Source organism: Nocardia beijingensis NBRC 16342, from assembly GCF_001612785.1.
GTDB classification, from domain to species: domain Bacteria; phylum Actinomycetota; class Actinomycetes; order Mycobacteriales; family Mycobacteriaceae; genus Nocardia; species Nocardia beijingensis.
In genome coordinates this window covers 1-89112 of sequence record NZ_BDBC01000039.1, presented here as the reverse complement: position 1 = coordinate 89112, position 89112 = coordinate 1, and the positions used below count along the sequence as shown (strand labels likewise).

General features: G+C 69.7%; 82 protein-coding genes. 42 read left to right on the top strand and 40 right to left on the bottom strand.

The features are described 5' to 3' along the window. A partial coding sequence (locus NB3_RS22215; protein WP_084823568.1) for an AfsR/SARP family transcriptional regulator occupies positions 1-3012 on the bottom strand: 3012 nt, incomplete at its 3' end. A gap of 298 nt (positions 3013-3310) precedes the next feature. On the opposite strand from NB3_RS22215, the gene NB3_RS22205 reads away from it, so the two are divergent. Beyond that, positions 3311-3898: an NADPH-dependent FMN reductase gene (locus NB3_RS22205; RefSeq protein WP_067806736.1), complete on the top strand. Its 588-nt coding sequence runs from the start codon at positions 3311-3313 to the stop codon at positions 3896-3898. A 137-nt stretch (positions 3899-4035) separates the two neighbouring features. Then, a complete protein-coding gene (locus NB3_RS22200) occupies positions 4036-4587 on the top strand; it encodes a dihydrofolate reductase family protein (RefSeq protein ID WP_067806733.1) in 552 nt (183 codons plus the stop codon). A gap of 61 nt (positions 4588-4648) precedes the next feature. On the opposite strand, the gene NB3_RS22195 is transcribed toward NB3_RS22200, so the two are convergent. Together NB3_RS22195 and NB3_RS22190 are read right to left on the bottom strand one after the other, a co-directional pair. Continuing rightward, positions 4649-4891, bottom strand: coding sequence for a hypothetical protein (locus NB3_RS22195; protein WP_157111944.1), 243 nt, complete (start codon positions 4889-4891; stop codon positions 4649-4651). A 300-nt stretch (positions 4892-5191) separates the two neighbouring features. Then, positions 5192-6166, bottom strand: coding sequence for a DUF5996 family protein (locus tag NB3_RS22190; RefSeq protein ID WP_067806728.1), 975 nt, complete (start codon positions 6164-6166; stop codon positions 5192-5194). An 810-nt stretch (positions 6167-6976) separates the two neighbouring features. Here NB3_RS22190 and NB3_RS22185 point away from each other — a divergent pair. From NB3_RS22185 to NB3_RS22130, 12 genes are read left to right on the top strand one after another with little or no spacing between them, the layout of a single operon-like run. Beyond that, the gene (locus NB3_RS22185; RefSeq protein WP_067806725.1) at positions 6977-8215 is read left to right on the top strand and encodes an aspartate aminotransferase family protein; all 1239 of its coding nucleotides are present in this window, start codon (positions 6977-6979) and stop codon (positions 8213-8215) included. A gap of 19 nt (positions 8216-8234) precedes the next feature. Then, positions 8235-9278, top strand: coding sequence for an SDR family oxidoreductase (locus NB3_RS22180; protein ID WP_067806722.1), 1044 nt, complete (start codon positions 8235-8237; stop codon positions 9276-9278). Further along, positions 9278-9736, top strand: a complete 459-nt coding sequence (locus tag NB3_RS22175; RefSeq protein ID WP_067806719.1) for an SRPBCC family protein — start codon at positions 9278-9280, stop codon at positions 9734-9736. Before NB3_RS22180 ends, NB3_RS22175 begins: the two co-directional genes overlap by 1 nt. Then, positions 9733-11211: a class I adenylate-forming enzyme family protein gene (locus NB3_RS22170; RefSeq protein WP_067806716.1), complete on the top strand. Its 1479-nt coding sequence runs from the start codon at positions 9733-9735 to the stop codon at positions 11209-11211. The genes NB3_RS22175 and NB3_RS22170 overlap by 4 nt, the downstream gene beginning before the upstream one ends. Continuing rightward, positions 11211-11480 (top strand): acyl carrier protein, encoded by a 270-nt coding sequence (locus tag NB3_RS22165; RefSeq protein WP_067806714.1) that lies wholly within the window; start codon positions 11211-11213, stop codon positions 11478-11480. The genes NB3_RS22170 and NB3_RS22165 overlap by 1 nt, the downstream gene beginning before the upstream one ends. Beyond that, positions 11464-12159 (top strand): dihydrodipicolinate reductase C-terminal domain-containing protein, encoded by a 696-nt coding sequence (locus NB3_RS22160; protein ID WP_084823566.1) that lies wholly within the window; start codon positions 11464-11466, stop codon positions 12157-12159. Before NB3_RS22165 ends, NB3_RS22160 begins: the two co-directional genes overlap by 17 nt. Further along, on the top strand, positions 12156-13292 hold the full coding sequence (locus NB3_RS22155; RefSeq protein ID WP_067806709.1) for an acyl-CoA dehydrogenase family protein: 1137 nt from the start codon (positions 12156-12158) through the stop codon (positions 13290-13292). Before NB3_RS22160 ends, NB3_RS22155 begins: the two co-directional genes overlap by 4 nt. 7 nt (positions 13293-13299) lie before the next feature. Continuing rightward, positions 13300-14010: a class II aldolase/adducin family protein gene (locus NB3_RS22150; RefSeq protein ID WP_067806706.1), complete on the top strand. Its 711-nt coding sequence runs from the start codon at positions 13300-13302 to the stop codon at positions 14008-14010. Between the two features lies 1 nt (position 14011). Further along, positions 14012-15199 carry a nitroreductase family protein gene (locus NB3_RS22145; protein WP_067806702.1) on the top strand — a complete coding sequence of 396 codons (1188 nt, stop codon included), beginning with the start codon at positions 14012-14014 and terminating at the stop codon, positions 15197-15199. Between the two features lie 21 nt (positions 15200-15220). Next, complete coding sequence (locus NB3_RS22140; RefSeq protein ID WP_067806699.1) at positions 15221-15835, top strand: hypothetical protein; 615 nt, start codon at positions 15221-15223, stop codon at positions 15833-15835. Beyond that, positions 15832-18024: an MMPL family transporter gene (locus tag NB3_RS22135; RefSeq protein WP_084823565.1), complete on the top strand. Its 2193-nt coding sequence runs from the start codon at positions 15832-15834 to the stop codon at positions 18022-18024. Before NB3_RS22140 ends, NB3_RS22135 begins: the two co-directional genes overlap by 4 nt. Further along, complete coding sequence (locus NB3_RS22130) at positions 18021-18761, top strand: oxygenase MpaB family protein (RefSeq protein ID WP_067806696.1); 741 nt, start codon at positions 18021-18023, stop codon at positions 18759-18761. The genes NB3_RS22135 and NB3_RS22130 overlap by 4 nt, the downstream gene beginning before the upstream one ends. Positions 18762-18924: 163 nt before the next feature. Here the strand turns inward: NB3_RS22130 and lipB are convergent, their stop codons facing one another. From lipB to NB3_RS22115, 3 genes are all read right to left on the bottom strand, one after another. Next, positions 18925-19560 (bottom strand): lipoyl(octanoyl) transferase LipB, encoded by a 636-nt coding sequence (gene lipB, locus NB3_RS22125; protein WP_067806693.1) that lies wholly within the window; start codon positions 19558-19560, stop codon positions 18925-18927. 40 nt (positions 19561-19600) lie between these two features. Next, positions 19601-20053, bottom strand: a complete 453-nt coding sequence (locus NB3_RS35655) for a hypothetical protein (protein WP_169810734.1) — start codon at positions 20051-20053, stop codon at positions 19601-19603. A gap of 207 nt (positions 20054-20260) precedes the next feature. After that, positions 20261-21547 (bottom strand): PucR family transcriptional regulator, encoded by a 1287-nt coding sequence (locus tag NB3_RS22115; protein WP_244892026.1) that lies wholly within the window; start codon positions 21545-21547, stop codon positions 20261-20263. Between the two features lie 155 nt (positions 21548-21702). Here NB3_RS22115 and NB3_RS22110 point away from each other — a divergent pair, with 155 nt between their 5' ends. After that, on the top strand, positions 21703-22632 hold the full coding sequence (locus NB3_RS22110) for a class I adenylate-forming enzyme family protein (RefSeq protein WP_067806687.1): 930 nt from the start codon (positions 21703-21705) through the stop codon (positions 22630-22632). Positions 22633-22672: 40 nt separating this feature from the next. Here the strand turns inward: NB3_RS22110 and NB3_RS22105 are convergent, their stop codons facing one another. Together NB3_RS22105 and NB3_RS22100 are read right to left on the bottom strand one after the other, a co-directional pair. Further along, positions 22673-23479 carry an MBL fold metallo-hydrolase gene (locus tag NB3_RS22105; protein WP_067806684.1) on the bottom strand — a complete coding sequence of 269 codons (807 nt, stop codon included), beginning with the start codon at positions 23477-23479 and terminating at the stop codon, positions 22673-22675. Positions 23480-23587: 108 nt separating this feature from the next. After that, a complete protein-coding gene (locus tag NB3_RS22100; protein WP_067806681.1) occupies positions 23588-24298 on the bottom strand; it encodes an SDR family NAD(P)-dependent oxidoreductase in 711 nt (236 codons plus the stop codon). A gap of 25 nt (positions 24299-24323) precedes the next feature. Here NB3_RS22100 and NB3_RS22095 point away from each other — a divergent pair, with 25 nt between their 5' ends. Beyond that, entirely contained in the window at positions 24324-24812 is a 489-nt protein-coding gene (locus NB3_RS22095; RefSeq protein ID WP_067806678.1) for a MerR family transcriptional regulator, read from the top strand. 131 nt (positions 24813-24943) lie between these two features. Here NB3_RS22095 and NB3_RS22090 read toward each other — a convergent pair whose 3' ends face one another. Next, positions 24944-25777 carry a class I SAM-dependent methyltransferase gene (locus NB3_RS22090; RefSeq protein WP_084823564.1) on the bottom strand — a complete coding sequence of 278 codons (834 nt, stop codon included), beginning with the start codon at positions 25775-25777 and terminating at the stop codon, positions 24944-24946. A gap of 51 nt (positions 25778-25828) precedes the next feature. On the opposite strand from NB3_RS22090, the gene NB3_RS22085 reads away from it, so the two are divergent. Next, a complete protein-coding gene (locus tag NB3_RS22085; RefSeq protein WP_067806670.1) occupies positions 25829-26419 on the top strand; it encodes a TetR/AcrR family transcriptional regulator in 591 nt (196 codons plus the stop codon). Positions 26420-26460: 41 nt separating this feature from the next. On the opposite strand, the gene NB3_RS22080 is transcribed toward NB3_RS22085, so the two are convergent. Continuing rightward, entirely contained in the window at positions 26461-27387 is a 927-nt protein-coding gene (locus NB3_RS22080) for an alpha/beta hydrolase (RefSeq protein WP_157111943.1), read from the bottom strand. A gap of 498 nt (positions 27388-27885) precedes the next feature. Here NB3_RS22080 and NB3_RS22075 point away from each other — a divergent pair, with 498 nt between their 5' ends. The 8 genes from NB3_RS22075 (at position 27886) to NB3_RS22045 (ending at position 35696) form a co-directional block, all read left to right on the top strand. After that, on the top strand, positions 27886-28290 hold the full coding sequence (locus NB3_RS22075; RefSeq protein WP_157111942.1) for a GlcG/HbpS family heme-binding protein: 405 nt from the start codon (positions 27886-27888) through the stop codon (positions 28288-28290). A 219-nt stretch (positions 28291-28509) separates the two neighbouring features. Next, positions 28510-29529, top strand: coding sequence for a GlxA family transcriptional regulator (locus NB3_RS22070; protein WP_067806662.1), 1020 nt, complete (start codon positions 28510-28512; stop codon positions 29527-29529). Positions 29530-29641: 112 nt separating this feature from the next. Beyond that, a complete protein-coding gene (locus NB3_RS35220) occupies positions 29642-29785 on the top strand; it encodes a hypothetical protein (protein WP_157111941.1) in 144 nt (47 codons plus the stop codon). Positions 29786-29960: 175 nt separating this feature from the next. Beyond that, positions 29961-31265 carry a Dyp-type peroxidase gene (locus tag NB3_RS22065; protein WP_067806659.1) on the top strand — a complete coding sequence of 435 codons (1305 nt, stop codon included), beginning with the start codon at positions 29961-29963 and terminating at the stop codon, positions 31263-31265. A gap of 89 nt (positions 31266-31354) precedes the next feature. Beyond that, positions 31355-32089: an HD domain-containing protein gene (locus NB3_RS22060; protein ID WP_067806656.1), complete on the top strand. Its 735-nt coding sequence runs from the start codon at positions 31355-31357 to the stop codon at positions 32087-32089. A gap of 174 nt (positions 32090-32263) precedes the next feature. Then, positions 32264-33961, top strand: coding sequence for a GMC family oxidoreductase N-terminal domain-containing protein (locus tag NB3_RS22055; protein ID WP_067806755.1), 1698 nt, complete (start codon positions 32264-32266; stop codon positions 33959-33961). A gap of 52 nt (positions 33962-34013) precedes the next feature. Continuing rightward, a complete protein-coding gene (locus NB3_RS22050) occupies positions 34014-34502 on the top strand; it encodes a GNAT family N-acetyltransferase (RefSeq protein ID WP_244892025.1) in 489 nt (162 codons plus the stop codon). 609 nt (positions 34503-35111) lie between these two features. After that, the gene (locus NB3_RS22045) at positions 35112-35696 is read left to right on the top strand and encodes an NAD-dependent epimerase/dehydratase family protein (RefSeq protein ID WP_067806653.1); all 585 of its coding nucleotides are present in this window, start codon (positions 35112-35114) and stop codon (positions 35694-35696) included. A gap of 6 nt (positions 35697-35702) precedes the next feature. Here NB3_RS22045 and NB3_RS22040 read toward each other — a convergent pair whose 3' ends face one another. The 11 genes from NB3_RS22040 to NB3_RS21990 all read right to left on the bottom strand — a co-directional run bounded on the left by NB3_RS22040 (position 35703) and on the right by NB3_RS21990 (position 50462). Further along, the gene (locus NB3_RS22040) at positions 35703-36842 is read right to left on the bottom strand and encodes a MarP family serine protease (RefSeq protein WP_067806751.1); all 1140 of its coding nucleotides are present in this window, start codon (positions 36840-36842) and stop codon (positions 35703-35705) included. A 148-nt stretch (positions 36843-36990) separates the two neighbouring features. After that, positions 36991-39702: a fumarate reductase/succinate dehydrogenase flavoprotein subunit gene (locus tag NB3_RS22035; protein WP_067806649.1), complete on the bottom strand. Its 2712-nt coding sequence runs from the start codon at positions 39700-39702 to the stop codon at positions 36991-36993. Next, a complete protein-coding gene (locus NB3_RS22030) occupies positions 39699-40439 on the bottom strand; it encodes an ABC transporter ATP-binding protein (RefSeq protein ID WP_067806647.1) in 741 nt (246 codons plus the stop codon). Before NB3_RS22030 ends, NB3_RS22035 begins: the two co-directional genes overlap by 4 nt. Next, a complete protein-coding gene (locus NB3_RS22025) occupies positions 40436-41296 on the bottom strand; it encodes an ABC transporter permease (protein WP_067806644.1) in 861 nt (286 codons plus the stop codon). Before NB3_RS22025 ends, NB3_RS22030 begins: the two co-directional genes overlap by 4 nt. Further along, entirely contained in the window at positions 41293-42720 is a 1428-nt protein-coding gene (locus NB3_RS22020; RefSeq protein ID WP_067806641.1) for an ABC transporter substrate-binding protein, read from the bottom strand. Before NB3_RS22020 ends, NB3_RS22025 begins: the two co-directional genes overlap by 4 nt. 12 nt (positions 42721-42732) lie before the next feature. Then, complete coding sequence (locus NB3_RS22015; RefSeq protein ID WP_039797742.1) at positions 42733-42960, bottom strand: 4Fe-4S dicluster domain-containing protein; 228 nt, start codon at positions 42958-42960, stop codon at positions 42733-42735. Further along, a complete protein-coding gene (locus NB3_RS22010; protein ID WP_067806748.1) occupies positions 42961-43716 on the bottom strand; it encodes a GntR family transcriptional regulator in 756 nt (251 codons plus the stop codon). A gap of 237 nt (positions 43717-43953) precedes the next feature. Further along, on the bottom strand, positions 43954-44949 hold the full coding sequence (locus tag NB3_RS22005; RefSeq protein WP_067806639.1) for a 1-aminocyclopropane-1-carboxylate deaminase/D-cysteine desulfhydrase: 996 nt from the start codon (positions 44947-44949) through the stop codon (positions 43954-43956). Then, a complete protein-coding gene (locus NB3_RS22000) occupies positions 44946-45557 on the bottom strand; it encodes a QsdR family transcriptional regulator (protein ID WP_244892024.1) in 612 nt (203 codons plus the stop codon). Before NB3_RS22000 ends, NB3_RS22005 begins: the two co-directional genes overlap by 4 nt. Before the next feature lie 46 nt (positions 45558-45603). Further along, positions 45604-47397 (bottom strand): acyl-CoA dehydrogenase, encoded by a 1794-nt coding sequence (locus tag NB3_RS21995; RefSeq protein WP_067806634.1) that lies wholly within the window; start codon positions 47395-47397, stop codon positions 45604-45606. Positions 47398-47474: 77 nt separating this feature from the next. Then, entirely contained in the window at positions 47475-50462 is a 2988-nt protein-coding gene (locus tag NB3_RS21990) for a helix-turn-helix transcriptional regulator (RefSeq protein WP_067806631.1), read from the bottom strand. Positions 50463-50725: 263 nt separating this feature from the next. On the opposite strand from NB3_RS21990, the gene NB3_RS21985 reads away from it, so the two are divergent. Then, the gene (locus NB3_RS21985) at positions 50726-51871 is read left to right on the top strand and encodes an epoxide hydrolase family protein (RefSeq protein WP_067806629.1); all 1146 of its coding nucleotides are present in this window, start codon (positions 50726-50728) and stop codon (positions 51869-51871) included. Between the two features lie 142 nt (positions 51872-52013). Here NB3_RS21985 and NB3_RS21980 read toward each other — a convergent pair whose 3' ends face one another. Further along, positions 52014-53225, bottom strand: coding sequence for a helix-turn-helix domain-containing protein (locus tag NB3_RS21980; RefSeq protein WP_218020616.1), 1212 nt, complete (start codon positions 53223-53225; stop codon positions 52014-52016). A 200-nt stretch (positions 53226-53425) separates the two neighbouring features. Here NB3_RS21980 and NB3_RS21975 point away from each other — a divergent pair, with 200 nt between their 5' ends. Further along, positions 53426-53767, top strand: a complete 342-nt coding sequence (locus NB3_RS21975) for a hypothetical protein (RefSeq protein WP_157111940.1) — start codon at positions 53426-53428, stop codon at positions 53765-53767. Beyond that, positions 53767-54135 carry a hypothetical protein gene (locus NB3_RS21970; protein WP_067806623.1) on the top strand — a complete coding sequence of 123 codons (369 nt, stop codon included), beginning with the start codon at positions 53767-53769 and terminating at the stop codon, positions 54133-54135. Before NB3_RS21975 ends, NB3_RS21970 begins: the two co-directional genes overlap by 1 nt. 192 nt (positions 54136-54327) lie before the next feature. On the opposite strand, the gene NB3_RS21965 is transcribed toward NB3_RS21970, so the two are convergent. After that, positions 54328-54801 (bottom strand): SRPBCC family protein, encoded by a 474-nt coding sequence (locus tag NB3_RS21965; protein ID WP_067806619.1) that lies wholly within the window; start codon positions 54799-54801, stop codon positions 54328-54330. Between the two features lie 63 nt (positions 54802-54864). On the opposite strand from NB3_RS21965, the gene NB3_RS21960 reads away from it, so the two are divergent. Beyond that, on the top strand, positions 54865-55629 hold the full coding sequence (locus tag NB3_RS21960; protein WP_067806616.1) for a metalloregulator ArsR/SmtB family transcription factor: 765 nt from the start codon (positions 54865-54867) through the stop codon (positions 55627-55629). 215 nt (positions 55630-55844) lie between these two features. Here the strand turns inward: NB3_RS21960 and NB3_RS21955 are convergent, their stop codons facing one another. Next, entirely contained in the window at positions 55845-57365 is a 1521-nt protein-coding gene (locus NB3_RS21955) for an MFS transporter (protein ID WP_067806743.1), read from the bottom strand. 75 nt (positions 57366-57440) lie between these two features. On the opposite strand from NB3_RS21955, the gene NB3_RS21950 reads away from it, so the two are divergent. The 3 genes from NB3_RS21950 to NB3_RS21940 all read left to right on the top strand — a co-directional run bounded on the left by NB3_RS21950 (position 57441) and on the right by NB3_RS21940 (position 60946). Further along, positions 57441-58460: a LysR family transcriptional regulator gene (locus tag NB3_RS21950; protein WP_084823561.1), complete on the top strand. Its 1020-nt coding sequence runs from the start codon at positions 57441-57443 to the stop codon at positions 58458-58460. A 343-nt stretch (positions 58461-58803) separates the two neighbouring features. Further along, positions 58804-59121, top strand: coding sequence for an FAD-dependent monooxygenase (locus NB3_RS21945; RefSeq protein WP_067806613.1), 318 nt, complete (start codon positions 58804-58806; stop codon positions 59119-59121). 25 nt (positions 59122-59146) lie between these two features. After that, complete coding sequence (locus NB3_RS21940; protein WP_084823559.1) at positions 59147-60946, top strand: type IV secretory system conjugative DNA transfer family protein; 1800 nt, start codon at positions 59147-59149, stop codon at positions 60944-60946. A 33-nt stretch (positions 60947-60979) separates the two neighbouring features. Here NB3_RS21940 and cysC read toward each other — a convergent pair whose 3' ends face one another. Genes cysC through NB3_RS21925 form a run of 3 tightly spaced genes read right to left on the bottom strand, consistent with a single transcriptional unit; the run spans position 60980 to position 64656 of the window. Beyond that, positions 60980-62815: an adenylyl-sulfate kinase gene (gene cysC / locus NB3_RS21935; RefSeq protein ID WP_067806607.1), complete on the bottom strand. Its 1836-nt coding sequence runs from the start codon at positions 62813-62815 to the stop codon at positions 60980-60982. Continuing rightward, on the bottom strand, positions 62815-63747 hold the full coding sequence (gene cysD / locus NB3_RS21930) for a sulfate adenylyltransferase subunit CysD (protein WP_067806604.1): 933 nt from the start codon (positions 63745-63747) through the stop codon (positions 62815-62817). The genes cysC and cysD overlap by 1 nt, the downstream gene beginning before the upstream one ends. A gap of 9 nt (positions 63748-63756) precedes the next feature. Then, a complete protein-coding gene (locus tag NB3_RS21925; RefSeq protein WP_067806601.1) occupies positions 63757-64656 on the bottom strand; it encodes a helix-turn-helix domain-containing protein in 900 nt (299 codons plus the stop codon). Between the two features lie 84 nt (positions 64657-64740). On the opposite strand from NB3_RS21925, the gene NB3_RS21920 reads away from it, so the two are divergent. Genes NB3_RS21920 through NB3_RS21910 form a run of 3 tightly spaced genes read left to right on the top strand, consistent with a single transcriptional unit; the run spans position 64741 to position 67853 of the window. Beyond that, entirely contained in the window at positions 64741-65904 is a 1164-nt protein-coding gene (locus tag NB3_RS21920; protein ID WP_067806597.1) for a hypothetical protein, read from the top strand. After that, on the top strand, positions 65904-66680 hold the full coding sequence (locus tag NB3_RS21915; protein ID WP_067806593.1) for an SDR family oxidoreductase: 777 nt from the start codon (positions 65904-65906) through the stop codon (positions 66678-66680). Before NB3_RS21920 ends, NB3_RS21915 begins: the two co-directional genes overlap by 1 nt. Before the next feature lie 9 nt (positions 66681-66689). Beyond that, positions 66690-67853 (top strand): sulfotransferase family protein, encoded by a 1164-nt coding sequence (locus NB3_RS21910; protein ID WP_244892023.1) that lies wholly within the window; start codon positions 66690-66692, stop codon positions 67851-67853. Positions 67854-68351: 498 nt separating this feature from the next. Here the strand turns inward: NB3_RS21910 and NB3_RS21905 are convergent, their stop codons facing one another. After that, positions 68352-69029 (bottom strand): PaaI family thioesterase, encoded by a 678-nt coding sequence (locus NB3_RS21905; RefSeq protein ID WP_067806588.1) that lies wholly within the window; start codon positions 69027-69029, stop codon positions 68352-68354. A 199-nt stretch (positions 69030-69228) separates the two neighbouring features. On the opposite strand from NB3_RS21905, the gene NB3_RS21900 reads away from it, so the two are divergent. Further along, positions 69229-69879 carry an HAD family hydrolase gene (locus NB3_RS21900; RefSeq protein ID WP_067806584.1) on the top strand — a complete coding sequence of 217 codons (651 nt, stop codon included), beginning with the start codon at positions 69229-69231 and terminating at the stop codon, positions 69877-69879. A gap of 11 nt (positions 69880-69890) precedes the next feature. On the opposite strand, the gene NB3_RS21895 is transcribed toward NB3_RS21900, so the two are convergent. After that, complete coding sequence (locus NB3_RS21895) at positions 69891-70484, bottom strand: TetR/AcrR family transcriptional regulator (RefSeq protein WP_067806582.1); 594 nt, start codon at positions 70482-70484, stop codon at positions 69891-69893. Between the two features lie 21 nt (positions 70485-70505). On the opposite strand from NB3_RS21895, the gene NB3_RS21890 reads away from it, so the two are divergent. Both NB3_RS21890 and NB3_RS21885 read left to right on the top strand, forming a co-directional pair. Then, a complete protein-coding gene (locus NB3_RS21890; RefSeq protein ID WP_067806580.1) occupies positions 70506-70871 on the top strand; it encodes a hypothetical protein in 366 nt (121 codons plus the stop codon). Beyond that, entirely contained in the window at positions 70868-71389 is a 522-nt protein-coding gene (locus NB3_RS21885) for a hypothetical protein (protein WP_067806577.1), read from the top strand. The genes NB3_RS21890 and NB3_RS21885 overlap by 4 nt, the downstream gene beginning before the upstream one ends. A 192-nt stretch (positions 71390-71581) precedes the next feature. Here NB3_RS21885 and NB3_RS21880 read toward each other — a convergent pair whose 3' ends face one another. From NB3_RS21880 to NB3_RS21870, 3 genes are all read right to left on the bottom strand, one after another. Next, a complete protein-coding gene (locus tag NB3_RS21880) occupies positions 71582-72079 on the bottom strand; it encodes a hypothetical protein (RefSeq protein WP_067806575.1) in 498 nt (165 codons plus the stop codon). 296 nt (positions 72080-72375) lie between these two features. Next, positions 72376-73182, bottom strand: coding sequence for an ABC transporter ATP-binding protein (locus NB3_RS21875; protein ID WP_067806573.1), 807 nt, complete (start codon positions 73180-73182; stop codon positions 72376-72378). Continuing rightward, complete coding sequence (locus NB3_RS21870) at positions 73179-73850, bottom strand: FadR/GntR family transcriptional regulator (protein WP_067806571.1); 672 nt, start codon at positions 73848-73850, stop codon at positions 73179-73181. Before NB3_RS21870 ends, NB3_RS21875 begins: the two co-directional genes overlap by 4 nt. Positions 73851-74105: 255 nt before the next feature. Between NB3_RS21870 and NB3_RS21865 the strand changes: the two genes are divergently transcribed. Then, positions 74106-75767, top strand: coding sequence for a 2-isopropylmalate synthase (locus tag NB3_RS21865; RefSeq protein ID WP_244892027.1), 1662 nt, complete (start codon positions 74106-74108; stop codon positions 75765-75767). A 169-nt stretch (positions 75768-75936) separates the two neighbouring features. On the opposite strand, the gene NB3_RS21860 is transcribed toward NB3_RS21865, so the two are convergent. Continuing rightward, complete coding sequence (locus NB3_RS21860; protein WP_067806568.1) at positions 75937-76320, bottom strand: nuclear transport factor 2 family protein; 384 nt, start codon at positions 76318-76320, stop codon at positions 75937-75939. Positions 76321-76407: 87 nt separating this feature from the next. Here NB3_RS21860 and NB3_RS21855 point away from each other — a divergent pair, with 87 nt between their 5' ends. Beyond that, the gene (locus NB3_RS21855) at positions 76408-77193 is read left to right on the top strand and encodes a helix-turn-helix domain-containing protein (protein WP_067806565.1); all 786 of its coding nucleotides are present in this window, start codon (positions 76408-76410) and stop codon (positions 77191-77193) included. 13 nt (positions 77194-77206) lie between these two features. Here the strand turns inward: NB3_RS21855 and NB3_RS21850 are convergent, their stop codons facing one another. Beyond that, positions 77207-77836, bottom strand: a complete 630-nt coding sequence (locus NB3_RS21850; RefSeq protein ID WP_067806562.1) for a maleylpyruvate isomerase family mycothiol-dependent enzyme — start codon at positions 77834-77836, stop codon at positions 77207-77209. A gap of 155 nt (positions 77837-77991) precedes the next feature. Further along, entirely contained in the window at positions 77992-79401 is a 1410-nt protein-coding gene (xylB, locus tag NB3_RS21845) for a xylulokinase (protein ID WP_067806559.1), read from the bottom strand. A gap of 222 nt (positions 79402-79623) precedes the next feature. Here xylB and NB3_RS21840 point away from each other — a divergent pair, with 222 nt between their 5' ends. Next, positions 79624-80109, top strand: coding sequence for a hypothetical protein (locus tag NB3_RS21840; protein WP_067806555.1), 486 nt, complete (start codon positions 79624-79626; stop codon positions 80107-80109). Here NB3_RS21840 and NB3_RS21835 read toward each other — a convergent pair. The 5 genes from NB3_RS21835 to NB3_RS21810 all read right to left on the bottom strand — a co-directional run bounded on the left by NB3_RS21835 (position 80100) and on the right by NB3_RS21810 (position 87514). Then, a complete protein-coding gene (locus NB3_RS21835) occupies positions 80100-81110 on the bottom strand; it encodes a glycoside hydrolase family 172 protein (RefSeq protein ID WP_244892022.1) in 1011 nt (336 codons plus the stop codon). The genes NB3_RS21840 and NB3_RS21835 overlap by 10 nt on opposite strands. A 182-nt stretch (positions 81111-81292) precedes the next feature. Then, the gene (locus NB3_RS21825) at positions 81293-82774 is read right to left on the bottom strand and encodes an FGGY-family carbohydrate kinase (protein ID WP_067806547.1); all 1482 of its coding nucleotides are present in this window, start codon (positions 82772-82774) and stop codon (positions 81293-81295) included. Positions 82775-82776: 2 nt separating this feature from the next. Continuing rightward, positions 82777-84189, bottom strand: a complete 1413-nt coding sequence (locus NB3_RS21820; RefSeq protein ID WP_067806543.1) for an L-fucose/L-arabinose isomerase family protein — start codon at positions 84187-84189, stop codon at positions 82777-82779. 119 nt (positions 84190-84308) lie between these two features. After that, positions 84309-85187: a glycoside hydrolase family protein gene (locus NB3_RS21815; RefSeq protein WP_067806532.1), complete on the bottom strand. Its 879-nt coding sequence runs from the start codon at positions 85185-85187 to the stop codon at positions 84309-84311. A gap of 38 nt (positions 85188-85225) precedes the next feature. After that, entirely contained in the window at positions 85226-87514 is a 2289-nt protein-coding gene (locus tag NB3_RS21810) for an excinuclease ABC subunit UvrA (RefSeq protein WP_067806529.1), read from the bottom strand. A gap of 63 nt (positions 87515-87577) precedes the next feature. On the opposite strand from NB3_RS21810, the gene NB3_RS21805 reads away from it, so the two are divergent. Further along, positions 87578-88546, top strand: a complete 969-nt coding sequence (locus NB3_RS21805) for a helix-turn-helix transcriptional regulator (protein WP_067806526.1) — start codon at positions 87578-87580, stop codon at positions 88544-88546. Positions 88547-89112: the final 566 nt, after the last annotated feature.

The window sequence follows — 89112 nt, the reverse complement described above, 5'->3', positions numbered from 1 at the left end:
CTTCCGATCTATCGGCTGGTGCAGCTCGGTCAGCGCCGAAGCCAGCGCGGCCAGCGCGAAGGCGGTGTCGCGCGGTGCGCCGATGCGTTGCGCGCCGTCGAACGCGGTCAGATACAGCTCGAACGCAGCGCCGGGCTCTCCCCGCTGTTCCAGGATGTAGCCCAGCTCGACTTGCAGCATCGGCAGGAACAGCGGAGTCTCCTCGCCCGCGGCCAGCGGGAGCGCCAGCAGCTCACGCAGTATCCGCTCGGCGGTACCGGAGCGGCCGTCGCGCCGCGCGGTGAACGCGAGCACGAGGGCGGCGAACAATCGGCCCGCTTCGTACCCGTGCTCGGCCGCGATGCGCTGTGCCTGCTCGGCGAGCGCCCGTGCCCGGCCGAAGTCGGTGTGCTGCATGGCGATCCAGCCCAGCCAGCACAGATGGGTGCACGCCTGCCCCCACAGCTCCAGCTCCTGCGCCAAGCCGAGCGCTTCGGCGTGGATGGCGGCGGCGGAGGGCAGGTCGCCGGTGAGTTCGGCCAGGCCGCCGAGCCATTCGGCGGCCTGGAGCCTGCCCCAGCGGTCGTCGAGTTCGGCGAACAACCGCGCGGCCGTGCGGGCGTGCCGCTCCAGCGCCGGGAGGTCCACCCGGTTGTGGGCGGACTTGGCCAGCGCCACATGCCCGCAGGCCACTCCCCATCGGTCGCCGAGCTCCGCGCAGACCGGAAGAGCCTTGCGCAGGAGCGTTTCCAGCTCCTGCACGTCACCGGAGTCCAGCGCGGACAATCCGAGGAACAGTTCCGCGCGCGCCCGCCCGGCCGGATCGTCGACCGTGTCGTACACGGCGAACACCGCCGCGCGCTTGGCCGGACCGTCCTCGAAATCGCCTTGCTGGAAAGCGAATCCGACACTCCACGCCAGCGCCCGCGCCCGGTGCCGCGGCGAGCCGCCGAGCGCGAGCGCCGCCTCCAGCCGGCGCCTGGCCTCGGTCGGCCTACCGCGCAACTGCCAGTACCAGGCGAGCGCGTTCACCAGCCGCAGGGCCCGGTCCGCGTCGCCCGCGCGCACGAAACCGTCCAGCGCCGCGCGCAGCTCGGCCGATTCGTCATCCAGCCTGCGCAACCAGCGACGCTGGTCGGCGCCGTACAGCTCGGGCTCGGCGCGCTCGGCCAGCGCCAGGTGATACCGATGGTGCGCCAGGTGCGCCGCGTCGAACTCGCCCGCCTCGGCCAGCCGGTCGAGACTGAACGCGGCCACCGATTCCAGCAGGCGGTAGCGCCGTCCCGCCCGGTGCACCAGCGATCGGTCGACCAGCCTGCCGATGACGTCGGCGACGAGCGAGGCGTCCACCACCGGCTCGGCGCCCGCCGAGCACACCGCTTCCGCCGCAGCCAGGGTGCAGCCGCTCGTATGCACCGCCAGTCTGCGCAGCACGGCTTGCTCGGTCGCGTCCAGCAGTCCCCAGCTCCAGTCGATCATCGCCGCCAGCGTCTGCTGGCGCGGCGGCACGCCGCGATGCCCGGTGGCCAGCAGCTTGAACCGGTCGTCGAGACGGGCGACGATCTCGTGCACGCCCAGCGCGCGCACGCGGGTGGCGGCGAGTTCCAGCGCCAGCGGTATGCCGTCGAGCCTGCGGCACAGCGTCGCGACCGGCGCGGCGGTGCCCGCGTCGAGCACGAAATCGCGGGCGACCGCCCGCGCCCTGGACACGAACAGCCGCACCGCCCCGGCTCGGGCGATCTCATCGAAGGTCGCGTCCCTGGCGGGCACATCGAGGGGTTGCAGCGCGACGATGTCCTCACCGGGCAGGCGCAGCGGTTCGCGACTGGTGGCCAGGATGCGCAGCCGAGGGGCCGCGGCGAGCAGCGCCTCCGCCAGATCGGCGGCGTGATCCACCACGTGCTCGCAGTTGTCCAGCACGAGCAGCAGTTCCTGGTCGGCCAGCGCTTCGCACAGCGACGCGGTGCTGTCGGCGCCGTCGGCGGCGCGGATGCCGAGCACACCGGCCACGGCGTCGGCGAGGAACGTCGCGCCGTCGGTCGTGGTCGGTGGCAGCGTGGCCAGTTCCATCAGCCAGGCGCCGTGGCCGAAGCGGCGGGTCAGCGCCGCCGCGGCGGCGAGCGACAAGCGCGTCTTACCCACGCCGCCGGGCCCGGTGAGCGTGACCAGCCGGGCGTTCTCGACGGCGTCGCACAGCTGCGCGAGGTCGGTGTCGCGGCCGATCAACTCGGTGCGCTGCGCCGGGATGTTGGAGCTGCGCCGCCGGGCGACCACGATCTCCGCGGGCGCGGCGAGCGGCAGATCCTGTGCCAGGATCGCGCGCTGTAGCGCCACCAGGTCCGGGCTCGGGTCGATGCCGAGTTCGTCGGCGAGGCGTCTGCGCAGGTCCTCGTAACCGTCCAGCGCCTCGGCCTGCCTTCCCGAGCCGTACAGCGCGCGCAGGTGCGCCGCGCGCAGCCGCTCACGCAGCGGATGCGCCGTCACGAATCCGGTGAGTTCGCCCGCCACCTCGCGGTACTCGCCGAGCACGAGCCGCGCCTCCGCCAGCTCCTCCACCGCCACCAAGCGCTGCTCTTCGAGCTGCGCGATGGCGGGCTGGGCGAAAGGCGCGTCCCGGAAATCGGCGAACGCGGGCCCGCGCCACAGCGCGACCGCCGCGGCGAGCGCCCGGACCCGCTCGGTGGTGTCGGTCGTCGCCCGCGCGGACGCCACGAGGGCGCGGAACTCCTGCGCGTCGATGGCGGAGGCGATCAGGCGGTACCCGGGCGGCGGTGACACCACCAGGTCCCGGCCGCCGGGTTCGGCGTCCTCCAGCGCCCTGCGCAGTTGCGAGGCCTTCGCCGCCAGCGTGCCCGCCGGATTGCCGGGCGGGTCATCGGTCCAGATGTCGTCGATCAGCCGATCGCCGGACACCGGTTGACCGGGTGTGACCAGCAGGTCGGCCAGCAGCGCCCGCACCTTGGCCCCCGGGATCGGCACGACGGCCCCGGCGTCCGTCCAGACCGTCAACGGACCCAGCACCCCGAAACGCATGGGGGCAGCCTATGCGAGCGGTGGGGGAGGGCGACCGCAAACAAATCGGAAGGTGGCGGGCCCACAGTGAGAAAGCCGTACACCGAACTCGTGGAAGGGAGCCCGACATGTCACTCGTCACGACTACCGCACTTCGGAACGTCCGCGGTGCGGCCTCCACCGCGCGGACGCCTGCCCGCGCGAACGAATCGCGCGGGCCGCAGGACGGAGCGCCCGGCCGGTCGCGACTCGCGGATGACGCGCTCACCGCCGGCCGTCGCGCGGAGCCGAACGCCGGTCCGGCGTCGGAGCACACGCGATGACCGGCCACGGCCGGATACGGGTGGCGCTGATCGTGGGCAGCACCCGGGCAGGCCGTTTCGGCCCGACGGTGGCGGACTGGTTCGCCGGACGGCTCGGCCGCCGCCGCGACATGGACGTGGACCGGATCGATCTCGCCGCGGTCGCGCTGCCCGGACAATTGACCGATCCCGACGAGCCGCCACCGCCCGAGGTCGGCGCGCTCGGTGCGCGGCTGGCCGCCGCAGACGCGTTCCTCCTGGTCATTCCCGAGTACAACCGGAGCTTTCCGGCCGCGGTGAAGCATGCCGTCGACTGGTTCGACGAGGAGTGGGCCGCCAAACCGGTCACGGTCGTGGGATACGGCCGCGACGCCGACGGCGGTCACGCCGCCGCCCAGTTGCGTCCGGTCTTCGGCGAACTGAACGCGGTGCTCATCCGCCGCACCGTCACGATCACCAAGGTCTGGCAGCGTTTCGCGAGCGACGGCGGCTGGCCGCGCCGCGACGCCGAACTCGACGAGGCCACCGACGCCGCGCTCGACCAGCTCATGTGGTGGGCGTGCGCGTTGCGCGAGGCACGGGCCGGAACGCCGTTCGTGCGGTAGAAAGCAACGTCGAGACCGGGTCCGCCCGAAGGTGGTGGACCGACCGTAAACAAACCGTAAGGCGGCAGCGGCAGAGTCGTTGCCGACAGCGGAACCGCCCGCATCCGGCGACCGCATCCGAGGAAAGGACGACACCCATGGGAACCATCGCGGTTCACGAGTTCATCGCTCTCGACGGCGTCTACGAGGACCCGTCGTGGACCTTCGAGTTCGGGTTCGACCCGAAGATGGGGGAGACGCTCGGCGCGATCACCTCGGCGTCGAAGGCGATCTTGCTGGGTCGGTACACCTTCGAGATGTTCGCACCGGCCTGGTCCACCCGCACCGTCGAGGACGACCCCGGCGCGCCGTTCTTCAACGACACGCCCAAGTACGTCGTCGGTGCGCGGGAGCCGCAGGTGGAGTGGGCCAACAGCACCCGTATCGGCGCCTACGACCCGGAGGTCATCCGCAAGCTGAAGGACGAGACCGACGGCGTCGTCTACATCAGCGGCAGCGGCACGCTGGTGCGGGCGCTGCTCGCGGACGGCCTGGTGGACGATCTGCACCTGTTCGTCTACCCGATCGCGCTGGGCAAGGGCAAGCGCCTGTGGAGCGACGGCGTCGACGCGACCAAACTCGCGCTGAAAGAGCACGAGGTCTACGCCAACGGCGTCGTCCATCTCGCCTACGGTCCGGCGCAGGACTGATGGCACGCGGAAGGGCGGCCCTTTCGGGCCGCCCTGGCGATGTGCCGGACGCCGCGTGCAGCTAGCGTCCTCCGGTGCAGTAACCCTCAGGGGTGTACTGGCACGGGCGCTCGTTGCGTCCTTGGTAGCCACCGTGGTTGCTGCTGCGGGCGCGCTCGCCCACGCCGGAACCGCGCTTGTCGGCCGGGTTGTGCGAGTAGCGGTCCGCGGTGGTGGTCACCGTGGGTTCGGGCGAAGCGACCGCCGCCGCAACGACAACCGCCCCACCGATCAGCGCCGAGGCCACCACTCGACGCACTGTCACGCGCTTCCTCGTGTTGTGCATAATGTTCATCCCGTCGATTAACGTGCCGTCATATAACGATACATTGATTGGTGGATCGCTCGACAGTGAATTCCCATTGCTGGGAAGTTCAGGGCCCGGAGACGCCATCCACGCAGGTCAAACGGGGTCGAAGTGGTGCCTCCGACCATCTGACGCGCCTTACCTGAACAACGTGCCGTTGAACAGGTAACTCGACTCTGGCTTTCTCTCGGAGGCGCACGGACTGTCGAGCCGGACCTCGAGCCCCCGCTGGGGCGCCGAGCGGGAGACGAAACCGGATCACTCGCCCGGCGGCCGTGGCATGTCCGTCTCGTGCGCTCGGCGCTTGTGTTTCCATCGCTCCGGGTCGGCCTCCAACGCGGCGCGGTCCCAGTGGCCGAGGTCTGCCGCGGCCGTGTAGGTGGTCTCGAGGAATTCCAGCAGCGCGCGCTCCGGCGACGCCGCGGTGCGAACCGCCTCGTACGGCAGCAGGAACTGGCCGTTGTCCCGGCTGTAGAAGGCTTCTTCCGGGCCGACTCGGTGCTCGGCGAATCCGTCTGGTTCCGGGTACGCGTAGGCGTAGAAGGCGCCCTCGGCCCCGCCGCCGGGCCAGAAGCCGCAGCTGCTCAGTTCGTGCGAATAGCCCTCGACCATGACCCAGTCGCCGCAGTTGGGCGCGCCACCCCGGTGCCGCGGAGCCGTCCGCCCGGAAAATCGGGTGCACGCCAAATCCATCGCACCCCAGAAGAAGTGCACCGGACTCACTTTCCCGATGAAGCGCGCGCGGAACTGGTGCATGACCCGGTCGGCGGCGAGCAGCTGCCGCCAGAACAAGGTCGCGGCCGCGGCGTCGTAGGAACGATGCTCGTAGTCGTCGGCGAACGGGATGGCGGGCTCGACCTCGTTGGGGCTGGCCTGAATTCGCACCGGAATCCCCAGTTCACCGAATGCGGCCAGGGCTTCGCCGTAGAAGTCGGCCACCGGCTTGGGTTCCAGCGCGACCTGCCGGGTCCGGCCGTCGCTGGACCGGATGTGCAGCCGGTGATCGAGAAAGTCGAACTCGGCGTCGAAGCATCCCGCCGGGTGCGCGATGGCGGAGGTGGTCAGGCCCCTCGGGCTGACATAGAAGGTGACCTGCCACCAGTGGTTGACCAGCGGAGCGTGCGCCAGCCTGATCTTGCCGACGATCTGCGTCCACATGTGCAGCGTCTCCCGCGTGGGAGTCCAGTCATCGACGAGCAACGCCGGCCACTGCGTTGTTTCCGTGCCTGTCACCGCCGCACCTCCGTCGTCTCGGGATCATCGGTGCCAGTGCCGCACGCGGACGCCTGCCAAGGCTCGGCGCAGCGCTCTTCCTCCGCACCGTACCCGGTGGGCACGCGCCGGGGATGCCGAAATGCTCAACGGTCGGCAACCGTTTGGCAACACTGCGGGCCTGCCGCAGGGCGGCTCGGTGGACAGACGGAACGGCTCGTGTCCGAGCGAAGTGTCAAGACCGGCGCGGCCAACCGTCATACGCCGATGGCACGGCCGTCAGCGGCGGCGGGACGACCCGCTCGGCCGCCCTGGTTTTCCGGCGGGAATTCGGATCCCACACCATCGCCGCGGCCGCACCGCCGAGCAGAACCACGACGATCGCAACGATCACCACCCACAGCAGTACCACCGCTATTTCTCCAGTCGTCGCGTCCGCTCCATATGGCGCGTTATCCCCAGGCGGACAATTAATTTCGTGATTGCGAGCATTCTTCACAGCTCGTGCGCCGCGCGCGAATCGACGCGCGGATTTCGTGGTCCGCCAGTACTGCGGCTCGTCGAATTTGGGATACGTCCGGTAACGCATAAGGGCGGCTGATCGCGGTGCGGCGCCGGTTCGGCTGCTCCGCGCCGCCGAAGTTGCTGTGACCTGCGGTTGTGGGCCATGCCACAGCCGGTCACAACGGGGCAGCTCCCGGCCTTGATGGTCAATCGTTCAGTGCGTCGGGCGGCTGGTTCGAGTTGACGTTCTGAGAGGCTGAATCTTAGTGTCTCTCATGTCCTCAGGGGGTGTGCGGGGCGCCCTCATCATGACCCGGAAAGTCTTGTATGACAACGGAATTCGTGGTTCTGGAACAAACTCGGAAGCATCTGGGCAGGGCGCGCGCGCAACTGGGCAGCCTGCTCGGCGGACTGGTGGAGCATCGCTCCGAAGGGGCGCGGCTGTGGACCACCGACGGCCGCGAATTCCTCAATTGCGGCGGCTACGGCGTCTTCCTGCTCGGCGCCAGGCACCCGCGGGTGGTGGACGCGGTGACCGAACAACTCGGTCGCCATCCGGTCGGCACCCGCGGCTTGCTCGAAGCCGCGGCGGCGGGCGCGGCGGCGGCGCTGGCCGAGGTCGCCCCGGCCGGGCTGACCAAGGTGTACTTCGCCGGCGCGGGCACCGAGGCCACCGAGGCGGCGCTGAAGATGGCCGCGATCCAGGGACGCACGCGGTTGATCGGCGCGGCGGGCGGCTACCACGGCAAGACCATCGGTTCGCTGTCGCTGACCGCCAACGACACCTACCAGGCGCCGTTCCGCGGTCTGCTGCACGGTGCGGCGCGAGTGCCCTACGGCGACGCGGCCGCGCTGGACGAGGCGCTGGGCCCCGACGGTTCGGACGCGTGTGTGGTGCTCGAGCCGATCCAGGGCGAAGGCGGGGTGATCGTGCCGCCCACCGGATACCTGGCGCGGGTGCAGCGGCTGTGCCGCGAACGCGGCGCGATGCTGGTGCTCGACGAGATCATGACCGGGCTCGGCCGGACCGGTACCTGGTGGCGTGGCGAGATCGAGCAGATCACCCCCGATGTGCTGCTCGTCGGCAAGAGTCTCGGCGGCGGCGTGCTGCCGGTGTCGGCCGCGATCGCCACCGAAGCGGCCTACGCGGCCTTCGACGCCGACTTGTGCCTGCACACCTCCACCTTCTCCGCGGCCCCGCTCGGCATGGCCGCCGCGGCGGCGACGCTGGCGGTGCTGCGGGAAGAGGACCTGGTCGCGGCCTCCGCGCGGATCGGAGACCGGCTGCGTACAGGCCTCACCGAGATCCGTGACCGCACCTGCCCGCGTCAGCTGATCGACATTCGCGGCGCCGGAACGCTTTTCGGCCTGGAATTCGCCGACGCCGGGCTGGCGGGCGAGTTCCTGCTGGAGATGCTCGACGCGCGGGTGATCGTCAACCACTCGCTCAACGCGGGACCGGTGCTGCGTCTGACCCCACCGGCCACGCTGCAGCCACTCGACGAGGCATGGCTGCTCGAGGCCTTCGAGAAAGCATGCGTGCGCCTCGCGGCCCACGCGATCTGACCTTCTGCGAGGAGAAGTAGTGAAGATCTTCGTCACCGGCGGCGCCGGTGTCGTCGGAGTGCCGCTGCTGCGGATGCTCGGCGCCCGGCACGAAGTCGTGGCGCTCACCCACAGCCGCCCCGTCGCGGGCGCCGACGCCGTGGTGCGCGGCGACCTCACCGCACCCGGTCTCGGGCTCGACGCCCGCGGCACCGACATGGTGCTGGACGGACTCGATCTCGTCGTGCACTGCGCGGCGAACGTCGACTTCGCCGCCGGACCCGAGAAACTCCACGCGGTGAACGTCGTCGGCACCCAGCGGGTGCTGGATCTGGCCGCGCGCGCCTCGGCGCGGGTGGTGCACGTGAGCACCGCGTTCGTCGATCTGGATCTGCCGGAGGACATCACCGGCGGTCACGCCACGTTGCGTCCCGGCGAGTATCTCGTGGCCAAACGGGCCGGGGAGGCGGCGGTGCGCGACAGCGGCCTGCCGTACACCATCGTGCGCCCCTCCGCGATCGGCGGACATTCGAAAACCGGCGCGATCACCGAATATCAAGGCGTGCACAGTATCTCGCGTGCGATGCTGCGTGGCTCGGTGCCGCTGTTCCTGTGCACGGCGCAAGCGCGCTACGACCTGGTGCCGTGCGACGTGGTGGCCGGAGTGATCGCGGCCGTGGTCGAGGCGCGGACCGCGCCGGAACTCGCGTGGGCGACCATCGGCCCCGCCGCGATCACCGCGCAGCGCCTGCTGGAGATCTTCGACGAGACCGCCGCGGAGTACGGCCTGCCGCACCGCAGTCCACGCCGCGTCGATCCCGAGATCTTCCAGCGTCTGCTCAAACCGGCCTTCTTCGACGATCTGCGACCCTCCGAGAAGACGAAAATGGCGAATTTGATGACCACTCTGGCCGCGCTGTTCCAGCCCGAGCCGATGCCGACCTCGCTGGGCGCGCTTCCCGGTGCGCCGCAGGCCTATTCGGTGGCCGAAGCCGAAGAGGTCATGCGGACCACCTACCGCACCGTGATCGCCCGCGAGAACCTGGCCGAGACCGCGCCCGAGCGCAGCGAGGTGATGGTCTGATGGCCGAGCGTTCCGTGGCCGTGCGGGCGACCGTGCGCGACATCGATCCCGACGTGGTGTTCGCGCGCCTGCGTGACTTCCCTTCCTATGCCCAGCACGCCGACGTCGTCCGCGACATCACCCTCGACGTCGACCCGCACGGCGCCCAGGTCAGCAGCTGGTCGGTGTGGTTCCGCAACGGGCTGCTGCAGTGGACCGAGCGCGACGTGGTCGACGACGTCGCCCGCACCTTGTCGTTCGAGCAGATCACCGGTGATCTCGCGCGTTTCGACGGCGCGTGGCGAGTGACGCCGCAGGACGACGCGGTGACGGTGCGGTTCGACGCCGTCGTCGACCTCGGCATCCCGTCACTGGCCGACATGCTCGATCCATTGGCCGAACGGGCGTTGCGCACCAACACCACCGAGATCCTGCGGGGCTTGTTCGGGCCGGACATCGAATTCGGCGGACCGGCATGAGCGCGGACGCGCGCCCGACCCGGATCTACGAGGCCCTGGTCGCCGCGATGGACGCCGCACCCGACGCCAGGGTGCTCACCCTGCGGGAGACGCGCACGTTCGCCGGACTGCGCGCGGACGCCGAGCGCCGAGCCGATCTCCTGGACGCGGTCGCGCCGCGCGGCGGCAGCCGGATCCTGCTTGCCCTGGCCAATCATCCGGACTACATCGCCACCCTGCTGGCCGTGTGGTCGCGGGCGGACCTGCCGATCCTGGCGGACCCGAGCCTGGGGCGGGCCGAGATCGACACGCTGGTGCGCGGTTGCGGCATCGATGCCGTCGTCCACGCGCCGACCGGCGACGACTCCGCCGGGGTGGTCGCACTCGACGATCGCTCGGTGGCGGAGGCGACCGGTTGCACCGGTGCGCGTCCCGCCCTGGCCGCCGACACCGAGCTGGGGCGGCTGACCTCCGGTTCGACCCGCGCTCCCGCTTGCATCGAGTTCTCCGCCCGCGCCGTGCTCGACGCGGCGGGGACGTGGGCGGGCGCGGCGCGGCTGACCCGCGACGATCTGAGCCTGTGCTTCGCGGGCTGCTACAACGGCCTCGCGTTCAACACCACACTGATGCCGAGCCTGCTCACCGGCGCGAGCCTGGCCCTGCCGGGCGGGATGCCGAGCGGCGGCGCGATCATGCGCCACGTCACGGCGCTGCGCCCGAGCATCCTGGTGGCGTTCCCCGCCGCCTACGAACGGTTCACCGACTACACCGCCGCGGCGCTGCCGGAAGAAACCCGGGAAGCGTTGCGCGGCATCCGATTGCGGTTGTCGTCGGCGGCGCCGCTGTCGGCGTCGGTCGCGGCGCACGTGGCGGCGCTGTCGGGGCCGATCTCGGATTACTACGGCATCGCCGAGACCGGGCCCGTCACCTTCGCCGACGGCACCCGGCCGGAGGGCAACGGCATGCTCCTGCCCGGGGTGAGCGTCGAATCCAGGCCCGGCGCCGACGGTGTCGAGGTGCTGCACGTGCGCACGGCGTCGATGGGCACCCGGTACCTGAACTATCCGGGAGAATTCGAGCGCGCGATCGCCGCCGACGGCAGCTACGTCACCTCCGACACGGGCTCCGTGACCGGCGGCGAGCTGTTCCTCGGCGGCCGGGCCCAGCCGGTGCTGAACATCGGCGGACGCAAATTCACCGTCGAATCGGTCAGCGACGCCATCGCCGCGCACCCCGACGTCACCGATTGCCGGGTGCTGGCCCTGACGACGCCCACCGGCCGCGACTGCGTCGGCGCCGCCGTGCAGACCCGCGCGCCGCTCGACGCGGCGAAGCTGCGTGGGTTCCTGCGCGAACGCCTCGCCGACTACAAGGTGCCCGAGGTGCTCGTCACGGTGCGGGAACTGCCCCGCGGCGCCACCGGCAAGGTCAAGGCCGCGGCGGTGCGCGAGCTGCTCATGCACACATTCCAGCAACCGGTCACGGGAGGCCGCTGATGTCCGACGTAGTGCAGGATTCGCTCACGAGTGCGGTCGCCGATCTGGTGGCGACCGCGACCGACGGCACGCTCGACGCCGACAGCGCGCAGCGCTCCGAGCAGACCTTCGCCGAAGCGGGGATGACCTCGCTGTCGTTCCTGCGATTGGTGGACGCGCTGGAGATCCGCTACGGCGTGGAGATCGACCTGGAGAACGACCTCGACCACCTGCGCACGGTCGCCGCGATCGTGGCCTATCTGAGGAACCAGGGTGTCGGGGACGCCTGATCGTCCGGTGGCGGTGATCGGCGCGACCGGCCGCCTCGGCCGGGCCGTGGTCGCCGCGTGCGAGCGAGCCGGGGTGCCGGTGGTGACCACCGCGCGCTCCGCCGGGTGGACGGTCGGCGAAACAGCGCCGGGTGTGGTGATCGACGCCAGCAGGCCGGCGGCGCTCGACGCGGTGGCCGGGTACTGCGCGCGGACCGGGGCGGCGTTGCTGTCGTGCGTGTCGGGTCGGCCCGGTAGCGCGGAGGACACGCTTTCCGTTCTAGCGCAACGGGTTCCGGTCATGATCGCCGCGAATCTCAGCCCGTTGCACTGGGTGCAGGCGCGGGCGGTGGAACTCGCGGCTCGTTTGGCCGTCGCGCTGGTCCCGGACGCCGAGTTCACCGTCCTGGACCGCCATCCCACCACCAAGCTCGACGCGCCATCGGCGACCGCGACCAACCTGGCCGCTCTGCTGCCGGACGACGCGGCGGTGCTCGTGCAGCGCTACGGCATGCCGGTCAGCGACCACCACGTGGTGATCGCGTCGGCCGGGGAGAGCTGGGAACTGAGCCACCGTGTCCGCGACCTGGGCGGGCCCGCCACCGCGGCGCTCGGTTTGGCGGCGTGGCTCGAGCAAGCGAGCCCCGGCCGGTACACGGCGGCCGAGGCGTTCGCCGAACTCGCGGGAGTGCCGGCATGAGCGGGGCGGCCGCGGAGCTGCTCGGAGCCACCTCCGAGCCGTCGGCGCAGGACGCGGAACCGCTGCGCGATCTGCTCGGCGGCTGCGCCGAGATGGTGGACGAGTACGAGCGCGCGGGCCGGTTCCCGGCGGAACTGTTCCGCCGGGTCATGGCGACCGGCTTGGCCGAGCCGGTGATCGCGGGACGCGCGGGCGCGGTGCGCGCGTTCTGCGCGAACGTGGAGGTCGTCGCCGAGAACTGGCTCGCCCTAGCCGAATCGGTGCATCTGCAAACGCTCGTCGCCCTCACCCTGGCCAGGCACGCGCGACCGCGAGTGCGGGACGAGCTGGTGTCCGCGCTGACCGAAGGCCGGATGCTCGGCGCCAACTGCGTGAGCGAAGCCGCGGCCGGATCGGACATGTCCGCCATCGAGTTGCGCGCCGAACGTACCGGCGACGAATTCCGCTTGCACGGCACGAAGACCTGGGCCGGGCATGCTCCGGTGGCGGGCGTGTTCATCGTGTACGCGCGCACCAGCGACGCCGGACTCGGCGGCTTGACCTGCTTCGCCGTCGACGCCGCCGCCGAGGGCGTCACCGTCGCGCCCGCGGCGCGCAAGCACAGCGCCGCCGCGCTGCCCAGCGCCGACGTCGTCTTCGACGGGGTGGCGGTGCCCGTCGAACGCGTGCTCGGCCGGGTGAACCGCGGCGCGCGGGTGGCCGACGACATGTTCACCCAAGGCCGGGTCGGCTTGGCGGCGTGCGCGGTGGGGCTCGCCGCCGCGGCGCTGCGGCGCGCGACCGCCTACGCGAAGTCGCGTATCCAGTTCGGCGTGCCGATCATCCGGCATCAGGCCGTCGGTCATCTGCTCGCCGACATGTCCACCCAGCTCGCCGCCGCCCGCCAGCTGCTGCACCGCGCCTGCGCGGAGATCGACGCGGGCGGACCCGAGGCCGGGCTGCTCGCCGCCCAGGCGAAACTCTTCGCCACCGACACCGCCATGCGAGTGACCACCGACGCCGTGCAGGTCCTCGGCGCCTCGGCCTACTTACCGGGCGAGGCGGCGGAGCGGTGGATGCGGGAAGCGAAACTCCTGCAGATCATCCAGGGCACCAATCAGATCCAGCGCAACGCCATCGCGGCACGACTGTGAGGACGCTATGACTTCCCCGTTGGTGATCCAAGCGGCGATCGGTGCGCGAGCACTGTCGTCCGGCGGGCACGACGACTTCAACCAGGGACAGATCTCGGTCCGCAGGCCGGGTCAGGACCGCTTCGCCATCAAGGGCGCGCTGGTCGGTTTCGACGAGGCCACCCCCGCCGATTTCGTCGACGCGGCGGTGGACGCGGCCGAGCCGCCGGACGCGCAGGCGCCTCCCGAACTCCCGTTGCACCAAGCGATCTACGCCGCCCGCCCGGACGTCGCGGGCATCGTGCACAGTCACGCCCCGGCGAGCCTGGTCTTCGGCGCGCTCGACGCCGAGCTGGCGCCGCTCAGCCATGAGGGCGCGCTGCTCGGCGGCGAAGTGCACCGGTTCCACGACACCAGCAACACCGTGCTCACCCTCGACGTCGGCGAGGCGATCGCCAAGACCCTGGCCGACGGGGTCGGGGTGTTCCTGGTCAACCACGGCAGCGTGGTGGTCGGTCGCAGCGTGCGCCACGCGGTGGTGTTCGCGCTGATGCTAGAGCGCGCCTGCCGGCTCCAGCTCGACGCGCTGGCCAGCGGACGGCCGTTCTCGATCTCCAATCCCCTCGACGTCGCCGCCAAGCGCGACTACATCTTCGCCGACCTCTCGGTGCGCTCCTACTGGGAACACACCCGCAGGCGGGTGCGCCGCGCGCACCCGGAGACCGCGGAATGGAGCTGACGTGCGGATAGCCGGAGCCGCCCTGGCCTGGGGCGATGTGATCCATCCTCCGCTGCCGCAGACCGTCGGCATCGAACCGCTCACCGGTCCGGTGGCGGGCGCGGTCGGTCATGTGGACCGGTTGATCGGCCGCCGCCGCGACGGTCGGTCGCGGTTCGTGCCTTCGGCCGGAGCGACGTACCCGTACGAGATCCTCTTGGTGGAACCGGAATCCGGCGCGATCGCGCTGCTCGACCCCGCTCGCAAGCAGTTGGTGGTGCGCGCGGACACCGAGTTCGGCACCGACGCCGAGGACTATCTGTGCCTGTTGGTCGGGCGGCCCTGGCTGTCCATGCGCAAATACGGCGCCCGCGGTTATCTCTACCATCTCATCGACGCCGGTCACGCCCTGTTCTCCTTGGCGCTGCTGGACCGAGACGACAGTGCGGCCGATCGCTTCGCCGACGGGCTGCCCGGCACCGGGGCGGGCGGCGTCGCGGGTGACGTGCTCGCCGCCGGACTGGTCCGTGCCTTCGTGCCGCACGACGGGGAAGCCGACGGCTGGCGGTTGGTCTCCACCTCCAAGCCCCGAGTGCAGATGGGCCGCAACGAATTCGAGCAGTGGGCCGATCGCCTGCGGCCGCCTGGACCACCGCGGCCGGTGTTCTTCGACCGTGCGGGCGAGTTGCCCGGCAATCTGGCCCGGTTCATCCCGATCCGCCGCTCGGCCGCGGCCTTCGGCACCGCCACACCGCCCGGCTACGACCTCGACGCCGTGGTCGCGAGCGCCCGCGAGATCGCCGCGATCGCGCTGAGCCGCCTGGGATTGCCGATGCCGACGATGCACCCGGTCGGGCGAGCGCGCGGCGGAACGGCACTGCCGCCCGGTGACCTGCTGACCGGCTTGGCCGGACAGGAGCACCTGCTCGGCGCGGAGGCGTTCGTCGTCTTCAGCGCCCCCGCCGGCGAGGACGACTCGACCATCGACGCCGACCGGCAAGCGCTGCTGCTCGGCACCGGAGTCGTCGGACAGGTGCTCTACCTCCTCGCCGCCCGGCACGGAGCGGGCGTCACCGGGGTCGGGGGACTGGCTCCCGAGTACTGGAACCGCGCGCTGCCCGCGGGCAGGCAGACGTTGTATTTGACCGCCCTCGGCCGACCTGCGGGCGGGGAGAAGTTCGACGCCCTCTACCAGGGCGCCCACGGGTGAACCGTGAGCAGAAAGGCTGAGATGACCACCGTGACGATGCCGTCGAACGTCGCCAGGCACCAGCGGGCCGCCGCCGCCCGGGTACTGGCCGACGCCTTCACCGACGACGCGATCTGGCAGGACGTGCGCCCGAAGCGGCCCGCCCGCGCGGCGAAGGCGCTGTACTGGTTCTTCCGCGGCGAGGTGGAGATCTGCGCGCGCCTCGGCGGGTATCTACAGGCCACGTTCGACGCCGACCAGTCGCCCTCGGCCGTGCTCATCGCCTACGAGCGCACCGGACCCCGGTTCCCGCTGTGGGTCTGGCTGCTGCGGTTGCCCGCCATCGTGCTGCTCGGCCTGCCGCGCACCGTGCTGATGGCGACCATGTTGTCCAAGGTGGAGGCCGCGCACCCCACCGAACCGCACTTCTACTTCTGGTACGTCGGCGCGCGAACGCTCGGCGGCGGCGCGGCGCTGCTCAAGCGCGTCATGCGGGTGGCGCGGGCCAAGGGCCTGCCCGGCTACGGCGAAGCCAAGTCCTCGGACGTGGTCCAGATGTGCGAGATATTGGGCTGGCAGTCGCATCCGCCGATCGAGATCGGAGCCGGGCACAAGGTCACTCCCGTGTGGTGGCTGCCCGCCGTGGAGGGGAAATGACGACTTCCGCCGACACCGACACCGCCGCGGGCGCGACCGGAGTGATCGCCCGCGTCGCCGAGATCTGCGCGCGGGCACCGAAAGTGGTCCTCGTCGTCGCGGGCGTCGCCTTTCTCGTCTTCGGTTCGCTGGGCGGGCTGGTGACCGACCGGCTGACTTCAGGCGGGTTCGTCGACCCGGGCGCCGAATCCGCGCACGCCGCCGATGTGCTGGCCGCCGAGCACGGCGTCTCGCCCATGCAACTGATCTTCGCCGTGGACGCACCCAGCGGCGCGGACTCGCCCGCGGGGCGCGCCGCCGCCGAACGGATCGTCAGCGATCTGCGTCAGGACGACCGGGTGAGCACCGTGACGTCGTGGCTGGAGCCCACCGGCGCGGCTCTGGTCAGCCGGGACCACCGCACCGGTCTGGTGATCGCGGGCCTGGACGGCGACGACGACACCGCCCAGCGCGCCGCGCACGACCTCGCCGATCGCCACACCGGCGACCGGGAGGGCGTCGCCGTGCTCGCGGGCGGACAGGCGATGGCGTTCGAGGAGATCAACGCCGTCGCTTCGCGCGACCTCGTGCTCGCCGAGGCGATCGCCGTGCCGCTGACCTTCCTGCTGCTGGTGCTGTTCCTGCGCAGCGTGATCGCCGCCGCCGTGCCGGTGGTGGTCGGCGTGCTCGCGATCGTCGGCACCACCGCGGTGCTGTTCGCGCTCACCTTTCTCACCGAGTTGTCGATCTTCGCGCTCAACACCACCACCGCCCTCGGCCTGGCGCTGGCGATCGACTACTCGCTGCTGCTGATCGGCCGCTACCGGGAGGAGATCAGCCGCGGCCTGCCGCACGAACAGGCGTTGTCCTCGGCCATGCGCCACGGCGGGCGGGCGGTGGTGTTCTCCGGCGTCATCGTCGGCACCGCCCTGGTCGGCCTGTGGTTCTTCCCGATGGCCTTCTTGCGCTCCATCGGCTACGCGGGCGTCGCCGTCGTCGTCCTGTCCATCCTGCTGGCGCTCACCTGCGTGCCCGCGCTGCTGGCCCTGTTCGGCCCCCGCATGAATCGCAAGCCCCCGCGCGAGGCCGTTCCCGCCGAGAGCACGCGGCTCTACCGGGTGGCGCGCGCGGTGCAGCGGCGTCCGCTGCTGGCCGCGCTGCCGGTGCTCGCGCTGTTGCTGCTGGCCGGATCGCCGGTGCTCGACCTGCGAGTCGGCCTGCCCGACGATCGGGTGCTCGCCACCGACGCGCAGTCGAGGCAGGTCGGCGACCGCATCCGGGACGGGTTCGACCAGAACATCACCGGCACCGTGCACATCGTGGTCACCGGGGCGCGGGCCGAGCGGCTCGGTGAGTACGCGGCGGGCTTGTCCCGGGTCGCCGGCGTCACCGCGGTGAGCGGTCCCGCCGGGGTCTACGTGGCGGGTTCGGCGGCGGGCCCGGCCGATGGACGAGCCGGGTCCGACGGTTCCACGCACCTGACCGTCGCGACGGCGCTGAACCCGTATTCCGACGAGGGCCGCGACCAGCTCGACGCGATCCGCGCCGTCGACGCGCCCGGCGACGTCCTCGTCGGCGGACTGGCGCAGCAGACCGCCGACACCTCGGCGGGCATCTCCCGCGGTTTCGTCGTCGCGTTGCCGTGGATCGTCGTGACCACCGCGCTGCTGCTGTTCCTGCTCACCGGCAGCATCGTTCTGCCGCTGAAAGCCCTTGTGCTGAATACTCTTTCGCTGAGCGCCACGTTCGGCGCACTGGTGTGGGTCTTCCAGGAGGGTCATCTCGCCTGCCTCGGCACGACCGCCACCGGTTACACCGTCGCCACCGTCCCGGTGCTGCTGTTCTGCGTGGCCTTCGGCCTGTCGATGGACTACGAGGTGTTCCTGCTCTCCCGCTTCACGGAGGAATGGGAACGTTCTCCGGGTACCCGCGCCGACGCCGACACCGCCGTGGCCGTCGGCCTCGCCCGCTCCGGCCGGGTGGTCACGGCCGCCGCGCTGCTGATGGCCGTGGTGTTCGTCGGCATCGCGACGAGCGAAGTGTCGATCATGCGCGCCCTTGGCGTCGGCTTGGCCCTGGCCGTGGTCCTCGACGCCGCGCTCGTGCGCACCATCCTGGTCCCCGCCGCCATGCGGATAGCGGGCACCGCGAACTGGTGGGCGCCTCGACTGCTGGCGCCGGTCGTGGCGCGGGTAAGGCTGCGGGAATGAAATCCGCTCCGCTCGAACGGGATTCGCTTCTCGGGCGGTATCTCGGCGATCGCCGCTTCGCCCTGAGCCTGCCGCGTGCGGTCGGGTTGCAGATCCTGCACCCGTCCGTCGCGGCGGCCATCGTCGCACACGCGCCGAGCAGCCTGTGGGCGCACAAGAAACGCACCGTGTCGCGCATGATCTATCTGGCGTACACGCTGTGCGATCCGCATCCGGCGATTCTGTACGGGCACGGAGTGGTGCACGGCGTGGACAGCCGGGGCAGACGCTACAGCGGCCTGACCCCCGAGCTGTTCTTCTTCCAGCACGCCACCTATGTCGACACGCTCTACACGGCGATCGAAACCTTCGACCGCCCACTGACTCTCGACGAGAAGGAGACGCTCTACGCCGAATGCTGTGAGTGGTACCGGCGCTACGGCATCTCGGCGCGGCACATGCCGCGAACCTGGGCGGATTTCGACGACTATCTGAAATCGGTGTGCGCCACCGAACTCGCCGTCACCCCGCACGGCGACAAGCTCGCCCCGGAACTGCTGCGCCCCGACACCTGGGTTCCCCGCGCGCTCCCGGATTTCGCGGTCCGCACACTGCTGCACCAGCGAACCCGCGAGCTGCTGAACATCCCGCTACGACCGACCGATCGAGCCGCCACCGCCGCCTACGCCACCGTCGTGAAGAGGGGCATGCGCACCTTGACACCGCGAGCCCGGCTGATCCCCGCTGCCCGCGCCTGAGGGGTGTCTGCCCGCAGGTGTACGCACACGTGCGGTCAGCGGTCGCCGCGCCCTCGACACCGCGGCCCGGCTGATCCCCGTGGCCTGCGCCTGAGGGGTGTCTGCCCGCGGGCACACGCACATGTGCGGTCAGCGGGTCGCCGCGCAGTGGATGCGGGCCGGTTCAGCTCGCTTCGAAAGCGGTGGCGACGATCGAGCGCACATGCTCCATGGTGGTCGCGCCGGATTCGCGCGCCACGGAGGTCATGTCGACGTCGGGGAGCCCGCAGGCGACGGCCCAGCGCCAGGGCTCGAGGTCGCCGTTCACGTTGAGGGCGAAGCCGTGACTGGTGATCCCTCGGCTCTGGCGCATGCCGATGGAGACGATCTTGCGGCCGGTGTCGCGGGTCCACACGCCGGTGAGCAGTGCGGAGCCGGGCGGAGTGTCGCGGCGTTCGGCGGGAACGCCCAACCGGCCGAGCGCCTCGATCAGGCGGTACTCGACCTCACGGATGTAGTCCACCACCCCTTCGCCTGCGTCGAGCCGGACGACGAGATAGCCGACCAGCTGGCCGGGCCCGTGATAGGTGAGCTGGCCCCCGCGGGTGGTCTGCACGACCGGGATGTCGTGGGCGGGGTCGGGCAGGTGCTCTCGGGGCGTCTTCCGCCCGATGGTGTAGACCGGCGGATGGCTCAGCAGCCACAGGGTGTCCGGCCGCTCGCCGCTGTGGCGCCGGTCGACCAGTTCTCCCATCCGTTCCATGGCCTTGTCGTAGTCGACGAGGTCGTCCTGGATCAAAGTCAAGGGCCGGGATCGCATGCTCCGACGATATCGCTGCCCGCGACGCGCCGGAGGGCGGCTAGGACGTGGCGACCCGGCGGGCGCGCCGACGCTCGAGGGCGAGCGGAAGCACCAGCATGTACAGGCCGGAGAACAGCAGCAGAGCGAGCGGCACCAGCGGCAGGTAGGACACCCAGACGACCGGCTCCTCCTGCGCCAGAGCGACGAAGGTGGCGAGCACGGTCACGACGAAGCCGATGCCCGACCAGCGATGCAGCTGCCGGACCCGCGGCGCGGGCACGACCTGTCGCGACGCGGTGTTCCCGGCAGCCCGGCCGCGCCGCCTGGCCGCCCACGACGACCCGAAGACGCCGAGACCGGAGAAGAGCAGCAAGGCGAGCGGGGGCAGCGGCACGTAGGAGAACCACACGGGGCCCCGCAATGCCAAGGCGACCACGGTGACGACGACGCTCGCCGTGAAGATGACGGCCAGCCACCGGTGCGCCCGCCGTACCCGTCTGTCCCAGTTCATTCGTCCTCCTCGGTGTCCGAACGGCTCGCGTCCAACGTAGCGGTAGCCCGCTGACCAGCGCTTCTCGATTCCTGATCGGTTCTCGACCGCGCGGGACGGAGCGGACCACCCCTGCGGGAATCAGCGTCACCGCCCTGGGTCGGCAGGTGGGATCGCGCCTATACCGTCCGGCTGTCACCGAACGGCGCGGCCCGTTGTCCGGTGGTGTCACGCCGGATCGGGTCGCCGTATCGCCGGTCCGTACCACTGGCAGATGAGCAGTGCGAGCTCGACGTCGAGCCGGTCGTCGCCGATGGGCCTGCCGCGTCGCGAAATCGCGCGCCCCACGCGGTATTTCACCGAATTGGAGTGGAGGTCGAGCTCCGCGGAGGCGGCTTTGTAACTCGATCCGGTGCGCAGGAAGACCCGCAGTGTGTCGCGCAGCCGCGCGTCGTTGTCGGTATCGGAGGCCAGGTCGCCCAGCACGTCGACGACCCACTCCCGGACTTCGGCGGTGCTGCCGTCGAGCAGCGCCGCCACCGACAATCCCGGGTCGTCGGCCGCGACCACGCGGTGTCCGGCGTCTCCCCGCGCGAGCGCGACCGAACGCGCGTCCTGGGCCAGGCGATGAGATCGGCGGAACCCCGACAGGCCGGGCGCCATGGTGCCGATCGCCACGCTCGGGGCGTCGCTTCGCGCGGTCGCGAAACCACGGATCTCGGCGACGGCTTCGGGCCGCGCCGAACGGTAGGGCAGCCACGCGCAGCCGCTGAGCTGATCGTCGGGGACGAACAGCGGGCGCGCGGAGGTCGCCGCCGTCTCGGCCGACCCACGGACGAACCGTTGCAGCTCGCCGAGTTCGTCACCGTGGGATTGCGCGCCGGGATACCAGACGACGAGCGCCAAGTGATGCCAGCGCAGTGGATAACTGATCTGCTCGGTGGCGCTGTCGACGTCGACCGGCTTCTTGCCCGTCAGCAGCTCGCGCACACCCAGCGCGCGCACACTGTTGCGGGTGTCCAACCACTGCTCGCGCTCACCTTCATAGACCGCGACCACTTGCTGGATCATCTGGTCGAGATACCGGAACAGCCTGGTGGCGATGGCTTGGCCCACGAGGAACCGATCGGCAGGCGCCACGTCGGCGGCTTGCAGTTCGGCGAACACCAGCTCGGTCGCCCGCCGCTGTCCGAGGTGATAGGCGCGCACCAGGGTATTGAGCGGGACGCCGCGCCGGGCCAGCCGCCTGGTGTACTCGGTCGCGGCCGAGGGCAGGTGGGTGCGTGCGACGGGAATGTCGTGGCGCAGCGCGTGCAGCATGGTGTCGACATTGCCCTGCACACTGGCCCCCATCAGCTCCACGGTGTGGACATCCGCGCGCAGCTCGGGTATCTCTCCCTCGAGCGCGCTATGGATGCTCGCGCTGATCTCCCGCACCCGCTCGTTCATGCGGTCGGTGATCATCGCGACACAACGGTCGATGTCGGCTTCACCGTTGCGACGAGAACTCGTCACCAGCCGATCGTATTACTCGGCCGCGACCGCGGCGGCGGATGTTGTCTTCCGGCGACAAGGCGGGCGGTGAAATTGATCGTTGTACGACGGTGGCGAGCCGAGCGCTGCTTCCTACCGTTGTCATCGAACCACTCCGCCGTTGCTGAGGACATCGCATGACGCTTTCCACCCTCCCGGACCGTCGCGCTGTTGCCGCCCCGCACGCGCGGGCCCTTGCCGCCGACAGCGCCGAGCTGACCAACAGCGAATTCCTGGCCGCCGTCCAGCGGGCCGCGGCCTGCCTGCGCGGCGCCGGCGTCGCGACCGGCGATGTCGTCGCCACCGTGCTGCCCGGCGCCGTCGACCTGGTGGTGTCGCTGTTCGCGATCTGGCGCCTGGGCGCGACGGCCGCCGTGATCGATCCGATGGCCTCCGACGAGGAAGTCGGTCGGCGGGTAGCCGACGCGGAGTGCGAGGTCGTCATCGTCCACGAGCGCCCGGCGGCGATCTGTTCCTCGGTCCGGGTGGTCCCGGTCGCCGTGGCACTCGGCGCGGCGGAACGCGACCGCACCCCCGCCGCGCGGCCCGGCGGAGAGGCGCTGGCGCTGATCACCTACGGCGGTGGCAAGCGGGCACTGCTCGACCACCGGAACCTCGAGGCCATGTGCCGGTTGGTGATCGAGGTCTTCGTCCTCACCGACGCCGACCACAGCTTGTCGACCCTGCCGATACGGCATATCTGCGGCCTCGTGATCGGCGCGCTGTCGCCGTTGGCCGCCGGGGGCCACGCCACCATGGCGGGCCCGCTCGACCCGGCGGCGTTCCTGGAACGGATCGAGCGAACCCGGCCCACCTACTCGTCCGGGTTGCCGAACCTGTACGCGGCGCTGTCCGATTTGCCCGGCCGGACGCGCCCGGACACCTCGTCGGTGCGTTTCGCTCTGTGCTGCGCGGCGCCGGCCGGAGCCGACCTGCGCGCCAGGTTCGAAGAACGCTATGGGATACCCATCATCAACGCGTACGGGCTGACGGAAGTCATCGCGCGAGCACACGCGATCCGTTCCCCCGCGGCGGGTGAGCCGATCGGCGCATCCTTCGCACCCTGACCGCGACTACCGGTCGGCGATTCCGCACGCCGATCGGATTTCACAACGTGACCGTTTCGCCGCGGGGAACCTGCACGATGCGATCACCCCACCCGCGTCGCTGCATCTGCGCCTGGAAATCGCTCAGCGGAGAGGCGAAGACGGTGTAGTCGTCGTAGTGCACCGGCACAACCCGGGGAAGCCGCAGCAGGTCGACGAGGCCGGTGCCTTGACGACCGTCCATGGTCACGGTCAGCCCGAACGGCAGGCGCGCTCCGGCGGGCAGCCGCGTGCCGCCCAGGTGCAGCACGCCCGCATCGATGTCGTCGAATCGAACCGGTATCTGCGCGAGTTCCGCGACCAGCAAGGTGTCGCCCGAGAGGTAGATCCGGCGCTCGGGCGGGCCTGCGCTGGGCCCGAATTCCAGCATGGTTCCCATCACCGGCGGCAACAGGCGCCAAGTCCAGGTCGGGGCGTGACGGCCCGGCAGCGACGTGATCCGCACCCTGTGCCCACCGCTGGAGATCTGGTCGCTGTGCCAGGTGCGCAGACCCTTCGCGGCGGCGAAGCCGCGGCGGCGCAACCGCTCGGCGGCGTGCGGCGTGGTGCGGATCGGCAGGGAGTGATCGAGGTCGCGCTGGGTGGTGCGGTCCCAATGGTCGCCGTGCATGTGCGACAGCACGACGGCGGAGATGGGCGGCAGCTCGTCGATCGTCAGGGCGGGTTCGCGCAGCCGCTTGGACAGCAAGCCGTATCCCAGGTAGGCGTGCTGCCCCCGGTGCAGGAAATTCGGATCGGTCAGCAGCGTGATCTCGCCGTAGGAGAGCAAGGTCGTGGCGTTGCCGACGAATGTGATGGACAGGTCCATTGCGGAGCCCTCCGTTCGGCGCGGTGGCGACTCGTATCGGGACTGCCCGGCGCGACGCGGACTATGCAGTCCGCGTCCGCGCGCGCCCCGCCGTCACGGCCGATCCCGCTACCAGGGCAGGACGCCGTCGGCCGCGACGTAAGCCCCGGTGGGACCGTCCTGGCCCAGCTGCGCCATCCGCACGATGATCTCCGCGCCTTGCTCCACGCTCTGCACGCCGGTGTTCCCGTTCAGGTCGGTCTTGGTGAAGCCGGGCTCCACCGCGTTGATCCGCATATTCGGAAATGCCTTCGCATACTGCACCGTGATCGCGTTGACCGCGGTCTTCGATGCCGGGTAGGCGACGCCCGGGTAGGCGTACGCCGGGCTACCGGGGGTGCTGATCCGGGTCAGTGAGGCCAGCCCGCTGCTGACGTTCACCACCACCGGCGCGGTGGAACGCCCCAGCAAGGGCAGGAACGCGTGCAGCACGCGTACCGTGCCGAAGACGTTCGTCTCGAAGGTCTGCCGCATCAGGTCGGCGGTGAGTTCCGCTGCGCCGGTCACGGTGCCCGCCGCGGTCCATTCCGCCGCGACGCCCGCGTTGTTGACCAGCACGTCCAGGCCGCCGTCGGCTTCGACGACCGCGACCGCGGCCGCCACGGACGCGTCGTCGGTGACGTCGAGCTGGACGGTCCGCGCGCCCAACCGCTCGGCGGCGCGGCGCCCCCGCTCGGCGTCCCGGCTGCCCAGGTAGACGCGGTGGCCCGCGGCGACGAGCCTGCGGGCGGCCTCGAAACCGAGACCTTTGTTCGCTCCGGTGATCAGTGTTGTCGTCATGGGCACGGACGCTAGGTTTTAGAGCGTGCTCGAAGTCAAGCCGCAGCCGGAATCCGACCGTCCCCACGAAGGGATGAGCATCGCCGAGGCCGCCCGGCGGACGGGGGTCAGCGTGCACACCTTGCGCTATTACGAACGCGCCGGCCTGGTCGTCACCCCGATCGACCGCGCGGCCGGCGGCAGGCGGCGCTACCACCAACTGGATCTGGACTGGATCACCGTCTGCACCAGGCTGCGAGCCACCGGCATGCCCATCAAAACCATCCGCCGCTACGCCGAACTCGTCGCCGCGGGCCGCGGCAACGAACACGAACGGCTCGCCCTCATGGAGGCGCATCGCGCCGAGGTGGCCGCGAAAATCGCCGAGCTGCACGACAATCTGGCACTCATCGACCACAAGATCGACGTCTACCGCGGCCGGATCACCGCGGGCGACGCCGACCGCTTGTGGGCCGACCGCCGAGCCGACGAACGCCGAGCGCGCGGATCGACAGCCCTTCCGCCACAGCGCTAGCGCGGTCGGGATGCTGAAGAGCGAGTCCTATCGCTCGCGGCGGACGCCGAGCGGCCACCCGTCGCGACGGCGCCAGCTGTCGGAGCAACCCGCATCCGCCGCGCGACCGGCAGCCGAGGAATCGCGGTGGGTCAGGGTGTGCCGGAGCGGGTCGCGGTGATCGCGACCGTCGTGTAGGGCAGGGTGAAACTGCCGCCCAGCGCGTCGATCGCCGCGCCGACGCCGTCGAGCACTCGCGTGAGCTTGTCCTGCGGAAGACGGGTCAGCGAGCCGTGCGTGGGAAGTTGATCGAGCCACTCGTCCCGGGTGTAGGTCCGCTCCCACGGGAAAGTCGATTCCAGAGGTTCGTCGAAGCGGCCGGTCTGCCGGATTCCTTCGGCTGTCTTGTCCAGGATCGGCCGGTACATCGCCGCGGCTCGGGTGCCGGCTTGCAGGGGAAACGGCGAGTCCGGCATTACGCGCCGATACACCGCGCCGTACGCTTCGGCCACTTCGTCCGGGAGCTGGAACACATGCCAGAACGCGGACAGCACGCCTCGGGGGCGCAGGACCTCCGCCGCCTTCACCGCCCCCGCGACCGGATCGACCCAGTGCCAAGCCGTTGCCGCGATCACCGCGTCGAACACGCGGCCTCCGCTGTTCCAGGCTTCGAAGGTGGTCACATCGACCTCGAGACCCTCACGCCGCGCGAATTCCGCCATCCGCGCATCGGGCTCGACGCCGAGCACCGTGCAACCGGCTGCCTGGAACTGCCTGGCCTCGACGCCGGTGCCGCAGCCGACGTCCAGGACCGCGCGTCCGGGACTGGCGGAAACGATGTGCTCGACCAGGGCTTCGGGATAGCTGGGCCGGGTCCGGTCGTAGCGTTCGGCATCCACCCCGAACGACTCCGCGATCTGCCGTTGCCGGTGCGGCGTTTGCTCCGGCGAAGGTATAGTGGGCATGCGCCCACTGTAAATGGGCATGTGCCCACTCGGCAACGGGGTGGGCCGATCCGAACCGAAAGGGACATCGGCATGCCCACCGGAGTCGCCCTCCGCGACGTGCGCGAGCAACTGTTCGACGCCGCCGACCGGATCCTGCTTCGAGATGGGCCGAGCGCGCTGACCAGCCGGGCGGTCACCACGGAGGCCGGCTGCGCCAAAGGCGTTCTGCACCGGCACTTCACCGACTTCGACGACTTCCTCGCCGAACTGGTGACCGCCCGGATCGCCGAGAACCAGCGCCGGGCCGCCGCTCTGCGGGAATCCGCCGGAGAAGGCGCGGTGGTCGAGCACCTCACCGACGCGCTGACCGACCTGTTCGGCCCGGTCACCACGGCCATCGTCAGCCTGATCACGTTCCGGGACGAGTTGCGCGCACGCCTGCGCCGAGACCGGCCCGCCGGTGTCCCCGTGCTGGCGGAAGCCACCGCCATGATCGCCGAATACCTCACCGCCGAACGCGATCTCGGCCGGATCGCCGCGACCGCCGACATCGGCGCGCTCGCCCCCATGCTGATCGGCACCGCGCATCTGCTGTTCGCCGACCGGGACGCCGGTCCGCCCTCGCGCGCGGCGGTCGGCGGCGCGGTGAGCGCGGTCGTCGCAGGAGTGCTGTCCGGCTAGGCGACGGGGGAGTCGTCCCCAGGCCCGGCTGCGGCTCGCGGTCAGTGCGCGCCGAGCGCGTCGAGGATCATCGGACGCGCGGTCGCGAGCGCTTGCTGCCAGTACGGCCAGGTGTGCGTCCCGTCGACGGTGTCGACGCGGGCGGTCATCCCCAGCTCCGCGAGGCGATCGCGGAACATCTGGGCGGCGATCGTCGTCATCGATTCCAGGCCCATCGCGTTGACCGTGTTCCCGACTCCGAACGGCACGTCGAGCGGGCCGGGCAGGCCGTTGCCGGTCGAGACGTAGATCGGCAGTCCGCGCAACAAATCGGCCTGCACGGTGGCGTCGTTGCGACTCCAGGCCGGGTCGTCGACCGGCCCCCACATGTCGTCGACGTTGAAATTGCCCTCGTCCCGCATGGCGGCGCGCATCGCTTCGTTCCAGAGCGGGAACGTCGGGTGCAGGAACCCGGAGAACGATCCGGCGAACTTGAACTGGTTGCGATGGTATCCGGCCAATATCAGGGCGGCGTTGCCGCCCATGGAGGCTCCGACGACGGCGTTGTTGGTTCGCGATACGCCGTAGCGCTGCAGATAGGCGGGCAGCTCCTGGGTCAGGAAGGTTTCCCATTTGTACGTGGTCTCTTGGCCGTTGGTGCTGCTCGGCCGGTACCAGTCGGTGTAGAAGCTCGAGTGGCCGCCGACCGGCAACACCAGCGTGACGTTGTCGTCCGCGAATTGGCTCAGCGCGTCGGTGTCGCTCGACCACTGACTGTGGTCGGCGGGCGCGCGCAGCCCGTCGAGCAGGTAGAGCGCCGCGCTGCCGCCGCGCGCCGCCCACTGCACCTGGACTTTGATCGGCCCCATGCTCGACGGCACGGACAGTTCGCTGAAACCGCGCGCGGGCGCGCGCAGCACCGGGGTGTGGATCGGCGCGGCGGTGGCGACGGTCGCGCCGATGGACGACATCAGCACCGCCGTCACCATGACGGCGCCGGTTCTCCTCAGCCGACCGCGAACACCCCGCCGCTTTCCGGACCGTGCTGTCGCACCCACCCGCATACCTCCTGCCCGCTTCCTGCTCGGTGACAAGCAACCGAAACTGGTTGTCGCTCAGTGCGTTTGCTTCGTCGGCGATCGCTGCCACGCCAATGACCCAGAATTCATCCTATGTTGCGACATGTTGGCTACGGGCTCCATTCCAGTCAGGACTGGGAAGTCCGACCGCCCGCGCGAGCGATGTGGGCGGCTCACCGACGCTGGTCCGTCGCCGTATCCGCTCCGGCAAGGTGGAGCACAGGTCGAGGGAAACGCTGGTGAGTAACTTGGTGGAATGGTAGCTCGATAGTTGCTACAGCGGGGAGGTCTTCGGCGTGTTCGACATGCGGCGTGTCGCGGACGGTCGTCCACTCGATGACATCGCGTGCGGGCTCGTCCCGATGACCGTCGAGCGTGGGCGATCCGGCGACGGGCGAGAATGGTCGCATGCCGATCTCGCTCGACCAGGCCGATTCGATGATCGCCGCCGCGCGCAAGGCGGCGGCCGAACTCGGCGAGGCCGTGTCGCTGGCAATCGTGGAGCCAGGCGGCGCGGTAGTGGCCGTCGCGCGGATGGACGGTGCGCCGCCACAGGCGAGCGATATCGCGAAACACAAGGCGCAGGCGGCTGTCGCGCTGGGGTTCGACACCGTGCACATGACCGCCGCGCCGCAAGGGCGGTCGCTGTTCGGCGAAACGCGGCGCGCGGATGCGCACGCGCTGGTGCCCAACGGCGGTGGGGTGCTCATCCGAATCCGTGGCACGGTCCTCGGTGCGCTCGGAGTGTCCGGCGCGGCGTCCTCGATCACCGATCACAGAATCGGCGAAACCGCTGTGGCCCAATCGGATTGATCACACCCACGGCCCGCCACATCGACGGGGTCGGTTACGCCCGAGCGACCCTCGGCGCGACGGCACTCGGTGCAGGCCGGGCGAAACCCGATCGCCTGAGACGCCGCACCTGCCCGGGGGACCCGCCGTCGAGTGTCCGCACTGCTCCGAATTCGGCTCGAGGCGAGATCCCCCGCCGAGCCCCGTGGCCATTCCCGGCGTATCTGTTAACTTCTGGCCATGACGGTCGTGTCGGTCCTGGCTCCTGACAACGCACTCGGCTTCGAAGTGATGGTCCCCGGCTGGGTGTTCGGCGCGGCGAATTCGGTGAGCAAGCAGCGGCATTACGACATCCGGGTGGTCACCATGGGCGGCGCCGCCGCCATCGCGCCCATGCACGGGGCGGTGCGATTGCAGACGGAGTGGGACCTCGACAGCGTCGCCGATGCCGACGTCGTCGTCGTGCCGGGGCAAGCAGGCTTCCTGGGCGAACCCGCCGACTGCGTCCTCGACGCGCTGCTGGCGGCGGCCGCGCGCGGCGCCCGACTGGCTTCCGTCTGTGTCGGCGCGTTCACGCTCGCCGCGGCCGGGCTGCTCGACGGGCAGCGCGCGACCACCCATTGGGAACACGCTGCCGAGTTGGCGCGCCGGTATCCGCTCGTCGACGTCGACGCCTCGGTGCTCTTCATCGACAACGGCGCGGTGCTCACCTCGGCCGGGGCGACGGCGGGGCTCGATCTGTGCCTGCACATGGTGCGCCAGGATCTCGGCTCCCAGGTGGCGGCCGACACCGCTCGACGGATCGTGATGCCGCCGCAGCGGGATGGTGGGCAAGCGCAGTTCATCGCCCACACCGATCCGGACCGCCCGGACACGTCGCTGCAACCGGTCCTCGACTGGATGCAGGCCAATCTGCACCGCCCGCTCACCCTCGATGACATCGCCTCGTACGGTGCCATCAGTGTGCGCAGCCTGAACCGCCGGTTCCGCGCGGAGATCGGGACGACGCCGTTGCAGTGGTTGCTCCGCGTCCGGGTGCACCGCGCGCAGCAGTTGCTCGAGACCACCGACCTGTCCGTCGACCGCATCGCCGAGGAGGCCGGTTTCGGTGCCGCCACAACCCTGCGCTACCACTTCGCCCGCCTGACCCGGACCTCTCCCCAGGCTTACCGCAACAGATTTCAGCATTCCGGCTCTGGCGGCGGACCATCGACGGCCACCGGGAAGCCGTTTCGGGCGGCAGGGCAGTCGGCTCGATGAGCTGAGCGCCCCCGGATGCTGGCCAGATCTGGGCAGTAGTTGTCTATCTGGCCACTGGTCGGCCGTTACTTCCGAACCCACACTGAGTGCGCATATTTCGGAAGGGAAGACGATGACCGTTCGACAAGCCGATCCGATCCAATTCGGGCTGCCCACTTCGCAACTCGCCGCCGCGTCGGCAGCCGAGGTGTCGCCACCGGTGATCTACAACCACTGTGTGCGCGCCCACCGGTACGGGCGGCAGTCGGCCGCGTAGACGGATCGCGGGCCGACGCGGTGGCGGGTGCAGATTCGCGCATTCGGCGCGACGGTCTCCCCATCGCATCGGCCGGTGTGCGCTGCTGTCGGCGGCCGAGATCGAGCAACTGGAACGCGGTCGCGGAAACCCGGAATACGAGCGGCGGGGCACAGTGTGGGAGACGAGAGAGGACATGAGCACAACTACTGCGGGTCACGAGGATGCGGGCGCGCCGCGCGTCAGCCGCCGCGGCTTGTTCGGCGCGGGCTTGGCGACCGCGGGAGCCGCCGCGGCCGGTGTGGTGGCGGGCCGCGCGACCACCACCGCCACCACCTCGGGAGCCGACCTGGAACCGTTCCACGGGCCGCACCAGGCGGGGATCGTGACTCCCGCCCAGGCGCACGCGCTGTTCTTGTCGGTCGATATCGTGCGACCGGACCGTGGGGCGCTGCGTGAACTTCTCGCCGGATGGACCGCGGTCGCCGTCGCGGCGACGACCGGCGCGCCGGTCCCCGATCGACCGGGGACGCCGCCGGGGTTCAGCGCGCGCACCGACTTCGCGACCGGGCTGGCTCCGGCTCGCCTGACCGTCACCTTCGGCCTGGGGCCGTCGGTGTTCGACGAGCGGTTCGGGCTCGACGCGCAGCGTCCGAGACATCTGCGCCCGCTGCCCGCCTTCGTCGGGGACACCTTGAATCCGGCGTGGTGCGACGGCGATGTGCTGGTGCAGATCTGCGCCGACGATGCCCAGATCGTCAGCCACACCTTCCGCGCCCTGCGGGCGCGCATGCCGGGACTGGCCCGTATGCGCTGGACCCAGCACGGTTTCCTGAGCAGGCCCATCGACGGCGGCACCCCGCGAAACATGTTCGGCCACAAGGACGGCACCGCCAACCCGCGCCGGGACACCGATTTCGATCGAACGGTATGGGTTCGCTCCGCCGACGAACCCGCCTGGTTCCAGGGCGGCAGCTACCTGGTGTTCCGCAAGATCCGCATGAGAACCGCCGAATGGGACCAGCTGCCGCAGGCGGAGCAGGACCGCATCGTCGGTCGCCGCAGGAGCGACGGAGCGCCCCTGGGTGGCGCGGCGGAATCCGATCCGGTCGACCTCGCCCGCCACGGCCACGACGGCGAACTCGCCATCCCGGCCGGCGCCCACATTCGCCTGGTCCACGGCATACCGATGCTGCGGCGCGGCTACAACTACGACTACGGCACCCTGATCGCGAACGCCAAGGGCTCCGCACCGGAAACTCCGCACACGCATCTTCCCGGCACCCCCGAACACACCCACGGCGGCCACAACCAGCTCGATGCCGGACTGTTGTTCGCCGCGTACATGAACAACCCGCCCGAGCACTTCATCAGAGCCCAACACGCACTCGCCGCCGAAGACCGGCTGAACCCGCTCATCGAGCACACCGGCAGCGCGTTGTTCGCCGTGCCCCCCGGTGCGCTCCCGAGCGAGCCGATCGCGGCGGCGTTGCTTCAGTGATTTCCCCAAATGCTCTGCGCCCCGCCGAGCGACTACCGCCGTCGCGTCAGCGCTGATCACACCACCTCCCACTCACCAGGAGTTCGACCATGTCCTTGTCTCGTCGTGCCGCGCTGGGCGCGGGCATCGCCGCGAGCGCCTATCTCGTCGCCGCGAAACCAGCTGCAGCGCAGATTCTTTCGCTCAACTTGCCATCCACCTCATTGGCGGGCAGCGCAAAGGCGCTGATCGATGCCCAGCTCCCGCCGTTCCTGCGCAATCACAGCGTGCGCGGCTTCCTCTTCGGCCGCGCCATCGCCGAGCGGCAGGGCCTGCGGCCGGGGGCGGACTACGACGAGGAGACCGTGTTCCTCATCTGCGCCCTGCACGACATCGGTCTGGCCGACATCGCCAACGGCGACCAGAGATTCGAGATCGACGGCGCCGACTACGCCGCGCGCTTCCTCGAGGACAACGGCGTGACCGATGCCAGGGTGGACACGATCTGGGACACGATCGCCGCGCACCTGTCCGGTTTCACCGATTCGCCGGCGTGGCGTCGCCGCAGGCCGCCGGAGACCTGGATCGCCGTGGACGGCATCGGTGTCGACGTCGGCGGCGCGCCGACGGACCTGCCACCCGGTTTCGCCGACCTGGTGCACGCCGCGTATCCGCGGCTGGGCGGCAGCCGCGCGCTCGGCGCGGTGGTGGAAACCCAAGCCCTGGCGAATCCGCGCAAGGCCCCGCCCAGCAGTCTGGCCGGTTCGATCCTGCGGCAGCGCCATCCGGAACTGCCGTCGCTGACCTGGGACGAGATCCTCGCGTCGAGCGGCTGGCGCGACTGATCGCCCCTATCAGGGCTGCTACGACGTCGGTCCGGGCGGCACGCCGGTTCCGGCCGTGGCCGCCGTAGGTCGCTGAAGAACGGACGCGGGGGTTGTGCGATGTGGCCGGAAATCTCGATATCGCGTCCGTATCTCTCGTCCGGGCGGTGTGTGCGCCGCCATACGCTCGAGCGCATGGACAGCCATTACGACGTGCTCGTCATCGGTTCCGGCTTCGGCGGCAGCGTTGCGGCGCTGCGCGCGACCGAGAAGGGATACCGGGTCGGCGTGCTCGAGGCGGGCAGGCGGTTCGCCGACGAGGAGTACGCGAAGAACTCCTGGCATCTGCGGGAGTACCTGTGGGCGCCGAAATTCGGCTGCTACGGCATCCAGCGGATGACCCTGCTCAACGACACGTTCATCATGAGCGGGTCGGGCGTCGGTGGTGGGTCGTTGGTGTACGCCAACACGTTGTACGAGCCGCCGGAGAAGTTCTACCGCGACAGGCAGTGGGCGCACATCACCGATTGGCGCGACGAGCTGGCACCCTACTATGACCAGGCCAAGCGCATGCTCGGCGTCACCCAGAACCCGGCGACCACGCCCACCGACCGGATCCTGCGCGAAGTCGCGCAGGACATGGGCATCGCCGACACCTATCGCCGTACTCCGGTGGGAGTGTTGTTCGCGGACAACGATTCCCGGCCCGGCCAGCAGGTGCCCGACCCGTTCTTCGGCGGCGTCGGGCCCGCACGCTCCACCTGTACCCACTGCGGCGAATGCATGACCGGCTGTCGGCACGGCGCGAAGAACACCTTGGTGAAGAACTACCTCTACCTGGCCGAGCAGGCCGGGGCGACAGTGCATCCGCTGACCACGGTGACCGACGTGCGACCGCGGCCGGAGGGCGGCTACGAAGTGCGGACCGAGCGCACCGGGCGGTGGCTGCGCAAGGGCGAGCGGACGTTCACCGCCGACCAGGTGATCTTCGCGGCCGCCGCACTCGGCACCCAGAAACTGCTGCATCGGTTGCGCGAGAACGGCTCCCTGCCGCGCGTCTCGCCACGGCTGGGACATCTGGCCCGCACCAACTCCGAAGCGGTGCTCGCCGCGCGCTCGCTGCGCAAGGACACCGACTTCACCAAGGGCGTCGCGATCACCTCGTCCGTCCACCCCAACGAGTACACCCACATCGAGCCGGTCCGCTACGGCAAGGGCAGCAACGCGATGAGCTTGCTGGCCACCGTGCTCGTGGACGGGCAGGAGGGCAAGGCCCGCTGGCGGCTCGGTGTGCGGGAGCTGATCGCGCACCGCCGCCATCTCATCCGGCTGCACAACCCGCGCCGGTGGTCCGAGCGCAGCATCGGCGTGCTCGTCATGCAGAACGTCGACAACTCGATCGTCACCTACACCAAGCGGGGCGTGTTCGGCAGGCGCATGACGACCAAGCCCGGCGACGGCGCCGCGCCGCCGACCTGGATTCCGGAGGGGCACGAGGTGGCCAGGCGGATCGCCGAGAAGATCGACGGCCTGCCGCAGGGCGGCTGGACCGAACTGCTGAACATCCCGATCACCGGCCATTTCATCGGCGGCTGCGCCATCGGCGACTCGGCCGAGACCGGCGTCGTCGACGCCTATCACCGGGTCTACGGATATCCCGGTCTGCACATCACCGACGGCTCGACCATCTCGGCCAACCTGGGCGTGAATCCATCGCTGACCATCACCGCCCAAGCCGAACGCGCGATGGCGTTGTGGCCGAACAAAGGCGAGGACGACCCGCGCCCGCCCCTCGGAACGGCCTACCGCAGGCTCGCGCCGATCGAACCGAAGAACCCGGCGGTCCCGGTCGCCGCGCCCGGCGCGTTGCGACTGCCGATCACCCCGGTCTGAGCGCGCGGAAAACCGGTCGCGCGTGGCGGGTCCGGCTGCCAGGATCGGCGCTGTGCCCGCCCATGTCGTCCTCGAACCGCTCGACGAAACGTTGCTCACCGATCTGCTGCGCACCGCGGTGGCCGACGCGCATCCCGGCGAGGTCATGCCGGTGGAAGCGCCGGACGCGAACTGGAATGCCGACCGGGAAGCGGATTTCCGAGCCTTCCACCGCGGCCGTGCGCTGGCGGACCCGCCCGTCGAGTCGACCTACGGCATCCGGGTGGACGGCGAGGTGGTCGGGGCGGCACGACTGTGCCGGGTGCCCGCCTCGGACGACGCCGCCGAGGCGGGAGTCTGGCTCGGCCGCTCCCGCCGAGGCACGGGCATCGGCACCGCCGTGTTCGCCGCATTGATCGAGCGGGCAACCGCCGAGGGCTACTCGAGGCTGTTCGTGCGCACGACGCCGGACAACATCCCCGTACTCCGCCTACTCGCCGCGCGCGGAATCGACTACGCCCTGCACGGCAACGAGGTCACCGCGTGGATTCGCTGCGGCTGAGGCCAATCCGCGCGAGTACGGAACGGACTGCCCTGCATCGTGTTCCAGAACGATTGCACTGGTGATCTTCCTGATAGCATGCCGCCTCCTCATGTCCTGTTGACAAGATGATCGTCAACCGCCGATCCCGTCCGAGCGAAGTGAAATCGAGCATGGCCGTGAGCTCGGCAAGCGCTGGAATGCCGCACAATCCGCAGTACCCCAGCAGTCCGATCACGACTACCGGTGAACAGCTGGGCCCCCGTCGAACAGCCTGCCCTACGAACCCCACCTGCCCGGCTCGCCCCGACGACGGAATGTGAGTGAAGCAAGACCGAGCATGCGCCGTCGGCGGCCTGGCGCGTATCTGAGGCGTGACAGCCTGAGCGGCACACCACGCGCAACCGGCTATTTCGACCGCGTGCGATGTCGCGCATCTGGCGCCGCCGCGCCCAGCCGACCTCGACCACGTCTTTCGAGCGAAGCGAGACCGAGCATCCGCCGTTCGCGGCCCGGCTCGCGTCCGAGCGGCCGCCGCGTCCGCGACGAAGTCGCCAGCGGCGGTCGCTCGGACGCGAGCCATGAGGGGGCCGCGAACACGCCGCGACGAAGTCGCGGCAAAATGATCCAGTGCGCATCTTCTTGGCCGGTGCGACCGGCGTTATCGGAGTCCGCTTGATCCCGCTGCTGATCGAGGCGGGGCACGAGGTCGCGGGGATGACCCGGTCGGCGGGCAAGGCCGATCCGTTGCGGGCGCTGGGGGCCGAGCCGGTGGTGTGCGATGTGTACGACGCCGACGCGCTGAGCGCCGCCGTGGTCGGGTTCGGGCCGGATCTCGTGATGCATCAGCTCACCGACCTGCCCGACGACGCGGCGCTGCTGCCGGAGCGGGCCGAGGCGAACGCGCGCATCCGTACCGAGGGCACCCGCAACCTGATCGCCGCCGCTCGGGCGGCCGGTGCGAAGCGTTTTCTCGCGCAGAGCATCGCGTGGGAGCCGCCGGCGGGCCGGGGAGCGGTGATCCAGGAGCACGAGGCGGCCGTCCTGGATTACGACGGCGTGGTGGTGAAGTACGGCCAGTTCTACGGGCCGGGCACCTACTACGAGACCGAATTGCCCGCGCACCCGCGTGTGCACGTCGACGACGCCGCGGAGCGCACCATTCCGTTGCTGGACGCCTCCAGTGGTGTGGTGATCGTCGCCGACGCGTCCTGACGCCGGTCAGGAGGCGCAGGGCCCGGTGTCCACCGGACGGTCGGAGTGCCAGCCGTGGTCGAGCCGGTCGATGATCTCCGGCAGGCTCGTGGCGAACCCGACGTTGCTGTTGTTCTCGTCGACGCCGAACACGATGCCGAGCACGCGGCCGTCGCGGTCGACCAGCGGCCCGCCGGAATTGCCGTGCTGGATCGAGCCGTCCAGGGTGTAGATCTCGCGTTCGGACACACCGGTGCGGTAGATGTCGCGCACCTGGCGGTCGGCCCGGCCGCGCACCCGCGTCGCGGACGCGGTGTAGGACCCGCCCCTGGGATAGCCGAGCGCGATCGCGTCGGCGCCGGGATCGGCGGGTTCGGGCGCGACGGTGAGGGCGGGCGCGGTGAGACCGGGGACGGCGAGCACCGCGATGTCCATGGTCGGATCGAACTGCACGACGATCGCGGTGAGCGGTCCCGCGGGGGCGTCGACGGAGACTTTGCTGGAACCGGCGACGACGTGCGCGTTGGTCAGCACGCGCTCCGGCGCGATGACGAAGCCGGAGCCGGACTGGCGCACGCCGCAGGTCGGCGCGAGATCCTGCACCCGGAGCACACTTTGACGCAGTGCCTCGAGCACCGGCCCCTCGGTGATGCCCGGATCGGGTGGCGCGAGCGGGCGGCCGAGTCCGGCGTCCACGATCGGTCCGGTGAGCACCTCCGACAGGCCGGACAGCCAGAACGGCGCGACGTCGTCGACGGTCCGCACGGTCGTCGAATCACGCACCACCGCGGCGGCTTCCAGCGGCGCGGCGAACAGCCACACCACGAGCGGAACCGCGAGCGCGTGGGCGAGGCATCCGAACGCGGCGTCGATGCGCTGGGCGAGGGGACCGGACACCGACGCACGCGCGGCGCGTCCGGCGCGGTGCCCGGCGACCGCGCCGAAGGCGACCAGTCCGAGGACCACCGTCAGCGCGAGCAGCAACCGCACCGCGCCGGGGGCGAGCCGACCCAGCGCCGTGGCCGAAAGCGCCGCGCCGAGAATCGCCCCCGCCAGCGCGCCCGCGAAACCGGGCAGTCCCACGATCGCGCCGCGGCGCCAGCCGAGCACCGCGGCCACCGCGACGGTGCCGAGCACGGCGAGATCCAGCCAGTTCGGCAAGGTCAACGCCACACTCCCGTCGCTGCTGATGGACAACGGCGACGGATTCGTCGTCGGCCGCCCCGTCGCCGTCCGGCTGTGTCACGGCCGACGAGTCGGCAACGGTCGAGCCGCTAATCTAATCAGCGATTCGAGCTGCGGCAACCATGTCGCGCTAGGCCGTGGGCTGGGTGGCCAGCGCCCGCCGGGCATACGCGCGCACGTCGGCGTCGGTGTCGTCGATCGCGGCGCGCAGCGCGTCGTGCGCCGCGGGCAGGTCCGGCCACGCCGACAACGACAGCACCGCCGCCTTGCGGACGTCGAGATGCGGATCGCCCAGTGCCGCGGCCAGGATCGGCACCGCGAGGTCGGGGTCGGCTCCCGCGAGCCCGCGCGCCGCGCCCACCCGGATCTGCCAGGCCGAGTGGCGCAGGGCGGCCGCCAGCGCGGTGATGTCGGCGTGCTCGGCGCCCAGCTGTGCGAACGCCGTCAGTGCCGCGGCGCGGACCAGCGGGTCCTGGTCGTCGGCGAGGCGACGGATCACCTCGGCTCCGCCGTCGCCGATGGCGGCCAAGCCTTGGGCGACCGCGATCCGCACTTCCCGGTTGCCGTCGGCGGCCAGGGTGGCGACGCCGTCGCGGTCGTTCAGCGAGACCAGCGCGCGGACCGCCTCGATGCGCACGCGATGGTCCTCGTCCGCCAGCGCGGCGCGGTAGTGCGCGGGCTCGCCCGCACGCAGGGCGCGCAACAGGTCGATCACCGTCGACCGCACGACGGGATCGGAGGAACCGAGCCGGTCGGAAAGTCCCGCCGCCGAGGGCAGGACCTCGACGAGTTCACGCAGGCTGGCGGCGGCGGCGCGCCGCACCGAGGCCGCGGCGTCGTCGAGCGCGTCGCCGAGGGCGGTCGCGAAGCCTTCCGGTGTGTGCTCGGTCAGCACCGAGATCGCCGCGGCCCGCACGCCCGCGTCGGGATCGGTCAGATAGGTGGACAGTTGCGCCACGGTGGGTTCGTCGAGCGCGAGCAGCGCGACGATCCGGGGTGACGGGGGAGAGGCGGGCTGCGACGGCGCACCGGAAGCGGTGCGATCGCGTTCAGCGTCGCCGCCGGTGTGCGGCGCACGGCCGACGACTTGGTGCGGCTGGTGCACCGGCACGGCTTCGACATCGGCCGAGGGCAGGTCGTCGAGTCCTGGCACCGGAACCAGGTACGGCGCCACCGGCCGCTTCAGGAACGCCATGGTTCCGTCCGGGTTCTTGCGCAGGTTGAGGTGGTATCGCCATTCGACATCGTCGCGTTCGGGTAGGTCGGCGCGCTCGTGGTAGAGGCCCCAACGGGATTCGGTCCTGATCAGTGAGCTGCGGGCGGCCATCTCGGCGCAGTCGCGGATGAACGACACCTCCACCGCGCGCATCAGCTCGTGCGGGGTGCGCGCGCCGATGCCGTCGACCTCCGCGCGCATCCGGTCGAAGGTCTCCACCGCGATGGCCAGTTTGGTCGCCGTCTTGGGCGGTGCGACATAGTCGTTCACGAAGCGCCGCAGCTTGTATTCCACCTGCGGTTGCGGCGGCCCGTCCGGCTGGCGCAGCGGCCGGTAGATCAGCTCGTGGGCGGCGGCCAGCTGGTCCTCGGGCAGCTCGGCGGGCGCGGCGACCTCGTCCAGGGTGGACGCGGCGTGCGCGCCGGCCAGATCACCGAAGACGAACGCGCCGATCATGTAGTTGTGCGGCACGCACGCCAGATCGCCCGCCGCGTACAAGCCCGGCACCGTGGTGCGCGCGTGCTCGTCGACCCACACCCCGGAGGCGGAATGCCCACTGCACAAACCGATTTCGGAGATGTGCATCTCGACGTCGTGGGTGCGGTAGTCGTGGCCGCGGTTGGCGTGGAAGGTGCCGCGGGTGGGGCGCTCGGTGGTGTGCAGGATGCCTTCGAGCGTGCTGAGCGTCTCGTCGGGCAGGTGCGACACCTTGAGGTAGATGGGCCCGCGCGCGGACTCGATCTCCCGCTTGACCTCGGCCATCATCTGGCCCGACCAGTAGTCGGAGTCGACGAAGCGTTCGCCTTCGGCGTTGACCTGGTAGCCGCCGAACGGATTGGCGACGTAGGCGCAGGCCGGACCGTTGTAATCCTTGATCAGCGGGTTGATCTGGAAGCATTCGATGCCGCTGAGTTCGGCTCCGGCGTGGTAGGCCATCGAGTAGCCGTCGCCCGCGTTCGTCGGGTTCTCGTAGGTGCCGTACAGGTATCCGCTGGCGGGCAGCCCCAGCCTGCCGCACGGACCGGTGGCCAGGACGACCGCCTTCGCGCCGACGGCCACGAATTCGCCGGTGCGGGTGTGCAGGGCGGCGGCGCCGACGGCGCGTCCGTTGTCGGTGAGCACGCGCACCGGCATGAGCCGGTTCTCGATGCGGATCTTCTCGCGCATCTTGCGCTGGCGCAGCACCCGGTACAGCGCCTTCTTGACGTCCTTGCCTTCCGGCATCGGCAGCACGTACGAGCCCGACCGGTGCACCCGGCGCACGGCGTACTCGCCGTACTCGTCCTTCTCGAACTTCACGCCGTAGCGTTCCAGCCGTTGCACCATGGCGAAGCCGCGCGTGGCGGTCTGGTACACGGTGCGCTGATTCACGATGCCGTCGTTGGCGCGGGTGATCTCGGCGACGTAGTCTTCCGGTTCGGCCTTGCCCGGGATGACGGCGTTGTTCACACCGTCCATGCCCATCGCCAGGGCGCCGGAGTGGCGCACGTGCGCCTTCTCCAGCAGCAGCACGTTCGCGCCCTGCTCGGCGGCGGTGAGCGCGGCCATCGTGCCCGCCGTGCCGCCGCCGATGACGAGCACGTCGCAGTCCAGCCGAATCCGTTCCGACAGCGGCGGAATGTTCACAGTTTCTCCAGGATCTCGGCCTTCGTCGCGGCCCGGTCGATCGCTTCCCGCGGACTGGCCACCGGCACCAGCGCCCGCAGCGTGCCGCCGCCCAGCACGGCGATGCGGTCGCCGAGCAGCAGGGCCTCGTCGAGGTCGTGGGTGACGAAGACGATGGTGGTGGGATGGGCGCGCCAGGTCTGGATCAGCAGGCGCTGCATGGTTTCCCTGGTCTGGGTGTCCAGGGCGCCGAACGGCTCGTCCATCAGCACGGCGCGCGGCGCGGCGGCCAGGCTGCGCGCGAGCTGGACGCGCTGGCGCATGCCGCCGGACAGATCGCGCGGCAGATAGTCGGCGTAGCCGGTGAGCCCGACCTCGTCCACCCAGTGCAGCGCGGTGGCGCGCCGCTGGGCGCGCGGGGTGCCGCGCAGGCGCAGGGCGAGTTCGATGTTCTGCCGCACGGTGCGCCACGGCAGCAGCGCGTCGTCCTGGAACACGAGGGCGCGGTCGGCCGCCGGTCCGGTGACGTGGTCGCCGTCGGCCAGGACGGCTCCGCCCTCGGGGGCGCGCAGTCCGGCGATCGCGCGCAGCAACGTGGACTTGCCGCACCCGGATTTGCCGACCACGACGAGGATTTCGCCGGGCGCGATCGCCAAGTCCAATCCGTCGAGCACGGGCGCGCCGCCATAGGCGATGCGAACACCGCTGAGGCTCAACGTCATTCCGGTCGACGCCGGTGCGTCGATCACTGTGGTCATGCTTCGACCTCCCTGGGCAGCCAGCGGGTGATGCGGCGGCCGGCCAGTTCGACCAGCCCCGATGTCGCGAAACCGAGGACGCCGATGGTGATCATGCCGACGAACACCGCCGGGTAGTCCACGATGGTGTAGGCCTGCCAGGTGCGGTAGCCGACACCGAGACGCCCGGAGATCATCTCCGCGGAGATGAGGCAGATCCACGCCACGCCGACGCCGACGGACAGTCCGCTGAAGACGCCGGGCAGGATGCCGGGGAACACCACGCGGGTGAGCACGTCCAGCCGGGACGCGCCCAGCGTGCGGATCGCGTCCTCCCAGATCGTCGGCAGCGCGCGCACCGCGTGCCTGGTGCTGACCAGCACCGGGAACAGCGACGCGGTGAAGGTGATGAACACGATGCCGGATTCGTCGCTGGGGAACAGCAGGATCGCGACCGGCACCAGGGCGATGGCCGGGATCGGGCGAACCAGTTCGGCCAGCGGGCCGAAGGTGTCGGCGAGCAGTCGCGACCGGCCGAGTCCGATGCCGGCGATCACGCCGATGACCGCGGCCAGCCCGAAGCCGGTGACGATCCGGATCAGCGACTGCGCGATGTCCAGGTAGTACTGGTCGGAGCGCAATTGCGTGCCGAATTCGGCGACGATCTCGGTGACGGTCGGCAGGGTGTCGAAACGCAGGCCCGCCGCCCGCACGTTGTTGACCGTGAGCAGCTGCCACAGTCCGACCGCGGCGGCGACCGAGCCCACCCGCAGCAGGCGCGAGCGCCAAGCCGATCGCGACGCCGGCGTGGCCGCCGATCGGGTGGCGGCGGGTTCGGCCGCGGCCCGCACCGCCGGTGCGGCGAGTTCGCTGGTCATCCGCGTACTTCCGTGACGGCCTGGTCGTAGGTGACCGGCGTGGCGGATGGATGCGCCTGGCGGTAGCGCTGCGCGGCGGCGGTGGTGGTGAAGGGCAGGTAGGCGGCGCCGTCGCGCAGCCAGATCGACTTGTCGGCGAACCAGCGCGTGCCGAGTTCGGCATCGGGGACGTAGGCGGCGCGGATCGTGCGGCCCTGCGCTTTCGCGGCCTGGACCGCGCGCAGCAGGCAGGTCGGGTCGGCGGCCGGTTGCGGCTTCGCCGCGCCGTCCACCCACAGTTCGCCGGCCAGCGCGGGGTTCTCCGCCACTGTGCCGCAGACGGGATCGGCGCCGGTGACCCGGGTCGGGTTGGCGGTGGCGGCCAGGTCGCGGTCGTAGTCGCCGCGTCCGGTCTCCGCGTACGCCTTGCGCAGCGGCCCGTCGTCGACGAACCGATCGATGTCCAGGTCGGCGAAGTCGCCGATCGACTTCAGGTAGGCCACATCGCCTTTGAGCGCGTTGATCAGGCTCGGCTTGAGCGTGGTGTCGAAACTCGTTCCGCCGGGACCGTTGTAGAGATACACCACTTCCTGCGGCAGTCCGGAACCGTCGGCGACGATCTTCGCGGCCTCGAACGGCTTCTGCTGAAGGAACTGGGTGGCGTCCAGCTGTGCGGCAAGGAACGCCTGGAGCACCTCAGGGTGATCGGCGGCGTACGCGCGCCGCGCCACCACGCCGTGGAAGGTCGGCACGCCGAGTTCGGCGCCGTCGTAGAGCAGCTTGGCCTTGTTCTGGAAGACGACAAGACCGGGCCACGCGACGAACTGCGACAGCGCGCCCACCTGGCGGGATTCCAGCGCGGTCGCCCCGACCTGCGGTTGCTGGTTGAGCACCTCCACGCCCTTGGCCGGATCGATGCCCGCCCGCGACAGCGCCTGCACCAGGGTGCCGTGCCCGGCCGAGCCGACGCTGGCCGAGATCTTCTGCCCGGCCAGGTCGGCGATGCCGGTGGCGGCCGAGTCGTTCGGCACCACGACCATGTTCAGCGCGCCCTTGGGGTTGTACCCGGTGACCGACACCAGTTCGGTGCGCGCGCGCTCGTTGACCTGGGTGCGGGAGCCGTTGATCAGCAGCGGGTAGTCACCCATGGAGCCGATGTCGATCTTCTCGGCCACCATCTGCGCGGTGATCGGCGCGCCGGTGTCGTAGTCCTGCCACTCGACCTGATATTTCGCCCCGCCGCTGTCGGTGATCTTCTGTAGCCGCTGCTCCAGGTAGCCCTGCGCGCGCAGCAAGGTGCCCGCGGTGACGGTGTTGATGGTCTTGGACTGGTAGCCGACGACCACCTTGACGGTGCCCGCGGGCGTGTCGCCGGACTGCTCCAGCGAGCACCCGGTCAGCGCGAGCGCGGCGGCGAGCAGGACGGGGGCGAGTTTCACTTTCATCGGTCTTCCAGATCAGCGGAGCAGGTAGGGCATGTTGACGGTGACGGCGCCGGTGGGGCAGCGGGCCGCGCAGGGACCGCAGTACCAGCACTCGTCCACGTGCATGAAGGCCTTGCCGTTCTCGGGGTTGATGGCCAGCGAGTCGAGGGGGCAGATCTCGACGCACAGCGTGCAGCCCTGGATGCACAGCGACTCGTCGATGGTGACGGGGATGTCGGCGCGCTGGTTGACGAGTGCCATCTAGAGGACCTTCCATTCGGGGGTGCTGCGGGTCAGGCTGCCGCGCATGGTGATGCGGTCGCCGCGCATGCGGATGTACTCCAGGTCGACCGGGCGGCCGTCGTCGAGCCGGGTCAGTCGTTCCAGCATCAGCAGCGGCGCGCCGCCGGGGACGTCGAGGGTGGATGCGGTGTGCGGGTCGGCGGGCACCGCCTCCAGGGCCAGGTCGGCCGAGCCGAGCGAGTGGCCGCTGATGCGTTCCAGCAGCACGAAGACGTCGGTGTGCTCGAGGTCGTGGCCGAGGATTTCGGTGCCGATGTCGGGCACGAGGTAGGTGAGGTCGAGACTCAGGGGCAGGTCCGCCAGGTAGCGCAGGCGCTCCAGGTAGACCACGCGCTCGCCCGGCGCGAGACCGAGCCTGCGGGCGACGGCGGGCGGTGCGGCGACGTGCATCGCCGCGCGCACCTCGTTGCGCACGGTGCCGTGGCCCTTGAAGGTCTCCTGCAACCCGAGCAGCGCGTCGAGCCCGTGGTCGTACTTGCGGGTGGCCACCCGGGTGCCCACTTTGGGCGCCCGGTCGATCAGGCCCTCGTCCTTCAACAGCGCCAGCGCGTCGCGGACGGTGTTGCGGGAGGCGCCGTACTCGGCGGCGAGTTCCTGTTCGCTCGGCAGGGTGTTCTCGAACGCGCCCGCGTGCAACTGGTGACGCAAGATGTCGGCCACCCGCCGCGCCTGATCGGCGCGCAACTGCCGCACCGGCGTGGGTTCCGCTGCCACCGCCTCCGCCTTTCTGTCGCTGACCTGCACGAATAGCGACGATAGTGCGGTCGGGGCCGCGTGAGTTCCCGCGTCATCGCCCAGGAGAAATCAAGGGATGTTATTGCGCCGGGTGCCCCGCGTCCCGACCTGGCGATATGTCCGGCGCTCCGGCCATTACGCCACGTCGGGCGCCATCGGTCGAATTCCGATCACAGCGATTCGAAAGTGGGGTCGCGCGGGCCGGGGCGCGCGGATCTACGGTCGCGGGCCGTACGTATTGAGGAACAGCACCGGTCCGGCGCCGAACACGCCCGTGTGGTCGAGAGCTCGCAACGCGGCGAGCGCTTTGGCGGTGTAGACCGTCTCCAGGCGCAGTCCGGCCTGTTCGGCGTGCTGTGCGGCGTCCAGGGCGGCGGGCGTGGGGTGGCCGTAGCCGGGGCCGAGCCACTCGGTGGTCATCGTGACGTCCTCCGGGCGGAGTCCGGTCGGGGCGAAGCGTGCTCCTCGGGCGCGGAGCAGGCGCTCGGTGCGCTCTGCCAGCCGGACGATGCGCTTCGCGTCGAGGGGCAGCGTGTCGTTGACGACGACTCCGACGACGCGCGTGCGCAATCCGGCCAAGCGCAGACCGAGGGCGAGGCCCGCGGCGGTGCCGCCGGATCCGACGGCGGTGACGACGTGGCCCGGCTCGGGCAGCACACCGGCGGCGATCTGGGCCGCGAGTTCGCATGCCGTCTCGACGTAGCCCAAGGCGCCGATCGGCGACGACCCGCCCGCGGGCAGGAAGTACGGACGCCTGCCGCCCCGCATCCGGCGCAGATACAACCACGGCGCCGTCAGGATCGTGCGGGGTTTGCTGTGGGTGAAATGCAAAGTGGCGCCGGAATTCTCCAGCCGCCGCAGTTGCGCGCGCACATGGTCGTCGACCGGCTGGTCCACCAACGCGAGTTCGGTGTCGATGCCCTGGGCACGGCCGTACAGGGCGGTGGCGAGCCCCCAATTGGTCCCGGTGCCGCCCACCGTCAGGATGGTCCGCGCACCGCGCCGCCGTGCCTCCGGCAGCAGCCATTCCAGCTTGCGGACCTTGTTGCCACCCCAGCCGCCGTCGCCGTAGCTGCTTTCGTCCTTGCACCACACCTGGGCCGTGGTGCCGAGGTCGTAGCGGCGGACGGGCGTCGGAGCCGTGCCGAGGCGCACGAACGGCAAGGTGCCGGCGAGCTCCGGGAAACGCTCGTGCAGCAGCGGCCCGCTCATGGCGTGATCGCGTCGGGGATGCCCAGCAGCGCCGCTTGGACCTCGTGCAGCCGGTCGACGTCACCGCGAATGCCGGCGACGTTGTCGTTGTACAGGAACGCCTCGCCGAGCCGGACCAGCGCGTAGGCCAGCAGCGCTGGTTCCAGCGGCGGATCGTATCCGTCCTCTTCGGCGGCGCGCGCGATCAGCTCTTGGACGGTGCCGACGACCAGCGGCTGGACCGGCCCGTCGCTCGCGGTGAGGATGCGCAGGCCCGACAGCGGCTCGTTCTCGAAGTAGCGCCGGAACGGTTCGTTGTCGGTCATCCAGCGGTTGACCCGGTACAGCACGTCCAGGATGCGCCGCGCTCCGGTGGAGCGGCGGCGGGCGTCGGCGCGGGTGAGCAGTGCTTCGAACTCCCCGGCCAGTACGGCACCGAGCACTCCGTCGCGGGAGCCGAACCAGCGGTAGACCGAGGCGCGGCTGAGTCCGAGCTGTCCGGCGATCGCCTGGATGTCCACGCGTTCTCCGGCCAGAAACGCCCGGCGGGCGTGCTCGATGACCTGTTCCCTGGTCGCGGAGGCCGGGCGGCCGGGAGGTCGGGTGGTCCGCTGACTGGAATCGATCACCGCGGAATGGTACATCTTCTAGAACATGTATCGAAACGCGGCGTCGTCAGAACCAGGCGTCGCGCATCTGCAAGGTGGTGGTGTCCAGGCTGGCGAGCAGATCCAACGCCGGTGCGGTCTTGGGCAATTCGAAACGATAGAAGAACCGGGCCGCGTGCCGCTTGCCATCATAGAAATCGCCGGGCCGATCCGCGGCGGCGAGGAACTGTTCCAGCCAGATCCAGGCCAGCACGGTGTGCCCGAACGCTTCCAGGTACACCGAGCTGTTGGCCAGCGCGGCTTCGATGTCGCCGGAGGCGAACAGCCCCGCGGTCACCTCGACCAGCCGCCGCCACACCGCGTCCAGCCGCGTGGCGAGTTCGGCCGCCTCGCCGCCCGCGGCGCGCGCGGACGCGATGGTCGCGTCCACCCGGGACCCGAGGGCGAGCAGGCTGGCGCCGCCCTGCTGGGTCACCTTGCGTCCCAGCAGATCCAGGCCCTGGATGCCGTGCGTGCCCTCGTGGATCGGGTTGAGCCGATTGTCCCGGTAGTGCTGCTCGACGTTGTACTCGCGGGTGTACCCGTAGCCGCCGAGCACCTGGATGGCGAGGCTGTTGGCCTCGAGGCACCACTGCGAGGGCCAGCTCTTGGCGATCGGGGTCAGGATGTCGAGCAGCAGGGTGACCGCGCGGCGGTCGTCGTCGGATTCGGCGGTGCGCTGCTCGTCGACCAACCGCGCGCAGTAGAGCACCAGCGCCAGCGCGCCTTCGACGTAGGACTTCTGGGCCAGCAGCATCCGTTTGACGTCGGCGTGCTCGATGATCGGGCGCTGCGGCGCGGACGGGTCGGCGGGGAGCTTGGCCCGGCCCTGGGTGCGCGTGCGGGCGTAGTCGAGCGACTCCAGATATCCGGTGTAGCCGAGGGCGGTGGCGACCAAGCCGACGCCGATGCGCGCCTCGTTCATCATGTGGAACATGTAGGTCAGTCCGCGATGCGCCTCGCCGACCAGGTAGCCGACCGCGCCGGGCGCGCCACCCGGCGTCCAGCGGCCCTCGCCGAAATTCAGCACGGTGTTGACCGTGCCGCGGTAACCCATCTTGTGATTGAGCCCGGCCAGCGCGACATCGTTGCGCTCCCCGATCGCGCCGTCGTCGCCGACCAGGAACCGGGGCACCACGAACAGTGAGATGCCCTTGGTGCCCGCGGGGCCGCCCGGGATCTTGGCCAGCACCAGATGCACGATGTTCTCGCCGAGTTCGTGATCGCCGCCGGAGATCCACATCTTGGTGCCGAACAGGCGATACGTGCCGTCGTCCTGCGGCTCGGCCCGGGTGACGATGTCGGCGAGCGAGGAACCGGCCTGCGGCTCCGACAGGCACATGGTGCCGAAGAAGCGGCCCGCGAGCATGGGCTCGACGAACTTCTCGACGTGTTCGGGGCCGTGGGCGATGAGGAGATTGGCGTTGGCCACGGTGAGGAACGGGTAGCCCGCGGTGCCCGGGTTGGCCGCCTGGAACCAGGCGTAGCTCGCCTGCGCGACGGACGCGGGCAGCTGGGCGCCGCCGAGTTCGTAATCCATCGCGGCCGAGGGCAATCCGGCCTTGGCGAAGGCTGCCAGCGCCTGGCCGACCTCCGGGATGATGGTCACGCGCTCGCCGTCGAAGGTGGGTTCGTTGGCGTCGTTGAGCTTGTTGTGCGGCGCGAAGTACTTGGTGGCCAGCTGCTCGCTGAGCTCGAGCACGGCGTCGAAGGTCTCCCGCGAGTGCTCGGCGTACCGCTCGCGTTTGGTGAGCGCCTCCACGTCCAGCCATTCGTAGAGCAGGAACTCGAGATCGCGCCGGGACAGCAAGGTCGACCGCATCAGCCAGTCCTTTCGAGACATGTTCGACGTACTGTATCTTACGGGTCGGTGGGCGGGTGTGGGCATCGCGGTGGTCGTCATCCGGAGCCGAGCAATCCGCGTTCTCGCGCGATCGCGGCCGCCTCGGTTCTGCTGGACGCTCCGAGCTTGGTGAGGATCCGCGAGACGTGCACACCCGCGGTGTTGGCGCTGATGAACAACTCGGCCGCGATCTGCCGGTTGCTCGCGCCCGTGGCCACCAGGCGCAGCACGTCGAGTTCGCGCGGGGTCAGGCCCGAGGCGCTCGCTGACCGGGCAGGCGCGGGCCGGTTCCCGGCTTCGGCCAGGTCGATCCCGGCGCGGTGGGCCAGCTGTCTGGCTTGCTCGGCGAGTGGCGCCGCCGCCAACTCGTCCGCCAGCCCGAGGGCCGCCCGCAGTGCGTCGCGTGCCGCCGCGCGATCACCCGCGGCCAATTCCGCGCGCCCGGATTCGAGCAGGCCGCGCGCCAGCTCGTACGGCCGACCCAGGGCTCGCCAAGAGGAAGCCGCCGCGGCCCAGTCGGCGGGACGGCCGCTGCGCACCGCGTGGCAGGAATTCCGGTACGCGGCGTCGACCGCGGTGGTCACCGGCAGCCTGACGACAGCGGAGTCGAGAACCATTGGCGCGCAGCGGGTCCGGGCGATGGCCTCGGCCAGTGCCCATGCCTCGTGGGGGTGCGCGACCAGATCGTCCGCGGTCAGCGTCGCGGCGCCGATCTCGGCGGCGCGCTGCGGATTGCCCGCCGCGTGCGCTATCTCGGTCTGCACGGTGTGCAGCTGGATCTGATATTGCCTGGCCCAGCGCCGATTCCCGAGCAAGGGTTGCGCGGTCGCCGCGCTCGCCGCCGCGGCCTGGCCGTCCCCACGCGCCAGCATGATCCGCGCGTGACACAGCAGCAGCGCGGCGGTGCTCAACGGGGGCAACTGCTCGGTGAGCGATTCGTCGATCAGATCCAACGCCTCGTTCCAGCGGCCCAGCGCTGTGAGCGCCTGCGCCCACTTGACCAGCAGGATCGGCGCGGCCTCGGCGAATCGGTAACTCTCGTGCGCGGCGCGCAGCCCCTGCTGGATCGCCGTGATGGCCGCTTCGTCGGCGCCTGCCGAGACCAGCAGCGCCGTCTCCCACAGCACCACGGTCAGCAAGGTGCCCGGATCTCCCGCGGCCTCAGCGGCGGCATGCGCCCGCTCGAAATGGGTCATGGCGGCGTCGGGACGGTTCGCGGTGGCCAGCCCGAGATAGGCGTGGGCACGCGCGGCCAGCGACGCGGCGCTCCGGTCTTCGCGCGGGTCGCTCGAACGCCGCCGGTGCCTCGCGGCGTCCGTGTCCTCCCCTTCGACGCCCCTGCCCGGGTCCGTTGCGACCGCGCCCGGCGAGCGGAGCGCCGATGCCATGACCGGCGAGGTGTCGTCGACGGTCGGTTCACCACGTAACTGTTCGGCCACTTCGACGGCGGCGCGGGCGTCGTTCTCGGCCGCCGTCGCGCCGCTGAACACCCGCACCGCGGCGAGTTCGGCGAGGATTTCACCGCGCAGCAGGGTCGGCCGGTCCGAAGGAAGATAGGTCAGCGCCGCGAGCAGGTCGTCTTCGCCGCCGCCGCTGCTCTGATTGCGCAGTCCGGCGCGGTAGTAATGCAGGCGCGCGGCACGCTCCGGGTCGGTCCCCGCATCGATGGCGGCCAGCGCCTCGTCGGCCGCTGCGATCCCGCGCTCGACGACGCCGCCGCGATGACACGCGGCCACGAGCGCTGCCAAGACGTCGAGCCGATCGGCGTCCACCCGTCGCGCCGCATCCGGTACGCGATCCCACAAATCGAGCACCCGGTCCAGGTGGCGCACCTGATCGCGATGCGCGCTCACCCTCTCCGCCTCCGCCGCGGCGTCCCACGCGGCTTCGAATGCCAGCGGCAGCTCTCCGGCGGCATACGCGTGGTAGGCCAGTTCGGCGGCCGGGCATCGGTCCGCGCCCGGCTTCCTTCGCCGGGTAGCCAAGGCTTGGGAAAGTCTGCTGTGCAGCGCTTTTCGCTCCGCCGGTAGGAGGTGTTCGTAGACGGCGTCGCGGATGAGAACGTGCCGGAACTGGTAGCCGGTGTCGGTGGAAACCAGGAGCCGCTGGTCGACCAGCTGACGCAGTGCTGTGGCGAGCGCGCCCTCGGGGAGGTCGGAGGCGGCCGCCAGCAGGGTGTGCCGGACCGGTGACCCGGCCACCGCCGCGAGCCGCAGCACCGACGCGGCCTGATCGGGCAGGTCGGACAGGTGATCGAGCAACAGCTCCGACAGCTCGGCGGGCGTGTCCTCCGGTGCGGGATCGAGTGCCTCGACGTACAGCGGAATTCCCCTGCTGCGTTCGAAGATCCGCCCGATGGTCCCTGGCTCGGGCTCCCTGCCGCGCAGCGCGGCCAATTGCCTGCCGACCTCGTGCCTGGTCAGCGGTGCTGGATGCAGCAGGCGGACACTCGGGTCCCGGCGCAGGCTCGCGATCAGCTTGCGTAACGGCTCGGAATCGGCAGGCCGGTGGGTGCCGACCAAGAACAGATCGCCTTCGGCGATGTTGGCCACCAGGAAGGCGAGCAATTCCAGGCTGGCGTCGTCGGCCCAGTGCAAGTCTTCCAGCACCACCACCAGCGGTTTGGTCATCGAGAACTGTTCCAGCACGGTGAGGATCTCGCCGAACAACCGGATCCTGTCGGTGTCGGCCTCCGCCGCGCCCGACCGCGCCGCCAGTTCCGGAAGCCAGCGCGCCAGCGCCGGTCGCACTGGGAGCAGCGTCGCGAGCGCCTCCACGCCCTGGTCACGCAGCAGTGTGCGCATGACCGCGACGAACGGCGTGAACGGCACCCCTTTCGCGCCGAATTCCGGGCACCTTCCGTACGCCACTACCGTACGAGTCCCGAGCCGCGTCCGGAACTCCGCGACCAACCGCGACTTGCCGAGACCCGCCTCACCCCCGACCAGCACGGTATGCACCGCCGGGTCCCGATAGGCATCCTGCAACGCCGCGAGCTCAGCGGCCCGCCCCACAAACGCGCCGCACACCGGAAGGCTGACCACGGCGCGATCATGCCCGCACCGCGCGCTCGACGCCAGTTCGCGAGTGGCACACCATCGCGAGGGCTTCTCGGCCGATGCCGCAGTGGTGTGCCACTCGCGAACTCGAGACGGGGGCGGCCTCGGCGCGACCAGCGCGCCGCCGGGTTCGTGGCCGATAGTGGTACGGCCCGGGTTCGGCGTTACTCGTCGGTGGGCTGGGCGAGTGCGGAAATAGTGATTTCTCGTGATTCGGCGGCCACCTCGTTACGCGAAGTATCAATGGCATGACGAACACCGAGATCCGCCCCTTCCGTATCGACATTCCGCAGGCCGACCTGGACGAGCTTCGGCTGCGGCTGGCACGCACCCGTTGGATCGATGAGCTGCCCGGCGCCGACTGGGAGCGCGGTGTGCCAACGGGGTACCTGAAGGAGCTGGCCGGGTACTGGGCCGAGAAATTCGACTGGCGTGCGGCCGAGGCGGAGCTTAACGCCTACCCGCAGTTCACCACCACCATCGACGGCCAGAACGTGCATTTCCTGCACGTGCGCTCGGCGCGGGAGGACGCAACACCGTTGCTGTTGCTGCACGGCTGGCCCAGTTCGGTGGCCGACTTCCGCGACGTGATCGGCCCGCTCACCGACCCGGACTCGGACGCGCCCGCGTTCCACCTGGTCATTCCGTCGCTGCCCGGCCACGGTTTCTCCGGCCCGCTCACCGAGACGGGCTGGAACGACGGCCGGATCGCGGCGGCGCTCGCCGGACTCATGGCTCGCCTCGGCTACGACCGCTACGGTGTGCAGGGAGGCGACCACGGCGCGTTCATCGCTCCGGCCCTGGCGCGGATCGACACCGACCACGTGCTCGGCGTGCACGTCAACGCACTGGTCACCTTCCCGACCGGCGACCCCGCCGATCTGGCCGCACTCACCGACGCGGAAAAGGCGCGGCTCGCCGCGATGAAGAAATTCCAGGACGACGGCTCGGCCTACATGAACCTGCAAGGTTCCCGCCCCGACACCATCGCCCAGTTGCTCGCCGACTCCCCGGCCGGGCTGCTCGGCTGGATCGTCGAGAAATACCGCGAGTGGACCGACAGCGCCAACGACCTGCCCGAACAAGCCGTCGACATCGACCGCCTGCTCACCACCGTGAGCATCTACTGGCTCACCGACACCGCCCGCAGCGTCGCGAACCTGTACTACGAACGCTTCCACGACGCCACCATGTTCGCCCCGAAACCGAAGGGCACCGTGCCCACCGGCGTCGCGGTCTTCAAGGACGGCGACTACGCCATCCGCCGCTTCGCCGAACGCACCCACAACATCACCCACTGGTCGGAGTTCTACTCCGGCGGGCATTTCCCCGCACTCGAGGTGCCGGAGCTGCTGATCGGCGACATCCGCGAGTTCTTCCGGTCGCTCGGCTGATTCGGTATGGCGAGGGGTAGGCGGCGGGTCGTTGCCTACCTTTCGATTCCACGGTCGCTGCTCATCGTGGCAACTCGTCGGACGCAGCTCGTGCGCACGGGCCAGACAGATGCGGAACGTGGTGGCCTCAAACGCGAATACGTCAGCCGCGATCGATCCCGCACCAAGCGGCGAAACCCCGCACACTCTCGTTGCTGCGTGCGTCGTCACGTGCGAGGACGCGGATGGTCTCGTGAACCATGGGGTGGTAGCGGGTCTGCGTCGGCGCGATCTCCTTGGCTTTGCGCAAGGAGGTAAGGGCTTTCGTCCGATCGCCGTGGAGCAGGAATCCGCGGGCCAGGTCGATGTAATGGTGGCCCGCGCGCTCCCGGGGCGTCGTGGCCGGGAGACGCACGTGCTCGGCGCGTTTCACCGCCTCGGTGCCATCCATCATCTCGACGGCCAGCCCGACCGACCAGATGCCGACATTCGTGACGCCGAAGCAGAGCCGGTAGTCGTCCCGGTCGCCACCGAGGCGGCGGGCAGTTTCTCGCGCTTCGGCGAGGTGTTCGTCGGCTACATCGCGCCGCCCCGCGCGAGCCGCGGCGAGACCGGATTTCAGGTGCAGATTGCCCCACATGCTGAGGACAGTCGGATCGTTGCCGCTGATCTCGGATTCGATGGTGGTGCGGCTGGATTCGAGAAAGCGCAGGGCGGTCGACCATTCGGCCGTGCAGATCAGCTCGCCCGCACGCTGATAATCGCCCGCGAGGACGGCCAGTTGATCACCGGATTGCGCGGCTGCCCATTCGTACCGCTCGACGCACAGCGAGGAAAGGTCGATGTAGCCGAGTTTGTACACGAGTTGCCCGGTCGCGGCGAACACTTCGGCGAGGAGCCCGAAGAGGCGCTCGCGCTTCGCTCCGCTCGCGTTGTGCCATGCGACGCGGAGGTCCGCGAGCAGGCCGGGTAGGAGCGTGCCGAGATCGCCGAGGTTGACCGAGTGACGCATCGCGGACGCCCTCGCGACGTCAGCGGCGAGTTCGCGTTCGGGCCGTGCGTTCATCGCGCCGTCCGGCTCGATCTTGTAAGCGGCCAGTTCACGGCGGATCTCGGGTACCCCGGCATGCACTTGCTGTTCGTCGCGAGTCTGGCGTGGGTAGGGCTGCTCTAGGAGGTCGGCGAGGTTCACCCGCAGCGCGCGGGCGCAGGCCGCGACGAAAGCCGGAGACGCGGGCGCGCGGCCGCGTTCGACCTTGCGGACCAGGCTCGCCGAGAAGTTCGCTTCCCGCGCGAGTCTCTCCTGGCTACATCCCGCTAGCTTCCTTGCGACACGTACTTTGTCGCCGACACCGGACTCCTGGGTCATCGTCATCACGGATTCCATTCCACAGACTTCCTTATCCCCAGGGTGACAAATCTTTTGCCGATTCGCTGTCTTGTTCGTCGGTCACAGTTTGTTCCGGCCTCGGCGCCGGGTGAGCACATCCCTTGTCTCAGCTCTGATCGCGTTCCCAGGGGCCAAGGGATCCCCGGCGCCGGGTGCCACACCACATCGACGGATAAGGGGTGGACATGGTGGAAATCGCGCTGGGCTATATCCGGCTGGATCAGTCCGGCAAGGACCACGTCGAGGAGGAGCGCGCGATTCGGGCGCTAGCCGAACGAAAGGGCTATCCTGAGCCGGAAGTGCTGGTCGTGGATCGCGATGCGCTGATGCCGACGCTGCTGCTCGTACAGGCGATCCGCCGGGTAGGCGCTTCGGCCGTCATCGCTCCGACTCGGGAGCACATCTGGACTGCCAGGCGCGGCCTCACGGAGCAGGTGGCGCTGATTGTCGTTGCGCCCGAACAAATGTGGGAGCGCGGGCACCGGTGGCCGCCGTTCGGATCGTCGGGGAGCGGGGTGGGCGTTTGATGTCCGGCTGGTCCGAGTTCGGCGTAGCCCTGATGGTGGGGGCGGCTGCGGTCACGGTGCTGCTGACGGTCTTCTTGGCGGCGAGCCGATGGTGGCGGAAGCCGTTGCGTGGTCCGAGCGTCTATCACATCGCCGAACGCGTGGGCCATGAGCAACTGTGCCTGCTGGGCTGGCCGCCATTGGGCTGGCCTGCGGTAGAGCCGAGAGACGGCCCGGAATTCGCTCCCGGCGATGCGCACGCGCTCATGCAGGTGCATTTGGAATGCGATGCCAACGAATGCTCGTGGAAATGCGCGGCGGTCGAGGCTCTACGGCTCACGGGCCGGATGCGCCCTTCCAAGTATCCGCGCCGACCAGACCACCATTGACCTCATGCTGCCCGAGGCAGGGCTGGACTGCGGTATGGCTCGAGGCGACGGTGGTAGACGTCAGTCCGAGCCCATCACACCGCCCGCGCCCGATACGTTCTTGTGAGCCCACTGATCAGTCGACGTGGTGCGTTGAAGGCCGCGTCGAAGCTGCCCGCGTTGCTGGTCCCGGTTCGGTTGTCCAGTCCGCAACTAGCCGCCGGAGACGATGGCGGCAAGGTTGGCGAGCTCGTTCTCCCGTCCCTGGGTGAGGCGCTGAGTCCAGACGTCGTCGTGCATGGCGTCGACGGTCATGACCACGCGGACGCCCGCGTCGGTCGGCTCGAGCTCGACGGTGGTGAGGAATTCGTACGGCTCGACGCCGGGGATGAAGTCGGCCAGGGAGGTGTAGGCGAGCCGGTCGGGGCCGTCGATCTCGGTGAACGTCTTGCGGGACTCGGTCGACAGTGGCATGCCCGCGGATCGCATGAATTCGATCTGCTCGGGGGCGGTCGCGGTCATCGTGTAGACCAGTTCGCCGCCAGGGCGCAGGTCGAGCTGATCGACGCGGACGGTGAAACCGTCGGGCGCCCACCACTTCTCGATGCCCGACGGGGTGGTCCACAGTTCCCAGATCGCCTGGGCGGTGGCGGGGTAGTCGCGTTCGATGCGGATCTGCTCGGACATGTCGTGCTCCTGATTCAGAAGTATTCCTTGAAAGGAATATATCTGAGGAGGCATGCTTGGTCAATGGACCCCGCACTATTCGCCGCTCTGGCCGAACCGAACCGCATGCGGATCGTGGAGTTGCTGAACGCCGCGCCCCGTCCGGTCGGCGAGATCGCTACCGCACTCGGCCTGAGACAACCGCAGACGACCAAACATCTCCAGGCGCTCCAGCGCGCGGGCCTGGTGGTAATGGAACCGCTCGGGCAGCGCCGCATCTACGCCCTGCGCCGGGGTCCGCTGCGCGAGCTGCGACAGTGGCTGGCGGGATTCGAGGCCGACCATCCCTCGGAGTCGGTGCTCGCGGATTACCGGGTGGCAATCGCCGCCGAGCCGTTGTCGGCCCACGAATTCCATCGGACGCTGTCGGCGCCGCCGGCGACCGTGTGGGAGTGGTGGACCTCGCCCGATCTGGCGCGCCGGTGGTGGCACCCAGCGCATTTCGAGGTCGCCGACTGCGTCCTGCGGCCGGTCGTCGGGGGCGCCCTGTCGATCGTGCTCCGCGAGGGCGACGGTGCGCTGTATTCCAGCGCCGGGCGCTACCTCGAAGTCGTTCCGCCCGAACGGCTCCGGTTCGAGTTGTCACCGCTGGACGGCAACGGGACCCCGTTGTTCCGGGCCGACCATCTCCTCGAGTTGACCAGCGTCACCGGCGGCACCCGCGTCGACCTACAGATCGACGTGTCCGACCCGACCCCGGGCTCGGAACCGGCCATGGCCGGCATCCGCTTCGGCTGGAATCAGCTGCTGGACAACCTCGCTCACGTCATCAACCCGGCCACAAGCTGATTCGGCTATCGAGTGATGCTGTAGGCGGACGCCCGTAACCCCTGCAGAGGTATCCGCTGGTCGGCTGCCGGTGCTGACACGGCGACCGGTGGTTGCGCAGCGCACTGGGCAAAGCGCTGAATCGGCCCGCATATCGAGCTGATGGCGGCTATTTGGGGAAAGCTGTTCGATGGTTGTCGGACTACCGCACCCGATATGTCGATATCGTCCGCTGATCAACCGGCGACGGGCCCCCTCCGCCGGGACAGCGCAGACTGCAGCACCACCAGCCCGCCGAGGACGAGCACGGTCACGCCGATCGCGCGGAGTCCGGCGTCCGCGCCCGAGACGAACGCCGTTATCACTTCGGTGGCGCGATCGGGGGCAGTCGAGGCGAGGGCTTCGGCCACGGTGTGCGGCGAATGGCCGGCGCGGATGTCCGGCGGCAGGGCGGCGGCGAACCGTGCGGTGAGCACCGTGCCGATGACGGCGACGCCCAAGGCGCTGCCGAATTCCCTGGTGGTGGCTTGCAGTCCCGCTCCGACGCCGGCCTGCTCCGGCGGCAGCGCACCGGCGATGGCGCCGGACAACGTCGGGAGTGCCAGTGCCACACCGATTCCGGTGACCACGAGCCATGCCGCGTAGGCGACGTAGGAGGTCTGCGTGCCGCTGGTGGACAGTCCGAGCAGTCCGCAGCCGACGAACGCGAAGGCCAGTGCGATGGTCGCGTCGAGGCCGATGCGTCCCGAGACGCGTCCGGCGTGTCGTGCGCCGAGGATGATCGGGACGGTCAGCGGCACGATGCCCAGCCCGGTGCGCAGCACGCCGAACCCTTTGCCGTACTGCAAGAACGACGCGTTCACATAGAACAGCGCGAACATGCCGAAGAAGACCGCCGTCATACCGAGGCAGGCACTGCGCAGGCCGGGTACCCGGAACAACCGGGGATCCAGCAGTGGGTGCTCGACCTTCAGTTCCACGACCGTCCACACAGCGAACAGCACAGTGGCGCAGGCGAACCCGGACACGACCACCACACTGTCCCACCCCGCCTCCGGCCCTTGAACGATGCCGAGCAGCAGCGCGACCGACGCACCGACGAGCAACACCGTGCCGATCGGGTCGAGGCGGCGATCATGGCGCGGCGACACCGGCGCGACGCGTCCCACCAGCGCGGCGAGAACCAGGCAGATCGGCACGACGGCGGCGAACAACCACCGCCACGATCCGCCCGACAGGATCGACCCGCCGCCGACGTTGCCGACGACTCCGCCGATGCCCGTCATCGAGGCCCAGGTGGCGATGGTCGCGCCCTTGCGTGCGGCGGGGACGGCGTGCAGCAGGACCGAAAGGGTGTTGGGCAGCACGGCGGCGGCGCCGACTCCGGTGATCGCACGGCCCGCCAGCAGCAGGGCTACATTCGGTGCGAGCGCGGAGATCAGTACGCCCGCCGCGAACAGCACCAGCCCGACGAGCAGCACTCCCTTACGCCCGAGACGATCCCCGGCGGCGCCGCCTGGGATCACCAGACACGCGAAGACGATCACGTAGGTGTCGACGATCCAGACCAGCGCCGAGGCTGTGGGGTGGAGCGTGCTCGCGGCGAGCATCGGGACGGCGAGATTGATAGCGGCGACCATCCCGACGACGAGCACCACGCAGGCGCACATCACCGCGAGCAGGCCACGCCGCGTGACGGGATGGGACTTCGGGTCCGGTGACGGCGCACGATCCCGGATCAAGACATTGAACGGCATGTCGACGACGGTATGGACCTCGCGTGTCTGCATGCCACGCAACTTTGACAAATATCTCTTGCGTACCATGCAACTATGCCAGAGCAGCTCGATCTGAACCTGCTGCGCGTGTTCGACGCGCTGCTCCAAGAAGGCAGCGTCACGGCGGCTTCCGACCGCCTGCACCTGTCCATCCCGGCGACCAGCCGGGCGCTGGGCCGCTTGCGCCGGGCGATGAACGACCCGATCTTGGTACGGGCCGGTCGCGGAATGGCTCCCACACCGTTCGCGCTGCGCACCGCTCCGCGAGTGCGGTCACTGCTCGACGAGGCATCCGCACTGATCAGTGCCGACCGCGAGGTCACGATCGGTGAGCTGAAGCGCACCTTCACGATCCGCATCAACGACGGTGTCGCGGCGACACTGGCGACGGCTGCGGTCGAAGCCACGGCCGCCGCCGCTCCCGGCGTGGTGCTGCGCTTCGTGACCGAAGGCACCGAAAGCGCCGAGGCCCTCCGCGACGGCTCGGTCGATCTCGATATCGGCGTCGGAGACGTCGCGGCTCCCGACATCCGGACAGCCGTGCTGTATCGGGAACGAATGGTCGGCATCGTCCGAGCCGACAGCCCGCTGGGCAGGCGCCGCCGCCCGACCCTGCGGCAACTGTGCCGCCATCCGCACGTTTCGGCCTCCCGTCGCGGCCGGGCGCGCGGACCGCTCGACGACGCACTCGACGCCGTCGGGCTGCAACGCCACGTCGCGGCCGTCGTCCCGTCCTTCGCGGTCGCGGCGCTACTGGTCGCCACGAGCCGCTACGTCGGCCTTGTCCCGCAGCGCCTCGCCGAACAGTACGGCCCCACCCTCGGCATTCGGTGGTTCCCCCTCGCCGCGGACCTGCCCGAAGTCGAAGTGCGACTGCTCTGGCACGCCCGGCTCGACGCCGATCCGGCGCAGCGCTGGCTACGCGACACGATCCGCGCCGCGCTGCGCGAGTCGCGGGCCGACGACTCCGCGGAACTCACTTCCTCGGCCGGGAGCGGTCGCGTCGCGGCTGAACAAGACGGGCAAGTGGGAACTATGCCGCTCGGTCGCGGAAGGGCTGATACCACGCTCTGATCTGTGGGGGCGGACCGTGACCGTGCGATAGGACCGATCCTCGACGCACAACCATCGCAGGCTGATACGTTCGATGCAGACCATAGAACTGTTGCCACCGTGGTGGTCGATCTGGGGGAAAGACATGATCAGGATGTGCGGCCGATCGGCTCGAACCACCGCGAAGGCGTGATCCGGTGCTTCGGGCCGAGGTCATCGGCTGTGGTATCGGGGGAGCTTGCGCGGCACCGGCCCTGGCGAAAGTCGGTGCCATGGATCGTTCTGGTTCAGTAGGCGCAACGTCGCGTCCGCGTCCGCACCGGTCGATCCGGATACATTTTTCGAGCCCCTGCGGACGACGCAGGTGGCGCAGGTGCTGGAGCACTCCGAGGTGAGCGCGCCGATCGCACTGTACGAACTCGAGCCCGAGGGCATCTGGCACAACGCGCATACCGTCCTGATAGGCGATGCCGCCCATGCCGTTTCACCCGCAGCGGGACGCGGCGCGACCTCCGCCATCGAGGACGCGATCGTCCTGGCCAAGGCTGTCCGCGACGCCGGCTCCATCGCCGCCGCGCTCGACTGCTACAAGGAAACTCGCCGCCCGATAGCGCGAGCCGTCTACCGACCGGAAGCGAGACCACAACGCCCGCAAGTCTCGCCCGCAGAACTGCAGCTCTGACATCCAACTTCGTGGAGGGGTGGCAATGACAAAAGTGACGAGGAAGCAAGATTTCGAGGTGACACTCATCTCCCGCGTGCTCGTCCTGGTTCTCCTCGGGGCAGGAATCGTTGTCATCGCGATGCACGTCGGCAACGCTAGGTCGGCGACCCGGCAAGACATACCCGTCGATCCCATCACTGTGATCGCCGATCTCGTCCGAGGAAAGCTGCAGTGGCCGGAGAACGCCACAGCGACGGTGATCGTTCAGGTCGTGATCGTCGTCCTCGCCGGATTGGCGCTGAGATCGATCCGGAAGGCCAGGGGGCGTGCGCGGCAGGCCGTCGATGAGAAGGCCCGCCTCATGGCGACCGGGAGGGCGCTCGGATCCCTCACGGCAGCCGGGGCCCGGCAGAAGGCAGACGCGCTGGGCATGCGGCTAAGGCCGGACGACTCGCCCGGAGTTTTCATCGGTAGCGCTGTCGAGGGTGGACAGCGGTTGTACGGATCGTATGAAAGTCTCCATCTGGATATCTGGGGCCCGCGGCAGGGGAAGTCCACGTGCCGGGCCATACCCGCGATCTTGGACGCGGTCGGCCCCGTGCTCGCCACGTCGAGCAAGCGCGACATCGTCGACTCGACCCGGCTCCTGCGGGAGAAGGAGGGAAGGCCGACCTGGGTGTTCGATCCGGATGGGGTGGTGAGCGAGGCGCCGGACTGGTTCTGGGACCCGATCGCATGGGTCGGCGGCGACGACGTCCGGGCCGCGCGTCTGGCCCGTCACTTCGCCGAGGCGGATCGACGCACCGACAGCCGCGACTACTTCGAGATCGAGGGCGAGGAACTGTTGGCCGCGCTTTTCCTCGCCGCCTCGGTGGACCATCGTCCGATCACCCAGGTGTGGGAATGGGTGACGTTTCCCCAAGACACCGAGCCGGCCGAGTTGCTGCGTCGGAATCAGCGTTATTTCGCCGCATCGGGCCTCACGGCGGTCTACAACATGGATACACGTCAGACGAATGGCATCTTCGGCACTGCCAAGAAGATGGCTCGACACCTTCGGTTCCCGGCCCTTCATCCGTGGATCACCTCCGGTTCCGGCAGGAAGCGATTCGACGAGGTCGAGTTCATCGCCGAGAACGGCACCTTGTATGTCCTGGCCGAGGAAGGGCGAAATTCGGCTCCGCCATTGGTCGGCGCGTTCATCGAAGCGGTACTGGACGTCGCTGCACGGCGGACCGGGTCCCAGGTTCCGTTACTGGCTGTTCTGGACGATGCCGCGAATGTGCTGCGGTGGAGAGACTTCCCGCAGCGGTACAGCTATTACGGTTCGCGTGGTGTCATCGTGATGACGATGCTGCAGTCTTGGGCTCAAGGAGTCCGGTGCTGGGGACACGACGGCATGAACGAGCTGTGGTCGGGCGCGACGATCAAAACGTTGGGCGGCGGTGTGGACGATGTTCCTTTCCTGCGCGAACGGGTGGACGGAATCGGCAGTCACGATGTCGCGTCACGGTCGGTCACGCTGTCGGCTCGCGGCATAGGCTATTCGACGTCGATCTCGTCGACCCACACCCTGGGGGTTTCGGAACTTCGGTCCCTACCGCCGGGCCGAGCGGTGCTGTTGGCATCCGGCACCCAACCCGTGCTGATCAAGCCGGAGCCGTGGTGGGAGGGACCGCACTCCGACGAGGTGCGAACATCGATCGACCGCTATGGGATTCGCTCGGCGACCTTGCGAAATCTGATTGACAGCGCGAATACATTCCGGGCGCCGAGTGATCTACTCGACGCGGCGTATGCCGACCCTGATGAACCGCGAAACGCGACGCCGTCTGACCGCTGAGGCGAAACCGGCCGCGGGCTCACCCGCACCGGATCAATCCAGCCGGCTCAACCGCGCGAGGATCGTCGCCGCCATCGCCGCCGGATCCCCGTGGTCGGGCCGCAGCACGATCTCGGCTTCGGTCGGCGCTTCATAGGGGTCGTCGATGCCGGTGAAACCGCGGATCTCGCCCGCGCGGGCCTTGGCGTACATGCCTTTCGGGTCGCGGGCCTCGCACACCGATAGTGGCGTGTCCACGAAAACCTCCAGGAAGGGGATGCCCGCCGCTTCGTGGGTGGCGCGGGCGCGGTCGCGGTCGGCGCGGTAGGGGCTGATCAGCGAAACGACGGCCACCACACCGGCTTCGGCGAACAATTTTGCCACTTCGCCGACGCGCCGCACGTTCTCCTCCCGATCGGCCGCGCTGAATCCGAGATCGGAATTCAGGCCGTGGCGCAGGTTGTCGCCGTCGAGGAGGAACGCGGGGCGGCCCGCCGCCACCAGTCGGCGTTCCAGTTCCACGGCGACCGTGGATTTTCCGGAACCCGACAAGCCGGTGAGCCAGACCGTCAGGCCGCGGGTGGCGCGCTCGTCGCGCTCGACGGCGGTGGAGTGCCAGACCACCCGGGACGAAGGCAGGCTAGGGCCGGTGATCATGCCCGCGGCGACGGTGTTGTTCGTGGCGTCGTCTACCAGGATGAAGCTGCCGGTGGCGCGGTTGCGCCGGTAGGGGTCGAACAGCAAGGGCTGGCGGGTGCGCAGCTGGACGCGGCCGATCTCGTTGAGCGACAACGCTCCCGCATGCTCGTCGCGGTGCAGGGTGTTGACGTCCAGCCGGTAGTCCAGGGAGCGCACCTCGGCGGTGGCCGCGCGGGTGGTGTGCCGGATGGTGTAGGTCGCGCCAGGCGTTAGCTGGGTGTTCTCGGCGAACCAGCACACCATCGCGTCCAGGTCGCGTCCCGTGTTCGGCCGGTTGTTCGGGCGGCAGATCAGGTCGCCGCGGGAGATGTCCAGCTCGTCGGCGAGCTGGATGGTGACCGCTTGCGGCGGGAAGGCTTCGGCGACGGGTTCGCCACCCGGCCCCCAGATCGCCTCCACCGTCGTGGTGAAACCCGACGGCAGCACCGCCACTTCGTCGCCCGGTTTGAACACCCCGCCCGCCACCGTGCCCGCGTAGCCGCGGAAGTCATGGGCGTGACTGCGGGTGACGTACTGCACCGGGAAGCGGGAGTCGATCAGGTTGCGGTCGGAGGCGATGTGCACCTCTTCGAGGTGATGCAGCAGGGGAGTGCCCTCGTACCACGGCATGCTCGCGCCCCGGTGCACGATGTTGTCGCCGTGCAGCGCCGACACGGGCACGAAGGTCAGATCGGAGACGTCGAGTTTGGAGGCGAAGCGCGCGAACTCCTCGCGGATCTCCTCGAAACGGTCCTGCGACCAGTCCACCAGGTCCATCTTGTTCACGCACAACACCAGGTGCGGGATGCCGAGCAAGCTGGCCAGGAACGCGTGCCTGCGGGTCTGCTCGACCACGCCCTTGCGGGCGTCCACCAGGATCAGCGCCAGGTCTGCGGTGGACGCGCCGGTCACCATGTTGCGGGTGTACTGGACGTGCCCCGGGGTGTCGGCGATGATGAATTTCCTTCTGGGCGTGGCGAAATAGCGATGGGCCACGTCGATGGTGATGCCTTGCTCGCGTTCGGCGCGCAGGCCGTCGGTGAGCAGCGCGAGGTTGGGGTAGTCGTCGCCGCGGTCGCGGCTGGTGCGCTCCACGGCGGCGAGCTGATCGGTGAACAGCGTCTTGGAGTCGAACAGCAGCCTGCCGATCAGCGTCGATTTGCCGTCGTCGACGCTGCCCGCGGTGGCCAGGCGCAACAGTGTGGTCGTCATCAGAAGTAGCCTTCGCGTTTGCGGTCTTCCATCCCCGCCTCGGAGATGCGGTCGTCGGCGCGGGTGGCGCCGCGCTCGGTCACCCGCGCGGCGGCGACCTCGGCGACCACCTCCGCGGGCGTGGCCGCGGTGGACTCGACGCAGCCGGTGCAGGTCGCGTCGCCGACGGTGCGGAACCGTACGGTCGCCTCGTACGGTTCCTCGCCGTCGAGCAGCTGGAGAAAACGTGTGTGTGCCAACAGCATTCCGTCGCGCTGCACAACCGGCCTGCGGTGCGCGTAGTACAGCGCGGGCAGCTCGATGCCTTCGGCGGCGATGTAGCTCCAGATGTCGAGCTCGGTCCAGTTCGACAGCGGGAACACGCGGATGTGCTCGCCGGCCCGGTGCCTGCCGTTGTAGAGGTTCCACAGTTCGGGGCGCTGCCTGCGCGGGTCCCACTGGCCGTACTCGTCGCGGAAGCTGAACACCCGCTCCTTGGCGCGCGCCTTCTCCTCGTCGCGGCGCGCGCCGCCGAAGACCGCGTCGAACGAGCCCTCCTGGATCGAGCGCAGCAGCGTCGTCGTCTGCAATCGGTTGCGCGAAGCGCGCGGCCCGGTCTCCTCGACCACCCGTCCCGCATCGATGTCGTCCTGCACCCGCCCGACCACCAGGCGCAGGCCCAGCCGCGCCACCGTCTCGTCGCGGTAGGCGATCACCTCGTCGAAATTGTGCCCGGTGTCGATGTGCAGCACCGGGAACGGCAGCGGCGCGGGCCAGAAGGCCTTGGCCGCCAGGTGCAGCATCACCACCGAATCCTTGCCGCCGGAGAACAGCAACACCGGGCGCTCGAATGTCGCTGCCACTTCACGGAATATGTGCGCCGACTCGGCCTCGAGCGCGTCCAGATGGGGCAGCTCGTAGGTGCTCGCCGTCGACTTCGCGTACTGGCTCACACCGCAAAACTAGAACACGTTTCGGTCTTCGGTCAATGGCTTGCGTCCGCCCGAGTTCGCCGTCACCGCGTCGGCGGCGGCCATCAGCGCCGCGCCGCGGCGGGTGATCTCCGCTCCGGTGATCGAGCGGCCGACGTACATCGTGAGCACCATGTTCTGCCTGCCGTCGCCGTCGAAGGTCGGTGCGGCGAGCAGGCTCACCGCGTGTTCCTTGCGCGGCCGCAGATCCGCGCCCAGATACACCCGCTCGCCGAGGCTGGTCACCAGTTCGCCGACCAGTTCCCGCAGCTCGGGAGGTAGATCGCGATCAGCGACCCCGGCCAGCAGCGAGTAAAGGCGCCGTCCGGCGGTGGTCATGCTCTCGACCAGGAATCCCCGCTCACGGCATTCCGCGACGACTTGGCGCAGGCGCGCCTCGTCCTGCCGCAACGGCACCGCGGGCGGCTTGGCCAGCCAGGCGTCGAACGCCGCGTCGGTGTCCCAGAGCACGTACATCAGGCCGACCGGCGGCGCGAAATGGTAGGCCGCGCCCACCTTGACCAGGCCGGGGCCGGTGCTCTCCAGCACCATGATCTGCTCGCCGACGACCGCCGACGCGGTGCAGGTGGTGTGGTAGCGCGCGGAGAGTTTCTCCAGCTCGACGCGTGCTAGCGCGGAGATGGCGAAGCTGTCCTGCGCCACCCGCCCCGCCGCGATCAGCGCTGGTCCGAGCCCGTAGGTGCGGGCGTCGGCGTCGCGTACCAGATAGCCGCCCGCCGTCAGCTCGGTGAGGATGCCCAGGCAGGTCGGTTTCGCCAGGTCGAGCTCGCGGGCCAGTTCGGAGAGCCCGAAGCGCTTCCCGCGCTGTTCGACGAAGAAATCCAGGACCTGCACCACCCGTGCGGTGGGCGCGGACCGACGGCCGACCATTGACCACTCCTAGAACACGTTCTAATCTTTCTCCTATCGAAATGTACCAGAGCGGTACATATTTGGAACACCGGAGAGAGCCTCTTGCTGACACAGCCGTTCGCGGACGCCATCGCCGCCGCCGAGCAGATCATCACCGGAGCCGCGCACATCCGCACCGAACAGGACCTCGTCGAGGGTTACGACTATCTGGCGGGCAGCATCCGCGCGTCATTGCAGATGGCCTGGGCCTACGAGCTGGACTTCCCGTTCTTCGTCATGTCCACCGGCCCGTACACCAAGATGGGGCTGGACAACCCCGACACCCTCTACTACCACTCCTACCTGCGCCCGGACGCCGAATACGTGGTGACCGGCACCCGCGGCACCACCCGCGACCTGAGCTTCCAGGTGCTCAACGGCAACTATTCGCCCGTCGACGTGCCCGACAGCCTGACCGCCTTCGACGATCGGGAGCTCGACATCCGTCCGGACGGGACCTATGAGATCCGCTTCGGGCCGGGCGAAGCGCGTCCCGGCTACATCCACCTCGGCGCCGACGCGGCGATGCTCGTGGTCCGCGAGGTGCACAGCGATTGGGCGACGGAGAAGGCGGGCACCATCCGCATCCAGCGCGCCGACCGGATCGGCGAGGCGCCGCCGCCGCCGACCAAGGACCTGCTGGCCAAGCGGTACGGCGTGGCGGGCAAGATGCTGGTGTCGCGGTTGAAGACCTTCCTGGCCTTCCCGGAGTGGTTCTATCTGAACCTGCCGGTGAACACGCTGACCGAGCCGAGGCCGACCCCCGGCGGGCTGAGCACGCAGTTCTCCTCGGTGGGTCACTACGACCTGGACGACGACCAGGCCATGATCATCACGGTGCCCAAATCGGACGCGCCCTACCAGGGCTTCCAGCTCGGCAGCATGTGGTACCTGTCGCTGGACTACATCAACCACCAGACCAGCCTCACCGCCGACCAGGCGCACGTGGACCCGGACGGGAAGATCCGGCTGGTGGTCAGCGAGCGCGACCCCGGCCTGGCCAACTGGATCGAGCGCACCGGGCACTCGCGGGGCTATCTCCAGTTCCGCTGGCAGCGGCTGTCGCGGGAGATGAAACCCGACGACGGGCCGACCGTGGAGATCGTCTCCGTCGCGGACCTGCCGAATCGCCTGCCGTTCCACGAGCAGGCGCGGGTCACTCCGCAGCAGTGGCGCGACCGGATCGCGGCCCGTCAGGTCGCCGTAGCGGAGAGGATGCTCGGCTGATGTTGTTGCAGGACAAAGTGGTCGTCGTCTCCGGCGTCGGGCCGGGACTGGGGCGCGCGATCGCCGTGCAGAGCGCGAAGGCCGGCGCGGACGTGGTGCTCGCCTCCCGCACCGAATCGCGGCTGACCGAGGTGGCGAAGGAGATCGCCGAACTGGGCAGGCGCGCGGTGGTCGTTCCGACCGACATCAACGACGAGGCGGCGGCGGCCAACCTGGTCGAGGCCGCGCACAGCGCGTTCGGCAAGGTGGACACGCTGGTGAACAACGCCTTCGCGATCCCGCCCATCGTCGACCTCGCCGATGTCGACCTGGACCAGGTGCGCGCGGGCTTCGAGACGAACGTGCTGGCCGCGCTGCGGCTGACCAGGCTGTTCGTGCCCGCCCTCGCCGAGACCAAGGGCTCGGTGGTGATGATCAACTCGGCGGTGCTGCACCACTCGCGGCGCACTTTCGGGCCGTACAAGATGGCCAAGGCCAGCCTGCTCGCGCTGGCGCAGAGCCTGGCCACCGAACTCGGGCCGAAGGGCATCCGGGTCAATTCCGTCGCGCCCGGCTATATCTGGGCCGACAACCTGAAGTGGTACTTCAACTACCTCGCGCAGCAGCGGGGGATCACCCCGGATGAGGTCTACGCCGAGACCGCCAAGACCACCGACCTGCGCAAACTGCCCGAACCCGACGAGATCGCCGACGCGGTCGTGTTCTTCGCGTCCGCCATGGCGCGCGCCATCACCGGCGCGTGCCTGGACGTCAACGCAGGCGAATTCCACCACTAGGAGATGACCGTGATCGGTAGGGACGACGTCGGCACCATCGACGATCTGCACGCCTCGGCGACCAAGGTCGTCGGGCTGGACGACTTCGGCGCCGACGACTACCGCGATGGCCTCGAGGTGCTGCTCGAGTCCTATGCGAAGGACGCCGAACTGACGCCGTTCGGCAACAAGGTCAACCGCGCCTTCCTGCGCGGCGCGCTGATCGCGCGGCTGCTCAGCGAGGCGGCCTGGCGACAGCATCCGGAACACGCCGACGTGGCGATCGAGCGCCCGATCTTCGTGACCGGCCTGCCGCGCTCGGGCACGACGGCCGTGCACCGCCTGCTCAACGCCGACCCGGCGCACCAAGGGCTCGAGATGTGGCTGACCGAGATGCCGCAACCGCGCCCGCCGCGCGAGACCTGGGCGAGCAACCCGGTCTACCAGCGTCTGGCCGCCGCCTACGACAAGCATCACGTCGAGCACCCGGAGTTCATGGGCGTGCACCACATCTCGGCCGATCAGGTCGAGGAATGCTGGCAGTTGCTGCGCCAATCGGCCATGTCGGTGTCCTACGAATGCCTGGCCTACCTGCCCACCTATTCCGAGTGGCTGCGCGACCAGGACTGGACACCCGCCTACCGCAGGCACCGCCGCAACCTCCAGCTGATCGGGCTGCCGGACGCGGGCAAGCGATGGGTGCTGAAGAACCCCAGCCACCTGTTCGCGCTGGACGCGATCTTCGAGGTATATCCGGACGCGCTGGTCATCCAGATGCACCGCGATCCGCGCACCATCATCGCGTCGGTGTGCAGCTTGAACGAGCAGGCGTCGGCGGGCTGGTCGGAGAAGTTCCGCGGCCCGGTGGTCGGCGCGACCCAATTGGATCTGTGGGCGCGCGGCGCGGAGCGGTTCCTCGCCGACCGCGAACGCCACGACGCGGCGCAGTTCTGCGACGTCGACTACGACGAGTTCGTCGCCGATCCGATCGGCACGGTCACGTCGATCTACCGGCACTTCGGGCTGCCGCTGACCGACGAGGCGGAGGCGGCGATGACCGCCTTGCACGCGGAGAGCACCTCGGGCGCCGCGCGTCCGGCGCACCGCTACACCCTCGGCGATTTCGGGTTGAGCGCCGAGCAGGTGGACGCCCGGTTCGGCGCGTACCGGGAAGCGCACTTCCCGGGGCGGTGATCGGTGGGCGCTCGCCGGTGGGACTTCCGACCGGCGAGCGTCGCGGCGTTCGGCCAGCGAACGCATTGCGCGCGAGTCTGCATCGAGTGCGGGTACGGGGTTCCCCGGGGCGCTCTCGACTCGTCTACCTGCGCTCTGTTCGCTGACACGAATTTCCGTGCTGTGCAGAGCATTTCGTGCAACCTTGCACCGTATGCCATGCGCGACGGCACTCTGCGTCGCACACGATCGATGGCATGTGACCCGATGGCCCTGCCGTCTGGCAATTCCCGTCGTCGGCGCTTGCACGGACTCCGTCGAACCGCCGCGGTCACCAAGGCGTGCGACAGCGCGAACCCCGCGGCGGGCCGAAGCGGCAGGGATGAACGGCGGGGAGCCTGTCCCCACCTGATCGGTAGCCGGAATGCCCCGCGCCCGAAGCCAGCCCTCAGCGTGGCGCGGGGGCGTCCCCAAGACGTCCTCGCGAACCGGTCAGCCCTCGACGTGCTGCAACGAGTGTCAGGGCTGGCCGGGCTTGAGCACGATGAACAAGCCGTTCGCCTCCGCGCACAGCCGGTCGCCGTCGTGCAGGGTGGCCCGCACATAGACCTTGCGCCCCTCCTGGCGTTCGGCCCACGCGCGCACCTTCAGTTCGGTGTTCAGCGGCGTGATGGAGCGGTAGTCGACGGTGAGCGACGCCGTCCTGGTCACCGCGCCGGAGCGCACCGCCGCCGCCATGCCGAGCAGGTCGTCGAAGGCGATGGCGATCTGGCCGCCGTGGGCGGCGCTGTTGCCGCCGAGGTGGAATGTGCGGAAGGTCAGGCGCGCGTCGACGCCGGTCTGCGGGTCGACATGGTCGATGAAGAACGGCGGCAGGGTGATGTTGCCGCGGGCGGGCAGGTCGAAGCGTGTCCAGTTCGGCGTCGACCACTCGTCCACCTTGGCGGCGTCGAGCTTGTCGTTCAGCTCCTTGAGCACGCCGATCGCCTCCACCGCCAGCTCGTCGGAGGGCGAGGCGAGCCGGACGCGGTCCATCAGGCCGCGCACCTGCTCGATGAACTGGCCGTAGTGCGGACCGCCGCGGGAGATGTCGTCCTTGGCGGCCTCGTGCGCGGCGATCAACTCGGTCATCGGCCGGAACCCGCCCTCGTGGTGCTCCTTGCTCGGCAGCGAGTCGCCGGCCTGCGGTTCGTTCATGAGAACAAGTTATCGGTTGCCCGGCGAATGCTCGCCGCGCGGGTGCTGTGTCCGTCGTCACGGACCGGTACCGCCTAGGCTGGTGCGCGACCGGATATCGCCCTCTCGCGGGCGATATCGGCCCGGTTCCCGCGGCCGGAGACGCGTTACGGCCGCGGCGGATCGGGGACCGCTTCGGCTGGCGAAAGGCTTTGTGCGCATGGGTATCACCGCGGTCGTGTTCGACATGGACGGCGTGCTGATCGATTCCGAGCCGGTCTGGGAACTGGTGCGGCGCGGCTACGTCGCGGAGAAGGGCGGGCGGTGGCTGCCCGACACCCAGCAGCGGTTGATGGGGATGAGCACCGGGGAGTGGTCGGCCTATCTGAGCGGCGAACTCGGGGTCGGCGAGCCGCCGGAGACCGTCGCTCGGGAGGTGATCGAGCGGATGTCCGAGCGCTACGCCGACGGGGTGCCGCTGCTGCCGGGCGCGGTCGCGGCCGTGCAGCGGATGTGTGAGCACTGGCCGCTCGGGCTGGCCAGTTCGTCGCCGCGCGCGCTCATCGACACGGTGCTGGGCCGGACGGGTCTGATCGAGTATTTCTCCGTCACCTTCTCCACCGAGGAGGTCGATCGGGGCAAACCGGCGCCGGATGTCTACCTGACGGTCGCGACGTTTTTGCGGCAGCGGCCGGGCGACTGTGTCGCCGTCGAGGACTCGAGCAACGGCCTGCGCTCGGCCCACGCGGCCGGGATGCGGGTGATCGCGGCGCCGCGCCCGGAATACCCGCCCGCGTCCGACGCGCTCGCCTTGGCGGCGAAGGTCATTTCCGGCCTCGACGAACTCACTCCGGCGTTGATCGCAGGCTGAGCCGGGGCGGGTCAGGGGCGGTAGGAAGTCAGCAGGGTCCGGGCGGCGGCGGTCAGGTCGTCCTCCAGCCAAGCGGGCAGTTCCGCGGCATGGGCGTGGCGGCGCAGCGCCGCGTAGGGCAGATCGACGATCGCGCGGCTGACCGCGTCGATCTCCCGCTCGCCGTCCCGGCCGAGCAAAGCGCGCGCGATGCGGCGCAAATGCTCGATCAGCGGCGCGTTCATGCCTGCCAGCGTCGCGCGGAACTCGGCGTCCGGCTCGCCGTCGAGCAGATCGCTGGGACGCAGTTCGAGTAAGAGCTTGGCGTCCTGGGGCAGCTCGCGGCCGAACCGGAGGGCGGCGCGCACCATCCCGACGCCCGCTTCCACCGGGTCCGGCTGGTCGGCGGCGGCGAGGGTGCCGTCCTGGAATCGCCGCAGCGCGCGCAGCCATGCCGCGGTGAGCACACCGTTGCGGTTGCCGAAGCGGTGATAGAGGGTGCCGACCGGAGCGCCACTGGCCTCGGCGATGGCCGCCACGCTGGCCGCGCGCGGCCCTTCGGCGAGGACGAGTGCGCGTGCTGCGTCGAGGATCACGTCGGTGTCGTGCTTGCGAGGCGGCGCCATGTACTAGTACGTTCCTTCTATATGGAGCGATTGTCCTATATAGATGAGCATGCCAGATCGGTCGACGCGAACCGGGACCGGGCGTGGAAGGCGGTCTTGAAAGTCGTCTGTCACGACCCGCACGAGCCCTCGCCGCCGTCCGGGTTCGTCATCGATTCCGTAACGCGGCCGCGGCGTTTGGCTCTGCGCGGACAGCACTGGTTTTCGACGTACGCATTGATCTTCGAACTGGACGAGGAGGGCCCGAGCCGGACCCGCGTGCGCGCCCGCAGCTACGGCGACTTTCCCGGCCTGCACGGCCGGATCTATCGTGCGCTGGTCGTGGGGAGTGGCGGTCACCGAGTGGTGGTTCGTCGGATGCTGCGCCGGATCGCGGCGGCGGCATGATCCCCGGGACGGTGTGGGGCGCCACCGAGGCCGAACGCGAGGCGCCCTTGCCGTGCGACGACCGGCAACCCGGCGGACTCCAAGCCGATCGCGCGATCAGCGTCGACGCGCCGCCCGCTCTGGTCTACGCCTGGCTGTGCCAATTGCGCGTCGCGCCTTACAGCTACGACCTGCTGGACCATTTCGGCAGGCGCAGCCCGCGCCGGCGCGACCCGATGCTGACCGAACTCGCGGTGGGACAACGGTTCATGTCCCAATTCGACTTGGTGTCCTTCGTATTGGGCCGGCACATCACCCTGGTCGCGGGCAAAGTCTGCGTCACCTACGCGGTGCGTGCCGAAGGTGCGGGAACGCGGCTGGTCGTCCGGATGCGCTGCGGCGCACCGAAAGTCGTCGCGGCGGCACTGGCCCTGGGTGATCTGGTCATGATGCGCAAACAACTGCTGACGTTGAAAGAACTCGCCGAGGCCGAGCACCGTGCGGGTTCGGCATCCTCCAGGGTGCCATCGGACCATTGAGCCGGGGCCGAGGCGAACGGTAGCGCTGCCCGAGCCAAGCCACGGCGCGCACCAGGCGATGAGCCGGTTCGTCATCCGCGCTTTCCGACCGCGCCGCTGACCGGCGACGGGCGCCTCGAGCTCGAGTGCCTGGAGTCCGCCACCGGCGGCGATAGCCCACAGTGGCGCGCAGTTCGGTCACCGGGGTGACATTTACGAAAAACTTTCCACCAGGTCGAACTTTCGTTGTTCGTATCCCTTGGGCACGGTGTCGCGGACCGAGATCAGAGCGTGTGCCCACGAGCCGAGGACGGTGTGGTCGCCCACTGTGCGGGCCGGGGCGGGTACGGGTTCCGCGGTGAGCAAGGGCAGCGGGTGGATGCGGTGGCGGGCCTCGTTCTCCAGTACGGTCGCCTTGTCGACGAAGACCCGCAAGTCGTGATTGAGGAGATAGCGGCCGACCGCGCCGTGTTCCGGCGGTACCAGCGCGGCGACCGAACCCACTGTGCGGTAGAGGTTTGCGCCCTGCTCCGGCGTCGGCGCGTCCCGTCCGGCCCAGGTGACCCGGGTGGGCTCGGTGAGCAGTCGTTCGATCGCTTGGACGAGGTGGTGGCCGATCCTGGCGTGTTCCATGAGCCTCGGGCCGACGTCCACATAGCCGAGTACACGATGGTCGTCGGTGCGGAGTACTGCTCGGTAGAGCTGCCACACGTAGCCGTATTCCCTTCGGTGATCAACGATTTCGCTGCATACTCACACGCGTTTGCGGTGTGGCGATTACAGCGGCGTTACCACCGTGGTGCGCTTGGCTCGGGAGTTCGGCGCGCAGGTCGCCGCGCCCGGCGTCGCACAGGGGGCGATGGCCGACGAGCGCGTCCACCAGCGCCGGTCCCACCGTCGTGCGCCTTGCGCCCGCGCGCTTCGGCTCCGCGACGACCTCGGTGAACGCGGTGACGGGGTGCGGCCCGTTCGAGCTGAACTCGGTCCGGCTTCAGGGCGATGGGGGATTATCGCGGCCACGCGGAGGGTCTGCGGGCTGCCCGCGCGGTCCAGCGGCCGTCGTCGTGGCGGACTTCGACCGGGTGTGCGAAGGCGGCGGTGACGTTCTCGGTGGTGATCGTCTCCACGGCGGGACCCGCCGCGACGGCATGCCCGCCCGCGATCAGCAGCGCGTGCGTGGTCGTGCTCGGCAGTTCCTCCAGATGGTGGGTGACCAGAATGGAGGCGACGTCGGGGTGGGTCCGGTCCAGGGTGTCGAGGGTGTCCAGCAACTGCTCGCGGGCGGCGACGTCCAGTCCGGTGGACGGTTCGTCGAACAGCAGCAGCCGGGGCTCGGCGATCAGCGCTCGGGCGATGAGGGCGCGGCCGCGTTCGCCTTGGCTCAGCGTGGGCCAGATCTCGCTCGCCTTCCCCGTCAGACCGACGGTGTCGATCATCGCGTCGGCCCGGTCGAGCTGGTCGGGGGCCGGGGTCCAGCGCATGGGCATGTCGATGGTCGCGGTCAGCCCGGTCAGCACGACCTCGCGGATGGTCAGCGGCGAGCGCAACGGGTGACGCGGGTTCACCTGGCCGATGCCACGGCGCAGCCGCTGCAATTCGACGCGGCCGAGCTGCGCGCCGAGCACCCGGACCGAGCCGGAGGTGGGGAAGGTGACGGCGCCGCAGAAGCCGAGCAGCGTGCTCTTGCCCGCGCCGTTGGGGCCCAGCAGCGCCCAGCGCTCACCGGCCCGCACGGTCAGCGAGATCCCGTCGATGATCTTCTTGCCCTCCCGGCGGAAGGTCACGTCGGTCAGCTCGAGCACCGGATCGGTCACGCGAAAGCCTCTTTCAGAGTGGTCAGATGCGCGCGGCTGTACTCCGCCGCGGCGGTGGGGTTGCGGGCGGCGATGGCGTCGGCCAGGCGCTGGTGCGCGGCGTGATCGGCGGACTCCGACGGCACCGGGCGGATCTTCAGCATGTCGATCATCGCCAGGCGCAGCCGCGGCAGGAAGCTGTCGAACAACTGGGTCAGCACGTCGTTGTGCGCGGCTACGATGACCGCCCGGTGGAACGCCATATCGGCGTCGACGTGCTCGGCCACCGCCTCGCCGTGTGCTTGCCGCTCGGCCAGCGATCGGCGGATCATCCGCAGGTCGGCGGGGGTGCGCCGCTGGGCGGCCAGCGCGGCGGCCTCGGCCTCGATGGCGATGCGCGCTTCGATCACCGACGCGATGGTGGCGCGGCGCAGCACCGCGTCCCACTCCTCGGTCGCGTCGAGGGCGGTGACGAAGACGCCCGCGCCTTGCCTGCTGTCCAGCACGCCTTTTCCGGCCAGCTCGCGGATCGCCTCCCGCAGCGTCGAGCGGCCGACGCCGAGCTGTGCCGCCAGCGTGGTCTCACCGGGGAGGCGGTGACCCAGCGGCCATTCGCCCGCCTGGATCCTGGCGAGCAGCACCTCGGCCGCCTGCGCGGCCAGCGGATGACGCCGTACCTGCGCGATCATCGCTACCTCTCTACTTGTCTGAGGAGTCGTGTACAGTCTAGCCATCATGCGCACCATGCTTCTGCTTAGCCGCCACGGCGGGGCCTGAACGACCGGCCCCCCGCCGTGGGGCTTCGTCGTGGCCGGTCACCTTTGTCGTGACGGCCACAACGGCCAGAAAGCAGACCCATGACCACCGCTTTCCCCACCATCCACACGCCCGACGGCGAAATGCCCGCACAGGCTCCGGCGTGGAATCGCCAGCGGCGTTCGCACATGCCGTCGCACCGCTACCGGGACGTCTACCAACGCGTGGAAGTTCCGCTCACGCAACGGGACTGGCCCGGCGCCAGGATCACGCAGGCGCCGCTGTGGGTGCCGGTCGACCTGCGCGACGGCAACCAGGCCCTCGCCGAGCCGATGGACCCGGCGCGCAAACGGCGCTTCTTCGAGCTCCTGGTCGCCATGGGCTACAAGGAGATCGAGGTCGGTTACCCGTCGGCGTCGCAGACCGACTTCGACTTCGTGCGGCTCATCGCCGAAGACGATCTCGCACCAGAGGACGTGACCATCGCCGTGTTCACCCCGGCGCGGCGCGATCTCATCGAGCGCACGGTCGCCTCGATCCGCGGTATCCGCAACGACGTCGTCATCCACATGTACACCGCGACGGCTCCCGCGTGGCGCGACATCGTGCTCGGCAAGGACCGCGCGGCGCTGGCCGAACTGATCCTCGACGGCGGCCGCGCCGTGCTGGACTGCGCCGGGGACCTGCCGAACGTGCGGTTCGAATTCTCGCCCGAAGTGTTCAACCTGACCGAGCCCGACTATGTGCTCGAGCTCTGCGACCGGATGACCACCTTGTGGGACGCCACCGCGCGGCGGCCGGTCATCCTCAACCTGCCCGCCACCGTCGAGGTCGCCACCCCGAACGTGTACGCCGACCAGATCGAATACATGCATCGCAATCTGGCCCGCCGCGACAGCGTCATCCTGTCGGTGCACCCGCACAACGATCGCGGCACCGGCATCGCGTGCGCCGAGCTGGCCGTGCTCGCGGGCGCGCAGCGCGTCGAGGGCTGCGTCTTCGGCAACGGCGAGCGCACCGGCAACGTCGACATCGCCACGCTGGCGCTGAACCTGCACGCGCAGGGCGTCGATCCGATGATCGACTTCTCCGACATCGACGAGATCCGGCGCACCGTCGAATACTGCACGCGCATGCCGCTCCACGAACGGCACCCGTACGTGGGCGATCTGGTGCACACCGCGTTCTCCGGCACCCATCAGGACGCGATCAAGAAGGGCATGGCCGAGCATCGCGCCCGCGCCGCCGCGACGGGCATCCCGGAGCGTGAGCTCGACTGGCACGTCCCGTATCTGCCCATCGATCCCGCCGACATCGGCCGCAGCTACGACGCGGTGATCCGGGTCAACTCCCAATCCGGCAAGGGTGGCATCGCCTACCTGCTGCACACCGAATACGGCATGGACCTGCCACGCCGCCTGCAGATCGATTTCGCCCGGCACGTGCAGGCGCTCGCCGACGACACCGGCGTCGAGATCACCGCCGCCGAACTGCGAGATCTGTTCGAGGCGGTCTACTGCGACGAACCCTCGGGGCCCGCCGTGAAAGACTGGCGCACCAACGACGACGGGGACACCGAGATCACGCTGATCATCGACGGGGTCACCCACCGGACACGCCGTCGCGGCGGCCCCGTCGGGGTGCTCACCGAGGCACTGGCCGAGGCCGGGTATCGCATCGAGGTGCTCGGCCTGACCCAGCACACGATCGACAGCGACGACAGCGCCATCGCCTACCTGGAGTACCGCAGCGCCGACCACACCGAGTGGACCTGCGGCCGAGGCGATTCCGCCCAGGGGGCGGCGCTTGCCGCGGTCGTGCGCGCCGCCGCACGCGCGGCCCGGCGATGAGGAGCCGACGCGCGGTGCCGCGGCGGTCGGCGCTCGACGTGACGGAACGGTCCGGCAGGGGCGGATGACCGCTGATGATCCGATCGGGTGCGCGGCCGTCCGGCGCCCGATCGGATCGATGCGGACCTACCGCGGCCGGTCGGTTCCCGAGGAAACCGACCGGCCCGGGTCAGAACATGCCGTGCGGGATCTGCTCCGGATCGGGCACCGGTTGCACCACGTCCCAGTGCTCCACGATCTTTCCGTCGGCCACCCGCCAGATGTCGACCACCGCCAGGTCGGGTTCTTCGCCGCCGGGCGGGACCATGCGGTAGTGCATGACCACGTACTCGTCGTCGGCGATCACCCGCGCCAGCTCCAGCTTCGACCTGCTGACCGCTGCCTGTGCGATGAACTCCAGGAAAGCGTCCTTGCCCGAGGGATTGCCTGGACTGTGTTCGAGGAAATCGTCGTGCAGCAGCGTGCGCAGTACGTCCACGTTGCCCGCGGCGAATTCCGCGAAGCCACTCGAGAGCAGTTCCTTGTTGCGCAGTGCGGTGTCGTCTTTCGTCATGCCGCCGACACTGGCAGCGGCCGCACCGGGCGTCGATTACCTGCCATGTAATCGCGGGCGCGACCGGGGCGTGGTGATACTGGGCCGATGAACGGTGATCGACCGGTGGGAGAGCTGCTGCGGGAGTGGCGGCACCGGCGGAAGCTGAGCCAGCTGGACCTGGCCATCCAGGCCGACGTGTCCGCCCGGCACGTCAGTTTCGTGGAGACCGGCCGCACGACGCCGAGCCGCGCCATGGTGCTGCACTTGGCCGAGCAGCTCGACATCCCGCTGCGCGAACGCAATCGCGTGCTGATCGCCGCGGGACACGCTCCCGAGTTCCGCCGCAGCGACTGGAACGACCCCGCGCTGCGGCGCGCCCGCGACGCCGTGCAGCGCGTCCTGCGCCTGCACGAACCGTATCCGGCGCTGGCGGTGGACCGGCGCTGGAATCTGGTGCAGGCCAACGACTGCGTCGGCGTGTTCTTCGACGGCGTGGCTCCGGAGCTGCTCGACCCGCCGATCAACATGATGCGACTCGGACTGCATCCCGCCGGCTTCGCGCCCCGGATACGCAACCTCGAGCAGGTCCGCGCTTTCCTGCTGCCTCGCCTGGCCCGCCAGGTCATGGCGACCGGAGATGCCGGCCTGGCGGCCCTGTACGAGGAACTGCGCTCCTACGGCTCGCCGAGCGGTGCGGACAGTGACTCCGCGGACATCCTGCTGCCCATCCGGTTGCGCCACCGCGACGCGGAACTCGCGTTCTTCAGCACCATCACGACCTTCGGCGCGGCCTTCGACATCACGCTCGACGAGATCGCGGTGGAAGCGTACTTTCCCGCCGACGACGAAACGGCCGCCTACCTGCGCGAGAGCGCCGACAGCCGCCGGTGAGCCCGCACGCGGATCATCCGCGTCTGGTGAAACGCTCCGCGGGCTCGCCGCTGAGGTGCCCGGCGGGCAATTTGCGACCGCAGAGGACCAGCAGCAGGTCCTGGGCGCGACCGGACAGCACCGTGCCGGATCCGTAGCTGAAGTCCAGGTCGTCGGCGCGCAATTCGATGCCGCCGAGCTTGGCGCCGAACAGCTTGACGGTCCTGGGATCGATCGTGTCCAGGACCAAGCGCATCCGGTCCTCGGGCACCAGGCGGTCGAGGCCGAGCGCCACGGTGATGTCCAATCCGTGGATCACATCGTGGCTCAACGCGTTGGACAGCCCGCCGCCCGGCGGTCGCCACGGGTGATCGACGTTGTCCCACAGCGCTTTCAGCAGATCCGAGGTGCTGAGCGTGGCGGCGTCCATCCGGGCGGTGCGGTCGGCCATGCGGTTGAAGTTTCCGAACGCCGCGACCATACCCAGCGCGAAGCGTCCGCTCGACAGGCGATACGGCATGGTGATGTGCGCGACCACTTCGCGTACCCGCCAGCCCGCGCACAGCGTCGGAGCGTCCCAGCCCTCGGCGTCCAATCCGGCCAGTAGTTCGGCGAGTTCCGTCCGTTCCGCCGTCACCGCCCTCCGCACCAGGGTATCGGTCATTCGTCGTCCACCTCTCTTCGACGAGGGTGATCCAACCCCTCTGTCCGTCGAGGCGCCACCCGGCGACGCAAATCGGCCACTCGGAGGTGGAAACGGGTTACTTCCCGATCCCCCGCACACGGCGGATCGGGCGGGAATCGCGATGACGACCGTGGTCAGCCGTAGAGCGCTTGGCGGGCGCTCCGATATTCGGCTCGGATCTCTCGCCCGGTCCCGGCGTCGGCCGGTGGCGGAATCTCCGCGACCGGGCATGCGGGCCAGGCCGGCGGCCGGGACGCGCCGCTGAGCGCCCATGCCGCCTGCCGGGCAGCGCCGAGCGCGACATATTCGGCCGGTTCCGGCACCGTCACCGTGACGCCGAAGACCTGCGCGGCGATCGCCGCCACCAGCCGGGAGCGCGCCGCGCCGCCGATGAGCAGCACGCGCCGCGGCGTCACCCCGCCGATCTCGGTGAGGTGGTCGAGCGCGTCGGCGAGATGGCACAGCAGACCCTCGAAGGCGGCGCGCGCCACCGTGCCGGGGCGCATCGTCTCCGGCCGCAATCCGTGCAGGCTGCCCGTGGCGTACGGCAGGTTGGGCGTGCGTTCACCGGCGAGATAGGGCAGCAGGACCACGCCGTCCGCGCCGGGCGGCTCCTGTGCGGCGAGCGCTTCCAGCGTGGGGAGATCCACGCCGAGCAGATCGGCGGTCGAGGTCAGGATGCGGGCGGCGTTGAGTGTGCAGACCAGCGGCAGGAACGCGCCGGTGGCGTCCGCGAACCCGGAGACCGCGCCGGTGGCGTCGGCGGCGGGACGATCGGTGCGCGCGTAGGCCGTCCCGCTGGTGCCGAGGGAGACCACCACGTCGCCGTCCGTGATGCCCAAGCCCAGCGCGGCGCCGGCGTTGTCCCCCGTTCCGGCGGCGACCAGTGCGCCCGACGGCGTGTGCCCCGCGGATTCGTTCGGGCCGAGAACCTGCGGCAGAGCCGGGCGGCGTCCGCGGAACGCCATGGTGAGCAGGTCTTCGCGATAGTCGCCGTCGGCGGGCGACCAATAGCCGGTGCCGGAGGCATCGCCCCGGTCGGTGGTCGGCTCGAGCACGCGTCCCGGTCCGCCGCCCCGGAGCCGCCAGGTCAGGTAGTCGTGCGGCAGCACGACGTGTGCGGTGCGGTCGGCGAGTTCCGGTTCGTGGTCGGCCAGCCAGCGCAGTTTGGCGACGGTTGAGCCCGCCACCGGCACACTGCCGACGGCATCGGCCCAGGCCCGCGGCCCGCCGAGATCGGCGATCAAGTCCTTCGCCGCATCGGCGGAGCGGACGTCGTTCCACAGCAGCGCGTCCCGCACCGGCACGCCCGCCGCGTCCAACGGGACCAAGCCCTGCTGCTGTCCCGCGACGGCGATCGCGTCGACGTCGTCGAGCAATCCCGCGCTCGCCGTCTGTAGCGCCGCCCACCAGGCGGCCGGGGCGACCTCGGTTCCCTCCGGGTGCGTTGCCCGCCCCTGGGCGAGGATCGCACCGCTGTCGGCGTCGCAGACGACGACCTTGCACGCCTGGGTGGAGCTGTCGACTCCCGCCACCGTCGTCATCGGACCCGCCCCGATCGAAGCCAGGAGGCGTCGCGGATACGGCACCCGCAGCGCGGCGGATGCGGACCGATCGAACGCGGCCGCATTTCCAGGACGAGCCCGCCGCGCGATCCGGCGAACCGTCCGTTCGTCTGGAGCACACCCATACGATCACCTTGCCCCTCGCCGCCCCGCACGGGAGCATTTCGGGTATTCCGCCGCCGTATCGGGCAGACTGGCGCGATGAGCATCGACCCCACCGACGTGCGCATCCGCATGGGAGACGGGACGCGGCTGCCGGAACTGACCGAAGACGCGCTCGGCGACCTGCTCGGCGCACCGGCCGGGCCGGAACACACCGTGCTCGAACTCAGCCGTGCCGACCTGCACGAGATTCGGGCCAGGCTGCTGCCCGACGGCGTCTACGAACTGGAGCACCGGGCCGGTTCGGCGACCGAGTCCTTCCAGATGTACACCTCCGATCCCGTGCTGGTGCGCGGCGTGCTGTGGGCGTGGTTGTCCGACGATCCGTGGTGGCGCGACGCGGTCGCGTGGTTCCCGGTGGACCCGGCGATCGCCGAACTGCGCGCCGTGCAGGACGAACTCTCCGGCCTGTTGGACGGCCTGACCGTGATGGACGATCTCACCGCGGGCATGGACGCCGCGCTCGCACGCGCCGACGAACTGCTGGCGCTTCCAGCGGATGCCGAAGACGCCGATCAGGCCTGATACCACCAGGCGGTGGTCGCCACATCGGCGTCTTCCAGCGGAAGATAGGTCGCCGCGTCCTGCCACCCGAGGGCCTGCACGGTGACGCGCAACTCGCGCTCGAAGCAGATCGGATCGCGCACATGCCATCGGTACATGCCGAAGCGCTGATCCGCTCGATAGATCTGCTCCGGCGGCAGCACCTGGTGCATCCCGAGATAAGGCGTGGAATACGTCCGGTAGGCCCCGTCGAGGTCGAAATTCCAGGCGCCGCCGAAATAGTCCTCGGTGCCCGTTCCGCAAATGGTGGGATGCTCGGTGTCCCCGTCGAGGAAGAACTTGACCTCGCCCTCGCCCCACCATCCCGGCGCACCCGGGCGGATGGCGAGGTAGGTGCCGACGTAGCGGCCCGGCCCCGGCACCGTGTCGAGAATCGTGTGGACGGCGGGGTTGCCCAAGCCGGTCGTCCGCGTCCATCGGGTGTGCAGATACCCGGCGTCGTCCGGCACGTCCTCTTCGGTATAGGTCGCCTGGTAGTACACCGGAACCTCACGACCACAATGGTTTTCGAGGGTGATGCGCGCGCGGTGCCGAAACGGCATGGGCCAATAGCTGTTCAATCCGCCGGCGGGCGCGACGACCACCATCTCCGAACTCAGCAGCGCCGTCTCACCCCATCCGTTGCAGAAGAAGTCGCCAAGCGGCGACTCGCTCGCGGGCCGCGTCGCGTCGTCCCAAATCATCCGCAGCGTCAGCCCGCGCAGGACGGAACGCTCCGTGGTCAGCCAGAAGTGCCGGAACACTCCGGGGCCGGACACGTCGGCCAGCGTGGCGGTCGCACCGTGCGCGAGGGCGATCGAGGGGGAGATCTTCCATCCCGGTCCGAGCAGCCGCGCCGCGTGCGCTCCGGTGCCGTCGGTCGCCCGCGCGCCCGCGCCGGGCGCCCCCGTCGGATTCTCGGCGCTGACCGACCGCGTTCGCGTGCCGTCCAGCCGCCACAGTTCACCGCCCGGCGCGGTCACAGTCCCGGCCCCCCGCATCGGGGAGCGGTCGGCGCGAGCCCGGCCCAGCCCACCAATCCACCAGAGCGATCGGAAACGACGTGACGACGGAATCGAAATTGTCCTGGGTGAGGGTGATCGTGGGCATGAAGTCCTCGTATCGTTCCGCGGCGGGACTGCGCATCTCACATGGATATTCGCGATCAGGGAGCGGCCCCGGCGCGATGCTGTTCGGCCGCGAGGAAGTGCGCGATATCCGTCGTTCGATCGTACAGATCGCGGTAGTGCCGGTAGTACTGCTCGTATTTCGCGACGCGTTCGGGATGCGGCCGCACGGTGTCGACGACCGGATTCCACGCCGAGGTGTCGATCCCGGCGGCCTCGGCGGCGAGCATGGCGTCACCGAGGCTCGCGCCGACGGTGTCGGCGGGCAACTGCTGCGGCAGCCCGGTGACATCGGACACGATCCGGGTCCACAACCCGCCCCTGGTGCCGCCGCCCACCGCGACCAGACGCCTCGCCCGGCCGCCCGCTTCGGTCATGGCCTCGAGGTTGTGCCGCACCCCGTAGGCGATGCCTTCGAGAACCGCGCGGTAGAGCTCGGCCCGTCCGTGCCCGAGGGTCAATCCCGCGACGATGCCGCGCGCGTCGGGGTCGAACAGGGGAGTGCGCTCCCCGGCGAAATAGGGCAGCGCGAGCAAGCCTCTGCTGCCCGCGGGCACGTCCGCCGCCGCGGCGACCAGATCGGTGAACTCGCCGCCGACGAGTTTGCGCAGCCAGTCGGTGACGGCGCCGGAAGTGGCCATGCCCGCGGCGAGGGTGTACGTGTCCGGCCAGGCGCCGCAGGTACCCCAGAGACCGGGATGCGGGCGCGGATCGGTGAGCACCTGCACCAGGAACATGGTGGTGCCGTACATGATCATCGCGTCACCAGGGGCGCGGACGCCGACGCTGGCCGCCTCGGCCCAGGCATCGATGGTCCCGGTGGTGACGGGCAGCCCCCGCGGAAGGCCGGTCGCGGCCGCGGCGTCCGCGCTGACCCGGCCCACGATCTCGGTGGGCCAGGCCAGCTCCGGCAGCGTCCAGCCCGGCACGATCCGCTCGGCCCAGTCGCTCGCCCACGTACGTTCGCGCAGGTCGTAGAGGGGCACGCACTGGCTGGCCGACTGGTGGTCGAGAACGTAGCGGCCGGTGAGCCGGTGCACCAGGAAGGAACTCGCCATCAGCAGCATCGCGGTGCGCGCGGCGACCTCCGGCTCGTGCCGGACCAGCCACCTGGCTTTCGGGCCGACGGCTTGGCTGGTCAGCGGCGACCCGGCGCGGTCGAGTACGGCACGAGCGCCGAATTCGTCGTTCAGCTCAGCGATTTCGACGCCCGCCCTGGTGTCGACTCCGTAGAGGATGGCCGGGCGCAGCGGCCTCCCCTCCGCGTCGGCGGGCAGCAGGCACGGCCCGATGCCGGACACGGCGAGGCCCGCGAGCGCGGCGCCGTCGGCCGCCGCCACCAGCTCGCGGGCCAGTGCGACGAAATCCGCCCACCACACCTGCTCCGCGTCGTGCTCGACCCAGCCGGGGCGCGGCATGGACACCTCGTGCGCGCGTTCGGCCCTGGCGACGATCGCACCGTGCGCGTCGGTGAGCACGCCTTTGGAACTCGAGGTCCCGATATCGATGCCGAGGAACATCGTCACCGCGTGAACTCGTCCACCGTGATGTCGAGCAAATCGCACGTCGCGCGCAGGGCTTCCCGATGGTCGCCGGGCACCGCGTGAATGTGGTTGGCCCCGAACCGGTTCAGGAAGTCGTCGGCACGCGCGTCCAGCCGGGCGAACGCGTGCGGCCACTCCCGCGTCGACTGCTTCATCAGCGCTTCGTTGGTCTGCTCGTCGTAGTGCTCGAAATCGCCGAGCATCAGCTGCATGCGGTAGTCGCCGTCGAGCCGGGTGAGCCGGGCGAGAGTCATCCGGCCCGGCGCGGCCAGGTGATGCACCGAGGCGCCGCCCGCGGGGAAGAAGAACACCTCCGGATACAAATGCACCTTCGCGAGGTTCTCCGCCGGATCGTCGCTGCGCGCGGCGAACCAGGTGGCGTGCTGGCCGGAATTGCACAGATCCCAGATGTCCCGATCGGCGTGATAGTGCCGCACGTCGGCGAACAGCACCGGGGTGCCCGCGATGCCTTTGAGCAGCTGCATGGTCAGCGCGCCGTCCATGTCCGCCTCGGTCGCGCAGACGTGCGGTTCCTTCGGCCCGTTCCAGTCGTAGGGATCGTTGAGGAACGCCTCGGTGACGTCCATGGTGGCGAAATACTGGGTGAGTTCGGGCTGTCCCTTGATGCCCGAGAAGTCGAGGCGCCATTCGGCGATCAGCTCCCGCACGGCGAGATACGAGCGGATCTGGCGTTCCAGCAACTGCGGGGTGAGCTTCGCGCCGTCGTAGTGCACGCCCCCGGCGTGCCGTTCCAGCCACTCGCGCGCGGCCTTCGCCTCGCCCGCGTCGGCCAGTTCGGCGCGCCGCACGATCTCCCACTGATCGATTTCCTCGACGTCGATGCCGAAGAGCCGTTGCCACTGATCGGTGTTGGCGACCGCGGTGTTCATCCCCATCGGCCGCCCGCCGAAGCGCCCGAAAGTCGAACCGCGCAAGCTCGCCACGGCAGCCGCGGCTCGCGCGCGCACGCCGATGGCGTCGATCAGTCCTGGATCGGACGGATCACCCCACAGCCTGCTGTGTTTGCGCCCGATCTGGTCCAGCGCGCCTCCTGCGGCCAGCATGCCGACCATGCCGGGCTGTACCGGGTCGATATTCGACAGCAACAGCAACGGGCCGGGAATCGCGCCGGCCGCGAGCATGGTGAAGTGCGGAAACGCCCAGACCGCGTAGTGCAGCACGGTGAGATCGACGCCCGCCGCGGCGACCGTGCGCGCCACCGTGCCCGCCAAGGCGTTGTCGCTGATCGGCGCCGCGCCGCGGACCACGTCGTGCCCCGCCGCCGTCAGTGCGGTCACCAGCCGGTCCTCGGTGGATGCGATGAAATCGGCGATGCCCGCATGCACATAGTCGCGGCCGTCGGAGATGCTGATGATGCCGATACGGGCCATGCCGGTCCCTCCCGTAGGTGGGTGATCGGAGAGTTCGACTCGCTCAACAGATACCAGCCGCGACCGCGCCCGTAGACGGGTTTCGCCGAAATGGCGCTCGGCTCGGTGTTTCGGACCGCTTAGCGCGGAACCGTTTTGGCGACCCGCCCGCGCGGGAAGCCGAGTGGCGCCAGATGCACCCCGCCTCGGCCCCAGCCCGCGCTGGTGATCCACCAGCGGCCGTCCTCTTCGATTACCTCGGCGGCGTGCGCCGCGATGTGGCCGACTTTGTCGCCGATGCGGAATCGGAACGGGTTGTCACTGCGGAAGACGTCGGTGCCGACGTAATGCGGGCGCGGACCGATGAACAGGTACCACCATCCGCCGTGCCGGAGCACATGAGGCGACTCGGTGTTGCCCGCCTCGGTGCCCTTGGCCGGGTCCGTGTACGCGATGTGGCGCTCGCCCCAGTGCACCAGGTCGGTGCTGGTGCGGTAGGCGACGACATGGTGACCACCGGCCGGGGCGCTGGTCGCGCAGTAGTACATCACCCACTGGTCGCCCACCCGCACCACCATCGGGTCGCGCGCGTCGTAGCCGTCGCGGAACAGCGGGCCCGCCGCGGACCTGGTCCAGTGGAACAGGTCGGGCGAGGTCGCCAGGTTCATCGCCGCGGCGGTGCGGTCGGCGCCGCCCGCCGCGTAGAACATGTAGTACCGGCCGAGGGCGGCGAGCACGTAAGGCGCCCACAGATGCGTCTCGCCGTAGTCCCGGTCCACTCGCAGCGCGGAGGCGTGCTTGGTCCATGGGCCGGTCAATCGGTCGGCGGTGGCGTGGGCGAACTCTCTTTCGTCGAACGGGTCCGCCGGTTCGGTATGGGTGATGCCGAACAGGTGCCACCGCCCGGTGTCGTCGCGAACAAACGTGTGGTCGTTGATGTACCAGGCTTCCGGCTCCCCGGCGCTCGGGTCGTAGATTCGCGCGAAAGTTCCCGCTCGGACCACCTCCCGCGTCGCCATAGGTTCATGATGCCGCGATCAGGTCCTCGATGGCGGCATCATCGAGCAACGACGCTGCGCCGCAGGTACTCCGCGGTCAGCGACCGGCCGTCCGCCAGCAGGCCCGCGGGCGTCCCGGCGAAAACGAGTTCGCCCCCGTGCTTTCCGCCGTCGGGTCCGAGGTCGATCACCCAGTCGGCCCGAGCGACGAGATCGAGGTCGTGCTCGATGACGATCACCGTGTTGCCCGCGTCGACCAGCCGGTCGAGCAGCCCGACCAGGGTGTCGACGTCGGCCATGTGCAGTCCGGTGGTCGGTTCGTCCAGCACGTAGACGGCGGCTTCGGTGCGACGCTGGAGGTGATCGGCCAGCTTCACGCGCTGGCGTTCGCCGCCGGACAGCGAGGACAGCGACCGGCCGAGGGTGAGATACCCGAGACCGACGTCGAGCAACGACCGCAACGGCGTGCTGATCCGCCGGTCCCCCGCTTCGGCCCAGAAGTCGAGCGCCTGCTCCGCGGGCATCTCCAGCACGTCGGCGATGGACGCCCCCCGAATCTCGTAGGCGAGCGCCTCCGGACGGTATCTGCGTCCGTGGCAGGCCTGGCAGACCGTGGTGACCGGATCCATGTACGCCAAGTCGGTGAAGATCACGCCGGCGCCGTCGCATTCACGGCAGGCTCCGTCGGAATTGAAGCTGAACAAGCCCGGTCGCACACCGTGCCGCTTGGCGAAAAGCTGGCGTAGCGGGTCCATGATGCCCAGATAGGTCGCGGGGCTGGAGCGCCGGGACGCGGCGATCGCGGATTGGTCCACCGCGACGACCTCCGGATAGGCCGCGACGAACGCGCCGGACACCAGCGTGCTCTTCCCGGACCCCGCCACACCGGTCACCGCCGTGAGCACGCCCGTGGGAAAGCGCACGGTGAGCTTCTTCAGGTTGTAGGCATCGGCGTCGGCCACGGTGAGCCATCCCGCCGGCTCGCGGACGTCCTCCTTCACCCGCCGCACCCTGCGCAAGCCCGCCCCGGTCGGCGTCCCCGCGAGCCGCAGCTGATCGACCGTGCCCTGGAACACCACCCGCCCGCCGTGGGAACCGGCGCCCGGTCCCATGTCGACTACGTGGTCGGCGACGGCGATGACGTCCGGGGAGTGCTCCACCACCAGAACGGTGTTGCCCTTGTCGCGCAGCCTGCGGAGCAGCGTGTTCAGCCGTCCAACGTCCCGGGGATGCATGCCGACGCTGGGCTCGTCGAAGATATAGGTCATGCCGGTGAGGCTGGAGCCGAGATGCCGGACGACCTTCAGGCGCTGCGCCTCGCCGCCGGACAGGGTCGCGGTCTCGCGATCGAGCGAAAGGTAGCCGAGCCCGACCTCCTCGATCCGGCGCAACCGGGCGACGGCGGCCTGGGCGATCGGCCGCGCCACCGGATCGTCCAGGCGGTCGAGCACGTCGATGAGATCGGTGATCTCCATCCTGCCGTAGTCGGCGATGCCGAGCCCGTCGATCCGGCTCGCCAGCGCGGCGGCGTTGAGCCGCGCGCCCCCGCACTCAGGGCAGACCTCCTCGGTGACCACCGCGCGGGCGGCCGCGCGATTCTTGTCCGACAGCGCGGTGAGATCACGCTTGATGTAGAGGCGGTCGATCCGCTCCAGCAGGCCTTCGTAGGCGTTGTTCCCCGCCGAGCCGTTCCGGTTCTTGCGCGGCACCCGGAATCCTTTGCCGTGCAGGAACAGTTGCCATTCCTCGGCGGTGAAATCCCGCAGCGGCTTGTCCGGATCGAAAAGTCCCGACTCGGCGTAGAGCTGCCACTGAAACGTTCCGACCGCGAACGGGCCGAACGTGATCGCACCCTCGTTGAGCGACTTGTCCGCGTCGATCAGCTTCTCCAGGTCCGGCCGCACCACATGGCCCAGACCACCGCACGCGGGGCACATGCCGAGCGGGTCGTTGAACGAGTACCGCGTGGCCTCGCCCGCGCTCGGGACGCTGTGCCGGGAGAACAGCACGCGGATGACGGAGTGGATATCGGTCATGGTCCCGACCGTGGATCGGGAATTGCCGCCGATCGGCTTCTGATCGACGACGACGGCGGGCGCGAGGTTGTCGATGGCGTCCACCTCGGGGCGCTCGTACTTGGGCAGCCGATTGCGGATGAACCAGGTGAAGGTCTCGTTGAGCTGCCGCTGCGATTCCACCGCGACGGTACCGAAGACGATCGACGACTTACCCGAGCCGGAGACGCCGGTGAAGACCACGATCTTGCCCTTGGGGATGGTCAGCGAGACATCGCGCAGATTGTTCTCGCGGGCCCCGATGATCCTGATGGTGTCTCGATCTGCATGCACGGACCTCACGCTAGGAACGGATGAGGTCGGATTCTGTCCTCGTTCGCCGCCATACTCGAGGACGTGACCCAGACCGCCGCCCGACTGCTCCAGCTGCTGTCGCTGTTGCAGACCCGCCGCGAATGGAGCGGCCCCGAACTGGCCGCGCGGCTCGGGGTCACGGCGCGGACGGTGCGCCGAGACGTGGAGCGCCTGCGCGAGCTGGAATATCCGGTGGTCGCGAGCCTCGGTGCGATCGGCGGCTACCGCCTCGAGGCCGGCGCGGCGCTGCCGCCACTGCTGCTCGACGACGAGGAAGCGGTCGCGATCACACTCGGATTGCGCGGCGCGGCGCAAGGCGCGATCGCGGGCATAGAGGAATCCGCTGCTCGCGCACTGGTGAAATTGCAGCAGGTCCTGCCGTCCCGGTTGCGACGGCGGGTCGACGCGATAGACACCACCACCGTGTCGCTCGGCGGCCCCGCCGCCGGACCTCTTGTCGATCCCGAAGTGCTGGTGGTGCTGGCCGCCGCCGCGCGTGACGGCGAGCGGATCCGCTTCCGCTACCGCGACAAGAACGACAGTGAGAGCAGCCGCCTCGCCGAACCGCACAGCCTCGTCTCCGCGGGCCGGCGCTGGTACCTGGTCGCCTGGGACGTCGACCGCGCCGATTGGCGCACCTTCCGTGTCGACCGCTTGACCGCGCCGCGACCGATCGGAATACGCTGCGCACCCCGCGCACTGCCCACCGAGGACGCGGCGAGTTTCGTGACCAGCCAGCTGGCGCGCTCCAGGCCGGTTGGTCCCGTGGTCCTGCGGGTCCATGCCTCCGCCGAGGCTTTGGCCGAAGCGTTCCGGGTACGCGCGGAGGAGGTCGAACCGCTGGACGAGCGGACGTGTCTATTGCGCACCTCAGCGGATTCGCTGGAGTGGACCGCCCTCCGAATAGCGCACCTGGATCTCGACTTCGAGGTCGTCGAACCCACCGAGATGAGAGACCTGCTCGCCGGGCTCGGTGCGAAATTGCTCCGTGCGGCCCGGAATCCGGGGTGAGCGGATGGTCGCGGCGCCATTGTCGTCCCGACCGTTCGGATCGATCTTGTGGTGGTCTGAATCACACTTGTGTCATTCGTGCCGGAGTTTCGCCGATCGCACGCCTCTGACCTGCGAAAAAGTGCGCTGGACAGGCGATTTGACGAAGCGTTATCCGCCGCGTAACTTATTCCAGGTCAGAGCGACACGGACACCGACCCGGAGCCGAGAAGCAAGGCGGAGACGCCGAGCGGAAGGACCGGGAAACGAGGTAGGACGAGGAGCGCCTGATGATCACACTGGCTCGATCGGGAGCCCGATTTTGATCGGGTGAACGAATGAGCTAAGCTGGAAAAGTTGCTTCACGGAAAGTCCGGAGAAATTCGGATCGGATGTGTGTGCGTGTGTTCTTTGAGAACTCAATAGTGTGTCGATGAATGTCAGTGCCAAATATTTTTTGGTTTCGGCTCTTCATACCCCCGTGTGGAGGGTCGGACATTGTTAGTCAGCTATTTTTCCGGCTGGCGATTGTTTTGCTGGGTTTTCGGACTCTAGTTATTACTTTTGATTGCGCCTCCTTTGGGGGT

Excerpts from the sequence above, each read along its gene's own strand:
- NB3_RS22175 (WP_067806719.1), top strand. The coding sequence starts at position 9,278 with ATGGCCGAGCGTTCCGTGGCCGTGCGGGCGACCGTGCGCGACATCGAT.
- NB3_RS22105 (WP_067806684.1), bottom strand. The coding sequence starts at position 23,479 with ATGGACCTGTCCATCACATTCGTCGGCAACGCCACGACCTTGCTCTCC.
- NB3_RS21995 (WP_067806634.1), bottom strand. The coding sequence starts at position 47,397 with ATGCGGTCGACCTTGCTGTCCCGGCGCGATCTCGAGTTCCTGCTCTAC.
- NB3_RS21815 (WP_067806532.1), bottom strand. The coding sequence starts at position 85,187 with ATGGCGACGCGGGAGGTGGTCCGAGCGGGAACTTTCGCGCGAATCTAC.
- NB3_RS21900 (WP_067806584.1), top strand. The coding sequence starts at position 69,229 with ATGGGTATCACCGCGGTCGTGTTCGACATGGACGGCGTGCTGATCGAT.
- NB3_RS21925 (WP_067806601.1), bottom strand. The coding sequence starts at position 64,656 with ATGGTCGGCCGTCGGTCCGCGCCCACCGCACGGGTGGTGCAGGTCCTG.
- NB3_RS21955 (WP_067806743.1), bottom strand. The coding sequence starts at position 57,365 with ATGCCGTTCAATGTCTTGATCCGGGATCGTGCGCCGTCACCGGACCCG.
- NB3_RS21890 (WP_067806580.1), top strand. The coding sequence starts at position 70,506 with ATGGAGCGATTGTCCTATATAGATGAGCATGCCAGATCGGTCGACGCG.
- NB3_RS22110 (WP_067806687.1), top strand. The coding sequence starts at position 21,703 with ATGACGCTTTCCACCCTCCCGGACCGTCGCGCTGTTGCCGCCCCGCAC.
- NB3_RS22070 (WP_067806662.1), top strand. The coding sequence starts at position 28,510 with ATGACGGTCGTGTCGGTCCTGGCTCCTGACAACGCACTCGGCTTCGAA.
- NB3_RS21860 (WP_067806568.1), bottom strand. The coding sequence starts at position 76,320 with ATGACGAAAGACGACACCGCACTGCGCAACAAGGAACTGCTCTCGAGT.
- NB3_RS21855 (WP_067806565.1), top strand. The coding sequence starts at position 76,408 with ATGAACGGTGATCGACCGGTGGGAGAGCTGCTGCGGGAGTGGCGGCAC.
- NB3_RS21850 (WP_067806562.1), bottom strand. The coding sequence starts at position 77,836 with ATGACCGATACCCTGGTGCGGAGGGCGGTGACGGCGGAACGGACGGAA.
- NB3_RS22185 (WP_067806725.1), top strand. The coding sequence starts at position 6,977 with ATGACAACGGAATTCGTGGTTCTGGAACAAACTCGGAAGCATCTGGGC.
- NB3_RS22025 (WP_067806644.1), bottom strand. The coding sequence starts at position 41,296 with ATGACCAGCGAACTCGCCGCACCGGCGGTGCGGGCCGCGGCCGAACCC.
- NB3_RS22015 (WP_039797742.1), bottom strand. The coding sequence starts at position 42,960 with ATGGCACTCGTCAACCAGCGCGCCGACATCCCCGTCACCATCGACGAG.
- NB3_RS22075 (WP_157111942.1), top strand. The coding sequence starts at position 27,886 with ATGCCGATCTCGCTCGACCAGGCCGATTCGATGATCGCCGCCGCGCGC.
- NB3_RS21960 (WP_067806616.1), top strand. The coding sequence starts at position 54,865 with ATGGACCCCGCACTATTCGCCGCTCTGGCCGAACCGAACCGCATGCGG.
- NB3_RS21905 (WP_067806588.1), bottom strand. The coding sequence starts at position 69,029 with ATGAACGAACCGCAGGCCGGCGACTCGCTGCCGAGCAAGGAGCACCAC.
- NB3_RS22205 (WP_067806736.1), top strand. The coding sequence starts at position 3,311 with ATGACCGGCCACGGCCGGATACGGGTGGCGCTGATCGTGGGCAGCACC.
- NB3_RS21950 (WP_084823561.1), top strand. The coding sequence starts at position 57,441 with ATGCCAGAGCAGCTCGATCTGAACCTGCTGCGCGTGTTCGACGCGCTG.
- cysC (WP_067806607.1), bottom strand. The coding sequence starts at position 62,815 with ATGACGACCACACTGTTGCGCCTGGCCACCGCGGGCAGCGTCGACGAC.
- NB3_RS21985 (WP_067806629.1), top strand. The coding sequence starts at position 50,726 with ATGACGAACACCGAGATCCGCCCCTTCCGTATCGACATTCCGCAGGCC.
- NB3_RS21970 (WP_067806623.1), top strand. The coding sequence starts at position 53,767 with ATGTCCGGCTGGTCCGAGTTCGGCGTAGCCCTGATGGTGGGGGCGGCT.
- NB3_RS21965 (WP_067806619.1), bottom strand. The coding sequence starts at position 54,801 with ATGTCCGAGCAGATCCGCATCGAACGCGACTACCCCGCCACCGCCCAG.
- NB3_RS21820 (WP_067806543.1), bottom strand. The coding sequence starts at position 84,189 with ATGGCCCGTATCGGCATCATCAGCATCTCCGACGGCCGCGACTATGTG.
- NB3_RS22155 (WP_067806709.1), top strand. The coding sequence starts at position 12,156 with ATGAGCGGGGCGGCCGCGGAGCTGCTCGGAGCCACCTCCGAGCCGTCG.
- NB3_RS22200 (WP_067806733.1), top strand. The coding sequence starts at position 4,036 with ATGGGAACCATCGCGGTTCACGAGTTCATCGCTCTCGACGGCGTCTAC.
- NB3_RS21885 (WP_067806577.1), top strand. The coding sequence starts at position 70,868 with ATGATCCCCGGGACGGTGTGGGGCGCCACCGAGGCCGAACGCGAGGCG.
- NB3_RS22005 (WP_067806639.1), bottom strand. The coding sequence starts at position 44,949 with ATGAGCGGGCCGCTGCTGCACGAGCGTTTCCCGGAGCTCGCCGGCACC.
- NB3_RS22100 (WP_067806681.1), bottom strand. The coding sequence starts at position 24,298 with ATGACGACAACACTGATCACCGGAGCGAACAAAGGTCTCGGTTTCGAG.
- NB3_RS22055 (WP_067806755.1), top strand. The coding sequence starts at position 32,264 with ATGGACAGCCATTACGACGTGCTCGTCATCGGTTCCGGCTTCGGCGGC.
- NB3_RS21870 (WP_067806571.1), bottom strand. The coding sequence starts at position 73,850 with ATGATCGCGCAGGTACGGCGTCATCCGCTGGCCGCGCAGGCGGCCGAG.
- NB3_RS22080 (WP_157111943.1), bottom strand. The coding sequence starts at position 27,387 with ATGGTGACGGCGGTGCTGATGTCGTCCATCGGCGCGACCGTCGCCACC.
- NB3_RS21825 (WP_067806547.1), bottom strand. The coding sequence starts at position 82,774 with ATGTTCCTCGGCATCGATATCGGGACCTCGAGTTCCAAAGGCGTGCTC.
- NB3_RS21865 (WP_244892027.1), top strand. The coding sequence starts at position 74,106 with ATGCCGTCGCACCGCTACCGGGACGTCTACCAACGCGTGGAAGTTCCG.
- NB3_RS22135 (WP_084823565.1), top strand. The coding sequence starts at position 15,832 with ATGACGACTTCCGCCGACACCGACACCGCCGCGGGCGCGACCGGAGTG.
- NB3_RS22085 (WP_067806670.1), top strand. The coding sequence starts at position 25,829 with ATGCCCACCGGAGTCGCCCTCCGCGACGTGCGCGAGCAACTGTTCGAC.
- NB3_RS22030 (WP_067806647.1), bottom strand. The coding sequence starts at position 40,439 with ATGACCACAGTGATCGACGCACCGGCGTCGACCGGAATGACGTTGAGC.
- NB3_RS22065 (WP_067806659.1), top strand. The coding sequence starts at position 29,961 with ATGAGCACAACTACTGCGGGTCACGAGGATGCGGGCGCGCCGCGCGTC.
- NB3_RS22170 (WP_067806716.1), top strand. The coding sequence starts at position 9,733 with ATGAGCGCGGACGCGCGCCCGACCCGGATCTACGAGGCCCTGGTCGCC.
- NB3_RS22090 (WP_084823564.1), bottom strand. The coding sequence starts at position 25,777 with ATGCCCATTTACAGTGGGCGCATGCCCACTATACCTTCGCCGGAGCAA.
- NB3_RS35655 (WP_169810734.1), bottom strand. The coding sequence starts at position 20,053 with ATGAACTGGGACAGACGGGTACGGCGGGCGCACCGGTGGCTGGCCGTC.
- NB3_RS21940 (WP_084823559.1), top strand. The coding sequence starts at position 59,147 with ATGACAAAAGTGACGAGGAAGCAAGATTTCGAGGTGACACTCATCTCC.
- NB3_RS35220 (WP_157111941.1), top strand. The coding sequence starts at position 29,642 with ATGACCGTTCGACAAGCCGATCCGATCCAATTCGGGCTGCCCACTTCG.
- NB3_RS22140 (WP_067806699.1), top strand. The coding sequence starts at position 15,221 with ATGACCACCGTGACGATGCCGTCGAACGTCGCCAGGCACCAGCGGGCC.
- xylB (WP_067806559.1), bottom strand. The coding sequence starts at position 79,401 with ATGACGACGGTGGCGGGAGTCGACAGCTCCACCCAGGCGTGCAAGGTC.
- NB3_RS22130 (WP_067806696.1), top strand. The coding sequence starts at position 18,021 with ATGAAATCCGCTCCGCTCGAACGGGATTCGCTTCTCGGGCGGTATCTC.
- NB3_RS22150 (WP_067806706.1), top strand. The coding sequence starts at position 13,300 with ATGACTTCCCCGTTGGTGATCCAAGCGGCGATCGGTGCGCGAGCACTG.
- NB3_RS22060 (WP_067806656.1), top strand. The coding sequence starts at position 31,355 with ATGTCCTTGTCTCGTCGTGCCGCGCTGGGCGCGGGCATCGCCGCGAGC.
- NB3_RS21980 (WP_218020616.1), bottom strand. The coding sequence starts at position 53,225 with ATGACGATGACCCAGGAGTCCGGTGTCGGCGACAAAGTACGTGTCGCA.
- NB3_RS21915 (WP_067806593.1), top strand. The coding sequence starts at position 65,904 with ATGTTGTTGCAGGACAAAGTGGTCGTCGTCTCCGGCGTCGGGCCGGGA.
- lipB (WP_067806693.1), bottom strand. The coding sequence starts at position 19,560 with ATGCGATCCCGGCCCTTGACTTTGATCCAGGACGACCTCGTCGACTAC.
- NB3_RS21975 (WP_157111940.1), top strand. The coding sequence starts at position 53,426 with ATGGTGGAAATCGCGCTGGGCTATATCCGGCTGGATCAGTCCGGCAAG.
- NB3_RS22165 (WP_067806714.1), top strand. The coding sequence starts at position 11,211 with ATGTCCGACGTAGTGCAGGATTCGCTCACGAGTGCGGTCGCCGATCTG.
- NB3_RS22020 (WP_067806641.1), bottom strand. The coding sequence starts at position 42,720 with ATGAAAGTGAAACTCGCCCCCGTCCTGCTCGCCGCCGCGCTCGCGCTG.
- NB3_RS21895 (WP_067806582.1), bottom strand. The coding sequence starts at position 70,484 with ATGGCGCCGCCTCGCAAGCACGACACCGACGTGATCCTCGACGCAGCA.
- NB3_RS21840 (WP_067806555.1), top strand. The coding sequence starts at position 79,624 with ATGAGCATCGACCCCACCGACGTGCGCATCCGCATGGGAGACGGGACG.